This is a genomic window from Aminipila luticellarii (assembly GCF_004103735.1).
GTDB lineage: Bacteria > Bacillota > Clostridia > Peptostreptococcales > Anaerovoracaceae > Aminipila > Aminipila luticellarii.
This window is the reverse complement of the sequence record NZ_CP035281.1, coordinates 2,422,207-2,537,549: the sequence shown is the minus strand read 5'-3', so window position 1 is coordinate 2,537,549 and position 115,343 is coordinate 2,422,207. Positions and strand designations below refer to the sequence as shown.

At 43.0% G+C, this 115,343-nt stretch carries 99 protein-coding genes, 2 tRNA genes, 1 pseudogene and 1 riboswitch (2 of these 103 only partly in view); of the genes and pseudogenes, 86 read left to right on the top strand and 16 right to left on the bottom strand.

Annotated elements, in window-relative coordinates; genetic code table 11:
* Positions 1 to 790 carry the 5' portion of an aminoacyl-histidine dipeptidase gene (locus EQM06_RS11820; protein WP_128746562.1) on the bottom strand. It extends 674 nt beyond the left edge of the window, so only the first 790 of its 1,464 coding nucleotides appear in the window; its start codon is at positions 788 to 790; the stop codon falls past the left edge of the window.
* Between the two features lie 254 nt (positions 791 to 1,044).
* Between EQM06_RS11820 and EQM06_RS11815 the strand changes: the two genes are divergently transcribed.
* Positions 1,045 to 1,326: a DUF503 domain-containing protein gene (locus tag EQM06_RS11815; protein WP_128746561.1), complete on the top strand. Its 282-nt coding sequence runs from the start codon at positions 1,045 to 1,047 to the stop codon at positions 1,324 to 1,326.
* Positions 1,327 to 1,340: 14 nt separating this feature from the next.
* On the opposite strand, the gene EQM06_RS11810 is transcribed toward EQM06_RS11815, so the two are convergent.
* Complete coding sequence (locus EQM06_RS11810; protein WP_128746560.1) at positions 1,341 to 2,015, bottom strand: response regulator transcription factor; 675 nt, start codon at positions 2,013 to 2,015, stop codon at positions 1,341 to 1,343.
* A gap of 306 nt (positions 2,016 to 2,321) precedes the next feature.
* Between EQM06_RS11810 and EQM06_RS11805 the strand changes: the two genes are divergently transcribed.
* Complete coding sequence (locus EQM06_RS11805) at positions 2,322 to 3,611, top strand: TolC family protein (protein ID WP_128746559.1); 1,290 nt, start codon at positions 2,322 to 2,324, stop codon at positions 3,609 to 3,611.
* Positions 3,612 to 3,832: 221 nt separating this feature from the next.
* Here EQM06_RS11805 and EQM06_RS11800 read toward each other — a convergent pair whose 3' ends face one another.
* Positions 3,833 to 4,906 carry a HAMP domain-containing sensor histidine kinase gene (locus EQM06_RS11800; protein WP_330548335.1) on the bottom strand — a complete coding sequence of 358 codons (1,074 nt, stop codon included), beginning with the start codon at positions 4,904 to 4,906 and terminating at the stop codon, positions 3,833 to 3,835.
* Between the two features lie 308 nt (positions 4,907 to 5,214).
* Between EQM06_RS11800 and EQM06_RS11795 the strand changes: the two genes are divergently transcribed.
* The 4 genes from EQM06_RS11795 to EQM06_RS11780 all read left to right on the top strand — a co-directional run bounded on the left by EQM06_RS11795 (position 5,215) and on the right by EQM06_RS11780 (position 11,057).
* On the top strand, positions 5,215 to 6,282 hold the full coding sequence (locus EQM06_RS11795) for an efflux RND transporter periplasmic adaptor subunit (RefSeq protein WP_128746558.1): 1,068 nt from the start codon (positions 5,215 to 5,217) through the stop codon (positions 6,280 to 6,282).
* Positions 6,269 to 9,367, top strand: coding sequence for an efflux RND transporter permease subunit (locus tag EQM06_RS11790; RefSeq protein WP_128746557.1), 3,099 nt, complete (start codon positions 6,269 to 6,271; stop codon positions 9,365 to 9,367). Before EQM06_RS11795 ends, EQM06_RS11790 begins: the two co-directional genes overlap by 14 nt.
* A gap of 170 nt (positions 9,368 to 9,537) precedes the next feature.
* Positions 9,538 to 10,341, top strand: coding sequence for a motility protein A (locus EQM06_RS11785; protein WP_128746556.1), 804 nt, complete (start codon positions 9,538 to 9,540; stop codon positions 10,339 to 10,341).
* Between the two features lie 32 nt (positions 10,342 to 10,373).
* On the top strand, positions 10,374 to 11,057 hold the full coding sequence (locus tag EQM06_RS11780; protein WP_128746555.1) for an OmpA/MotB family protein: 684 nt from the start codon (positions 10,374 to 10,376) through the stop codon (positions 11,055 to 11,057).
* A gap of 62 nt (positions 11,058 to 11,119) precedes the next feature.
* On the opposite strand, the gene EQM06_RS11775 is transcribed toward EQM06_RS11780, so the two are convergent.
* Both EQM06_RS11775 and EQM06_RS12935 read right to left on the bottom strand, forming a co-directional pair.
* Entirely contained in the window at positions 11,120 to 11,827 is a 708-nt protein-coding gene (locus EQM06_RS11775) for a pseudouridine synthase (RefSeq protein ID WP_128746554.1), read from the bottom strand.
* A 117-nt stretch (positions 11,828 to 11,944) separates the two neighbouring features.
* Complete coding sequence (locus EQM06_RS12935) at positions 11,945 to 12,100, bottom strand: hypothetical protein (RefSeq protein WP_164914448.1); 156 nt, start codon at positions 12,098 to 12,100, stop codon at positions 11,945 to 11,947.
* A gap of 280 nt (positions 12,101 to 12,380) precedes the next feature.
* Here EQM06_RS12935 and EQM06_RS11770 point away from each other — a divergent pair, with 280 nt between their 5' ends.
* Genes EQM06_RS11770 through EQM06_RS11755 form a run of 4 tightly spaced genes read left to right on the top strand, consistent with a single transcriptional unit; the run spans position 12,381 to position 15,820 of the window.
* Positions 12,381 to 13,166, top strand: a complete 786-nt coding sequence (locus EQM06_RS11770) for a threonine/serine exporter family protein (protein ID WP_128746553.1) — start codon at positions 12,381 to 12,383, stop codon at positions 13,164 to 13,166.
* On the top strand, positions 13,163 to 13,621 hold the full coding sequence (locus tag EQM06_RS11765) for a threonine/serine exporter family protein (RefSeq protein WP_128746552.1): 459 nt from the start codon (positions 13,163 to 13,165) through the stop codon (positions 13,619 to 13,621). Before EQM06_RS11770 ends, EQM06_RS11765 begins: the two co-directional genes overlap by 4 nt.
* Positions 13,622 to 13,671: 50 nt before the next feature.
* The gene (locus EQM06_RS11760) at positions 13,672 to 14,613 is read left to right on the top strand and encodes a GGDEF domain-containing response regulator (RefSeq protein WP_128746551.1); all 942 of its coding nucleotides are present in this window, start codon (positions 13,672 to 13,674) and stop codon (positions 14,611 to 14,613) included.
* 1 nt (position 14,614) lies between these two features.
* Positions 14,615 to 15,820 (top strand): oxidoreductase, encoded by a 1,206-nt coding sequence (locus tag EQM06_RS11755; RefSeq protein WP_164914447.1) that lies wholly within the window; start codon positions 14,615 to 14,617, stop codon positions 15,818 to 15,820.
* Positions 15,821 to 15,873: 53 nt separating this feature from the next.
* Here EQM06_RS11755 and EQM06_RS11750 read toward each other — a convergent pair whose 3' ends face one another.
* Entirely contained in the window at positions 15,874 to 16,710 is an 837-nt protein-coding gene (locus tag EQM06_RS11750; RefSeq protein ID WP_128746549.1) for a MerR family transcriptional regulator, read from the bottom strand.
* Between the two features lie 577 nt (positions 16,711 to 17,287).
* On the opposite strand from EQM06_RS11750, the gene EQM06_RS11745 reads away from it, so the two are divergent.
* The 5 genes from EQM06_RS11745 to EQM06_RS11725 all read left to right on the top strand — a co-directional run bounded on the left by EQM06_RS11745 (position 17,288) and on the right by EQM06_RS11725 (position 23,756).
* The gene (locus EQM06_RS11745) at positions 17,288 to 18,670 is read left to right on the top strand and encodes a sigma-54 interaction domain-containing protein (protein WP_128746548.1); all 1,383 of its coding nucleotides are present in this window, start codon (positions 17,288 to 17,290) and stop codon (positions 18,668 to 18,670) included.
* 256 nt (positions 18,671 to 18,926) lie between these two features.
* Positions 18,927 to 19,802 (top strand): dimethylarginine dimethylaminohydrolase family protein, encoded by an 876-nt coding sequence (locus EQM06_RS11740; RefSeq protein ID WP_128746547.1) that lies wholly within the window; start codon positions 18,927 to 18,929, stop codon positions 19,800 to 19,802.
* Positions 19,803 to 19,842: 40 nt separating this feature from the next.
* Entirely contained in the window at positions 19,843 to 21,525 is a 1,683-nt protein-coding gene (locus EQM06_RS11735; protein ID WP_128746546.1) for a M20/M25/M40 family metallo-hydrolase, read from the top strand.
* A gap of 12 nt (positions 21,526 to 21,537) precedes the next feature.
* The gene (locus EQM06_RS11730; RefSeq protein ID WP_164914475.1) at positions 21,538 to 23,016 is read left to right on the top strand and encodes an amino acid permease; all 1,479 of its coding nucleotides are present in this window, start codon (positions 21,538 to 21,540) and stop codon (positions 23,014 to 23,016) included.
* 263 nt (positions 23,017 to 23,279) lie between these two features.
* A complete protein-coding gene (locus EQM06_RS11725) occupies positions 23,280 to 23,756 on the top strand; it encodes a gamma-glutamylcyclotransferase family protein (protein WP_128746544.1) in 477 nt (158 codons plus the stop codon).
* A gap of 159 nt (positions 23,757 to 23,915) precedes the next feature.
* Here EQM06_RS11725 and EQM06_RS11720 read toward each other — a convergent pair whose 3' ends face one another.
* Positions 23,916 to 24,911, bottom strand: coding sequence for a sodium:calcium antiporter (locus tag EQM06_RS11720; RefSeq protein ID WP_128746543.1), 996 nt, complete (start codon positions 24,909 to 24,911; stop codon positions 23,916 to 23,918).
* Positions 24,912 to 25,892: 981 nt separating this feature from the next.
* Between EQM06_RS11720 and EQM06_RS11715 the strand changes: the two genes are divergently transcribed.
* The 6 genes from EQM06_RS11715 to EQM06_RS11690 all read left to right on the top strand — a co-directional run bounded on the left by EQM06_RS11715 (position 25,893) and on the right by EQM06_RS11690 (position 38,714).
* Positions 25,893 to 26,954, top strand: coding sequence for an S-layer homology domain-containing protein (locus tag EQM06_RS11715; protein ID WP_128746542.1), 1,062 nt, complete (start codon positions 25,893 to 25,895; stop codon positions 26,952 to 26,954).
* A 329-nt stretch (positions 26,955 to 27,283) separates the two neighbouring features.
* Positions 27,284 to 33,607 carry a hypothetical protein gene (locus tag EQM06_RS11710; protein ID WP_128746541.1) on the top strand — a complete coding sequence of 2,108 codons (6,324 nt, stop codon included), beginning with the start codon at positions 27,284 to 27,286 and terminating at the stop codon, positions 33,605 to 33,607.
* Between the two features lie 120 nt (positions 33,608 to 33,727).
* Complete coding sequence (locus tag EQM06_RS11705) at positions 33,728 to 35,065, top strand: FAD-dependent oxidoreductase (protein WP_128746540.1); 1,338 nt, start codon at positions 33,728 to 33,730, stop codon at positions 35,063 to 35,065.
* Positions 35,066 to 35,217: 152 nt separating this feature from the next.
* The gene (locus EQM06_RS11700; RefSeq protein WP_230974971.1) at positions 35,218 to 36,855 is read left to right on the top strand and encodes a putative manganese-dependent inorganic diphosphatase; all 1,638 of its coding nucleotides are present in this window, start codon (positions 35,218 to 35,220) and stop codon (positions 36,853 to 36,855) included.
* 27 nt (positions 36,856 to 36,882) lie between these two features.
* The gene (gene pepD / locus EQM06_RS11695; protein ID WP_128746538.1) at positions 36,883 to 38,352 is read left to right on the top strand and encodes a beta-Ala-His dipeptidase; all 1,470 of its coding nucleotides are present in this window, start codon (positions 36,883 to 36,885) and stop codon (positions 38,350 to 38,352) included.
* A 101-nt stretch (positions 38,353 to 38,453) separates the two neighbouring features.
* Complete coding sequence (locus EQM06_RS11690; protein ID WP_128746537.1) at positions 38,454 to 38,714, top strand: hypothetical protein; 261 nt, start codon at positions 38,454 to 38,456, stop codon at positions 38,712 to 38,714.
* Between the two features lie 240 nt (positions 38,715 to 38,954).
* Here EQM06_RS11690 and EQM06_RS11685 read toward each other — a convergent pair whose 3' ends face one another.
* A complete protein-coding gene (locus tag EQM06_RS11685; protein WP_230974938.1) occupies positions 38,955 to 40,244 on the bottom strand; it encodes an IS110 family RNA-guided transposase in 1,290 nt (429 codons plus the stop codon).
* Positions 40,245 to 40,549: 305 nt separating this feature from the next.
* On the opposite strand from EQM06_RS11685, the gene argH reads away from it, so the two are divergent.
* Positions 40,550 to 41,935 (top strand): argininosuccinate lyase, encoded by a 1,386-nt coding sequence (argH, locus tag EQM06_RS11680; protein WP_128746536.1) that lies wholly within the window; start codon positions 40,550 to 40,552, stop codon positions 41,933 to 41,935.
* Positions 41,936 to 42,194: 259 nt separating this feature from the next.
* On the opposite strand, the gene kal is transcribed toward argH, so the two are convergent.
* Positions 42,195 to 42,587 (bottom strand): 3-aminobutyryl-CoA ammonia lyase, encoded by a 393-nt coding sequence (gene kal, locus EQM06_RS11675; protein ID WP_128746535.1) that lies wholly within the window; start codon positions 42,585 to 42,587, stop codon positions 42,195 to 42,197.
* A gap of 168 nt (positions 42,588 to 42,755) precedes the next feature.
* Between kal and EQM06_RS13205 the strand changes: the two genes are divergently transcribed.
* The 13 genes from EQM06_RS13205 (at position 42,756) to EQM06_RS11610 (ending at position 58,529) form a co-directional block, all read left to right on the top strand.
* Positions 42,756 to 44,834, top strand: a complete 2,079-nt coding sequence (locus EQM06_RS13205; RefSeq protein WP_230974970.1) for a sigma-54 interaction domain-containing protein — start codon at positions 42,756 to 42,758, stop codon at positions 44,832 to 44,834.
* 325 nt (positions 44,835 to 45,159) lie between these two features.
* On the top strand, positions 45,160 to 46,191 hold the full coding sequence (kdd, locus tag EQM06_RS11665) for an L-erythro-3,5-diaminohexanoate dehydrogenase (protein ID WP_128746534.1): 1,032 nt from the start codon (positions 45,160 to 45,162) through the stop codon (positions 46,189 to 46,191).
* Positions 46,192 to 46,264: 73 nt separating this feature from the next.
* Entirely contained in the window at positions 46,265 to 47,296 is a 1,032-nt protein-coding gene (gene kdd, locus EQM06_RS11660; RefSeq protein ID WP_128746533.1) for an L-erythro-3,5-diaminohexanoate dehydrogenase, read from the top strand.
* 140 nt (positions 47,297 to 47,436) lie between these two features.
* Positions 47,437 to 48,702 carry a lysine 2,3-aminomutase gene (gene kamA / locus EQM06_RS11655; protein WP_128746532.1) on the top strand — a complete coding sequence of 422 codons (1,266 nt, stop codon included), beginning with the start codon at positions 47,437 to 47,439 and terminating at the stop codon, positions 48,700 to 48,702.
* A 117-nt stretch (positions 48,703 to 48,819) separates the two neighbouring features.
* On the top strand, positions 48,820 to 49,845 hold the full coding sequence (kamB, locus tag EQM06_RS11650) for a lysine 5,6-aminomutase reactivase subunit KamB (protein ID WP_205666553.1): 1,026 nt from the start codon (positions 48,820 to 48,822) through the stop codon (positions 49,843 to 49,845).
* Between the two features lie 32 nt (positions 49,846 to 49,877).
* On the top strand, positions 49,878 to 51,506 hold the full coding sequence (gene kamC, locus EQM06_RS11645; RefSeq protein ID WP_128746530.1) for a lysine 5,6-aminomutase reactivase ATPase KamC: 1,629 nt from the start codon (positions 49,878 to 49,880) through the stop codon (positions 51,504 to 51,506).
* Between the two features lie 64 nt (positions 51,507 to 51,570).
* Positions 51,571 to 53,130: a lysine 5,6-aminomutase subunit alpha gene (kamD, locus tag EQM06_RS11640; protein WP_128746529.1), complete on the top strand. Its 1,560-nt coding sequence runs from the start codon at positions 51,571 to 51,573 to the stop codon at positions 53,128 to 53,130.
* Positions 53,130 to 53,903, top strand: a complete 774-nt coding sequence (kamE, locus tag EQM06_RS11635; RefSeq protein WP_128746528.1) for a lysine 5,6-aminomutase subunit beta — start codon at positions 53,130 to 53,132, stop codon at positions 53,901 to 53,903. Before kamD ends, kamE begins: the two co-directional genes overlap by 1 nt.
* 271 nt (positions 53,904 to 54,174) lie before the next feature.
* A complete protein-coding gene (locus EQM06_RS11630; protein ID WP_128746527.1) occupies positions 54,175 to 55,542 on the top strand; it encodes a short-chain fatty acid transporter in 1,368 nt (455 codons plus the stop codon).
* Positions 55,543 to 55,655: 113 nt separating this feature from the next.
* Positions 55,656 to 56,390, top strand: coding sequence for a CoA transferase subunit A (locus tag EQM06_RS11625; RefSeq protein ID WP_128746862.1), 735 nt, complete (start codon positions 55,656 to 55,658; stop codon positions 56,388 to 56,390).
* Positions 56,378 to 57,034, top strand: a complete 657-nt coding sequence (locus EQM06_RS11620) for a 3-oxoacid CoA-transferase subunit B (protein WP_128746526.1) — start codon at positions 56,378 to 56,380, stop codon at positions 57,032 to 57,034. The genes EQM06_RS11625 and EQM06_RS11620 overlap by 13 nt, the downstream gene beginning before the upstream one ends.
* Before the next feature lie 128 nt (positions 57,035 to 57,162).
* On the top strand, positions 57,163 to 57,636 hold the full coding sequence (locus tag EQM06_RS11615) for a chemotaxis protein CheW (RefSeq protein WP_164914446.1): 474 nt from the start codon (positions 57,163 to 57,165) through the stop codon (positions 57,634 to 57,636).
* A 23-nt stretch (positions 57,637 to 57,659) separates the two neighbouring features.
* Positions 57,660 to 58,529, top strand: coding sequence for a PhzF family phenazine biosynthesis protein (locus EQM06_RS11610; protein WP_128746524.1), 870 nt, complete (start codon positions 57,660 to 57,662; stop codon positions 58,527 to 58,529).
* Positions 58,530 to 58,608: 79 nt separating this feature from the next.
* Here EQM06_RS11610 and EQM06_RS11605 read toward each other — a convergent pair whose 3' ends face one another.
* Complete coding sequence (locus EQM06_RS11605) at positions 58,609 to 59,844, bottom strand: alanyl-tRNA editing protein (protein WP_128746523.1); 1,236 nt, start codon at positions 59,842 to 59,844, stop codon at positions 58,609 to 58,611.
* 154 nt (positions 59,845 to 59,998) lie between these two features.
* On the opposite strand from EQM06_RS11605, the gene EQM06_RS11600 reads away from it, so the two are divergent.
* Both EQM06_RS11600 and EQM06_RS11595 read left to right on the top strand, forming a co-directional pair.
* The gene (locus EQM06_RS11600; protein ID WP_128746522.1) at positions 59,999 to 60,763 is read left to right on the top strand and encodes an N-acetylmuramoyl-L-alanine amidase; all 765 of its coding nucleotides are present in this window, start codon (positions 59,999 to 60,001) and stop codon (positions 60,761 to 60,763) included.
* Positions 60,764 to 61,046: 283 nt separating this feature from the next.
* Positions 61,047 to 62,579: an AraC family transcriptional regulator gene (locus EQM06_RS11595; protein ID WP_164914445.1), complete on the top strand. Its 1,533-nt coding sequence runs from the start codon at positions 61,047 to 61,049 to the stop codon at positions 62,577 to 62,579.
* A 58-nt stretch (positions 62,580 to 62,637) separates the two neighbouring features.
* Here the strand turns inward: EQM06_RS11595 and EQM06_RS11590 are convergent, their stop codons facing one another.
* Positions 62,638 to 63,813, bottom strand: coding sequence for a hypothetical protein (locus EQM06_RS11590; RefSeq protein ID WP_128746520.1), 1,176 nt, complete (start codon positions 63,811 to 63,813; stop codon positions 62,638 to 62,640).
* 144 nt (positions 63,814 to 63,957) lie between these two features.
* Positions 63,958 to 64,083, top strand: a riboswitch (SAM riboswitch).
* A 102-nt stretch (positions 64,084 to 64,185) separates the two neighbouring features.
* Between EQM06_RS11590 and metK the strand changes: the two genes are divergently transcribed.
* The 8 genes from metK to EQM06_RS11550 all read left to right on the top strand — a co-directional run bounded on the left by metK (position 64,186) and on the right by EQM06_RS11550 (position 76,381).
* The gene (gene metK, locus EQM06_RS11585; protein ID WP_128746519.1) at positions 64,186 to 65,370 is read left to right on the top strand and encodes a methionine adenosyltransferase; all 1,185 of its coding nucleotides are present in this window, start codon (positions 64,186 to 64,188) and stop codon (positions 65,368 to 65,370) included.
* Positions 65,371 to 65,618: 248 nt separating this feature from the next.
* On the top strand, positions 65,619 to 66,929 hold the full coding sequence (locus EQM06_RS11580) for an aspartate kinase (protein ID WP_128746518.1): 1,311 nt from the start codon (positions 65,619 to 65,621) through the stop codon (positions 66,927 to 66,929).
* 120 nt (positions 66,930 to 67,049) lie between these two features.
* Positions 67,050 to 67,964: a homoserine O-acetyltransferase MetA gene (gene metA, locus EQM06_RS11575; protein ID WP_128746517.1), complete on the top strand. Its 915-nt coding sequence runs from the start codon at positions 67,050 to 67,052 to the stop codon at positions 67,962 to 67,964.
* A 213-nt stretch (positions 67,965 to 68,177) separates the two neighbouring features.
* Positions 68,178 to 69,443, top strand: a complete 1,266-nt coding sequence (locus tag EQM06_RS11570; RefSeq protein WP_128746516.1) for an HlyC/CorC family transporter — start codon at positions 68,178 to 68,180, stop codon at positions 69,441 to 69,443.
* A gap of 4 nt (positions 69,444 to 69,447) precedes the next feature.
* Positions 69,448 to 72,204 (top strand): preprotein translocase subunit SecA, encoded by a 2,757-nt coding sequence (secA, locus tag EQM06_RS11565; RefSeq protein WP_128746515.1) that lies wholly within the window; start codon positions 69,448 to 69,450, stop codon positions 72,202 to 72,204.
* A 68-nt stretch (positions 72,205 to 72,272) separates the two neighbouring features.
* Positions 72,273 to 73,395, top strand: a protein-coding gene (gene prfB, locus EQM06_RS11560) for a peptide chain release factor 2 (protein WP_128746514.1) whose coding sequence is annotated in 2 segments (ribosomal slippage) — positions 72,273 to 72,347 and positions 72,349 to 73,395 — 1,122 coding nt in all. Because the reading frame shifts where the segments join, the coding sequence is not laid out codon by codon here.
* A 31-nt stretch (positions 73,396 to 73,426) separates the two neighbouring features.
* A complete protein-coding gene (locus EQM06_RS11555; RefSeq protein WP_128746513.1) occupies positions 73,427 to 75,688 on the top strand; it encodes a Tex family protein in 2,262 nt (753 codons plus the stop codon).
* Between the two features lie 42 nt (positions 75,689 to 75,730).
* Complete coding sequence (locus EQM06_RS11550) at positions 75,731 to 76,381, top strand: HAD-IA family hydrolase (protein ID WP_128746512.1); 651 nt, start codon at positions 75,731 to 75,733, stop codon at positions 76,379 to 76,381.
* Positions 76,382 to 76,468: 87 nt separating this feature from the next.
* Here the strand turns inward: EQM06_RS11550 and EQM06_RS11545 are convergent, their stop codons facing one another.
* Positions 76,469 to 77,674 carry a glycosyltransferase gene (locus EQM06_RS11545; protein WP_128746511.1) on the bottom strand — a complete coding sequence of 402 codons (1,206 nt, stop codon included), beginning with the start codon at positions 77,672 to 77,674 and terminating at the stop codon, positions 76,469 to 76,471.
* A 202-nt stretch (positions 77,675 to 77,876) separates the two neighbouring features.
* Between EQM06_RS11545 and EQM06_RS11540 the strand changes: the two genes are divergently transcribed.
* From EQM06_RS11540 to EQM06_RS11505, 8 genes are all read left to right on the top strand, one after another.
* Complete coding sequence (locus EQM06_RS11540) at positions 77,877 to 78,881, top strand: 3-oxoacyl-ACP synthase III family protein (protein ID WP_128746510.1); 1,005 nt, start codon at positions 77,877 to 77,879, stop codon at positions 78,879 to 78,881.
* Positions 78,882 to 78,905: 24 nt separating this feature from the next.
* Complete coding sequence (fabK, locus tag EQM06_RS11535; RefSeq protein WP_330548332.1) at positions 78,906 to 79,850, top strand: enoyl-[acyl-carrier-protein] reductase FabK; 945 nt, start codon at positions 78,906 to 78,908, stop codon at positions 79,848 to 79,850.
* Between the two features lie 15 nt (positions 79,851 to 79,865).
* A complete protein-coding gene (locus EQM06_RS11530) occupies positions 79,866 to 80,861 on the top strand; it encodes an ACP S-malonyltransferase (protein WP_128746508.1) in 996 nt (331 codons plus the stop codon).
* Positions 80,862 to 80,899: 38 nt separating this feature from the next.
* On the top strand, positions 80,900 to 81,640 hold the full coding sequence (gene fabG / locus EQM06_RS11525; RefSeq protein WP_128746507.1) for a 3-oxoacyl-[acyl-carrier-protein] reductase: 741 nt from the start codon (positions 80,900 to 80,902) through the stop codon (positions 81,638 to 81,640).
* A 31-nt stretch (positions 81,641 to 81,671) separates the two neighbouring features.
* Positions 81,672 to 82,913 carry a beta-ketoacyl-ACP synthase II gene (gene fabF, locus EQM06_RS11520; protein ID WP_128746861.1) on the top strand — a complete coding sequence of 414 codons (1,242 nt, stop codon included), beginning with the start codon at positions 81,672 to 81,674 and terminating at the stop codon, positions 82,911 to 82,913.
* Positions 82,914 to 82,942: 29 nt separating this feature from the next.
* Complete coding sequence (fabZ, locus tag EQM06_RS11515) at positions 82,943 to 83,368, top strand: 3-hydroxyacyl-ACP dehydratase FabZ (RefSeq protein WP_330548330.1); 426 nt, start codon at positions 82,943 to 82,945, stop codon at positions 83,366 to 83,368.
* A gap of 17 nt (positions 83,369 to 83,385) precedes the next feature.
* Positions 83,386 to 84,906: a nitronate monooxygenase gene (locus tag EQM06_RS11510; RefSeq protein ID WP_128746506.1), complete on the top strand. Its 1,521-nt coding sequence runs from the start codon at positions 83,386 to 83,388 to the stop codon at positions 84,904 to 84,906.
* Positions 84,907 to 85,045: 139 nt separating this feature from the next.
* On the top strand, positions 85,046 to 88,396 hold the full coding sequence (locus tag EQM06_RS11505; protein WP_128746505.1) for a PD-(D/E)XK nuclease family protein: 3,351 nt from the start codon (positions 85,046 to 85,048) through the stop codon (positions 88,394 to 88,396).
* Between the two features lies 1 nt (position 88,397).
* Here the strand turns inward: EQM06_RS11505 and EQM06_RS11500 are convergent, their stop codons facing one another.
* Together EQM06_RS11500 and EQM06_RS11495 are read right to left on the bottom strand one after the other, a co-directional pair.
* Positions 88,398 to 88,844, bottom strand: coding sequence for a DMT family transporter (locus EQM06_RS11500; protein WP_128746504.1), 447 nt, complete (start codon positions 88,842 to 88,844; stop codon positions 88,398 to 88,400).
* A gap of 44 nt (positions 88,845 to 88,888) precedes the next feature.
* Positions 88,889 to 89,317, bottom strand: coding sequence for a DMT family transporter (locus tag EQM06_RS11495; RefSeq protein ID WP_128746503.1), 429 nt, complete (start codon positions 89,315 to 89,317; stop codon positions 88,889 to 88,891).
* Between the two features lie 129 nt (positions 89,318 to 89,446).
* On the opposite strand from EQM06_RS11495, the gene EQM06_RS11490 reads away from it, so the two are divergent.
* The 8 genes from EQM06_RS11490 (at position 89,447) to EQM06_RS11455 (ending at position 94,011) form a co-directional block, all read left to right on the top strand.
* The gene (locus tag EQM06_RS11490; protein ID WP_164914444.1) at positions 89,447 to 90,109 is read left to right on the top strand and encodes a cyclic nucleotide-binding domain-containing protein; all 663 of its coding nucleotides are present in this window, start codon (positions 89,447 to 89,449) and stop codon (positions 90,107 to 90,109) included.
* Positions 90,110 to 90,128: 19 nt separating this feature from the next.
* Positions 90,129 to 91,019 carry an NAD(+) diphosphatase gene (nudC, locus tag EQM06_RS11485; RefSeq protein WP_128746501.1) on the top strand — a complete coding sequence of 297 codons (891 nt, stop codon included), beginning with the start codon at positions 90,129 to 90,131 and terminating at the stop codon, positions 91,017 to 91,019.
* 86 nt (positions 91,020 to 91,105) lie between these two features.
* Positions 91,106 to 91,181, top strand: a tRNA-Thr gene (locus EQM06_RS11480).
* A gap of 5 nt (positions 91,182 to 91,186) precedes the next feature.
* A tRNA-Pro gene (locus EQM06_RS11475) sits at positions 91,187 to 91,263 on the top strand.
* Between the two features lie 417 nt (positions 91,264 to 91,680).
* Complete coding sequence (locus tag EQM06_RS12930) at positions 91,681 to 91,842, top strand: hypothetical protein (protein ID WP_164914443.1); 162 nt, start codon at positions 91,681 to 91,683, stop codon at positions 91,840 to 91,842.
* A gap of 79 nt (positions 91,843 to 91,921) precedes the next feature.
* The gene (locus tag EQM06_RS11465) at positions 91,922 to 92,452 is read left to right on the top strand and encodes a GNAT family N-acetyltransferase (RefSeq protein ID WP_128746500.1); all 531 of its coding nucleotides are present in this window, start codon (positions 91,922 to 91,924) and stop codon (positions 92,450 to 92,452) included.
* 40 nt (positions 92,453 to 92,492) lie between these two features.
* Entirely contained in the window at positions 92,493 to 93,323 is an 831-nt protein-coding gene (locus EQM06_RS11460; RefSeq protein WP_128746499.1) for a sialate O-acetylesterase, read from the top strand.
* Positions 93,324 to 93,444: 121 nt separating this feature from the next.
* Positions 93,445 to 94,011 carry a flavodoxin family protein gene (locus tag EQM06_RS11455; protein ID WP_128746498.1) on the top strand — a complete coding sequence of 189 codons (567 nt, stop codon included), beginning with the start codon at positions 93,445 to 93,447 and terminating at the stop codon, positions 94,009 to 94,011.
* A 63-nt stretch (positions 94,012 to 94,074) separates the two neighbouring features.
* On the opposite strand, the gene EQM06_RS11450 is transcribed toward EQM06_RS11455, so the two are convergent.
* A complete protein-coding gene (locus EQM06_RS11450) occupies positions 94,075 to 94,665 on the bottom strand; it encodes a TetR/AcrR family transcriptional regulator (protein ID WP_128746497.1) in 591 nt (196 codons plus the stop codon).
* A gap of 222 nt (positions 94,666 to 94,887) precedes the next feature.
* Between EQM06_RS11450 and EQM06_RS11445 the strand changes: the two genes are divergently transcribed.
* Together EQM06_RS11445 and EQM06_RS11440 are read left to right on the top strand one after the other, a co-directional pair.
* Complete coding sequence (locus EQM06_RS11445) at positions 94,888 to 95,739, top strand: alpha/beta fold hydrolase (RefSeq protein ID WP_128746496.1); 852 nt, start codon at positions 94,888 to 94,890, stop codon at positions 95,737 to 95,739.
* A 22-nt stretch (positions 95,740 to 95,761) separates the two neighbouring features.
* Positions 95,762 to 96,541 carry a hypothetical protein gene (locus tag EQM06_RS11440; RefSeq protein WP_128746495.1) on the top strand — a complete coding sequence of 260 codons (780 nt, stop codon included), beginning with the start codon at positions 95,762 to 95,764 and terminating at the stop codon, positions 96,539 to 96,541.
* A gap of 38 nt (positions 96,542 to 96,579) precedes the next feature.
* Here EQM06_RS11440 and EQM06_RS11435 read toward each other — a convergent pair whose 3' ends face one another.
* Positions 96,580 to 96,777: a DUF6774 domain-containing protein gene (locus EQM06_RS11435; protein ID WP_128746494.1), complete on the bottom strand. Its 198-nt coding sequence runs from the start codon at positions 96,775 to 96,777 to the stop codon at positions 96,580 to 96,582.
* 186 nt (positions 96,778 to 96,963) lie between these two features.
* On the opposite strand from EQM06_RS11435, the gene EQM06_RS11430 reads away from it, so the two are divergent.
* From EQM06_RS11430 to EQM06_RS11320, 23 genes and pseudogenes are all read left to right on the top strand, one after another.
* The gene (locus EQM06_RS11430) at positions 96,964 to 97,524 is read left to right on the top strand and encodes an NADPH-dependent FMN reductase (RefSeq protein ID WP_128746493.1); all 561 of its coding nucleotides are present in this window, start codon (positions 96,964 to 96,966) and stop codon (positions 97,522 to 97,524) included.
* A gap of 184 nt (positions 97,525 to 97,708) precedes the next feature.
* Complete coding sequence (locus EQM06_RS11425; RefSeq protein ID WP_128746492.1) at positions 97,709 to 98,158, top strand: EutP/PduV family microcompartment system protein; 450 nt, start codon at positions 97,709 to 97,711, stop codon at positions 98,156 to 98,158.
* Between the two features lie 233 nt (positions 98,159 to 98,391).
* Positions 98,392 to 98,757 carry a BMC domain-containing protein gene (locus EQM06_RS11420; RefSeq protein WP_128746859.1) on the top strand — a complete coding sequence of 122 codons (366 nt, stop codon included), beginning with the start codon at positions 98,392 to 98,394 and terminating at the stop codon, positions 98,755 to 98,757.
* A gap of 55 nt (positions 98,758 to 98,812) precedes the next feature.
* Positions 98,813 to 99,394 carry an ANTAR domain-containing response regulator gene (locus EQM06_RS11415; RefSeq protein ID WP_128746491.1) on the top strand — a complete coding sequence of 194 codons (582 nt, stop codon included), beginning with the start codon at positions 98,813 to 98,815 and terminating at the stop codon, positions 99,392 to 99,394.
* Between the two features lie 16 nt (positions 99,395 to 99,410).
* Positions 99,411 to 100,850 (top strand): sensor histidine kinase, encoded by a 1,440-nt coding sequence (locus EQM06_RS11410; RefSeq protein ID WP_128746490.1) that lies wholly within the window; start codon positions 99,411 to 99,413, stop codon positions 100,848 to 100,850.
* A 155-nt stretch (positions 100,851 to 101,005) separates the two neighbouring features.
* On the top strand, positions 101,006 to 102,436 hold the full coding sequence (eutA, locus tag EQM06_RS11405; RefSeq protein WP_128746489.1) for an ethanolamine ammonia-lyase reactivating factor EutA: 1,431 nt from the start codon (positions 101,006 to 101,008) through the stop codon (positions 102,434 to 102,436).
* A 61-nt stretch (positions 102,437 to 102,497) separates the two neighbouring features.
* The gene (locus EQM06_RS11400) at positions 102,498 to 103,868 is read left to right on the top strand and encodes an ethanolamine ammonia-lyase subunit EutB (protein ID WP_128746488.1); all 1,371 of its coding nucleotides are present in this window, start codon (positions 102,498 to 102,500) and stop codon (positions 103,866 to 103,868) included.
* Positions 103,869 to 103,883: 15 nt separating this feature from the next.
* Positions 103,884 to 104,768 carry an ethanolamine ammonia-lyase subunit EutC gene (gene eutC / locus EQM06_RS11395; RefSeq protein ID WP_128746487.1) on the top strand — a complete coding sequence of 295 codons (885 nt, stop codon included), beginning with the start codon at positions 103,884 to 103,886 and terminating at the stop codon, positions 104,766 to 104,768.
* Positions 104,769 to 104,786: 18 nt separating this feature from the next.
* Complete coding sequence (gene eutL / locus EQM06_RS11390) at positions 104,787 to 105,437, top strand: ethanolamine utilization microcompartment protein EutL (RefSeq protein ID WP_128746486.1); 651 nt, start codon at positions 104,787 to 104,789, stop codon at positions 105,435 to 105,437.
* Positions 105,438 to 105,456: 19 nt separating this feature from the next.
* A pseudogene (locus EQM06_RS13530) lies at positions 105,457 to 105,711 on the top strand (BMC domain-containing protein); the annotation flags it as partial.
* Between the two features lie 348 nt (positions 105,712 to 106,059).
* Complete coding sequence (locus EQM06_RS11380; protein WP_128746484.1) at positions 106,060 to 107,532, top strand: acetaldehyde dehydrogenase (acetylating); 1,473 nt, start codon at positions 106,060 to 106,062, stop codon at positions 107,530 to 107,532.
* A gap of 18 nt (positions 107,533 to 107,550) precedes the next feature.
* Complete coding sequence (gene eutM / locus EQM06_RS11375) at positions 107,551 to 107,832, top strand: ethanolamine utilization microcompartment protein EutM (RefSeq protein ID WP_128746483.1); 282 nt, start codon at positions 107,551 to 107,553, stop codon at positions 107,830 to 107,832.
* Between the two features lie 12 nt (positions 107,833 to 107,844).
* Positions 107,845 to 108,129 carry a BMC domain-containing protein gene (locus EQM06_RS11370; protein WP_128746482.1) on the top strand — a complete coding sequence of 95 codons (285 nt, stop codon included), beginning with the start codon at positions 107,845 to 107,847 and terminating at the stop codon, positions 108,127 to 108,129.
* A 34-nt stretch (positions 108,130 to 108,163) separates the two neighbouring features.
* Positions 108,164 to 108,952, top strand: a complete 789-nt coding sequence (locus tag EQM06_RS11365) for an ATP-binding protein (RefSeq protein WP_128746481.1) — start codon at positions 108,164 to 108,166, stop codon at positions 108,950 to 108,952.
* A 14-nt stretch (positions 108,953 to 108,966) separates the two neighbouring features.
* The gene (gene pduL / locus EQM06_RS11360) at positions 108,967 to 109,575 is read left to right on the top strand and encodes a phosphate propanoyltransferase (RefSeq protein ID WP_128746480.1); all 609 of its coding nucleotides are present in this window, start codon (positions 108,967 to 108,969) and stop codon (positions 109,573 to 109,575) included.
* Between the two features lie 59 nt (positions 109,576 to 109,634).
* Positions 109,635 to 110,378, top strand: a complete 744-nt coding sequence (locus EQM06_RS11355; RefSeq protein ID WP_128746479.1) for a hypothetical protein — start codon at positions 109,635 to 109,637, stop codon at positions 110,376 to 110,378.
* A gap of 53 nt (positions 110,379 to 110,431) precedes the next feature.
* On the top strand, positions 110,432 to 110,713 hold the full coding sequence (locus tag EQM06_RS11350; RefSeq protein ID WP_128746478.1) for a EutN/CcmL family microcompartment protein: 282 nt from the start codon (positions 110,432 to 110,434) through the stop codon (positions 110,711 to 110,713).
* Positions 110,714 to 110,736: 23 nt separating this feature from the next.
* On the top strand, positions 110,737 to 112,086 hold the full coding sequence (locus EQM06_RS11345) for a 4Fe-4S dicluster domain-containing protein (protein ID WP_128746477.1): 1,350 nt from the start codon (positions 110,737 to 110,739) through the stop codon (positions 112,084 to 112,086).
* Between the two features lie 4 nt (positions 112,087 to 112,090).
* Positions 112,091 to 112,630: a BMC domain-containing protein gene (locus tag EQM06_RS11340; RefSeq protein ID WP_128746476.1), complete on the top strand. Its 540-nt coding sequence runs from the start codon at positions 112,091 to 112,093 to the stop codon at positions 112,628 to 112,630.
* Positions 112,631 to 112,668: 38 nt separating this feature from the next.
* On the top strand, positions 112,669 to 113,913 hold the full coding sequence (locus EQM06_RS11335) for an ethanolamine utilization protein EutH (RefSeq protein ID WP_128746475.1): 1,245 nt from the start codon (positions 112,669 to 112,671) through the stop codon (positions 113,911 to 113,913).
* Between the two features lie 30 nt (positions 113,914 to 113,943).
* Positions 113,944 to 114,393, top strand: coding sequence for a cupin domain-containing protein (locus EQM06_RS11330; protein ID WP_128746474.1), 450 nt, complete (start codon positions 113,944 to 113,946; stop codon positions 114,391 to 114,393).
* 216 nt (positions 114,394 to 114,609) lie between these two features.
* Entirely contained in the window at positions 114,610 to 114,873 is a 264-nt protein-coding gene (locus EQM06_RS11325) for a GlsB/YeaQ/YmgE family stress response membrane protein (protein ID WP_128746473.1), read from the top strand.
* A gap of 379 nt (positions 114,874 to 115,252) precedes the next feature.
* On the top strand, positions 115,253 to 115,343 hold the beginning of the coding sequence (locus EQM06_RS11320) for a GNAT family N-acetyltransferase (RefSeq protein ID WP_128746472.1). Its footprint extends 179 nt past the window's final position; the window shows 91 of its 270 coding nt (coding positions 1–91); it begins with the start codon at positions 115,253 to 115,255; its stop codon lies off the right edge, out of view.

Below are 115,343 nucleotides of genomic sequence, written 5' to 3'. Positions count from 1 at the left end.
CATCCCGAGCAATAGCGTTGTGTTTAGAACCCCCGTCTATGGAGCACAAGCTAATGGACATTTTTTCAGTCAGATGATCCAACAAGCGGGCAATCAGCTTATTTGCGTTGGCTCTGCCTTTGTGGATTTCGATTCCAGAATGTCCGCCCTTAAGGCCTTCCACTGTCAAAGTAAGAAATGCCATATCTGCAGCCGGATGCTCCCAGGAAACGGGAATGCTGATTCGAGCCGTGCAGCCTCCGGCACAGCTGACCGTCAAAATCCCCTCTTCTTCTGAGTCAATATTGATCAGTGTTCTGCCTGAAATGGTTTCCGGATCAAGAGCATGGGCTCCGTCCATTCCGGTTTCTTCACAGGTAGTGACCAATAACTCCAGCGGCGGGTGGGGAATGCTTTTATCGGCCAGAACAGCAAGACCCATAGCAACGGCAATGCCGTCATCTGCTCCTAGAGTCGTGCCTGTGGCATATAACATGTCATCACGCACTTGAAGACGAATCGGATCCTTTAAAAAGTCGTGGATAACTCCGGGGGCTTTTTCACAGACCATATCCATATGACCCTGAATCACCACACCGGGACTGTTTTCATAGCCTGCGCTGCCGGGACTTTTAATCAGCACATTCTGTGCTGCGTCCTGTACAACATAAAGACCATGGGTTTTTGCAAATGAGACCAGGTAATCACTGACTGCCTGCTCATTGCCAGAACCTCTTGGAATTTTGCTGAGTTCTTCGAAATAGAAAAAAACATCAGCAGGTTCTTGATTTCTCAATACACTGTCTTCCATAATAAATCTCTCCTTTTGATTTAGAACTGGATAATATTACCCCTAAAAGTGTATCATAAAAATATAAGAAATCAAGGGAAATAAAGGAAGAGCTTCCATGTATTTTTACACATATTTTTATACATTTTTTGCGTATATTTTTATAGATGCGTATAGAACTGGACAGATTCTCAGCGGTCATGTATGATGGGGATAATAAATGGAAATAATGACAGCATTGTCTGTAAAACAATGAAGGAAGGAGGGCTTTGCGTATGATTGTTGGAACGATGCTAATTGAGTTGCATGCTCCTTGGGTGCACTCGCTAAAAGAGAAGCGGATGATTGTAAAAAGCATCTGTGGAAAAGCAGGAAATAAATTTAATATTTCCATAGCGGAAGTGGATAAGCAGGATCGGCATCAGGCAATCGTCCTGGGAATATCCTGTGTAACAGATGAGATGGCGCATGCAAACAGCATCCTTGATAATGTGCTGAATTTTATCGAGGAGCATACGGAAGCAGAAGTGATTTCTGTATATCGTGAACTGCTTTGATTTTTTGCACTCTTTTACACGTTTTTGACTGCCTTGTAGCCAAGGCCCCGTACTGTTTCTATGGTGAATTCCGGATATTTTTCAAACCGTTTTCTTAATCGATTGATATGAACATTGACGGTATAATCGGTGGACTCGGATTCCATCCCCCAGATTTCATCCATTAACTGAATGCGAGTAAATATTTTATTGGGATAAGCTAACAACTTGTACAGCAGATAAAATTCTTTCTGCGGCAGAGTCTGGACTTCATCGCCTCTTTTTACAGTCAAAGCATCGTAGTCCAGAACGACTTCACCAATGGTAAGCTTATGGTCGCTGACGATCTGAGCCCGTCTTAAAAGTGCTTTGATACGAAGGAGCATTTCTTCTTCATCCACAGGTTTTGTCATGTAATCGTCTGTACCGACGATAAACCCTTTCCGTTTATCAGCAGGCATTTGTTTTGCGGTGACCATTAAAATAGGCAGTTCATATCCGGAAGATCTTAGTTCTTGGGTAAGTTCATAACCGTCCATATTAGGCATCATGACATCCAGCAGAATCAAGTCGATATGTTCGGAATCTAAGACCTCTAAGGCTTGAAGCCCGTCAGAGGCGGTAAAAGGAAGATACCCATTGGCGGATAAGACCGCTTTCATCAATTTTCTTGTGTTTTTATCATCTTCAACAATTAAAATACGAAACATGGTTTTTCCTCCAGTCTTTTTTATCTCATTATTGAACAACCGCAGCAACTTGTTTAATTGGTAAATAAGCTGCAGATTTGCAGTATACCCTTTCAGTTTATCATAGGATATGAATATTAATTAAAGATAAACTTTTAAAAAACTATTTCCAATTAATTTATTTTCAGTTAATATTAATTCTATACAATATACCATATAAAAGCAATTTCTATTGAAAATAATTCATGGGGCAAGGAATTGCGCTTTGATTTAAACATACAGAAAAGCTAACATATTGGACAGAAAGGTAAAAGGAGGAGTTATATCATGAAGAAAAAATATATTTTATGGATGCTGACCATATGCATGACGGTATCCATGTCCACTACAGCCCTGGCATTTGCAGAAACCAACAGTAATGCAGGCGGACTCAGTACGGCTGCCGTACAGGAATCCAAAACGGAGGAGACAGCAACCGGCGGTGCAATAACTGAAAGTACAACCACCGAGGGCGCGATAACGGAAAGCACGACCACCGAAGGTGCAGTGACGCAAGAAACCACTTCGGCGGCAATCACACCGGAAAAAATCAATCTGTCATTGGACGGAGCTTATAAGCAGCTGGATAGCAGTAAGACGATGGAGCTGATCAAATTACAGAAGCAGAGCGATGAAAGCATTGCAAAGGGTTATAGTGAAACGTCAAGCAATTTGAGTAAGCTGGAGAAGGTGGACGCGGTTATTGCAGGATTTGATTCTTCCAATAAAAAAGTAGTTGAGAAGAGAAGGGATTTTGCAAAATCCATGATTGACGCGAACAATGAATCAAGGGTGAACGCTTTAAAACAGAGCACCTTTCAGACCTATTACGCCTTGAAGAACACCGAAACGCAGGTGGATCTCACCAAAGAAAGCTTAACCTTGAAGAAGAACTTTTTTGAGACCACGCAAAGAAGATACAATGTGGGCGCCGCTTCCAAGATGGAGGTAGACAATGCGGAAAAGGATGTTAAAAATGCAGAAACTCAGTTGGAAGCAGCACAGAATAGCCTGCAACAGCTAAAGCTTAGCTTTAACTCATTTTTAGGCTATGATATTTCTCAGGAGATCGTGCTGACAGATACCATACAGGAAGTGGAACTGCCAAAAACTACATTAACGGATGCGGTAGATTCTGCGTTGAAAAACAGAAATGAAATGAAACAGGCTTCGTACATGGTGGAACTGTCCGAATTGAACTTTAACAGCTTTAAGGCCTATCCAAGCAATTCTTCCAAGTATATCACCGCAAAAACTCAGCTGTTAAATGCTGAGATTGCGAAGCAGAATAAGCCAACAGATATTGAACTGGATGTGCGAAAAAAGTATGATGCCATGACAGATGCGTACAATTCGGTTCAGACGGGAAAGAAAAATCTCAAGAGTGCGGAGGATGCATTGAATGCGACCCAAAGAAAGTTTGATTTGGGAATGGCGACGACCTCAGAGGTACAGCAGGCACAGCTGGCTGTAAACAACGTAAAATTAAGCCAGGCAAGTGCTTTGCTCAATTATAATCTGGCAGTTGAGAATTATAATCTGTCCATGGGAGTAGGTACGACACCGGCCAGCTTATAATAATGCCAACGCATAAAACATCGGAAAAGATTTAAAAAGTACAAATATAAAAAAATGGAGAGGACAGAATCAAAGAGTTCTATTTCCTGCATAATAAAAAAGGAACTGTGACATGTACTGCACTGACCGCCATAAAGTTTAACTTTAAGGGGTCACCTCATGTTTCGGTTCCTTTTATGTTGAAAAATGAAATCTCCGTGTTGAAGAGGCGGACGCTGTTTTTAAACAGGAAGGATCACTGTAAAGGTGGTGCCGATATCGAGTTCACTTTCTATGAGAATCTGCCCCTGATGCAGTGTGACAATCTTATTAACGATTGCTAAGCCAAGCCCATTTCCTTCCGTGGAGTGGGATTTGTCTCCCTGGTAGAACTTATCAAAAATGTGTTTTTGACTTTCCTCGTCCATGCCGGAACCGTTGTCTATAATTTTAAAAATAATGCCCTCTTCGCAGGGTTTCAGTTTAATTTTGATTTTTCCATGGTCGGATGAAAATTTAATGGCATTGTCAATCAGGTTGATCCATACTTGATTTAAAAGATCTTCGCTGCCGCTGTAAGAAAAGTCGTCTAAATCGATAATCATAGATAAATGCTTATTGGACCATTTGGATTCCAGCATTAATACGCTTCTTCGAACTTGTTCGGATAGGTCAAAGGTGGTTTTTGGAGAAACGATATTTAAATTTTCTAAAGTAGTGAGGGTGAGAACATTTGTGGCCAGCTCAGTCAGTCGATCTGATTCGCTGATAATAATGTCCAGATATTCATTGCGCTCTTCCTCGGTGAGATTTGAATTTCTAAGAATCTTGGCAAAACCCCGGAGAGAGGCAATCGGTGTTTTAAATTCGTGGGAAAAATTATTGACAAAGTCAGAACGCAATATTTCCAAGCTGCCAAGTTCTTCTGCCATTCGATTAAAACTTTTGGCGAACATGTTAAATTCATCAATGGGCGTGATGGGAAGCCGAACCGAGAAGTCACCATCGGCGACTTTATTGCAGGCGGACACCACTCGGCGGAGGGGTTTCAAAGGAATTCTGCTCAAGATTGCTGTCAGTGTGGTGCCCACAACAGTACTGCTGATAATCAGAAGGAGTATGGGACCCAGAAAAGTAGGATCCTGCTGCTGGTGTAAGAATCCTCGCTTAAATAAAAAAACAATGGTCAGTCCGATGATGCTCATGGTCAAAAGCAGGATGACTAAAACGATAAGAGAAAGCATAAAAGCTAATGCTTTTTTGCCTAGATTAGAGTGTATCCTTGAAGCTAACGTTTCCCGGCAGTTTGATTTCAAGATCTGTACCTCCTCAAGAAAAATTTTTCGGCAGCTAAATCTGCTGAAAATTTTGTATTTAATGCCATTTTAGCACAGTTTGGTTACATGAATATAAACAAAAATAATATTTTGAATTTAATTTTTAAAATTTACCAATTTGTTTACATTGAGTTTCTAATTATATCTTATTGTTGTATTTGTGGCATTATCTGAACTAATTTTTTTTGTTAGTGTTTATCTGTAAAATGTGATAAACTTTTATGTTAGTTGTAAGAAGCCATTTTTACTGAACAAAAGCTATAGAGAGTCAAAGGAAGGGAGAATATATGAAAGGCATACTAAAAGGCAAGATGAAGATTATTATCATTGCCGTAATAATCCTTGTAATCGCCGCAGTAGCAATTCCAAAAATACTGGCGGCCAGACAATCGGATTACGCAGAAGCTGCACCCCCTACAGTGGAGCTTGCTAATCCTGCAACGGGAAATATTGAGCTAAAGAGCTCTCTGATAGGAACGGTGGAACCCTCCAATTTTGAAGAGATTTATCCTAAAATATCAGGAGAGGTAACCAGTGTCCGGGTGAAAGCCGGACAAAGAGTTTCGGCGGGTCAGGTGATCTGTACGATTGATAATAAAATGTTGAATACGGCCAGTATCGGCGTGCAATCTGCTCAGGTGACTCTGTCTGACGCAAGAACTGCCATGGACAGGGCAGAAGCATTATATGCAAGCGGAGACATTTCTACCCAAAACTATGAAGCCGCACAAAACGCATTAGCGAAGGCACAGCTGGCATATGAATCGGCGGCCAATGATTACAGCAATCAGTCCGGTTATAGTACGGTGACCGCATCGATCAGCGGACTGGTGGAATCCTGCGATATTGATGTGTATGACAATGTAGGTCCGCAGACGAAGCTTTGTGTGATTTCCGGCGGAACGGACAAGGTGGTTTCTTTTGATGCCACAGAACGAATCACAAGAAACATGAAGGTAGGAGACAAACTGACCGTAGAAAAAGGCGGCACCAAGTATGAAGGAACTATCAGTGAAATCAGCACGATGGTAGATCAGACCTCCGGATTGTTTAAGGTGAAGGCATTGATTGGTTCTAATGCAGCATTAGCCACAGGAACGTCAGCAACCGTAAATGTCATTACCGACAAGGTTCAAAATGTTATGACTATACCGGCAGACGCTGTCTATTATGAGGATGGGAAGGCACTGGTATATACATATGAAAAAGGAAAAGCTCACAAGGTGTTTATTGAAGTGGGAATATCCGATGATAAAAATATAGAAGTAATTTCAGGTCTGAGCAGTTCCGACAAAGTAATAGCAACGTGGAGTTCAGAGCTTTATGAGGGGGCAGCAGTAAATGGGGTTAACTAAATTCGTATTAAAAAGGCCTGTTACAGCCGTTTTATGCGTTCTTTGTCTGGTTGTCTTCGGATTGTCCTCTGTAGCCAGCAGTACCTTGGAAAGAACTCCTGAAATGAATCTGCCTATCATGCTGGTAAGTACGGTTTATGGGGGAGCCAGTCCGGATGACATAAACGAATTGGTGACACAGCCTATAGAGGACGCAGTCGATACCTTGAGCGGCCTGGACGGAGTATCCTCCATGTCCCAAGAGAATGTCTCGATTGTAATCATTCAGTATGAGTATGGCACGAATATGGATGAGGCATATATCGACTTGAAAAAGAAAATAGACGGGATAGCAGGGGATTTGCCGGATGATGTAGATACGCCAAATATCATGGAAATCAATATCAATGATATGCCGGTGGTAACCCTGTCCGTCAGCAATAAGGCGCAAACGAACCTGTATGACTATATTGACAGAAAAATTGCACCAGAATTTGAGAAAATCAGCTCAGTAGCCAGTGTAGATATTTCAGGAGGCCGGGCTTCCTATGTAAAAGTGGAGCTGAATTCGGAAAAATTAAAACAATATGGCCTGACCATGAGCAGTATTTCGCAGGCGATTGCCAGCGGTGACTTTTCGTATCCGGCAGGAAGCACCAAGACAGGAAATATGGAATATTCCGTTTCTACCGGGGCGGATTATGATGATGTGGAAAGCTTGAGGGGAATCCCAATCAACGTATCAAACGGAAGTGTGGTACAGCTTCAGGATGTGGCGACCGTATACGAAGCCCTAGAGGATCAGGACAGTATCAGTAGATACAATGGAAAGGATACGGTTTCCATAGGGATTAAAAAACAGCAGAGCAGCAGTGCGGTAGAAGTTTCCAACGAAGTGATGAAAGTAGTGGATAAGCTTGAAAAGGCGGATAGTAACCTGAATATGGTTGTAGTAAACGATACAAAGGATGACATCATGAAATCCTTAAACTCGGTGTTTGAGACCTTGATATTGGCAGTTATTATTTCCATGGCGGTTATTTATTTGTTCTTTGGAGATCTAAAGGCTTCGCTGATCGTAGGAACCTCTATACCGATATCCATATTTGCAGCGTTGATTTTGATGAACCTGATGGGCTTTTCCTTAAACGTTGTTACGATGGGTGCTCTGGTTCTTGGTGTAGGATTGATGGTAGACAACTCTATCGTAGTTTTGGAGAGCTGCTTCCGATCCATTAATGCTGTTCCGGACGATGAATATGATTCGGGATATATTGAGGCAGCCAATAAAGGAAGTATACTAACCAGAAGTTACAAAACAGCAGCGATTGAAGGAACTAAAACGGTATTTTTAGCAGTCTTTGCTTCCACAGCAACCATTTGTGTGGTATTTTTACCGTTAGCCTTTTTATCCGGTCTGACTGGGCAGATGTTTAAACCATTGGGCTTTACGATTGTGTTCTGTATGTCCGCTTCATTTATTTCGGCGGTTACCATCGTACCTCTTTGTTACTATATCTACAGACCGCAGGAAAAAGAGAATGCACCGGCTCAGAGAAGTATCAGAGTTATGCAGATTGCATACAGAAAATTTATGAGAACTTTCCTGCCTAAGAAAAAAACAGCAGTGATTGCTGCTGTACTTTTACTGGTGATCTCAGTTTTGATTGCTTCACAGCTTGGAATGGAACTGGTACCGGAGGATGATAACGGCACCGTTGTAGTAAGCGTCGAAACAAGGCCGGGAATGAGCATAGAAAAAGTAGACCAGACCTTAAAACAGGTAGAAAAGGTGGTAGTGGCAGATAAAAATGTGGAATCTTATATGGTCACTTACGGCGGAAGCGGACTTTCTGCTTTATCAGGCGGTTCAGGAGCGACCTTGACCGCATATCTGCAGGATAAGGTAAAGGATTCATCAGTCGTAATGAAGTCGTGGAAACCTTCTATGGATACCATTAAGAATTGCAATATTTCCATGAAGGTGGGGTCGGCTTCGTCTATGTCTGATACCAATTCTGACGGATATGAAGTCATCTTAAAAAGTACCCAATATGAGGACTTGAAGCAGGCTTCTGACAAGATCGTTACAGCACTGAAGGCCAGACCGGAGGTGACGAAGGTTCATTCGGATCTGGAAAATGCCGCTCCGGTGGTAAAAATATCGGTAGATTCCGTAAAGGCTAAAGCAGAAGGACTGGCACCGGTTATGATCGGACAGACCGTAAATAATATGCTGAGCGGAGTAAAAGCTACTACTATGAAAGTCAATGGGGAAGATACAGATATAAAGGTTGAATTTGCAGACGGAGAATATGATACGCTGGATAAGGTACAGGGAATTGTCCTTGCCAATGCAGCGGGCGGCTCTGTGGCGTTATCTGACGTAGCAAATATTCACTATGAGGACAGTCCGAGCACCATCACGAGAGAAGATAAGCAATATAAAGTAACGATCGATGCGGACTATACGGACAAAGCGGATAAGGACACAAAAGCAGTTCTGGATAAGGACGTGGCCGGAAAATATGCGAAAGGAAGTGTGGCTTTAGGCGTTAACTCAACCGATGAAATGATGGGTAAAGAATTTGCATCCTTGGGAAAAGCGATTTTGACCGCTGTATTCCTTCTGTTCGTAGTAATGGCGGCTCAATTCGAATCACCAAGATTCTCCTTGATGATTATGACGGCCATTCCTCTGGCATTAATTGGATCATTCCTGCTTCTGTATGTGCTTAATGTGAATATCAGCATGGTTTCCCTGCTGGGATTCCTGATGCTGGTAGGTAATGTCGTAAACCACGGTATTTTGTACGTAGATACGGCACGGCAATACCGGGAGGAAATGCCGCGGGACAAGGCTCTTATTGAGGCGGGTGTGACCCGTATGAGACCTATTGTTATGACAGCTTTAACGGCTGTATTAGCCATGATTCCGTTGGCTCGTCCGGGAGAGATGATGCAGGGGCTGGCACTGGTAAACATTGGAGGCGTTATTTCGTCCACTATTTTATCCTTGATCATGCTTCCGGTATTTTATACCATGATTGACAGAAAGAAAGCGCGTAAACAGGATATCCTTCGAGAGCAGGATATGGATATTTAATTCTTAGTATTTTGCAGAATGAATGAAAAGCTGCCGGATTTTCCGGCAGCTTTTGACATTATGGGAAATAGTATTGCTTATTTTTAAAGGACTTGACTTTTTTCGATAATCCAATAGAATATTTAGCAGAGGACTTGTGCCTTGGCATTATTTTCACAAGGAGTTTACATATGGATGTTTCTTTAATTATTGGTGTGGTTTTTGCCCTTGCTTCGCTGCTGATGGGTTTTATGCTGGAAGGAGGCAAGCTGCTTTCCCTTATGCTTTTAAGCCCTCTTATTATCGTACTGGGGGGAACGATCGGAGCTGTGGTGGCATCCTTTTCATTTCAGGATATTGCACAGGCCTTTAAGACCTTAAGAAAGACCTTTAATCCAAAAGCCAGCGGAGATCCGGATGAAATCATACAGACCATTGCGGATTTATCGGATGCAAGCAGGCGGGATGGAATCAATACGATTGAAAATTGTCTGACAGATCCTGCCCTCAGTGGGGAACAGTATTTGCTGTTCAAAGAGGGATTGATTCTGATATTGGAACGAAAAACGGTGGATGAGATTCGATATATCTTAGATGCGGATATTCGGGCTTATGTGATGCAAAAACAGGTAGAGATCAATGTTTTTGAGTCGGCAGGGGGCTTTTCACCGACCCTTGGAATCATCGGAACAGTTTTAGGCCTGATACAAGTGTTGTCAAATTTCAGCAGTCCGGAAGAATTAACATCTTCTATTGCTGTCGCTTTTGTGGCTACCCTGTATGGCGTATCCTTTGCGAACCTGATTTATTTTCCCATGGCAAATAAGATCAAGGTTTATTTAAAACGCCAGCGGATTTTAAAGGAAATGATTATGGACGGCGTTTGTATGATTGCCAACGGGGCTTTCAGCAGAAGTGTCAAAAATGAATTATCCCTTTATTATAACGCTTTCCCAGACGGCAGCTCCAAATACATTGATAATATAGAAAATTAGCGGCAGAGCATGAAATTAGATGGAAGTGCATTATGAAGAAGAGATCGATATATGAAGAGGAAGAAAAAGATAACAGGGACAGATGGCTGCTGACATATTCTGATATGATTACCTTGCTGCTGGCACTTTTTATCATCATGTATTCTATGAGTACGATTAATGAAGCCAAGTTTAGAGCAGTAGCAGAGAATATGGGTCATGCCCTGAACAATCCCAGGGCTTCCGAACTATTTGAGCAAAAGGATAAGGGTTCAAAATCGGAGGATCAGGATATGGAAAAGCTGGCTCAAGAGGTTAAAGATTATATTAAGAAAAATAATTTAGACGGTCAGGTGGAAGTGACCGGAACGGAATCCTATGTGAAGATTGATTTGAAGGATACCTTATTGTTTATCCCTGACAGCGATCAGCTGATCAACGGAAACAGCGAGGTTCTACTGGAGTTGAAGGATTTGATACAGGAATATTACTCTCAGGTATCCCATATTGTAATCAAAGGGCATACGGCTTTTGTACCCGGAACGGATGAACAGTTTTCTTGGGAATTATCCTCGAACAGAGCGCTTACGGTGGTTCAATATTTAACCGAAAATGGAATGACTCCGGATAAATTTTCTATTGAAGGCTATTCTCACTACGCCCCGGCGGCCAACAATAATACGGAGGAAGGAAGAGCCAAGAACAGGCGGGTAGAGATTTATATTACAAAGCAATAAAAACAAAAGGTCCCTTTTATTAGACTTATTTTTCTAATTCTAATAAAGGGACTTTTTCATATCTAGCAATTTTTTAAGTATTCAATTTCTTTTGGTGTAAGCTTACGATAATGTCCTACCATCAAACGCCCTAAATATAGTTCGCCGATAGCAACTCTTTCAAGCTCCTGCACCTTGTTGCCCACCGCCGCGAACATTTTTCGAACCTGACGGTTTTTTCCCTCGTAAATCTGAATTTCAACGATGGCTGAACGTTCAGCCTGTTTGATTACTCTGACATTGGCTTTTGAGGTAACAAAACCTCCGATATTGACACCGTTTCTGAGTTTGGCTATTTTCTCCGGAGAAAGTACACCGGAGACTCTTGCGCGGTAAGTCTTGTAGATATGATGTTTCGGATGCGTGAGCTTGTAAGCCAGATCTCCGTCATTGGTCATGAGCAGCATGCCGGAGGTATTATAATCAAGGCGGCCCACCGCAAAAAGCCGGGCATCTATATCGGAGACCAGAGCCTGAACGGTAAGACGTCCCTTTTCATCGCTGGAAGAGGTGATATAGCCCAGCGGCTTATTCAGCATGATATAGACAGGTTTTTGCTCTACTTGATCTATTCTGCGGCCGTTGATCTCAACTACATCTCCGTCTTTCACATCATACCCAAGTTCTTTGACCACTAATCCGTTTATTTTGACATTTCCGTGGGCGGTAAGCTCGTCCGCCTTGCGTCTGCTGGTAATACCGGCCTGTGCAATATATTTGTTCAGTCTCATCTGTATATTTCTCCTTTAATAGTATGGAGGTAGTATATCAAAAAAAAATGTAAAAGTCCAGTTGACCGAAAGCAAACTGGACTTTAAGAAATGGGTAAACTATATAATAGATACGTGCTAATGATAAGAACCGATAAAAGTCGGTTTTTGATTTTCAATGCTTGTTTGGATGCAGCCATTGATGACATATAAAATGTAGGAGCTCCATTCTTCTTTGGTTAAATCTTTCGATTTCACTTCCTTAATAGGTTTCTTCTCAATCGTGGGTGTCATGGGTTTCTCCTCCTGACTACAGTATGCGCACTGATGCATTGCGATAATTTATTAATACATTATCATAATAAAGCAATACAGACAAAAAGTCAATGTATTTTGATATATTAAATTTTAAGTTTAAGTAAAAAATACTCATAAAATTATGGTATAATGATTCCATTCATTAAAAAAATACGGCTTCGCCGTAAAGAAGGAATCATTGAATCATGCGTCGACGCAGCTTGCATGGTATAATGATTCCATTCCATACTAATTTTCCACTGGAGGCCTTTATAAAATGATGAAGCAGGTTCAGAAGAAGATTATCATAATGGCTTTAAGAGCCGGCGAGATTATGATGAAAAGCGGAGCGGAAATATACCGGGTAGAAGATACGATATCTAGGATATGTAAAGCGTGCGGGATTCCATATGTGGAAGTCTTTGTGACGCCTACGGGGATTTTTTTGTCGTTAGATGAAGGCGGAGAAAACAGTGAGATGTTTACTTTTCTCAAAAGGATAAATGGAACGGGAACGGATTTAGGTAAAATATCGCAGATCAATCAATTTTCAAGAGACTTTGTCAATACGGACTTATCCATTGAGGACGGGATGAAAAGACTGAAAGAAATCGCTAAAAGCAAGCCGTACAATCTTTGGATAAGAGCTTTAGGAGCCGCTTTGGCTTGTGCATTTTTTTGCCTGATGTTCCAGGGGACTCTACAGGATTTTGTCTGTGCGTTCGCAATAGGAGCTGCCAGCTATTTGTTGTCGGTGGGATTTGAACAGTTTGAAACCAATTACTTCATAAAAGGGTTTTGCTGTACCGCTTTTGCCGCTTTTTTGGCTCTTCTCTGCACCGCAGCGGGCTTAGGAGACAGCTCGGGGCCGATTACAATTGGGGCTCTCATGCTCTTTGTTCCGGGGGTGGCCATTACCAATGCAATCCGGGATTTTCTCGCAAGCGATATGCTATCGGGACTGGCAAGAACTGCGGAAGCATTTTTTATAGCTATTTCATTGGCCACAGGTGCCGGAGTAGTTATGAGATTGTGGGTGCTGTTCGGAGGGAATATTTTATGATATATTTTTTACAGCTGATCTTTGGCATCGTATCGACGGTGGGATTTGCCATCTTATTCCATGTCCCCAAGAAGAATATTTTTATATCTGCTTTGGTCGGTGGAATCGGGTGGGTCGTTTTTGCTTATTGCCGCAATGAATACGGAGGACCGCTGCTGGGATGTTTCCTGGCAGCCTGCATGGTCGGTCTGCTGGCCGGGATATTTTCAAGGGTTTATAAAGAAACAGCTACGGTATTTACTATTCCGGGAATCATTCCTCTGGTTCCCGGAGCAGGTATGTATTATACGACCTTATATCTCATAAACGGACAGCTTGAAAAAGCAGCTACCACGGGAACACAGACCCTGTTGATGGCCGGAAGCATTTCCGTGGGACTGCTGGTAGTAGGGTCTTTTTTTAAGGTGCATTACAGGCTGACCGGAACAGTTAAAAGAATCATAGAAAAGATGTAGAAAAGATATGGTATGTTTTAATATCATCTTCAAATTTGGAGGAATGGCTAATGAAAAGCATTTTAGTTGTAGATGACAGTCAATTTAATTTAATGGTGGTCCAAAAGGCGTTGGAGAAGGACTATGAAGTGAATACGAGGCTGAATGGAATAGAGGGCATTAAATTTGCTAAAAATAATCCGGTAGATTTAATTTTACTGGATATAGATATGCCGGAGCTTAGTGGAATTGATACAATTAAAATTTTAAAAAAGGATCCGAGACTAGCCAAAACGCCGATTATATTTTTAACAGGATTATCCGATCATGAAGTGGAAAGAACCTGTTTAAATTTAGGTGCAAGAGACTTTATTACAAAACCTTTCAATGAACCTGTCATTCTGCAGCGGATTAAAATGATTCTGGAGTTAGAGGACTTAAGGAAGAATCTGGAGAGACAGGTTCGGTATAAAACGGAAGAATTGGAGAAGCTTACCGCTAAAATTATTAAAACGTTTGCAAACAGCATGGATCCCATTACGGAACTATGGAGCAGGATGTATATAGAGGAGAAGGTCAATGCGGCAATCAGCCAATTTTCCTTAGCCGGGGCGCTGGTGGTGCTGAATATCGACAACTTCCGGCTGATCAATGATGCCTTGGGATATGAACAGGGCAATGTCTGTTTAAAAACCGTCGGACGTGCCATACTGAATACGATTAAAGAACCGGAGATCGCTGCAAGATCTTCAGCAGACGAATTCTTAGTCTATTTGCCCAAGGTGAGCACAAAAGAAGAGGCACGAATCATGGTTAAGGAGATTTTTAAGGAGGCAGAAAATCTGCTTGAAAAAAATAAATTCTATGGGATTACAGTATCGGCCGGAATTGCAATGACGCTGGAAACAGGTGAATATTTTAATTCTCTTTATTATTACGCAGAAAAAGCCTTGCATCATGTAAAAGTAAATGGGAAAAATGGCATTGCAATCCACAGTCAGAAGGAAGAATAAAATGAAGCAGGGTAATAATTTAAGCATGCCCTTAAGCAGAACGCTTAAAATAGGCGGGCTGGAGGCTAAGAACAGGTTCTGTATTCAGCCTATGGAGTGTGGAAACGGAGACTTAAAGGGCGGATTTACAAAGGATACGTTGAGGCGGTATGAAGACCTGTTTCGCGGAGGAGCAGGTGTCGTTGTGATGGAATCCGTGACGCTGCAATACGAGAGCAGAGCCAGAGAGCATCAATTACTTTTGGATGTAGAGGATCTTCATAATAGGAAGATGTGGGAGAGCTTTGTTAAAGAAATGAAAGCAAAGTATCCAGATCCTATTTTTATCGTTCAGCTGAATCATTCCGGAGAGCTGTCGGATACGGCTTTTTCTAAGAGAGTCTGTGTAAAACCGAGAAAGGATTGGGGCGGAGAGCTGCTGGATTCAGCATATGTGGACAAGACAATAGAGAAGTTTGCAGAAGCGGCAAAATTTCTTTATGAGATAGGCTGTGACGGTGTAGATCTGAAATTTTGTCACGGATATTTGGGCACACAGATTTTAAGACCGTATAATGATCGAATATGGAAATACGGCGGTTCCTGGGAAAATCGCAGCCGTTTCGCTTTTGATATGTGCGAAAAGGTATCAAAGGCTGTCAATACTTCTAAATTTCTGATTGGGGCAAAAGTATCTTTATATGAGGGAATGGCTGGAGGACAGGGTCATGCAGGAGCAGACAGCAAGCAACTGAATCTGGAAGAGACTTTTGCCCTGTGCAGAGGCTTGGAGGAAAGAGGAGCCAGCTTTTTTATAGAAACGCTGGGAAATGCGGAAACGGCAGATTGGCAATTGATGTGTCCAAATAAAAATACCAGTGAAAATGTTTACAGGCACATGGCCATGGCACAAAATTTGAAAAGAGGGCTTAGACCGGAAACTACAGTAATATGCGGCGGACTCTCCCTGCTTGCAGAAGGCAGATTTAACGAAAATCACCAAATCAGTGCCGAGAAAAACGGTTTGTTGCATTGGGGAAATTACTGCATAGAAAAAGGCAGTTTTGATATGATTGCTTTAGGGAGACAATCTTTTGCAGATCCGTTTTTGCCAAAGAAATATCTGGAGGGGGTTGAGAAGGATATAAATTGGTGCTTGTGCTGTGACGGCTGCGGCGGACTGCTTGCCCAGCAAAAACCGGTGGAATGCGTCATTTATAATAAATAACACAAATGACGGCTAGCTAACCTAGCTCCGGCTGCATGTAGAGCAGACTGGGGTTATAGAAGCTTTTCTACTTGTACCAATATCTCGGTAACGAAGAAGTCCGGATTTTTTGTTGTCCAATAGTCTATCAGAAAACGTTCATAAGATTCAGCAGCGCAGGTGTACTGGTTTTCAGAAGCCCATTGGAGAATTTTCAGATAGGTGTTTTCTATGGTTTCGTGTGGACCCAGATGGTAGCAGGAAGCAAAGACCTGACCGCCGAATATTTTTGTTTGTGTTTTGCCTGTTGTAGCCAGGACTAGCTGCTGCATGACGGTAACACTGCTTTCTTCTTTATTCAATTTCTTATCAATGGACGGAAAATTTAACATAAGGACGCCGGCTGCTTCATTTCCTATAGACTCGATATAGTTGGTAAAATCAATGTTGATGATCGCCTCTTTATAGTTGTAGTTGAAGTGCTGTTCCATACAACAGAATGTGGAAGGTTGTACATACTTGAGGGATACTTGACGTACGTCATTTTTTCGGATCATTTCTGCTTCCGTAATGAGCTGCAGCCAACCTTCAATAGCAGCATATTTTTTATAGATGCTATCTTTCATTTCCTTTAATTTGTCGGATTTTTCCTTAAATAATTTTTCGTGCAGAACGAAGGAGTTTTCATCTACGATTTCTTTAATCTCTTCAAGAGAAAAACCCATCTGCTTATAATATTTAATAACAGGGATATAAGTCAGCGTTTCCTTGCTGTAAAATCTATAATTGTTCTCCCCGATCTTATTCGGATGGATGAGGCCGATTTTATCATAGAATCTCAATGTATTTGCAGATACATTACAAATTTTGCTGACCTGTCCCACAGAATAGTATTTTGTCTTGTTTTTCATAATAAATCCTCAAATGATTCCCTACGGTAACGCTGTTTCAATCATAGTGTTCATCTTATCAAAAGGTATTATAGCATATTTGACTACTCTTGTTCCTTATATTTTCAAAAAAGTAAAAGCACGCTATGATCAGACCGGTATGACTGATTACACAGCATGCTTTTAAAGTGAACGAAGTTTTTTGGTTAATTTGTATCATTGACTATAGTATAAAGTATTCCCTACTATCTAAGGTCAAGATTTATTTTAAAAAAATTTTTGGTAAAATTTATAGAGCTAATAGAAGTTTGGGTAAAATAAAAAGCAAAAGAATAGTGTAAATTTGTCGGTATTTGTTAAATTACTTTTAAAAATTGCAGAATTTGTAGAAGATAAAACGTTACCCTTAGGATTAAGGTTATTCGTCGTATATCGTGTTCAACTTCGCCCTCATAAGAGAAAAGAATGGAATTCATTTTAAATTTTATTAAATATATTACATCTTTCCCGAAAAGGGTATAGTATAATAGGTAATATTTAGAATATTTAATTAAATGTTAGTTTTCATCTATGATGTGGGACAAAAGAGGTATGTGACATGATGACAAAATACTTGGAGAAAATGATGTATATATATAATACGATGGACTCCGTATTAATTACAAATACAGATGGAGTTATTGAGTATTCCGCTACTTTTGATGAAAAAGAGAACTCTATTAAAAATGAAGGATATACGGGAAAGTATCTTTTAGAGGTGTATCCCGAATTAACTCAGGAGACCAGTACCCACTTCCGGGCTATGAATACCGGCAAGGCCATTACAGACGAAATCCAGACTGTGACGGACTGTAATGGAATGAAACGCACTTTTGTAAGCAATACGTATCCCATCGAAGTAGACGGAAAAATCGTTGGGGCTATTGAGGGTACGGTTATTCTCTCGGAGTCCGGCCTTCCTTACAGCAAAAGATTTAAGAACAGCAAAATGAATCAGACCAGTGAATTGTATACGGTGGAGGATTTAATAGGCAAGAGCCAAAAGATGATAGACCTGAGGGAAAAAATTTTGCGTGCAGCAGAAAGCAACTCTTCGGTAATGTTGGTAGGAGAAACGGGAACCGGAAAGGAGCTTGCGGCACAGGCGATACACAGCCATAGCAGCAGGAAGAATCGGGCCTTTGTATCGCAGAATTGTTCCGCCATACCGGCGAGCTTATTGGAAAGTACTTTATTTGGAACAGTGAAAGGAAGTTATACCGGAGCCGAGGACAGAAAGGGCCTGCTTGAGTTGGCGGATAAAGGAACTCTGTTTCTGGATGAATTGAATTCTATGAATATTGAACTTCAAGGAAAAATCTTGAAGGCCGTGGAAGAACAGAAAATTCGAAGGTTAGGCTCGGAAAAAGAACGAAAAATTGATGTAAGAATTATTTCTGCGGTAAACGAAGGCGTAAATGAAGCTCTGGAGAAAGGAAAGATTCGGAAAGACCTCTACTATAGATTGGGTGTATTTCAGATCGATCTGCCCCTTTTAAAAGACCGGAAGGAAGACATCCCTTTGCTGATCAAACATTTTATCAGCTATTACAACAGAAAGGGGGAACGAAAGGTTCAAGGATGCAGTGAACTGGCGGAAAAACTTCTGATGGAGTACGATTGGCCGGGCAATGTGAGAGAGCTAAGAAATGTTATAGAATATGCTTTTAATATGGCCAAAGGGAAGGATATCACCATGACGAGCCTGCCGGAGCACTTTATCTATAACAGAAAAGAAGAGGTGCACGGTGCGGAACGGCCCGATTGGGAAAACGAACTGGAAGGAGGAGGAACCTTGGTTTCTATTGTTGACAGCTATGAAAGCAGAATTATTGAGAAAATCCTTCGAGAAAGTTCTAATGTGACAGAAGCGGCAGATAAGTTAGGTGTCAGCAGGCAGGTATTGAAATATAAGATGAAAAAATATGGACTGGTATTTTAAGAGGAAATAATTCAGAAAATTAAAAAGAGTAAAAAATTTTGCGAAATAAGCGCAAAATTTTTTACTCTTTTATTACTTTTTGACCACAAGAAGAAAATAAGGGGTACCCGGTAGAATAAGGAAATCTTTTGAAACCCTTTAAAAACAGGCATTTCAGCAAGCATATTTATGCAATTACATAAAAAAATATAGAATTGGCACAATATTTGCTCTATTTAAAGATAAATTATGACAAGAGTCAAGGAGGATAAAGAATATGAAATATGGTTGTCAGTCAATGGTAGGAGAAATTGAAGCAATTTTAATTAAACGGCCGCAGGAAGCTTTTATCAGTCAAGAGAATCTGGATAAAACATGGGAAGAATTTAAATACTTTGGCTGCCCGGACTATGAGACAGTTCTAAAGGAATATGAGGTTTTTGAAAAGATTATAAGAGATAATGTGAAAGAAGTCTACACCCTTCCTTACGATTCAAGAACGGGATTAGATTCAATTTATGCACATGATCCTTTGAAAATAACAAAAAAAGGAGCCATTTATTTCCCTATGGGCAAGGTTTTGAGAGGCAAGGAATATTTGGCAACAAGAGAATACCTGGAATCTATAGGGATACCGACACTGGGAGAAATTAAAGCTCCGGGGAAAATGGAAGGCGGAGATGTTCTATGGATTGATGAGAAGACTGTTGCTATAGGAAGAGGCTACAGAACAAATGATGAAGGTATCAGACAGTTTAAAGAATTGACCAAGGATGTGGTTGAAGAATACATCATTATACCGATGCCTCATGGAGACGGAGTAGATGCCTGCCTGCATTTAATGAGCATTATCAGTTTTGTGGATTACGATAAGGCTGTTGTTTATTCAAAATATATGCCGGTTTTCTTTAGAGAATATTTGATAGACAAAGGAATCACCCTGATTGAGGCCGATGATGATGAATATGATTATCTGGGAACCAATCTATTAGCTTTAAAACCGGGCAAAGTCGTATTCATCAAAGGGTGCCCAAAGGTTCAGAAGAAGCTGGAGAATCTGGGGGTAGAAGTTTTAACATACGAAGGAAAGGAACTTTCCTATAGAGGTACAGGCGGTCCTACTTGTTTAACTGCTCCGCTGTTTAGAAAATAAAATAATAGAAATTTACAAGTTAGAAAGGCAGTGGCTGTTTATGGATAATAAAAATCAGATACTGGAAGGAATCGGTCAGAGGATTAACGAGATCCTTCTTCAATATATTAAGGCACAAAGCTTTACGTTCAGTAATGGCGAAAAGGATGCAGAAGTCTTTTTAATGAATCACTTTTCAAAAATAACATACTTTAAAGATCATCCGGAATATTACGGAACTTATAAAATTGCGGAAGATCCATTTAACAGGGCTGTTTCTTATGCAATGGTAAAAGGAAATGGGGAGGATACGGTCGTATTTATTCATCACAATGACGTGGTGGAGGTAGAGGATTATAAACTTCTTAAGCCTTACGCTTTCTCCCCTAAAGCGTTAGAAGAGGAGCTGCTGAAAATTAAGGCGGCCTTGCCGGAGGAAGCCCAGGAAGACTTGTTGGAGGGAAGCTATTTATTCGGAAGAGGTGTCTGCGACATGAAGGGCGGAGGCTCCATACAGCTTGCCCTTCTGGAGAGATACAGCGAAATCAAGGATTTTAATGGCAATGTTATTCTTATTGCCGTTCCGGACGAAGAAAATCTTTCGGCGGGAATGAGAGCTGCGGTCAGCTTGCTGAAAGAACTAAAGCGTACATACCATTTCAATTATAAGCTTATGATTAATTCGGAACCGCATCAAAGAAAGAATCCGCAGAAGGGAGTTTTTTCAGAAGGTTCTGTTGGAAAGGTCATGCCGTTTATCTATGTGCGAGGATATTTATCCCACATAGGAAAGGTCTTTGAAGGTTTCAATTCGCTGAACTTAATGAGTGAGATCGTGAGGAATACAGAGCTTAACTTGGATTTCAGTGATATCGTAGGCAGCGAGATGGCTCCGCCGCCTACGTGGCTGTATTTGAAGGACAATAAAAAACAGTATGATGTATCCATGCCGTTATCTGTGTCCGGCTGTTTCAGCATATTAACGCTGAATCGGACTCCGCAGGAAATCATGGATCGAGTAAAAGACATCTGCCGCACCTCTTATGAAACCATTCTGGAAGAAATGCAGGGCAGATATAAGAGGTTCGCAAAGATAAAAAGGTTAGAATCCGACACGCTTCCATGGGAAGTAAATGTAGTGGCTTTTGCGGAGCTGTATGAAGAGGCTTGTAAAAATTATGGAAAAAAGTTCAGAGAGGATTATAAAAAGCTTGTTCAGGCTGTAGAAGCCAAATTTAATACCGGTCAATGCAGCATCATAGAGTGTAACTTTGAACTGGTTGAATTTGTTTATCAATATATTGATGATATATCTCCGAGAATCGTATATGGGCTGGTGCCTCCATACTACCCGAATGTAGCGAACAGGCATTACAAAGACTTAGATGAAGAAATCTTTCACTTATCTGACCGGCTCTGCAGATATACGGAAAAAGAGTTTGGGCAGATATATGAGACAGAGGATTTTTATACGGGGATATCCGATCTCAGTTATACCAGTATAACGAAAGGGGAGGAGACCGTGAAGGCATTAAATGCGTATATGCCATTGTTTGGAGACTTTTATTCCATACCGATTGGCGATATTGAAGAAATTTCTATGCCTTGTATAAATATTGGACCTTGGGGAAAGGATTTTCATAAGCTTACAGAAAGAGTGTACAAAGAGGATCTGTATGACCGAACCCCGAAAATAATCAATAAAGCAGTGGATTTACTGCTCAATAAGCCCCAAATATCGTAAGGAGGAAAGATGATGGATAGTAAAAGAGAAATACCTGAAGACAGCAAGCTTGAACGTAAATTAAAACCGAGACAAATGAATATGATCGCAATAGGAGGAGCTATCGGTACGGGACTGTTCGTCGCTACCGGTTCTTCCATCAGCACTGCCGGGCCCGGCGGAACGATGATCGCATATGCCATTATCGGAATCTCCGTATATTTTATGATGACGGCTTTGGGAGAAATGGCAACCTATTTACCGGTTGCAGGTGCTTTCGAATTATATTCGAAAAAATACGTGGATCCGGCATTTGGGTTCGCAATGGGGTGGAATTACTGGTATTGCAGTACGATGACTATCGCTACCGAACTGGTCGCCTCCGCTATTGTTATGAAATTCTGGTTCCCTGACAGTGCTTCTGCCATGTGGAGCTCTATCTTTATAGTACTGCTGTTGTGCCTCAATCTGTTTTCTGTCAGCATATTCGGCGAATCCGAATTCTGGTTTGCCGGTATAAAAGTAGTGACTATTATTATCTTCTTAGTGGTTGGTGTGTTGATGATATTTGGCGTTTTTTCAAACGACAGCCCAGGATTTTCTAATTGGACTGATGGAGAAGCACCGTTTGTCGGAGGACCTTTTGGCATATTCAGCATCCTGATGGTGGCAGGGTTTTCCTTTGTTGGAGTTGAAGCCACAGCTATTGCAGCAGGGGAATGTGTCAATCCGGAAAAAAATGTTCCAAAAGCAATTAACAGTGTTTTCTGGAGAATATTGATCTTTTACATAGGCGCGATCTTTGTAGTAGCGACATTGATTTCCTACACAGACCCGAATCTGTTAAGTGCAGATGTAGATAATGTAGCGGTCAGCCCTTTTACAATTATTTTTGAAAAAAGCGGTATCGCTATGGCAGCTTCTTTAATGAACGCAGTCATTTTAACATCGATTCTTTCCTGTGGAAACTCTACCTTATATTCGGCCAGCCGTCTGCTGTATTCCATGGCTATTTCAGATCATGCACCTAAAATATTTGCCCACACCAGCCGAAAAGGTGTACCGATTTACGCTGTGGTCGGCACTTTGATTATAGCCTGTCTGTGCTTCCTGACTTCCTTTGCCGGTGACAGTGTGGTGTACACATGGTTATACAATGCAACTGGCCTTACCGGATTCTTGACCTGGTTTGGTGTTTGCATATGTCACTTAAGATTTAGAAGGGGTTTTGTAAAACAGGGAAAGGATTTGTCTGTGCTGAAATACAAAGCAAAATTATATCCTTTTGGAACCGTTTTTTCACTTATCGTGTCCGGAACTGTTATTATAGGGCAGGGATATTATGCATTTTCCGCTTCGGGAGTAGACTGGTATGGAATCCTTGTAGCCTATATAGGCCTGCCGATTATGGTGGCATTATATATCATAAGAAAAATTGTCAAAAAGACTCATATTGTTCCGCTTGAAGAAATGGATCTATCCAGAAATGATATAGTGAAGGAAGATCTGTAACCTGTAATATCGTTCGAAATATTCATATATTTAGGGTACTTAAAAAAGGCTTGCCAAAAAGTGTTATACGGATTGGCAAGCCTTTTGTCGGAATAAGGCGTATTTTGACGAATAAAAAAACGTTACTTTTTTACATAAAAAGGGTATTCTTTTATAAAGTAAATCTTTATTAATTTATCAAAATATCCTGATAAATTATAGAAGAGGAGAGCCAATAAAAATCACATTTGCTAAGTTAAGGAAAATAGAAAGGATGGGATTTTATGAAAAAAAGCTATAAACTTTACGCCGCTTACGGAAGTAACATGAGCTTAAAACAGATGGCTCGAAGATGCCCTGGTGCAAAAATTTTTGGCGTCGGGGTGATAGAAAATTATAAGCTGACCTTTAGAGGATCCCGAAGAGGACTGGCAAATATCGAAAAAAATGAAGGAGCAAGTATTCCGGTCGTCCTTTGGAAGATTACAGCAATCTGTGAAAAGGCTCTGGACTTTTATGAAGGATTCCCTAAGCTTTATGTAAAAAAGCAGATTCCAGTCCGATTTGAAGAGGAAGAAATAGAAGCGATGACCTATGTGATGTCGGATAGGTATTGCAATTTTCCTGTGAAGCCCAGCCCCTATTACATAGAAATGCTCCAACAGGGCTATGAAAGCCATGGCATTATAAAAGATGGAATTTTTGATGCTGTTCAGGACATTTACAGAGAATTGGCTATGAAGAAAATTTATCAGCGATAAATGGAGGACAAGCTCTGTATCTGTAAAAGTAAATCAATAAACTAAAAATTTCTGTATAAGGCCTGAAAACATATCGTAGATGTGGTTTCAGGCCTTTGGTTTTCGCAAAAAACTAATGAGTTTTAAATTCATTAGTTTTTTGGTATGGTGAAGAGATGTTTATACAAATATGTATAAAATGAAAATCAGATATAATAACCCGCTGAGCATGAGAATGTAAGCCTGAATAGTTTTTTGCCATTTCATCCAGGTAAAGTGAAATATCGCGGAAATCAAAGCTAATACCGCAGAAAGCAGAGTGACTCCCGTTAGATGCCATGGGGTAAATATCATACCAAATACTACTGGAAAACAACTTTGAAATATCATGGCACCGGTTATATTACCCAGTGCCAGCGTATCTTTCTTTCTGCCCGTCCAGATAACAGAGTTCAGTTTTTCCGGAAGCTCTGTAGCGATTGGCGTAACGATCATGGATAAAATCAGAGGGGTAATACCGAGGACTGTTGACAGACTTTCTACATATCCTACAAATAGATGAGCCCCCCAGATGATAGCGGCTAAAGCTATAGCCAGCTGCAATATTATCCAGAAGAAATTTGTTTTTACCCGAAGTATTTTGGCAATATATAAATCATCTAACTCCTCCATTTTTTTGCTGTCCTCACAAAATGTATTTTTTAGATAAATGAAGTAGGAAGCCAATAGCAATATGGCGATTGTATTTTTTACAATGGTGTGGGCAGATATAAAACTGGTTAATACGGCAATGCCATAGATTATTATAAAATATTTTAAATCCCTGGAGATAATATTTATGTCAGCATTTATCTGCAGGCTTCTCTTCCCCAGAAGAGAGTAAATACAGACAGCTGTACCTACGACAAAAAAGGCTAAAGTACCCAGCATAAAAGGAGCACCTGCAATGGCGCCTACACCGATTGCATTCGCCCCATCTCCCTTATAAAAAATAATTGCAATAATGGGAATAACTGTCTCCGGTAGAGCCGTACCAATCGCGGCTAGGACACTGCCCACAACGCCTTCTCCCAGATTCAATTTTTTGCCGAACCATTCAATGGCATTCGTAAAAACAAAACAGGCAAGTAAGATCAGGGATAAACTTAGAATAAGCAATATTATATTTAGTATCATAGCAATTCCTCCTAAAAAACAAAAAAGACTTTTAACACAACTCGGTCAAGAGTTATGTTAAAAGTCTCATTACCAAAATCGGCTACAAAGCCAGACAGACAAATCTGCCAGGATGTTGACTTTGTATATTAATTACTCCCTTTTAACATCTGTAACGTGATTTAGCGCAGCTTTCTAAAATTCGTGCATCATCATATTAACTTTAAACATGATATACCTTATTGGGAAGATTGTCAACTTGAGAAAAAATAATAAAAAAATAAATGTAAAATATTTACAAACAGAAAATTAAGATATATAATACATATATGTAATAAAATGTCAGATGAACTTTGATAATTAAATAATAAGCAGAGGGCTTTAAATATAGATAAATCAGGGAATAAATAAAATAAATAGAAAACGATTGTAGTCTGATCCTTGCTTTTGTATTGCATTTGGCATGATGATATTTATGTATATGGGTTTAATAGTTAGAGAAGTCTAGTGATGCAGTACTCAATGCAAGGGTAGAGGAAATCTTTAAATTTTGAGAGGAAGGAAATCTGATATAAGATTAAATGAAAAAATGGATGGAAATAATGTAAAATTATTGAAATTCAGATAGGCTTATGGTAATATATAAGTATAAGGGTTGCCGTTTGGCGGTTTGGTCACCTACAGACAAAAGGGTATGGGCTCGGAAGAAAGTAGGTGATGCTATGGAATTTGTTACATATAGCGGACTGTTTCAGTTCTCTTTAGTAATAATTGGAGTTGTCTCCATTTGTGTAACCGTGTGCATTGCCATACTTAAACACAAGAAAAAGCAAAACCGCCTAATCCTTTTCGGTTTAGACGGTCTTGTTACAAACGATATTGTGATTAGCCGCCATACCAAAAGCGATAATCCTTATACCAACAGTATAGATTAGATTAAACTATTCGTCAAGCCTTCCCCTGACCTAGTGAGGGAAAATATAGAAATAATGAGGAAATCGAATGAAGAAGAAATTATTAAGTGTAATGTTAGCAGGCTACTTGCTGATTGGAGCTGCATCCGCAGCTTATGCCGCAGACGGAAATACGCCATCGGCGGGAAACGTGAATTACTCCGATCTCAAAAGTACGAACTGGGCATACGGAGCAGTAAGCACCATGAGCGAAAAAGGTATCGTAAAGGGCTATCAGGATGGCAGCTTCAAGCCGGCCAATACTGTTACCTATGGTGAATTTATAAAGATGGCACTGATCGCAGCTACCGGAGAAGATATCGGAAACAGCACCGAAGGGAACTGGGCGAAAGGATATTACGACAAAGCTCTGGAACTAAAGTACTTTGGGAGTACCGACATTAAAGCAGATCAACTGGACAGACGGATTCCAAGAAGTGATATGGCTCTCATTATTTCCTCTATCTTAGGTGATACGAAGATCGGGAACTACGATGAACTGGAGAACAGTCTTAAAGATGTGAATGCAGCCACAAAATACGATTATGACATCATTAAAGCCTATGCAGCAGGCATTATAACCGGATATGAGGACAGCACCTTTAGACCGGAAAATACGCTGACAAGAGCCGAAAGTGCCACCGTTATTTACAGGCTGATCGATGAAAGTAAGAGAGTGCTGCCGGAAGAAAAGAAAGAAGAAAGCAGCAGCACATCTGGAACAGATATTGCTTCTGTTATAAAGAACTATAAGACGTTTGGCGTAAGTAAATATAGTGGTACGGACTCAGACGGTAATTATGAAGAGTGGTATGAACCTGGACCTTTTGCCGAGGCTACCAGTTATGAATTTGTAACAGATATGTCCGGATATAAAATAGAGGAAAAGGTCAATAATGGGACAAAAGGACTTAGAATCAATGGCAAATATCCATTAGACTTAGGGTGGGGCAATCTGTATTTTATGAAAGACGGAGAACTTGTGGAGTTTACCAGTGATGGAATTCATGAATCAGATATAACAACGATTGAATATTTTGTATTTCCACGATATCAGAATGTAGACCATGTGATCGGAATTATGCCAAATCCGCTGTATCAAGGTAAATAGAAGATAAAATAAACAGAAAACCCTTGCATTTTTTACTGAAATGTGGATATAATAAAGAAAAGGATTACCGCCTTTGCACTGGTGGTTAGTCCGAATTCGAACTGAGCCATCTAAATTGCTAATTTAGGTGGCTGTTGCTATTTTTTGAGTCGATATAAAGTAATGACTCCGACTACAAACATACCTAACGTACTAAACGCTGTGATAGCTTCGTAAGTAATCATAAAAGCATCACCCCCTTTTCAAGGAAGTGACCAACCACCAAACGGTAATCCACAGGAATAATATAGCAGAAACTTTAACAAAATTCAACGCATAAGGAGGATTTCATGTTAATTATACAAAATAAAATAATACGAAAAAGTATATCCATACTTTTGATACTGGCCCTGATTTTATCAGGGTTTTTTATTGCACCAAATCAGATTCATGCACTGTCCATAGAAAAGACGGTGACAAAGTATCATCTGGATATTGGTGTCCAGCAGGTATGGGGAACGGAAGATAAAAATGAAAATATCCTCTGGGATGATGACATCGGGCCGGGAGAGAATATGTACAATATTAGTCCCAGTATAACCTTTTCTCAGGCGGTTTCCAATGTAAAGGCATATGCATATAGTGCTTCTAGGTTTGATTGGGATAATAAAGAGCATTACAGTAGCAACGTAGGAAATGAGGATTACTATAAAGACAATTATGCTGATTATGCATCCAGGTCAATCAATGTAACAAATTGCTCTTCAAGTGGAAAAAATGTCAGCTTTTCATACAATGCCGCCATGAATAGCACGGATCAATATGATTTGACCAAAAAGTTAAATGATGGCAGAATTGATCAGGTCTTCCGCCTGATGGCAGGCCCGAACTCCAGCGATCCGGAAGGGGATGTAAAGAAGAACTTCCCGGATCTATATAAAAAGCTGAATGCCGGCAGAAATGGTGTCGACCCCAAAGTTCATGCATATATGTATTTCACCCCGGTCATCATCCAGTATGATGTAAAAGAACTGGTGGAAGTGGGAGCCATTGATGCGGACCTGAATCTTCCGGTGACTGCTAAGACTGGGGAAAGCTATGGGGTAGCTGACAATTCTTATGTAGAAGACATATTATCTCTGGAGAATGCTGTCCTAGAGAAGCGAATCGACGGCGGGGACTGGCAGCCGGTCACCACGTGGGAAGGAACCGGAGAGAAAGGAAAGAACACCGGAGGGAGCACCACCGAAAAATCAGAGGAAGTATGCAGCATCACCTACCGCATCACCATAACCGCCTCGGATGGACAGAAGGACACGGCTCAAAAGACCATTACCATTACCGACGGAAGGGAGATCAAAGGGCAGGCAATATTGGAGCTGGACAAGTATACCTATGAGGGGCATCCGGCGGATGCGGAGGACTGGTCTGAATTTACCGTGGATGGAGTCCGCTATTCAGCGAAGCGGGCATACGAAGAGAAGATCGCTTCCAATCGGTTCCGTACAGAGGGCGGCAGTGTAAAAAAGGATGGATATGATGCCATCGTGACCTATCCTAAAAGGGGGACGTACCCGGTGAACTTAGAGGTCACCATAAAACCCACAGGGGAGAAACTGACCGACACAAAAAACATTGAAGTCCGAAAGACTCCTTATGTAGAGGATCATTTGGGCGGATTCCAAAAACAGAATCGAAAGCAGATCCTGACCTTTAACATTGCCACCTATCCGGACAAGCCAATTGTGGATTACGACATTACCATCAAGGATTTGAAGAGCAATGAAGTAATCAGTTTGACCAAGGCGGCTCCACAGGAAAACGGAGCCTGTATCAAAACAAGAACTGTAAAAAGTGAAGTACAGGATAAATACTGGACTACTTTAACTGTAGAATTTCTAACCAAGTATCCTCGCTATGACTTAACGGGTGATAATTCACAAAGATTTAGCTATAAGATTAAAGTAACGGACAGCAAAGGGGATTCGGATGAAGCGTATAAAGAGTTCGAAGTGGTTCCGGATAAGCCGCCGGTACCGGTTATTACTATGCAGACGGCGTTCCTTCGGGCAGAGGGCGCCAATACCGCCAAGCTGGAAGCGGCGGACGGAAGCAGCAGCGACGGCGATCAGCTGGAGCGTACTTGGAGCATTGTCAATCAGGATCCTTTAAATAATAAAAAAATAGGGGATTTTGTACATGCAGAATCTGTTGACGGTTATGAAGCTCTGGCCTTCGGAACCAATCAGACCATCGGCTGGAATAAAGATGGGGTCGGAAAAACGACCGTAAAGCTCCATGTGAAGGATGTGTGGAATGAACCGACCTTAGAGGAATATATTTCGCCGTCAGACTATCTGGAAGCGGAGACTACAGCAGGAACAGAAGTCATTAATATTGCCCCTGTGGTCAGCATCGAGCCTCTTGAAATGCTGAAAGCCAATCTGGCTATCCTGGTCAAGGCCGGGGACTATGACAGTCTGTTAGCCAGCAGCAACGAGCTTTCTGCGGCCTTAATAGAAAAGGGTTTCGACGGAAGGGTATCGTTCATTTCGGTAAGGGAGCCGGTAGAAAGTATGGCATTAAAAAGCTCTGTCAGCATCAATGATGCTTCTTCCTCCGGAGGCACTCGGATATCCGACAGCAAATATGTCTATGTGATCGATCCAAATTCTCAAATTAGGGCATTGAGGGAAGATGGAACCACGGCTTGGAGCTATTTACTGGAGAACAAGTATGACCATAAGCTCTTTGTGGATGATAAAGAAAAATATCTGATCTATTGCTCCGGAAGCGACAGTGCAGATCAAAAGCCGGAGAACTTTACCCTGATATTCGACAGCAAGACGGGCGCCCTGTTAAAACGGCTGGATGGCTTCACATTCAGCAGCAGTGCGAAGCTCTTTTTGAGCAGGGATGGGAAACGGCTGTACAGTGCAGATCCCAAGGGGATACAGCGGCTGGACTTTAAAACGGGCAGCGTATCGGTCATTCTGAGCGGTGAGATCTATTGCCCAAGGATAGAAGGGGGCAAGCTTGGATTTATCGGTAAGATAGCCGACGCCAAATACTATATCGGAAAATTTGACCTGACTTCTGAAAAGACCAATCAGACAAACCTGCCGGATATAGACTATAGGGATCCGATCAATGCAGAAGGGATGTCTTGGATGCGCCCCATGGACTGGGATACCGAAGGGAGGGTGCTGGTTGCCCGAAAGCTTTATGAAGATTACGATGGACCCGAAGGGGGCGAAGCTTGGGTCTTAAATAGCAGAACGCAGACACAGGTCCATTCATATAACTCGGTGGGGGATGATAGGGGATGGGAAGCATTCCTCATCAAGGATCCGGATGGCGCGGGTAGGTACTTTGGTATTTCATCCAGCCATATGGGGACCTCTAAATATTACAATGATCTGACCTTATATAAAGCGGATGCAGAAAACAGTTTAGCGGCGCCCCTTATAGCCAGTTCAAGTTCCGGAAAGACCGGAGCTGCCAAAATAGCCAATATGGGGTACTTGGATGAAGAGACTAATAAGATCTATGTATTTGGTGCAGAAAACTATGGAAGGTCGTGGATATATGATTTAAGTGCCGGGAAGTGGGAGGTGGAATACGGAGGACTAAATTATGTTGGACTGGATGAACTCTCCGGCAGAATAGAGACCCATGACGGACGATTAGTCAGCCTGTACTATGGAAACAATTTTAGTACCTATCCCATGTATTATATCCAGCAATATTCCCTTCCGATCACCTCGGATCAAGCCACCTATAACGGACTGATCCGGCAATCCGGATTTACCGGCGATGCAGAGAACTTCATCATAAACAGGACTGGTAAAGCGGCTGAAAAGGTAGATCGGTATGCAGAAGAGCAGGGAGTCATGAAGCTGGATATGGGAATCGGAGAAAAGATAACGGCTCTTGCAGATAAGATCAAGGAGCTTGGAAAGCAGGCGAGCTACAAGTTAAGTCTGGCAGGAGATGGAAACGCCAATCTGGCAGAGGTCAGCAGGAACTTTCTTCTGGAAGGAAACACGGAGTATGAATATAGCTATCAGGAGCAGACTGCTTCCGGAAGTGCTATAGATGCTTTCAGTGTAGAAAGAAATCCCCAGGCTATGAACGGCAAGCCTGTCTACAAGGAAGTGATCTACCGGGCAGATCTGACCAATGGAGCGAATGACTATATTACCAAGGGCTTTGTACATTTTGATACAGGGATATGGTTCAATGGGAGCAAATACGGGGAAGCAGGTTATGGCGGTGGTCCCAGTTCTAAAAATGGCAATTCAGCGGGCCCGGTCCTCTCCTTTACCATGGAAAGGAATGGATATATCCAGCTCGATATGGCCAATGACTGCTATGGCTATTACGGCAGAGAGCGGATGCTCAAGGTAGATGGCAAGTTAGTTGGTATTCAGGGAGATCATGATCCGGATTACGGACAGGAGAAAACGACCTTTTTCATTTTGCTGAAAGCAGGAAAACATACCATATCCAGTGAAGGCGACCGGGAAGAAGTGCACGATGTCATAAAGGCGATCGAGATCGGATATTTATCGGAGCAGGACAATACTTTTACCAAGCAGACGGTAGCCGGCCTTTCGGACGGAAAGCTCCAGACGGTAACAAACAGATTCACCGCACCTAAGACCGTCGCTTATTCCGAAGTACAGTCCGCATCTTACCCGGCACTGAATTTATATCAATTACAGAGCACCGGGCAGCTCACGTGGAGTAATTGGCCGGGGGATAATGGCTATTATACCATATCCGGAGACGGAAAGAATTTATATGCCACCTATACCGGGCGTATTTCGAGCAAAGGCAAATATACTATAAAGTTTTCCGGAAATATTACCGCTCCTGCCGATAAAATGATGATCCTTTATTCCGGCAGAGATGCCAGGATACTGAATCCCGGCGAAAAATACGGGATCTCCTACAGTGAGCAGCATTATGACGGATATCCATATAACAGGACAGATACGATCATAGAGGACTTTTATGCGATAGAAGTCCCTGTCGGTACACTGGGGATCACAACGAGCAGTGCGATCTCTTTTGGGGATAAAAGCCCTTGTATTAAATATACCATTAAAAATGAAAAGGATAACAGGTTCTATAAAATAGGCTTTAGCGGTGGAGCAGCAAGCTTGACCCAATGCCAGACCGGATATGCAAAGGAGGTATCCGGCAAAATATCCTTATCCACAAAGGGAAGCGGCAGCCTGACGCATTTGCTCCTGTCCGATTTCACCTTGTGCGCCGTATATCCAAAGCTGAATGCAAAAGGCATGATCTATGAAAATAGATGGAACAGTTCTCTGAGCTTGATGAATTGGCAGGATAGGAGCAAGGGTACCGGAAGAGCGGAAATGGAGCAGTCAGAACCGGAGAAGAAGGAAGAGGATGCCCCTCTTGTATATAGGAAAGGGCAGCTGGTAACGTACAAGATCTACTATTCGGACTATGAAGAAGACCCCAGCAGATCCGGATACTGGCTCTATGCGCATACTCCGTATAACGACGGAGCACATCCGGAGGCCGCCATTCTTTATGATGAAGATGGCCATATCACGTCGATCTGCGGGCAGAATGTGACACCGGGAGCGGTCAACATAGACGAAGCCTTGAGCATAGCAAAAGCTAAGGGGCTGAAAACAGTAGACAAGCCCATTGACCGGTTCTATGTGGACGGAAAATATACGGTGTATCACTGGGAAGTGGATGATACTTCAAGAGGAAAGGTGGTAAATGGGTACCCGGCTTATGATAAGGGTTCTAACACGGCAGATCTTACGTTCTATGTGGAAGGCGGAGCGTCCGCCCCATGGATCACAGGAATCAGCACCAGCCCAGCCAAAGTCACAGAAAACAATTATTTTAGTATTAATGTGGGCATTGACGATGCGGAAAAAGATATTCTAAACCTTACCACAGAGGTCTATAAGGATAAGAAGCTGATCTTTACCCACCGGAAAAAGAATATCTATCCGATCGATTCCTTGGGTCAAACAGCTGTGAATGGGCAGCATGAAGATGGTACCCCAGCGGCAGGGACTATTACTTATCCGGTGACGAATACGGGAGCATTGCCGGACAAAGCACAGACCGGTGCCTATGAAGTGGTCTGTACCGTAAGAGATCAAACAGGAGCAGGACTGGGAACCTATCGGTTCATCGTCGTATCCGAAGGAAAAATAACCGGAGAGGTGTATCACACAGAGCAGTGGGATGTCAATCGAAAGAAATACAATATAAATCACTTCAAAAATGAGATCAACAGGAGCATACCGTACCTGGAGTATATGAAGCTCAATATACCGAGGACCAGGGGAACCAACATATTCTGGTCAGGGGAGAGGTTCATGCTGACTGCTGACACAGCAGGAAGCCCAACAAAAGTAACGTGCAGTATAAACGGAACGTCCTTTTCAATCGGTATGAAAGACAGCGGAAAGAAAAATGCTGCCGGGGAGGCCATTTATACGGGAAGTCTTTGGGACAAGTCCATGATCAGCAAATGGGGAAGAAAAGAGCCTATAGAATTGACCTTTACCTTTACCGCTTCTTACGGCGGCGGCACGACGAAAAAACATGAAGTGAAAGTGATCGTAGATACCATGGAGGATTACTGGAAACTCCATAGAGCCTTTTAATATTGGGTAGTCATACGGCTAAAATTTTTCTGGGACTTTCTGCAAGGATATTTAGCACATAACCTCTATTTGATTGGAATATCTTAATATGTGGATATTTGAATCAGAGGAGGTTTTCTAATGTATAGAGTTGTTGTTATCGGCGGCGGCTGGTCGGGCTGTGCGGCGGCTGTGGCCGCTCGGAAGGCAGGGGCGTCCGTGGTGCTGATCGAAAAGACGGATCTGCTTTTAGGCTTGGGCAATGTGGGCGGTATCATGCGTAATAACGGTAGATTTACTGCTGCGGAGGAAAATATTGCACTGGGTGCAGCTGAACTGTTTGGCATAACAGACGGCTGTTCTAGGCATAGGAATATCGACTTTCCGGGACATAAACATGCCAGCCTGTACGACGTTATGAAAGTAGAACCGCAAGTCAGAAGGCTTCTTAAAGAACTGGGAGTTGAAATCCACCTGATGTCGAGAGTGATCGATGTGGTAACCGAAATGGCAGAGCTGCCGGAAGAAAAATCCCGCAAATATATAAAAAGCCTGATTGTTACTAATGGAGCAGGCCTCGGGCAGAGAAATACAGACCTGCAGACGATAGAAGGGGATGTTTTTATTGAGTGTACAGGATCTACGGGACCTATGGGAAATTGCCTTGCTTACGGGAATGGATGCTGTATGTGTATCCTCAGATGCCCTGCTTTTGGCCCTAGAGTCAGCATTTCTCAGAAGGCAGGGGTAACAGACATCATGGGGATGAGAAAGGATGGAGCATGGGGAGCGTTCAGCGGTTCCGGTAAATTGGAAAAGGGTTCCCTGTCCGAAGAAATTCAGGAGGAATTAAATGAGAAAGGGGTAGCCGTGATACCGCTGGAAGCAAAAGATATTTCTAAGGATAAATTAAATTTAAAGGTCTGTCAGCAGTATGCTTTAGATGAATATGCGGAAAACATAGTACTCTTAGATACCGGCTATGCTAAAATTATGACGCCGTTCTTTCCGCTGGAAAAATTACGGGAAGTACCGGGGCTTGAAAATGCCAGATATGCAGACCCCTATGCAGGCGGAAAGGGAAACTCCATCCGGTATTTATCCGTCACGGAAAGAGATGATTATATGAAGGTAAAAGGCATTGAAAACCTTTTGTGCGGCGGAGAAAAATCAGGCCTGTTCGTGGGGCATACGGAAGCCATCACCACAGGAAGTTTGGCGGGATACAACAGTGCAAGATACCTGAAAGGCTTAAAACCAATGGAACTGCCGAGACAGCTAGCTGCCGGAGATTTGATTGCATATGCAAACGAACGGCTTCAAACACGGGAAGGGCTTATGAACAGATATACCTTTGCCGGTGCAGAGTATTTTAAGAGAATGCAGGAAAAACAGCTTTACAGTTCAGACTCAGAGGCTATAGCCGGACGCGTAGCCAGAACAGGACTTGCCGGAATCTATAACGAAAAAATCATATAGGGAAAGTCCGGTAAACATTGGGAAGGCATTGACGATAAGTTATAAAAATTGGTATACTAATCTAATATAGAAAAACGAGATGCACATTCTGTCAGCCGTGCTGCGGCACGAGGCGGAATATAAAAACGAAAGATGAAGGAGGAAATGAGAAATTGGATAAACCGGTTTATGTTATAGGACACAAAAATCCGGATACAGATTCCATCTGTTCCGCCATTGCATATGCCCAGTTAAAGAATAAGACATCGGATAAATACTACGAAGCCAGACGGGCGGGTCAGGTGAACAACGAGACGAAATATGTGTTGGAGACCTTTGGCGTGGAAACGCCGGAACTGATTGCAGATGTGGGGACTCAGATCAGAGATGTAGCCATTAAGAAAATTGACGGTATCAACAGCGGGATTTCATTGAAAAAGGCTTGGAATATGATGAAGGATACAGCCAATGCTACCCTGCCTGTTACCTCGGAAGGAAAGCTGGAGGGAATTATTTCTGTAAACGATATTGCCACAGCCAATATGGATATTTACGAAACCCGAATCCTTGCTCTGTCTAAAACCCCCTATAGAAATATTTTGGATACCCTTGAAGGTACTATGATCGTGGGAGATGAAGAAGGCTGTGTGGAGGAGGGCAAGATTCTTATCGGAGCTGCAAATCCGGATTTGTTGGAAAACTATATTGAAAAAGGCGATATATTTATTACGGGAAACCGGTTTGAATCACACCTGTGCGCCATCGAGATGAACGCCGGATGTATTGTGGTGTGCATGGGCGCACCCGTATCCAAGACCATTAAAAAAATAGCCATGCAGAATCACTGCAGAATCATCAGTACACCGTGCGAAACCTATGTGGCGGCCAGGCTCATCAGCCAGAGTACGCCCATACGGTATTTTATGCGCAAAGAAAACATTGTCAGCTTCGAAGAAGATGATTACATCAGCGACATGAAAGAGACCGTTACGAAAATACGTCACCGGGATTTTCCGGTTCTGGACAAAGCAGGAAACTATTGCGGCATGCTTTCCAGAAGATCTCTGATCAACATGAGAAAAAAGAAGATTATTCTGGTGGATCACAATGAAAAATCTCAGGCTGTGGACGGCATTGAAGAGGCTGAGATCATAGAAATTATCGACCACCACAGAATCGGCAATCTGGAAACCCTTGCTCCGGTATATTTCCGGAACCAGCCGTTAGGGTGTACGGCAACGATCATATATCAGATGTATGCGGAGCTGGGCGTAGAAATTGATTCGAAAATAGCCGGATTACTATGCTCAGCTATTTTGTCAGATACGTTAATGTTCCGTTCTCCTACTTGCACAGAGCCGGATAAGCTGGCGGCGGAAAAGTTGGCAGAGATTGCAGGAATCCGTATAGAAGAATATGCAGCGGCTATGTTTCGAGCAGGCAGTTCCCTGCAAGATAAGACCACGGAAGAAATTTTCTATCAGGATTATAAAAAGTTTGCCAGCAACGGCATAAAATTTGGTGCCGGGCAGATCACCTCTTTAGATGGGGAGGAGCTGGCGGCATTGAAGCCCAAGCTTTTGTCCTTTATGGAAAATGCCTGCAAGACCTCCAGCGCGGATATGCTTTTCTTTATGCTGACAGATGTGATTCATGAATCTACGGAATTGCTGTTTGTGGGAGAAAATGCTAAAAACATCGTGGAACGAGCATTTGGAGCAAAAGCAGAAAATTCCTTCATTGTGATGAAGAATATTGTATCCAGAAAGAAACAGGTGATTCCTCAGTTAATGAGCGCCATGCAGGAGTAAGAAAAACAGGCGAGAAGGAGAAAGAGTATGGAAAAAAGAGTGCTCAGCGGCGTGGAACCTGAGCGGGTGATGTATTATTTTGAGAAAATATCACGGATTCCAAGGGAGAGCGGCCACGAAAAACAGATAAGCGATTACATATATCAATGGGCCGTTGAAAAAGGGCTGGAGGCACAGCAGGATTCGGCATTAAACGTCATTATAAAGAAACCGGCTTCGACAGGTTATGAAGCTTCGGATCCGGTCATGCTGCAAGCTCATATGGACATGGTCTGTGAAAAGAACAGGGATAGCAGCCATGATTTTTCCAGGGATCCCATCTTATTGAAAATAGAAGGGGATATGATATCCTCAGCTTCAGGTACGACCCTTGGTGCGGATAATGGCATTGGCGTTGCTTATTGTATGGCTGTTTTGGAAGACAGAAATTTAAAACATCCCCCTTTGGAAATCTTACTTACCACAGAGGAAGAGTCCACCTTTAAGGGCGCGCTGACCGCTTCTCCTGAAATGTTTCAGGCCAGAAAGCTGATCAATCTGGATCAGTCTGTAGAAGATGAGATATTGACCGGAAGCTGCGGCGGATCGGGGGTAAAGATAAAGCTGCCATTCACCTGCGAGGCAGTTCCAAAAGGGCGCGAATATCGAACCTTTCAGCTGAGAATCAGCGGATTGCTCGGAGGACATTCCGGAGAGGATATTGAGAAGGGTCATGGAAGTGCCATTAATCTTCTGGTACGTTGCTTATATGAGTTAAACAAAAAACAAGATATTCATTTATGCAGCATCTCAGCCGGTACTTCACGGCTTGCCATCTCAAGAGAAGCGGAAGCTAAATTTTTGATTCCGCAGGATCAAGAGCAGGAAGCCCTGTGTATTGTAGAGCAGATGAGCACAGTTTTCAGAACAGAATATAGGGGGATCTGCGATGCCCTGGAGGTACAGTGCAGAGCTATATCCCAGGCAGAGCCCGGAGCAATTTCCGGAGACAGCTTAGATAAGCTGGTGCAATTTCTATATGTATTTCCAGATGGCATACGAAATATGAACGGTGTCATGCCGGGGGTGGTGGAAAGTTCCATTAATCTGGGCATCCTCCGATTTCAAAACGGATATCTGGAAGTTGAAGCAGAACTTAGAGGGGCTTTTGCGTCAACCTGTCAGCATATAAAAAATCAACTGAACGTTTTGTGCCGGATATTTGGAGCAGAGATTCAGTTCTTTTCTGAGTATGCCGCATGGGTTTATAACCCGGAGTCGGAGCTTCGGCAGAAAGCCATGGAAGTATTTAAGCGGGAATTTGGCAAACAACTCAAGCCGATTGTCATTCATGCGGGGATTGAGTGCGGATGTTTGCTGCAGAGCATGCCGTGGATGGATGCGGTCGCTGTGGGTCCCAGCTGCTGGGGCTTTCATTCGCCGGGGGAGCGGATGAGTGCCGCTTCTGTGAACCGAGTGTGGGGATTCCTGCTAAAATTGCTGGAAGAGCTTAAGTGAGAAGCATTTCTTCCGATATAATGGGTATATGGGAAATGACAACTGACATATAACGTATACGTATTATACCGGAAAGGCAAAATAACTGGGGGACAGGGATCATGTACAAGAATTTAGGAAATCATCTATTCCTGCCCGAGGGCGATGATTACAGCAAGAAGGAATTTGATAAGGATGCGGAAGAAATTGTTTCAGCAGGGAACTCGGTTTTGCGGGAGCTTAGGATTCAGCAGGCGGCAGAGCAGACAGCCCGATTGAAGTCGGCTCCTCAAAAAACAAATACGCTCCATAAAAATCACGATAAAGAACAGAAGAAAATGACCTATAAGGAAATTTTTGATGAAATGGCCGCTAATAAATAGAGGCTATTTTTTTATTTTGTTATAAAACACAAAAATGTAGAATTAATTTGTGATATATGTTAAAATTAAAAATAATAATCTGATGAGACAGTAAGTCCAGTGGTGTGATGTCAAGTGAGAAATGAAATAAAAATCATATATTCTTGACCAGTTTCTCAAAAAACAAAAAACGACCACCTAAGCCCTGTCGATCACTTTTAAAAAATGAGCAGGGCGTAGCTCATCAGCAGAGAGATTCCTCTATTCTGCTGAGCGATATAGGCGATTGTCTTTAAGCAGCGTAAAGACTAACCGCACAAATTTACGGGCAGTTAATGCGAGTGCACGTTTGTGTTGATATCTGTTCACCTCGTTGTACTTTTGGTGATAGAAAGCTTTGTACTCCTTGTCGCATCTTACAAGAGAGAATGCAGCTTCACACAGATAATACTTTAAAAATCGGTTGCCAGATCGGATGAGTCTTGTGTTTTGTGCTTCAAAATCACCAGACTGGTGCTGAGTCCAGGCAAGACCTGCATATTTCGCAAGCTGCGCCTGATTATTAAAACGATTGATATCTCCAAGCTCTGATAGAATACCAGCAGAATAAACAGGACCAATGCCTGGAATGGATATCAATACGTTAGGCAAGAGTTCCATTTGGGCTGAAATCGCTTTATCGAACTCTTTGATTTGAGCTTCCAATGCCTTCATTGAGGTTATGGATATAGAGAGCACCTGATTCACAGAGTCATTTACCGTCTTAGGTAAACGGTAAGAACTCCGGGCAGCTTTCTGAATGGCTTTGGCTACCGTATCTGGATCAGGAAAGCGGTTCTTTCCTTTCTCCATGATAAAAGCGGTTAGCTCTTGTAAGTCCATATATGCCAGTGCTTCTGCGGATTCAAATTCATCGTAGACAGCAAGAGCTGTAGTGCTGAAGGTATCGGAAAATACCTTCTCCTGTGTCATGGATGAATACTTCTTGAACAGCACATTCATAAAGCGTTGCTTTTCCTTGGTAAGATTGCAAACGGCGAAATAACGTGCTCGTGTGAGGTTTTGGAGAGCTTTGTAGTGATAGTCTCCGACATATACCTCTTTGTTGATTCTTCCAAAACGCAGGCAGTCAGCAATGACAAAAGAGTCCACATAATCATTTTTTGGCAGGTCATTATAAGCATCTTTGAACTTTTTAACCTGCTTTGGATTGAGGACATGAATCTTTCTGTGAAAGGATGCTAAAGATGCATCTTCCCTTAGAAAATACACGAGATTGTCACCATAGACAGATGTAGATTCGAGACCTATGAGTACGGTGTCAAGGGACCTGGAATTTAAAGCAGAACAGATTCTTTTTACCAACTGAATAGAACCATCATGTGAGTTAGCAACTGCGAAGTTACTGTGCTTGTTACCATTAGGAAGCATAAGATAAACGACATTGGATTTGCTACTTACATCAATTCCGACGTAAAGTGGGTTCATAAAATCACCTTCTTTCGTAGTTAGATTTGAGTATTCAATCGGCTTGGTAAAACCCATGAACATGGAGCATCGACACCCTCGCATATAAGAATCCAGCTTAAGATGGACAGATGCGAAACCACACTGCTAGATGGTCGTCCATAAACTTAAGCAAACAGCCAGCCGGTTTGAAGCTAACTTCCATGTCAGGGGAACAGACTTACTATGAAGCAACCATTACTGGTTCAACAGGAGAAAAAAGAACTATTACCTGATTGACACTAAGACAATTATATCATGGGCTTAACTAAGCCTATTGAACAAATATTAATTAAGTTATCAAGGTACATTTATGTATCTAAAAAGTATTATACGAGGGAGAATGTGTTATGGCAAATTTATGGAGTGGTAGATTTGAAAAAGGCATGGATGAAATCGTTGAAAAATTTAACGCTTCCATTGGCGTGGACAAAAGGCTGTATGCCTGTGATATACAGGGAAGTATTGCTCACGTGTCCATGCTGGCGAAACAGGGCATCGTGAAAGAAGAAGAAAAAGAGAAGATCATAAAAGGTCTTACAGAGATTAAACATAAAATAGATAAAGGGGAATTTGAGTTCAATATCAAGCAGGAGGATATCCATATGGCTGTGGAAGGTGCTTTGATCGAGGCACTGGGAGATACGGGGAAACGACTGCACACGGCCAGAAGCAGAAATGATCAGGTGGCTGTAGACACCAGACTCTATTTAAAGGAACAAATCAAAGAAGTAATAGAAAATTTAGTTTATATGGAAAAAGTACTGCTGGAAAAAGCAAAACAATATGCCGATCAGATTATGATCGGATTCACCCATGTGCAGCATGCGCAGCCGGTAACCGTAGGGTTTCATTTAATGGCATATTTTCAAATGTTCAAGAGGGATATCCAGCGATTGCAGGACACGTATGAAAGAATGGACTATTGCCCGTTGGGAGCCTGTGCTCTGGCCGGAACCACTTTACCGACAGACAGGTATTTCACCTCTGAAATGCTTGGGTTTAAGGCACCCACGGAAAATGCTATGGACAGTGTCAGCGACAGAGACTATGTCATTGAATTTTTAAGTGATGCATCCATCTCCATGATGCATATCAGCCGGTTCGCGGAAGAGTTCGTGTGGTGGAATTCACAGGAATTCAGTTATATTTCCATAGATGATAGTTTTTGCACAGGAAGCAGTATCATGCCTCAGAAAAAAAATCCGGATATGGCGGAACTCTTGAGAGGAAAGGTAGGCCGCGTGTACGGACATTTGATGCAGATACTGACCGTCATGAAGGGAACGCCGCTGGCATATAATAAAGATTTTCAAGAAGATAAAGAAGGCTTATTCGATGCGGTGGATACCTGGAAGGCTTCCTTGCGAATTTTTGCAAAAATGATTGAAAAGACTGAGTTTAGAATGGACAGGATCGAAAAGCATTTGCATACCGGGTTTTTAAATGCTACAGATATTGCCGAGCATTTTGTGAAACAGGGGATGCCTTTCAGAGAAGCGCACGAGGTGGTGGGCAAAATGGTAAAATTCTGTGAAAATAATAATAAGGATTTTACAGATCTGACAGAAGGTGATTTAGAAGCTATAGATAGCTGGCTTTCGCTGGACAGGCTTCCTGATTTAAGTATAGAGGGCTGTGTAAAGGCAAGAGTATCCTTTGGAGGAACGGCACCGGTAGAAGTCCGAAGACAAATTCGAGTCGGAGGAGAGTGGATTGCAGAGCTGACCTTATAATCTGACAGTGCAGTTCGAAAGAATGGGGAAAACCAGTGGAAGGTATAGCAGAGACGCAAGGGTATTGCATATAACCGAACGCAAAAAAACCTCTGGAGGAACAGAGGTTTTCTTGCATAAAATAAAAAAGATGATGAAGGATTGTCCGAATATTACGGACATATATGTTAAGTTCATATGCAATACCAATGCATCACATATTTCACATAACCAAATTTAAATATCTATTGGTGTATTATTGGTCGAATGATTTTACTTCTTATTTCTTTCTCTGTGAATCCTTTGGAGTTACGCAAACACCTTTAGCTCTTGCAACTACAATTGGTTCTTCCAGTGAATCAGCAGCTGAAGGACTGATGTCAGGTCTTGCAGCAACTACTTTCTTAGCTTCGAAAGTCATAGTTCTTGAAGTATTACCCATCTTAGTGATTTCTCCGTAAACTTCAATGTAATCTCCAGCATAAGTAGGTGCTAAGAATTCTACTTCGTCATATCTTAAGAATAGACCTTCGTCTCCGTCTACTTTAATTAATAGCTCTGTAGCAAGGTCTCCGAAAAGGTGAACCATGTGAGCTCCATCTACAAGGCTTCCGCCGTAGTGAGCATCCTTATGTGACATTCTTAATCTTAATGTTGATGAAATCTTCTCCATTATATTGTCTCCTTTTGTAAATCATTAAAATTGATAATAAATATATTGTTGTCCAATAAAAAATAGACACAAATATTAATTGCAAATTCCGTGCCAATGAGTTATTATTGAAAATAGATAAAAACGAACCGATTTTGGTTCGACAAAAAAGTGAGGAAAGAGTGAAATATGTTAAATTATGGAATTCGACGCGTTTTAGAACCAAAATATGTTTTACCTACATCTGCATGGAAATTGGACAACTCCAGAGAAATATCCTCAGAGGAAATGAGAATCTCTATAAAACGTCTGCATATTGAAACCACAAGCTTCAAGCAAATCTGTCTGGAAGCCAATAATCACGATGAGCAGATCAAAGAGAAAATTATGGATATTGTCCTGAAACGGGGAAAGCTGCACAATCCGGTGACGGATACCGGTGGTCTGCTGTACGGAATCGTGGACGAAATCGGTGAGGACTACAATAATGAAAAAAATCTGAAGCCCGGCGATGAGATTCTTTGCAACACATCGCTTGCAGGCGTTCCTCTATACATAAATCGAATTATAAGCGTGGATAAGGCTTTTAAGCAGGTGGAAGTGGAGGGCTATGCCATTGTCTTTGATAAGATCCCTGTGGTGCGAAAGCCGGAAGGGGTTCCCTTAGACTTGATGCTGTTCATTTTCAACGAATCGGGGACTTTATACCGGGTGAGTAGAGAAATCGAAGGGCGTAAGAGTTTCCTTGTTTTAGGCAACAATATTATGACTAATTTGATGTTCGGATATGTTATCCGAAAAAAAGCGGGTCCTGACGCAGAGATCATCTGCTTGTTTGATAAAAAAACAGACCTTGTAATAGTGGGCAAATCCATTGATAAATTGCTTTCCGAGGTCTTTGATGAAGTGCATTATGTCAACATTTTGAGACCCATGGAGTGCTTAGAAAAGCTGAATATTGAATCCCGGTTTGATATGACGGTAAATTGTGCGGATATTCCGGGGGCTGAAACGATTAACATTTTGGCGACCAAATCCAGCGGAACCGTTATATTTGCAAACTTTATAAACAACTATAACATCGCCTTATATATAACGGAATCCATCTCAAAACACTTAGAGCTGAAATGTGCAGACGGGTATCTGGAAAAATATGATGAGTTCGATATCGAGGTAGGGCGGGAGCTGGCGCCTTATATTAGGGATGCGGTCACTTCCAGCGCCGTGTTTGAAGAGGATCTGGCATACCCATTGATTAGGGAAGACAGAGTTCTATCCAGCGAGGGCTATAGACACAGCATGGCAGAAAATTTTATCTGCGAAAGCCGTGCCATGGCAGTAGTTCTGGAGGAAATCCTGAAAGTATCCAAGTATGACTGCAATGTTCTTATCACTGGAGAAACCGGTGTAGGTAAGGATAAAATTGCGAATATCATACAGAAAAACAGTGTAAGAAATATGCAGCCATTTATCAAAATAAATTGTGCTGCCATTGCGCCGAACCTGATGGAATCTGAGTTCTTTGGGTATGAAAAAGGTGCCTTTACCGGAGCAAATGCTTCCGGGAAAAAGGGGTATTTTGAATCTGCAGACAATGGGATTATTTTTCTGGACGAGGTAGGGGAGCTGCCTCTGGACATACAGGCCAAGCTGCTTCGAGTGACGCAGGATGGGGAAATATACAGGGTGGGAGGAACCACCCCAATCAAGACCAATGTGCGAATTATTTCTGCGACCAACAGAAATCTGCTGGAGCAGATCGAAAAGAAACAATTCAGACAGGACTTGTATTACAGACTGAATGTGTTTCCTGTCAAGGTGCCGTCTTTGAAGGAGCGAAAGGCTGAAATACCGGCATTGGTACAGCACTTTGTTAAGACCTATAACAAGAAATACGGGATAAATCGGGGCATCGATGAAGAAGCCATCGACTATCTAAAGGAGCGTAAATGGACAGGTAATATCAGGGAACTGGAGAATTCCGTTCAGCGCATTATGATCAGTGCGAAAGGCTCCAATATTACGCTGATTGATGTGATAAAATGTTTAAATGATAATGCATTTGAACAGATGGATTTTAGTAACGAGGATAACTTTGAAGAAGTAATCGCTAAAGATTTTGCCTTGGAGCCACTGGTAGAGAGCTTTGAAAAAAATCTGATCCGGCATGCCTGCGAGAAGTACGGCTCCACGAGGAAAACGGCTCAAGCCATTGGAATAAGCCAGACACAGCTGGTGAGAAAAAAGAAAAAATACGGCATACAGTAGCTGGACCGCAAGCGTTTAAATAATGTGAACCCAAAATGGTTCACATTATTTTGCTTTCGAACCCAAATCGGTTCGAATAGAAAGAAGCAATAGCAAGATAGTTATTGCTGATAGAAGAGGAATCTCCTTTAAAAGCAAAATAATAATTAAAATTTATGAATCTGTATATAATATGTAGAAACTTGTTTATTTTAAACAATTTCATCAGTATGGCACGGATATTGCTTTATATAATTGCGCAAGAATACTTTTAGCCGGAAAATTTATGAGGTCCATAAAAATTATTTTAATTTTTTATGATAAAATTTTTTAGGAGGTATTCAATATGAAAAAAGGATGTCCGTATGGAACACACAGAGTTATTTCTCCAAAGGGAGTGTTGCCACAACCTGCTGATGTTATTGATAACACCATGGAGATCTACGACAACGAGGTACTAATCGACGTAAAGACTTTGAACATTGACTCAGCATCGTTTACAGAAATTGAAAAAAGAGCTGGCGGAAATATTGAAGAGATTAAAAAGATTATGCTCGGTATTGTTGAGAAAGCTGGTAAACACAAGAACCCTTGGACCGGTTCTGGCGGCATGCTTATTGGTACCGTAAAAGAAATTGGACCTGCTTATGTAGGTGACCTAAAAGTAGGAGATAAGATTGCAACTCTTGTTTCACTTTCACTTACTCCGCTTAGGATAGACGAAATCCTTGAGATCAGGCCTGCTATTGATCAGGTAGATATTAAGGGACAGGCAATCCTATTCCAGAGCGGGATTTATGCAAAACTTCCAACAGATATGCCTGAGGGACTCGCCCTGTCCGCTTTAGATGTGGCTGGAGCTCCTGCACAGACGGCAAAGCTAGTCAAGTCAGGAAATACAGTAGTAGTAATTGGCGGCGGCGGAAAGTCCGGTCTTCTATGCTTATATGAAGCAAAGAAGAGAGCCGGTGTAACCGGAAAAGTTATTTGCATAGGCGGCTCGGAGAAGTCAACAACAAGAGCAAGAAATCTTAATTTGGCAGACGAATATGTAACTGCGGATGCAACAAATGCCATTGACGTTTACAACAAAGTGATGGAACTTACAAAAGGCAAGCTTGCAGATGTGGTTATTAACTGCGTAAATATTGAAAACACAGAAATGGCTTCAATTCTTTCTTGCAAGGAACGTGGAACGGTATATTTCTTTTCCATGGCAACAAGTTTTACAAAAGCAGCATTAGGAGCAGAAGGTGTAGGAAAGGATATCGAAATGATCGTGGGCAATGGATATTGCAAGGGTCATGCTGAAATAACACTTCAGGAACTTAGAGAATGCGAACCTCTCAGAAAACTGTTCCAAGAAATGTATGCTTAAATTTAAATTGAAATAAAATCGCAATACTGCTGATTTTATTTCAAGATAAGATTTAGGAGGAACAAAAGATATTATGAAAAAAGGAAGCCCATACGGAACACACAGAGTTATTTCACCAAAGGGAGTATTACCACAGCCGGCAGATGTTATCGATAACACAATGGAGATCTATGACAACGAAGTTCTTATCGATGTACAGACTTTAAACATTGACTCCGCCAGCTTTACTCAGATTGAAGAACAGGCAAATCATGATGTAGAAGAAATCAAGAAAATCATGATGGGCATCGTTGAAAAGGCTGGGAAGCATAAGAACCCGGTTACTGGTTCAGGCGGAATGCTGATCGGTACTGTAAAGGAAATCGGACCTGCTTATGAAGGCGATTTAAAGGTAGGAGATAAGATTGCAACACTGGTTTCTCTTTCCCTTACTCCACTTAAGATTGATGAAATCATTGAAGTAAGACCTGACATCGACCAGGTTGACATCAAAGGACAGGCTATCTTGTTCCAGAGTGGCTTATATGCTAAACTTCCGACAGATATTCCAGAAGGACTTGCATTGTCCGCTTTAGACGTAGCCGGTGCTCCTGCTCAGACAGCTAAGTTTGTTAAGCCTGGAGATACAGTAGTAATCGTTGGAGGCGGCGGAAAGTCCGGTCTTCTTGTTACGTATGAAGCAAAGAAGAGAGCTGGCATTACAGGTAATGTAATCTGCATCGACGGATTTGATAAGTCATTAGACAGAGCAAAGAAATTAGGCTATGCTGACCACTATGTACTTGCTGACGCAACAGATGCTGTTGGCATTTACGATAAAGTTATGGAATTAACAGACGGAAAATTAGCAGACTTAGTTATCAACTGCGTAAACATTGAAAACACTGAAATGTCTTGTATCCTTGCTTGTAAAGACAATGGCCTTGTATACTTCTTCTCAATGGCTACAAGCTTCACAAAGGCTGCTCTTGGCGCTGAAGGTGTTGGTAAAGATATCGACATGATCGTAGGTAACGGATATTGCAAGGGTCATGCTGAAATCACACTTCAGATTTTGAGAGAAAGCGAACCAATCAGAAAGATGTTCCAGGAACTGTACGCATAATTTGAAGGCACCAATGAAAAAGTGTTGCTTGAATTAGACGAAAACAACAAAACCTTGGGGAAGGTTAAAAATTTGCTGATTTTATATATAAATAGAGTTCGATTATATTTTTAATTTTACAATGAAAAGGAGAAAGTCAAATGGCTGAGAGAAGAAATTGGAAAGACATTCCTCTATGGAAAGATGTTACTGATGAACAGTGGAATGACTGGCACTGGCAGGTTGCAAACAGATTAAACAGTGTTGAAGACATTAAGCAGGTAGTAAAATTAACTGCAAAAGAAGAAGAAGACATCAAAAAGGTAATGGCTGGATTCAGAGTAGGTATCACACCTTACTATGCTTCTTTGATGGATCCGGAAAACGAAAGCTGCCCAATCAGAATGCAGGCTGTACCTACACTGGCAGAAACGCACAGAAGTGATGCAGACATGCTTGACCCGCTGCATGAGGATGAAGATTCCCCGGCTCCTGGGTTAACTCACAGATATCCGGACAGAGTTTTATTCTTAATCACTGACCAATGTTCCATGTACTGCAGACACTGCACAAGAAGAAGACTTGCAGGAGAAACAGACGGAGCAAGATCAAAGGAAGATATCGATGCATGTATCGCATACATCAAGAAGACTCCTGTTGTAAGAGACGTACTTCTTTCAGGCGGCGACTGCTTATGCGTTGAAGATGATATTCTTGAATACATCATCAGCGAATTAAGAAAGATTCCACATGTTGAAATCGTAAGATTAGGATCAAGAACTCCTGTTGTTATGCCACAGAGAATTACAGACAATCTGGTTAACATGCTGAAGAAGTATCACCCAATCTGGTTAAATACACACTTCAATCATCCAAAGGAAATGACACCGGAAGCAATGGAAGCTCTGAGAAAGCTTGCTGACGCAGGTATTCCTCTAGGTAACCAGTCCGTTCTTCTTAGAGGTGTAAACGATGACGTACATGTAATGAGAAATCTGGTACATCACTTAGTAAAGAACAGAGTAAGACCTTATTACATTTATCAGTGCGACCTTTCATTAGGTATCGAACACTTCAGAACTCCGGTATCTAAGGGTATCGAAATCATTGAAGGCCTGAGAGGACATACTTCAGGCTATGCAGTACCGACATTTGTAGTAGACGCTCCTGGTGGCGGCGGAAAGACTCCGGTAATGCCTCAGTATGTCATTTCACAGACTCCTGATAAGGTAATCTTGAGAAACTACGAAGGCGTTATCACGACTTACACTGAACCAGTAGGCTTACCTCCGCTTCAGTGCAGCTATGAGAACTGCAAGAACGTAGCAGATTACCACTATGAAGGTGTTGCAGGTCTTGAACAGGGCGAAAGAATGTCCATGGAACCACAGGGACTTCTTCGTCACGAAAGAAATAAGCATAAATAAGTATAACCTTTCAAACGGTATACAATAAGGAATGACATGAATATATGCACCGAGCCGCTTGCTTAAGCAGCAAGGTGCATGTGTTTTCATGTTATATAAATGAGAAATGAGAACGTTATGGGCTTACTAGATAAATTACAGGATAAATATAAAACGCTTTCTATTGTAGGAATGTCTAAAAATGCCGGAAAGACCACAGCTTTAAATTACATCATTGAAGAAGCCATGGACGAAGGGATGATTTTGGGCATTACATCTACGGGAAGAGACGGCGAAACGGTGGATTTGGTAACCGGAACAGAGAAACCCAGAGTGTTTTTGGATACGGGAACAATTGTTTCGATACCGAAACAGCTTTATGAGCTTGCAGAAGCAGGTCTTGAAATATTGAAAATGAGCAAATATTCTACAGCTCTCGGACAGCTTTTACTGTGCCGGGTCGTGGAAAGCGGATATGTTCAGATTGCAGGACCGGTCAGTACGGTGGAGCATAGAGAAATGTGCAAGGAAATGCTTTCTTTGGGAGCGGAGCTTATTCTCATTGACGGTGCTATAGACAGAAAGTCCATAGCTGCACCGGAAACCTCAGATGCAATCATTCTTTCCACTGGTGCGGTACTTTCAAGAAGCCTGAACAGAGTGGTCGATGAGACTGCCCACACCCTTGAATTATACAGCCTGCCTATAATTGAAAATCAATTTATCAGAGAGACGATTGAAGATAAAAACAAAAAAGAAAATGTGCTTATTTTTTCCGGAAATAAAGTAAAAAAACTTGACTTAAAAACAGGTCTTGGTGCCAGCAGAATTATTGACAGTGTTATTAATGCGGAGACAGATCATATTTACATTCCGGGAGCATTAACAGACAGCGTTGTGGCAGATATTCACCCCAAAAAGTTTAAACAGGTCAAGTTTGTGTTAAAGGATCCCACAAAAATTTTTATCGATTCCATTAAATGGGGTCAATTAAAAAAACAGGGCTTTTGTGTGGAAGTTCTTCAGAACATAAAGGTTGCGGCAATTACCGTAAATCCTTATGCTCCGCTGGGGTATTCTTTTGAACACAAGGCACTGGTTGACGCTATGAAGGCAGCGGTAGGAGATATTCCTGTGGTTGATGTGAAGTATAATGCTTGTTAAGTAATCAATAAGTTTAAGGAGGTATTAGACAGATGAGACTGGCGAACGTGAAGACGAGAAAGGAAACTGGACTGAGTTATGTTATGCAGAGTATCTACACTGCAACTCCTTTTGGCACAAAGATTATGAAAGAGCTGGAGCCGTATATGCCGGGACAGGAGGAAGCACTTGAGAGAGAATTTTCCAAAATGGAGCAGATCTCCAAGATGCTGAATCAAAAACCGAAATTAAAAGACATTTTATATGAATGCTTTATGGAAACAAAGGACTGCACCTATACGCTGGAAAGATCCGGAAACAGTACACTGTCTGTCGTAGAACTTTTTGAACTGAAAAGTCTGCTGATCATAATGGAAAAGATAAGAAAGCTTTTACTGGAAAATCAAGAATATGTTTTGAAAGAATTCATGCTGGATAATATTGAGGAAATTCTCAATACGCTGGATCCCGGTGAAGAACGGATAAACACCTTTTACATATATGACCAGTTTTCTGAAAATCTGGGCCCGTTGAGGAAGCAAAAGCGTGAATACGAGATTGCTGCCCGCAAGGCACAAAAGAAAACCAAAATGTATTTGGAAGAAAAATATAATCTGGATATAACACCTAAATTTGAATGTATTGTTTCAAAAATGAAAGTGGAACAGGTTGAAAAGCTCAAAACGATTCCTGAACTACTGATAAAAGATCAGGATTACGTAAACATTACGTTCGGGGTCAAGCCCTCTGAGGAGGCTGACCGGCTGATCACTAAAATGAATCAGTTGACGGAGCAGATCGAAGAGGAAGAGCTGAAAGTACGTGAACAGTTATCAAAAGAAATCTATAAGAATAAAAACCTGATTTCAGGAAATTGTAGTAAGATGGGGCAGCTGGATTTTACAATGGGTAAGGTCGTATATGCCGAAGAACATCACTGCATCCGGCCTGAAATTGTGAAGGAGCATATATTAGAGTTTAAAGAAGGCAGACATCTGGAGGTCGAAGACATTTTAATATCCAAAGGCAAAAAGTATTGTCCTGTAAGCATGTCTCTTGCAGACGGCGTTTCCTGCATAACGGGGGCGAATATGGGCGGCAAGACCGTCAGCCTTAAGTTGGCAGGGCTGGTTCAGCTACTGACTCAGTACGGTTTTTTTGTCCCTTGCGATTGGGCCAAAGTGGGACTGTGCAATTTTATTCAGATTTTGATTGGGGACAGTCAGAGTCTGGAAAGAGGCCTTTCCAGCTTTGGAAGTGAAATGGAAGAACTGAAAGAAATATTGGACAACAGCAAATCCCAGTCGTTGATTCTTATTGACGAAATTGCTAGCGGCACAAATCCTGTTGAGGGATTGGCACTGACCAGAAGTTTAATCGAATATCTGCAAGAAAGACCTTATATAACTCTGATAACGACCCATTTTGACAATTTGTCACAAAGGAGCATGGTCAAGACCATGCAGGTCATAGGGCTTGAAAACGCTGATTTTAATAGACTGGATAAGGAAATTAAATATGCGGATAGAAAAGAACGTATTAATATTATTTCCAGATATATGGATTATAGATTAAAGACTGTGGAGCGGGAGGAAGAGATTCCGAAGGATGCTCTGAACATTGCAAAAATATTGGGACTAAATGATGAAATCATCAATAGAGCCAAAGAGTTTATTAAATAAGTTATTTTTATTGCACCTATTTTTCCATCGGTGAAAAATAAAGCAAAGAGGAGGAATGAAAAGGATGGCAGCAAATAAGCTAAACTTAGATCCAAAGAAAGTTGACAGTGCACGTTCAAGCGCAGCAAGAATTGCACAGAGTATGCAGGAATTCATTGACAGACATACTACGGTAAGTACAGAGAGAACTGTTCTGCGTCTTTTGGGAATTGACGGAATTGACGAAGTAGAAACTCCGCTTCCAAATGTTGTAGTAGACCAGATTAAAGAGGCAGGCGGACTTCCTACCGGCGTGGCTTATTGGATAGGCAATGCCATGATTCAGACGGGTCTTGCCCCGCAGGAAATTGCAGAAAAAATGGCGGCAGGTCAGTTGGAGATCACAAAGCTTCCGATGGCTTCCAAAGAAGATGCAGAAGCGAAGATCATGCCTGTTGTACTTGCAACATTAGACAAGATTAAAGCTCAGACTGCAAAGAGAAATGAATATCTTGACAAATTAGGCGAAGGAAAAAGACCGTACCTGTATGTAATCGTAGCTACCGGTAACATCTATGAAGACGTTACACAGGCTCAGGCTGCTGCAAGACAGGGTGCGGATATCATCGCTGTAATCAGAACAACGGCACAGAGCTTGCTGGACTATGTTCCTTACGGCCCTACTACGGAAGGTTTCGGCGGTACGTATGCTACTCAGGAAAACTTCAGAATTATGAGAAAAGCATTGGATGAGGTGGGCGAAGAAGTTGGAAGATACATTCGATTATGTAACTATTCATCTGGTCTATGCATGCCTGAAATCGCTGCAATGGGTGCTATCGAGAGACTTGACGTTATGTTGAATGACGCCATTTACGGTATTCTGTTCAGAGATATCAATATGCAGAGAACACTGGTCGACCAGTTCTTCTCCAGAGTAATCATCGGTTACTGCGATATTATCTTTAACTCCGGTGAAGATAACTACCTGACTACAGATGATGCGTATGAAGCAGCACATACGGTAACAGCTTCCCAGTTCATTAACGAACAGTTCGCTGTTATTGCTAATGTAAAAGAAGGCCAGATGGGTCTTGGACATGCCTTTGAAATGGATCCGGATATGGAGAACGGTTTCTTATATGAATTAGCTCAGGCAGAAATGGCGAAAGAAATCTTCCCGAACGCTTCATTGAAGTATATGCCTCCGACAAAGTTCATGACAGGAAACATCTTTAAGGGACACATTCAGGATGCACTGTTCAATTTAATTTCAATTTGGACAGGTCAATCATTACAGCTGTTAGGTATGCCTACAGAAGCAATTCACACCCCACACATGCACGACAGATACCTTTCAATCGAAAATGCTCAGTATATTTTCAATAATGCAAGAGATCTGGGCAGCGAAGTTGAATTCAAGAAGGATGGTATCATCCAGAAGAGAGCTCAGGAAGTTCTTGACAAGGCAGACAAGCTTCTGCATCAGGTAGAAGAAGAAAGCCTGTTTACAACGATTGAAAAAGGTATTTTTGGCGGCGTTAAGAGACCTAGAGACGGCGGAAAAGGTCTTGACGGCGTATGCGTGAAGGGTGAAGGGTACTTCAATCCATTCATTCCACTAATGATGGGAGGTGCAAAATAATGACTTGTAATTGCAACACAGCGAATAACAATATTGATTTAACAAAGGTTAAACCTTATGGCGACACACTAAATGACGGACAGATGGAATTTGCATTTACATTACCGGTTCCTTTTGGTGAAGAAGCCAGTGAAGCAGCTAAAAACTATGTAAAACAGATGGGCGTTACGGAACCGAACTGCGTATATTCCAAAGATATGGGCGGCGGATTCACCTTCTTCATCGTATACGGAAAGGCTCAGCACACAATCGACTATACGACCATTAAAGTTCCAAAGGTTGATGTAGAGATCATGGACAGAGTTGCGTGCGGAGAATACATTGAACAGAATATCAAGAGAGAAGTTGTAATGGTCGGAGCCAGCACAGGTACAGATGCCCATACGGTAGGTATCGATGCTATCATGAATATGAAGGGCTTCCACGGACACTTTGGTCTTGAAAGATTCAAAAATGTTAAAGCCATCAACATGGGAAGCCAGGTTCCGAATGAAGAACTGATTGCCAAGGCTATCGAAGTAAAGGCGGATGCTATTCTGGTTTCTCAGACTGTAACGCAGAAAGATGTTCATATCCAGAACTTGACGAATATGGTTGAACTGATGGAAGCAGAAGGCCTGAGAGATAAGATCCTTCTGATCTGCGGCGGACCTAGAATCTCTCATGAGCTCGCTCAGGAATTGGGCTATGATGCCGGATTCGGACCGCATACGTATGCAGAGCATGTAGCTTCGTATGTAATCACGGAAATTGTTAAGCGAGGCAGAATTTAATACAATATTTGGGCTTTCAAAGCAAGGTACAGCTAGAGAGACGCTATATATGGTATTTCTCTAGCTGTTTTTACTGTTTTCCAAATGTTGACATAACAGAAGAAGGGTGTATAATAGTACAGTAGGCAGTACAAATAATTTGTTGCTGTATGTATATTTATGTGTTAAAAAGCCAATTATACATCCGTTATTTATAATTTTACATAGGCAACCCTTTATATGTATTTGTCAATTAACCTTGTCAAATTAAATCTAGAGAGGAGTTGTTTTTATGTTTAAAAAACTAACAAATGGTTGTGTTACTTTAGTTAACAGATTCCTTCCGGACCCGTTTATTTTTTGCATTATTTTAACAATTGTAGTATTTGTTGCTGCAATACCGTTGGCAGGACTTACGCCAATGGAAACAGTCAATGCATGGGGAGGCGGAGTTTGGGGATTATTATCCTTCTCTATGCAGATGGCTTTGGTGCTGGTTCTGGGAAGTGCTTTTGCCAATGCGCCATCCATAAAGAAAATTGTATCTAAGGTAGCGTCTCTGGCTAAAAGTCCCACGCAAGGAATCATTGTGGTAACTTTTTTTTCGTTGATTGCGTGTTGGATCAACTGGGGATTCGGATTGGTAATCGGAGCAATTTTGGCAAAAGAGATTGCAAGGCAGGTAGAAGGTATTGACTATCGATTGCTGATAGCTTCGGCATATTCCGGCTTTGTTATATGGCATGCCGGTTTTTCAGGTTCGATTCCATTAGCTCTGGCTACTCCGGGGAAAGAAGCGCTGATGGCGGCTACTGGAGGAGCGGTTTCCGAGCCGATTTCTACAAGCCTGACGATATTTGCACCATACAATCTGATTATGGTTCTAGTCATTTTGGTTTGTCTTCCGTTTATCAACGCAAAGATGCATCCGTCTCCGGATCAAGTTGTGACTGTGGACAGAAACCTTTTAGTAGAGGATAAAGCAGAATATAAAGTTCCGGTAACTCCTGCAGAGAAAATTGAGAACAGCCCTATTATGTCGATGATTATTGCAGCAGCAGGGATCATTTATCTGATTGTTTATTTTGCAGGCAACGGATTTAATATAACTTTGAACATTGTAAATTTATTATTTTTAGTTTTAGGTATTATATGCCACAAGACTCCCATTAATTATGTAATAGCAATAACAGAGGCAACCAAAGGAGCGGCGGGAATTATACTGCAATTCCCATTTTATTCGGGAATCATGACAATAATGACGACAACCAGTGCAGCTACCGGATTGTCTTTGGCTGCTGTAATTAGTAATTGGTTTGTTTCAATAGCAACGCCTATAACTTTCCCCTTGTTTACATTCCTCTCTGCGGGTATCGTGAACTTCTTTGTTCCATCAGGCGGAGGTCAATGGGCTGTACAAGGTCCTATCATGATGCCTGCGGGGCAGGCTCTGGGAGTAAGTCCGGCTTTGACTGGAATGGGTATTGCTTGGGGCGATGCTTGGACCAATATGATTCAGCCTTTCTGGGCGTTGCCAGCGTTGGGTATCGCAGGGCTTTCCGCCAGAGATATTATGGGCTATTGCTTGATTACCCTGTTTTTCTCAGGAATCGTTGTCTGCGGCGGATTCTTAATTGTTGGAATACTGGGGATAGCATAAATTTATTAACCGGCAACATATAGCTATAGCTTATTTGCAAATAATATAGTATTGACTTCTTATATCTGTAGGTCAATAGAAATTAATTAATTTAAAGAAAGGTCGTGTTTTTGATGATTAATAAGATCAGAACAGCCGAAGAAGCAGTCGCAGATATTAAAGACGGCGCATCCATTATGGTTGCTGGCTTCTTAGGCACAGGTACTCCTGAAATTTTGATTGATGCTCTTGTAAAAAAGGGTGTTAAGCATTTAACAATTATTGCGAACGATGGTGGTCTGCCGGAAGCAGTCACAGGAACTACGGACAGAGGTGTTGCAAAGTTACTTTCAGCCGGTATGGTGGATCATATCATTGCTTCCCACGTAGGCATGAACCCAATCATCGGTAAGGGCATGAATGAAGGAACCTTACAGTGCACACTGGTTCCGCAGGGAACTCTGGCAGAAAAAATCAGAGCCGCCGGAGCCGGACTGGGCGGTGTTTTAACGCCGACAGGAGTAGGTACTATTATTCAGACCGGAGAAAAGGTCTCCACCGGAGAAAGAGAAATTTCAATTTCCGAGAAAAAAGAAGTGCTCAATATAGATGGCAAAGACTATCTTCTTGAAAAACCGCTTCATGCAGATTTTGCATTTTGCAGAGCTTCCATCTGCGACAACTATGGAAACTTCTCCTGCAAAAAAGCGACCAAGAACTTTAACCATGTAATGGCTATGGCAGCAGATACAGTACTCCTTGCTTCAGAAAAAATTGTTGAAGTAGGTGAGGTAGATGTAGATACATTTACTACTGCCGGCGTATATGTAAAATATATTGTAGGAGGGGAAGAACCATGGCAGATTTAAAAACAAGAATTGCTAAAAGAGCAGCAAAAGAATTTAAAGACGGCGATGTAGCAAACTTAGGTATCGGCCTTCCTACAAAGGTAGCCGATTATCTTCCGGAAGGTGTACACATTATGCTGCACTCTGAAAACGGATTTACCGGATTGGCAGGAGCTGCCGAAAAGGGTAAAGAAGATGTGGATGTAATCAACTCCGGCGGCGGATATGTAACTTATATTCCATCTGGAAACTTCTTCGGATCAGAAGAAAGCTTTTCCATCATCCGAGGCGGACATGTGGACGCTACCGTGTTGGGTGCCATGGAAGTGGATGAACACGGAAATCTGGCAAACTGGATCGTTCCGGGAAAGATGGTAGCCGGTATGGGCGGAGCCATGGACCTGGTAGTAGGAGCTAAAAAAGTAATCATTGCTATGCTTCATACTCAGAAGGGTGCGCATAAGATCTTGAAAGAATGCACACTGCCATATACAGCATTAAAAGTGGTAGATATGATTATTACAGAGATGGGCGTCATGGAAGTAACAGATAAGGGTATCATGCTTACTGAATTACATCCGGACTATACATTGGATGACATCAAGGCTGCAACAGGCTGCGAGCTGATTATCAGCCCAGACTTAAAGCCAATGGAAGAAGAATAAGAAACGTATTAAAACCGATTAGTCTTAAAACTAATCGGTTTTTTTTCAGTTGTTAACATTTACCAGGTTATGTAGTATAATATAATTTGTGTAGTTATATATGGAGTACAATGTATAAGGAGGTTCTTATGTCTATGAGTGAAAACGGAGACAGCAGAGAGATTGTCTCAAAAACCAGTGCGGACGAGATGGAGATCTTGGTTTTTACCATACAGGATCAGGTTTTTGGGGTAGATGTATTGCAGGTAAGAGAAATCCTAATGCCGTCTCCGGTTGATAAAGTTCCTCATGGGCACCCATCCGTTGAAGGAGTGTACATGCCCAGAGATATACTGATCACGGTGATCAATCTGGCAGATTATTTAGGTATTGGTTCGAATCCTGAAGAAAAGACGTTGTTCATTGTTGCGGATGCAGAGAGGCTCAACGCAGCGTTCAGAGTAAACAGAGTGCTTGGAATTGAACGGATTTCTGCGGATCATATCGAAAAAGCAGAAGCCTCTTTTGGAAGACAGGGTGTTTTGACCGGTATCGTCCGTGTAAATGGAAAGCTTATTTCTCTCATCAATTTCGCTGAAGTGGTGGAGGATATAGCCCCATAATATAAGAATAGGAGGATTATATTATGAAGTTTCAAATTATAGATGCTTTTTCCGATAAGATTTTCGGGGGGAATCCCGCAGGCGTTGTTTTGCTTGATGAAGGTCAGACCTTTCCTCCTGATGATACCATGCTCAAAACAGCCGCAGAATTGCGCTATTCCGAAACGGCTTTTATCAAACAGCTGGCTCCGGAGAAGTTTCAAATTCGCTATTTTACACCGGCAGCAGAAGTAGATTTGTGCGGCCATGCTACTATCGGTTCCTTCGGTGCCATGGCAGAATGGAACATGGTTTCTGCTAATGGAAGCTATACCCTAGAAACCATGGCAGGAAGCTTGAAAATTGAAATAAAAGACGGTTTTGTTTTCATGGAAATGGGCGAACCTGTGAATAAGGGCGTAATCCATGAGGAAAAGAAAAAAGCAGAGCTGGCAGCTGTGATGGGAATTGGAGCCGAGGATATTATCATGGATCCCGGTCTGGTTTCCACAGGACTTCCGGACATTATGATGGGCGTCTCTTCAAAGGAAGTGTTAAATCATATAAAACCGGATTTTGCAGCCTTGTCCAAGTTGTCCGAATCGTACCAAGTGACGGGAGTTCATGCTTTTTCTCTGTCGGAAAACGGGGAATCCACAGCGGATTGCAGAAACTTTGCTCCCTTATATGACATAGATGAGGAAGCGGCTACCGGGACTTCAAACGGAGCATTGACCTTCTATTTATATGAGAAAGGAATCATAAAACCGGATCAGACCAATCTGTTCGTTCAGGGAGAATCCATGAAAAGACCTTCAAAGATCATGAGCAGGCTCTCCATAGCAGATGGGAAACCGAAGATTTATGTAGGCGGTGTTTATAAGAAACTGGCCGAAGGTGAAATATATATTTAACTGGTACATATCAAAAGGACAGCACGCATCGCTGTCCTTTTAAAGTTTACCCGGTTTTTCTGAACAGGGTATTATGATGCTATCTCAAATGCTTCTCCAATAAATCCACGAACACATCAATAGATTCCGCCTTAGGGAATAAGGCTCTGGCATTCGTGCTGCTCCCACCGCCTTTTCCCTGATAAATCGGAGCATTCTCCTTGACCAGCTTACCGCAATCGAGCCTTCCGTCAGAAAACAAAAGGACGGTTTTATCCTTTCGGGATACGAGGAGAAGCAATAGGGAAAGCTCCGGAATCAACGGCCTGCCTATATTTAATAAATCATCAATTTTCATGTCATCATATTCTTTCACAAAAAGATGCTGCTTTGAAGGATTCAGCGTTTTTAACTCATCGGATATAGAAGAGAGCCTGTCCCGTATAAGTGCCTGCTTTAATGTATAGAGCTCCGTTCGCACGGCTCTTGCCTTATCTTCCTGAACGGCCATTTTGTCCAGCAAATCCCCGGTACCCGCAGAATACCTTTTACTGAGATAGGAAAAGATTTCCTGATACTGATTGAAGATATCCATAGCTTTTCTGCCGGCCTCACAGTAAATGCGGAACATTCCCTTGTAGCTTTCCACCTTCAAAATTTTTATCAGACCGACCTGACCTGCCGTATCGGGATGGGTTCCGCAGCATGCTACGCAGTCTGCTGGATTTTCCGTATCCCCAATGCAGACAATGGAAATATCTTGATCCAGTACCAGCATTTTTCTAAGGGGCAGAGCGGCAGCTTCCTCACGGGTGTCGAAGTGCTTTATAGTTACGGGAGCATTGGACCAGATGACTTGATTGGCAAGAGCCTCCGCCCTTTGAGCCATCTCCCAGGTCAGCTCCTTTATTTCCGGCATGGTTTCCAGACTGATATCAATGGTCATATAGTGCTCTCCCATATGAAATCCCTTGTTGATACCGCCGTATTCCCGATACAGAATTCCGGAAAGAATATGCTCCCCACAATGTCTCTGCATGTTTAAAAACCGGTGTTCCCAGTCTATTTCACAGATGGCCTCCTCCCCGATATTCCATACGATATTGCTGTGATTATTTTGTATTTGATGAAAGACCAATCCGTCCTTTTCATATACGTCCGAGACTTCTAAATCATTGATTTTTCCCTTGTCACAGCTTTGACCGCCGCCGGTGGGAAAGAAAATGGTTTGATCCAGAATCAGACAGATAGTATTTTCAGATTGAGTTATCTCAACTATTTTGGATGTACATTTTTTTAAATATTGATTTTTTTGATAGAGCTTATCCGTATTCATAAAATTTCTCCTCACAATTATGAAATTATTATAACACAAACGAGTAATTCTGTTATATAATAATTTTGAAGATGTACTAGTTTGCTCTTATATCCAAGCAAAGGAATAGGACAAAAAGCTTCCTGCATATATATAGGCAGGAGGGCGGAAAAATATGAGAGTAAACAATAAAGTAAATAAATTAAAATATATTGTTTGCATAGTGACTATTTGCTTTATAATAGCGGCTGTGCCAATGTACCACGATGTGCAAAGAAGCGTGGAAAGAATTACATCTGCGGATGTCATTATCATAGATCCCGGACACGGCGGGATGGATGGCGGAGCAGAGAGTGCAAATGGTGTGTCTGAAAAAAATATCAATTTAGCAATTTCAAAGGAAATAGAGCGGCTTGCCAAAGCAGACGGCTGGAATGTTATCCTGACCAGAAATGAGGATATCAGCCTTGGGGAAGATGCAAAAGGTGCTATAAGAAGTAAAAAGACAAAGGATTTGCTGGAAAGAAAGAGAATTATTTCAGAGGTAAAGCCTACTGCCACGGTGAGCATTCATTTAAACAGTTTTAAAGAGGATCGGAGCGTACATGGAGCACAGGTATTTTATCCGTCCGGTTCCGAGCAGGAACCTGTCATCGCAGAGAGCAAACGCCTGGCGGAAATTGTTCAGAAATCCTTAAGTGAAGGCATAGACGATGGAACAGAACGGGTTGCGCTCAGCAAATCCGGTGTGCTGATTCTGAAAAATCCAAGCTCGCCGATTATTATTGTGGAATGTGGATTCTTATCAAACCATCAGGAAGCAAAGCTTTTGCAGAGCAAAGAATATCAGAGCAAAGTTGCTTCCTGTATTTATGCGGGAATCATGACGTTCAGTAATAAAGAGGCAAAAAGGGACATAAAAATTCGTGACAGCCTATAAAAAAACGGTTTAAAATAAGGCGGCATAACCTGTGGATAAGTATAAACTTAAAAGTGCAGAGTATCGTGAAAACGTTGAAAAACAGTAGAATACGTTGTATAAAAATATCCACAGCTATAAGTGAATAAAATTGTATACAATTCAGAAAAAAGGTGTGGAAAACTATGCTAGTCCCCTAAATACTCCAATTTGGGGGCTGTTGAAAAATGTTTCGAACACAGGATCACAAGTTTACATAATGTTATATGTCTGGATACATGAGAGAGAAATTTTGGAGGTACACATGTTAAAAGAAAAAAGCCATTTTAGAGAGGAATTGCCAATCAATGTAATAACTGCACACATTGAGGAATACCCCACACATTTCCACGATGATCTGGAGGTGGTCTATGTTTTAGAGGGCTCTATCAATTTAAAAAACGGGTATTACAATTATCTCTTGAAACAGGGAGACATCTTTATTTTAAATGACAGAGAAATACATAGCTTTACCAGAACGGATGAAGATAACATGGTCATGATGCTTCAAATGGATTTATCCTATTTCTCTAACTATTATGGAAACTTAAAGAATCATTTCTTTGTTACAGATATGCACGACGAGGATGAGAGCCTGGATGTGCTTAGAAATATATTAGGCAGGATTATGATGGAGGTCATAGAAAAGGGGTACGGATATGAACACAAGGTTATTGAGAGCACCCACAATCTTTTAGCATGCCTGCTATCTGATTTTCAGTATTTTGCCATGGAAGACGGGAAATTTATCAACGAGAATAAAAACAGAGCCAACAAAGTGCTGGCAGGACGCTTGAGACGAATCACCGATTATATGTACGAGAATTATACGAGAAAGCTGACGCTCAATGAAATAGCAGAGCGCGAACATTTGAGCATTTATTATTTATCCCACGTGATAAAGGAGGCAACCGGATTAAGCTTTCAGGATCTGCTCAGCTTCATACGGGTGGAGGAATCCGAAAAGCTACTGCTTGGAACCAACAAAAAAATAGGAGCCATTTCAGAAGAAATGGGATTTTCTGCAGTGAGATATTACATCAAACATTTTAAGACATGGTTCAATATGCATCCGCAGGAATACCGGAAAAAATATACGGACAAGCCGAATACCAGAAAAAGTACGGCCAAGTATGTCCGATGCTCCCCTCAGGAAATCGAAGAGGCCATCCGAAAACAGGTCAAAGGGGTATACAATGACTATATCAAGGGAAAAAAGCCTGAGCCTGTGATCGTGGATCTGGACATACAATCAGCAATGGGTAAGGAACATCAGGAGGATTTGTTTATTGGGGAGCTGTTGGAAAAGGATGATATGAAACCGGTAGCAAGACCTTATAACCTGATGAAGAGCTTGAAAGAGGCTCTTTTGGCATCCGGCCCGAACTATATTATCACCACGAGCGGGCAAAATGTTGAAACGATCAACAGCATCAGCATTTTGGTATATAACATAAACGACTTCATAAAAAATGAGCTTCAGAATGCGGAAAACCGTGAAAAGATCTTTGAAATTTGTTCACAGTATGAAGAAGAAGGCGAGTTTTTAATAAAGTGCCAGGGGCTGTCCGGAGATTTTAATGTGAGCAGGTATAAAATTTCTCAGAAAAATATCGTAACAGCTTACCAGGAGGGGCTGAGAGCACCGGGGGTCGCCAGCAAGAGAGAAACGCTGATCAGCAGCTGGTCTACCCTGCCGGATGTGGAATTCAGCACCATCACCACTTCGGAGGCTCTGAGCATACGATCCACTATGAGGGGCATCAGCGCTGAGATCATCTTGATAGATAGACAATAAGAATAATTAAATAAAATGAAACGGCTGCCATTTGGCAGCCGTTTTTTAATATCGTCTTTTATTCTCTTATAAATTCTAAAAAATCTTCAAAATCATCAAAGTCGCTCTGAATAAATTCGTAGAGGATGGGCTCCTTGAATTCATATTTTGCGGTCATGGACAAATAATTTTTTAAAGGACTTTTTCGCAGATCCATTTCCAGGGACTGGATGCTCCGAACATTGTAACTGGCGATAATCATCTGACCGAAATCAGAGATGTAAAACATGCCGTAGACATCCTCATTTAATCGAAATACCGCTTTATCCACGTGGTCATTGTTTTTATTGAACGCTAAAAACAGTCTGCCGTTTTCATGAATTGTCATCATGGCGTTTGTGGTGATCTCAGCCAGACTGCCGTCGATAAAATCATCACTATCCGTTTCCAGCTCATATACGGTAATGAACTCTGGTCTTGAAAGCATCATGGCCGCTTCGGCGGCACTGACCTTAAACTCAGAACCCTTTTTAAAATCTGAGATCCGTAATGAATCCACCGTGATTTCGGATACGACGATGTGATAATTGCCATTGCTTTCAATCAGAGATTCGCATAAGTAAGAATGTTCTCCTTTATCACAGGAATCAATGGTATTTTTGCACAGGGTAGAGATCGGATAATCGGAATAGATATCTACCGGAAGCAAGCTATTGGCCAGAAATTGTGCGGCATAGTAATCACGGCCGAAGCATCGCATTAAAAAGTAATTGATGAGCTGATAGTCCGAATGAATCGTATCACACATTTTTTTCATTAAATCGTGCTGCTCCTTCGGACTGAGATCGGCTTCTTTCTGTAAAATAAATTCATATTCTTCTTTACCCTTCGGCAGAGATAAAGACAATTCCGAATTTGTTTTTGTATATTCCTGAACTAAATAACACGCTTCTTTTTCAGCAATTTTTACTTTCTGTCCGCCCAGTCCGCCTAATAGAGCACTTTCAATGATGGCAATTTCTTCAATGTCATTTCCTATAATGCTTTTATACGTTTCAAAGCCGTATTCTTCTGCGTCAAAATAAAAAAATTGATGGAAATCGGAGCTTAAATTTTCACCCTCGATTCCCCAATGTATATAAAGACCTGTGACACCCATCAGTCTCGTATCTGTAATGTAAGCACTGATGAACTGCTTGCTGTTTTCCAGCGGCGAATCCATTCCACCTTTTATAACTTTAAATTTTCTTTCCAAGACAACCTATCCTTTTCTTTACTATGATAAATTTAGTATAACCCAAAAGGTTATATATTGACAATATGCTATTTATAGATATAATATAATAAGAAAACAACAATTGAGATCAAAAGTACGAGTACTCCTGATTTCTTAAATAACCCCTTATCAAGAGCGGCGGAGGGAATAGGCCCTGCGATGCCCGGCAACCTGTGTATTTTGGGTGTATATTCAGCCAAATATAAAAGGTGCTAAATCCTACAGAAGTGGTATTCTGAAAGATGAGGAAAGATTGTCCATATGAAAAATCAGACCTCTTTCCTAAGAGGTTATTTTAGTTTTTGAATAAAAACAGTTTTGATAATGAATGAAAAGAAAGGAAGCAGTGTTATGAAAAGATTATTTACTTCGGAATCCGTAACAGAAGGACATCCTGATAAGATCTGTGACCAGATTTCAGATGCTATCGTGGATGCTATTTATGCGCAGGATCCTTATGGAAGAGTCGCAGCAGAGACCACAACTACGACAGGATATGCCATGGTAATGGGAGAAATTACCACGAGCTGCTATATCGATATCCCTAAAATCGTAAGAGAGGTCATTTGTGACATTGGATATGACAAGAGTGAATATGGTTTTGACGGAAATACTTGTGCGGTCTTGACCGCCATCGACGAGCAGTCCGGAGATATCGCAATGGGTGTGGACAAGGCTTTAGAGTATAAGGAAGGCTCTCTGGCGGATCAGATTGAAGAGACCGGAGCCGGAGATCAGGGGATCATGTTTGGCTTTGCCTGCAACGAGACGCCTGAGCTGATGCCGATGCCGATTTCCCTCGCACACAAGCTGGCCTTACAGCTGACCAAGGTAAGAAAAGACGGAACCCTCAAATATTTAAGACCGGATGGAAAAACTCAGGTAACCGTTGAATATGACGGAGACAAGGTCAAGAGAGTGGATACGGTTCTCATTTCCACACAGCATGATCCGGAAGCAACTCAGGAGCAGATTCGAAAAGATCTGATTGAGAAGGTGATTAAGCCGATTATTCCATCAGAGCTTTTGGATGACGAAACAAAATATTTTGTAAACCCGACAGGCCGGTTCGTAATCGGAGGACCTCACGGAGATTCGGGATTGACTGGAAGAAAGATCATCGTCGACACCTATGGCGGCTATGCGAGACACGGCGGCGGTGCATTCAGCGGCAAGGATCCTACAAAGGTAGACCGTTCCGCTACTTATGCCGCCAGATATGTGGCAAAAAATATTGTTGCCGCAGGGCTTGCAGATAAGTGTGAGCTGGAGCTTGCTTATGCTATCGGTGTGGCAAAGCCGGTATCCGTTCTCGTTGATACCTTTGGAACCGGTAAAATATCAGATGAAAAGATCGCGGAGCTGGTAGACAAGCATTTTGATTTAAGACCTGCTGCCATTATCCGGGATTTGGACTTAAGAAGACCTATTTACAGACAGGTTGCCGCTTATGGTCACTTCGGAAGAACAGATATTGATGTTCCTTGGGAAAAGACAGACAAAGCCGCCCTCTTAAAAAAGGACGCAGGGCTGTAAAATAAAGAATGGAGCCGCTCAAAGCATTTGTAAGAAGAAAGCTGTCTCTGCCAAAAGGCAGGGGCAGCTTTTGTTGTTCCATCACAAAAATATATCAAAAATTGTTGCAATACACAAAAAAAATGCGTATAATAATGAATCATATGCAAGAATTTAAAATTAGATTCGATAGGGTTTTAGCACAGTAAGAAATAATGAATATTATATATAACAAACCAATGTTTTTATGTATGGAGGAGGGATTTCCGGTGGGAATCAAAGTTGCAAAGTTTGGCGGCTCTTCTGTGGCCGATGCGATACAGCTTACCAAGACAAAAGAAATAATAGAAGCAGATAAAAATAGAAGATATGTCGTTGTATCTGCACCCGGGAAGAGATACGGCCAAGATAACAAGATTACGGATCTTTTATATTTATGCAAAACGCATATCGAACATAATCTGCCTTATGAGCAGGTGTTTCAGGTGATTTGCGACCGATATATGGCCATGGAAATCAATTTGGGAGTCAATGTGGATCTCTTAAAGGAATTTGATGAAATTAAAAGGAATCTTCAGGAAGGAGCTTCCTCTGATTATATAGCCAGTAGAGGAGAGTACCTCAATGCGATGATGACGGCAGCCATGCTCGGGTACGACTTTGTGGATGCGGCAGGTCTGATTTTGTTCAGTGAAAAGGGTCGGTTTCTTGAGGAGGAGACGAACAAAGCTTTAGGAGATGAACTGAAAAAGCACGAAAGAGCCGTTATTCCCGGCTTTTATGGAACCTATCCGGATGGGAAGATCAAGACCTTTTCCAGAGGCGGTTCGGATATCACCGGTGCTATTGTAGCCAGAGCCGTAAGTGCAGAAGTGTACGAAAACTGGACGGATGTATCGGGATTTTTAATGGCCGATCCAAGAATCGTTAAAAACCCCAAGCCGATCAGCAGAATTTCGTATAAGGAACTGAGAGAGCTTTCCTATATGGGAGCTTCTGTGCTCCACGAGGACGCAATTTATCCGGCCAGAGTGGCGGGAATTCCTATAAATATCCGAAATACCAACAGGCCTGCCGACCCGGGCACGATGATCGATGCGGACAGCGGAGCTCAGACAGACCAGATCATAACCGGCATAGCGGGAAGTAAGGATTTTTCTGTAATCGCTATTTATAAAAACAGGCTCAGTCAGGAAAGAGGTTTTGTCAGACGGCTCAGCAGTATTTTGGAAGATTATGACATCGCCATTGAGCATATGCCCAGCGGCATTGATACGCTTTCCGTGGTGGTTTCGGATAAGAGCATTGAAGGAAAGATGGATGAGGTCCTCGAAGAAATCAAGAGAAAGCTGGAACCGGGCAGTATTGATATTTTTGATGATATGTCCCTGATCGCTACGGTGGGTGCGGGCATGTCCAAGAGGCTTGGTGTATCGGCAACTCTGTTTACGGCACTTGCGGAAGCGGGGGTAAACATCAGAATGATCGATCAGGGCTCCAGTGAAATGAATATTATCGTGGGCGTGGAGACAAAAGACTTTGATCGTGCAATACAGGCTATTTATGATGCATTCGTGTAGTAGAATGCAAGAAATGTAAAGGACTTATGGCAGCGGGCTTGGAGACCCGCTGTTTTTCATGGCGGGTCAGCCGTTACGTCATGGAATGCCGGAAGAGAGAAAAAGGAGAGTGGAAAGAATATGCCATTGATCATACCGGATAAATTACCGGCAGGCGATTTATTGCAAAAGGAAAATATATTTGTAATGCACGATGGGGCTGCCATAAAACAGGACATCCGGCCTCTTCGTATTTTAATGGTGAATCTGATGCCGGACAAAGCGGCTACGGAGACCCAGCTGGCCAGAGTACTGGCCAATTCTCCCTTACAGGTAGAGCTGACTTTAGTGCGAATGGGGACTCATGACTCAAAAAATGTACTGGAGGAGTATCTGGAGACCTTCTATAAGACCTTTGATGAAATCAAGGGAGAGCGGTTCGACGGAATGATCTTGACAGGAGCCCCGGTAGAAACTCTGGAATTTGAAGAGGTGGATTACTGGGAAGAGCTTTGTGCCATTCTTGAATATTCTAAAACCCATGTGTACAGCAGTATGTATATCTGTTGGGGTGCCCAGGCCGGGCTTTATTATCACTTTGGCATTAACAAGCACCCTCTGGACAAAAAAGTATTTGGGGTGTTCGAGCATAAGGTGGTTCGTGCTCACAGCCCGCTCATGAGAGGCTTTGATGATGTCTTTTGGGCGCCGCATTCGAGATATACGCAGATATTCAAATCCGATATAGAAGCACATCCTGAAATTCGGATTTTGGCAGAATCAGATGATGCCGGACCTCACATTTTGGCTACGGATAACGGGAGACAGATTTTTATCATCGGTCATCAGGAATATGACCGGGAGACGCTTGGACTGGAATATTACAGAGATGTGAGGCAGGGCATTCCGGTGGAGATTCCCCAAAATTATTTTAAGGAGGATCAGCCGGGCAGAGACGTGATCGTCAGGTGGAGAGGGCATGCCAGCCTCTTGTTCGCAAACTGGCTCAACTATTATGTATACCAAGAAACACCGTATGATTTGACCCAGCTATAGCTGATGAAAATTTTTTAGTTTTAATTTAAAAAAGCAAAATAATAGAAAAAACAAAATAAAATTATCAGAGAGGGCGTTGCCCTCTTTTCTTTTTCTCGTAAATGAGGTATAATATTATGCTACAGTATACATAAATAAATATGCGGTGAAAATCTATAAATTAAAGATTTGTGATTTTCCAGTTGTACAAATGGATTTATACAGGAGGTATAAATGGGAGGAAGTATAGTTACTTCGATAACAGCCATTGTGATATTAACAGCGTTTTCTGCTTACTTTTCGGCAACCAAAGCAGCGTTCACCTCTTTAAACAGGGCAAGACTGAGAAATATTGCCGGAGCAGGAAGCAGGAAAGCAAGACAGATCCTGATGCTGGAAGAAAATTATGACAGGCTTCTTACAACGATTCTGATCGGCGATATTCTTGTAAATATTGCCATGGCATCTATCGCGGCCGTGTTGTTCGTAGAATTATATGGAACATACGGAGCAGTGTTTTCAACAATAATTATCGCAATAATCGTTTTAGTCTTTGGTGAAATAACACCCACCATCCTTGCAAAGGAATCTCCTGAAAAATTTTCTATGTTTTCCGTACCGCTTCTCAGATTTTTGATTACGATCATGAAGCCGCTGAATTTTTTATTGATGCAGTGGAAAAAAATTATAAAAAAAGCATTTAAAGTACACGACGAGAGGACAATTACCGATGACGAGCTGATAACGATTGTGGAAGAAGCAGAAACAGAGGGAAGTCTGGATGTAGACCGGAGTGAGTTGATTCAAAATGCCATCGAATTCGATGAGCTGGAAGCGTACGACGTATTGACACCAAGAGTTGACGTGGAAGCCATTGAAATAGATGAGGAAAAAGAAGCAGTCGCAAAGATCTTCTTAGAAACAGGATTTTCAAGACTGCCGGTATATGAAGAGAATATGGATAAAATTGTGGGTGTTTTAAATCAAAAAGACTTTCACAATTTTGTAATCGGTCAACAGAAGGAAATTGCCGATTATGTGACGCCTGTTGTATTTACGCCGGGATCCATAAGAATCGCCACCCTTTTGAAGCGAATGCAAAAAGCAAAGACGCATATTGCTGTGGTGGTGGATGAATACGGCGGTACAGAAGGTATCGTGACCATGGAGGATATCATTGAGGAACTGGTAGGCGAAATCTTTGATGAGCATGATGCGACCGCCTCCCAGGAAATTATCCAGATCTATGACGGAAGCTACCGGGTGCTGGGCGGTGCAAGTGTTGAAAAAATGTTCGACTTTTTCGGCTTAGAATATGAAGAAATGGATATTACTACAGCAAATGGATGGGTTGTGGTAAATTTGGACAAATTACCGGAAGCAGGCGATTCATTTGAATATGAAAATCTTAAAGTTAGAGTAATCAAGGCAGATGGAAAAAGAGCCTTAGAAATAAATGTGGCGGTCATGCCGCGTGAAACAGAAAGGGAAAAGGACTGAAGATATGGGATTAATGGAAAAAATCTTTGGAGATTTGAATGTAAAAGAGGTCAGAAAAATTGAAAAAATAGTAGACAAGGTGGAAGTGCTGGATTCTGAGATGCAGAGTCTCACAGATGAACAACTGAAAGCGAAGACATTTGAGTTTAAGGAGCGGGTAAAAAACGGCGAATCCCTGGATGATTTGCTACCGGAAGCGTTTGCGGTATGCCGGGAAGGCGCTGTCCGAAGCTTGGGAATGAAACATTTCAGAGTTCAGCTGATCGGTGGTGTCGCTTTGCATCAGGGAAGAATTGCTGAAATGAAAACCGGTGAAGGTAAGACTTTAGTGGCTACATTAGCAGCCTACTTAAATGCCCTCAGCGGCGAAGGCGTTCACGTTGTTACGGTAAATGATTACTTGGCAAAGCGTGATATGGAATGGATGGGTAAATTATATACCTTCCTTGGACTGACGGTGGGCTGCGTGGTACACGATGTGACCGGCGAAGACAGAAAAGCGGCTTATGCGGCGGACATTACGTATGGTACGAACAATGAGTTCGGTTTCGACTATCTGAGGGATAACATGGTCACCTATCGTGAAGAGATGTCCCAGCGAGAAGAATTGAATTATGCCATTGTGGATGAGGTGGACTCCATCCTGATCGATGAAGCGAGAACTCCGCTAATCATTTCAGGACAGGGAGCCAAATCTACAGATTTATATGGTGTTGCAGATAGGTTTGTCATAAAATTACGGAACGAAGAAGACTTTACCATTGAGGAAAAGGACAAGACGATTTCTCTTACCGAAGAAGGTGTGGCAAAGTGTGAGCGGGAATTTGGCATTGAGAACTTCTCAGATCCTGAAAATATGGAGATTAACCATCACGTGCTGCAGGCCTTGAAGGCAAGAAATTTAATGAAGCGCGATGTGGACTATATCGTAAAGGATGGCGAAATTGTCATTGTTGATGAATTTACAGGAAGATTGATGTTCGGACGTAGATACAGCGACGGACTTCATCAGGCCATTGAAGCAAAAGAAGGCGTTTTGGTACGTTCAGAATCAAAGACCCTTGCCACTATAACGCTGCAGAATTATTTCAGAATGTATAAGAAGCTGGCCGGTATGACAGGTACGGCTAAGACGGAAGAAGATGAATTCAGAGAAATCTATAACATGGACGTTGTAGTGATACCGACCAACCGTGAAATTGCCAGAACAGATCTTCAGGATTCGATTTATGCCACTGAAAAAGGAAAATTTAAAGCAATTGCCGAAAGAATTGCAGAGGTTCACACGACGGGACAGCCGGTTCTGGTGGGTACGATCTCCATTGAACGTTCGGAATTGATCAGTGACATGCTGAGAAAACGCGGTATAAAGCACAATGTGTTAAATGCGAAGCAGCATGAAAAAGAAGCGGAGATCATTGCAGAGGCAGGCCGTAAGGATGCGGTAACCATTGCGACCAATATGGCCGGAAGAGGTACCGACATCCTGCTTGGAGGAAATCCGGAATTTGAAGCAAAACGGGAGATGAAGAAACAGGGATTCAGTGATGAAGCCATTTCCTTTGCAACGTCCTTTGTGTCTACCAATGAACCGGAGCTGCTGCATGCCAGAAGCGTATTTAAGGAGCTTAATGAAAAATACAAGGCTGAGAGAGAAGAAGAACAGCAGCAGGTCAGAGAATTAGGCGGTCTTTGCATCATCGGTACGGAACGTCACGAATCCCGAAGAATCGATAATCAGCTTCGAGGACGTGCGGGACGTCAGGGTGACCCGGGTTGTACACAGTTCTTCTTATCCTTGGAGGATGAACTGCTGAGGCTGTTCGGCGGAGAGAAGATTCAGAGCTTGGTTGGAAAACTGGGCGTGGAAGAGGACGAGGCAATTGAAGCCGGAATGCTTACAAAACGTATTGAAGCGGCTCAGAAAAAGGTGGAGGGCAAGAACTTCTACATCAGAAAGTATGTATTGCAATACGATAATGTTATGAATAAACAGCGTCAGATTATTTACGAAGAAAGACGAAGGGTATTGTTTGGGGAAAATCTGAGAGATTATATCCGAAATATGACCCAGGAATTAATCGACGAAATGGTGGATCCGATTACGGTGGCTTCCAGATATTCGGAAGAATGGGATCTGGTTTCCCTCGGAAAGAGTTTAAAGAAGCTTTGTGACAAATTTGATGAGCATTTACCGTACACCGACGAGGAAGCTCACGACCTTATAGCAGATCAGTTAAAAGAGGATATTTATGCTGAATTTGAAAAGCTGTACGCTGCTAAGGAAGAAGAAATCGGTGCAGACAGAATGCGTGAGCTGGAGAGAATGATTCTGATCCGAGTAGTGGACAACAAATGGATGGATCACATTGACGATATGGATCAGCTCCGAAGCGGAATCAACCTTCGTGCTCTGGGACAGCAGGATCCTGCGGCGGCTTATGCAAATGAAGGCTTTGATATGTTTGAACTGATGATTCAGGCCATTAAAGAGGATACGGTCAAGTTCTGCTATAATGTTACCATTCAGACCAATTCGGAGAGAAGAAAAATCATGGAGGCCGGTGAAGGCAGAAAAGAGGAGTATCGAGAGGGCGGAATGGCAAGCGGCATTTCAACTTCCATGCCGGATCAGACGGAAGTTCCTGAAAGAGAACAGAGACACGAGCCAATCAGAAGAACGGAAGAAAAGATCGGAAGAAATGATCCCTGCCCGTGCGGCAGCGGGAAAAAATATAAGAACTGCTGTATGAATAAATAAGTGCGGCTTTGCGGTATCGGCTGCATAGTTGACTTGAATATCGAGATATATAAAGAAAGGAATTTTATATGGTTGAATTAGATCAGATAAAATATGAGCTACCTGCTGCAAAGGCAAATTTGACAGAGGTAGGTGAGTCTCTTTGACCTGGCAGGGTTAGAGAATAGATTAGAGGAATTAGACATCAAGACTCAAATAGACGGGTTTTGGGAAAACCGGGAGACGGCACAAAAACTGCTGAAAGAGAAAAAGTCTTTAGAAAACAAAATAAACAGCTATAAAAATTTGGAACAGGATTTAGAAGATATAGAAGTTCTCATTGAAATGGCGGAAGAGAGCGAAGCCGATTCCACAGCTGAGGAAAATGCCGGTTTAGCAGAAGAAATAAAAGAAGCCTATGAAGGTTATAAGGTGAAAGCCGAAGAAATCCGGCTGAAAACTCTGCTGACCGGTGAGTTCGACCATAATAATGCGATTTTTACTATCCATGCAGGCACAGGCGGTGTAGACGCTATGGACTGGGCAGAAATGCTTCTTCGAATGTATACCCGGTGGTCGGAGAAAAAAGGATATAAGACCAGGGTGATAGACTTGCAGGATGATACGGAAGCAGGCATCAAAAGTGCGACGGTAATCGTGGAGGGTGAAAATGCTTATGGGTATTTAAAGAATGAACGGGGGGTCCACCGCTTGGTTCGTATCTCTCCGTTCAATGCACAGGGTAAAAGGCAGACTTCCTTTGCCTTGCTGGAAGTCATGCCTGAGCTGGACGAGGATATCAAGGTCGATCTCGATCCGGAGGATCTGCGAATTGATACGTACCGATCCAGCGGCGCGGGCGGACAGCACGTCAACAAAACAGATTCGGCTATTCGTATCACACATCTGCCGACGAATATCGTCGTGACCTGCCAGAATGAAAGAAGCCAACACCAGAACAAAGAAATGGCCATGAAAATTTTAAAAGCCAAATTGACGGAACTGGCGGAGCAGGAGCATAAGGACAACCTGCGGGAACTAAAAGGAGATTTTTCACAGAATACATGGGGAAGCCAGATTCGATCCTATGTCTTTCAGCCGTACACGATGGTCAAGGATCATAGGACCGGAGCTGAAGTGGGGAATGTTCAGGCAGTCATGGATGGAGAAATTGACTATTTTATCAATGAAAAATTAAAGCTCAAGGATTGAAAATAAAAGATAAGGGGACAAGGGTAATAACATGAACATTATTGAAAAACTGGCACAGGAATTTTCCGTAAGAATCGCACAGGTTGAAAATACCGTACAGCTTATAGATGACGGCAATACGATTCCGTTTATTGCCCGCTACAGAAAGGAAGTAACAGGGGGGCTTTCCGATGTGACCCTGCGGGATATGGATGAAAGGCTTACTTACCTGCGAAACCTGGAGAACAGAAAAGAAGAAGTGATCCGGCTTATTGACGAACAGGGCAAGCTGACAGAGGAGCTGCAGGCTGAAATTGAAAAGGCAGAAGTGTTGCAGAGAGTAGAAGATCTGTATAAGCCGTACAAGCAGAAAAAATCTACCAGAGCTTCAAAGGCAAAGGAAAAGGGCTTGGAGCCTTTAGCCCTTCTTTTTTATGCTCAGGAGATTGAATCAGGAAATATGGACGAACTGGCTGCTCCGTATATAAATGCGGAGAAGGGCGTAGAGAATACGGAACAGGCTATTCAGGGCGCTATGGATATTATTGCTGAAATGATTGCGGATCATCCGGAGCTTACGGCTATGGTTCGTGAAAAGACGCAAAAATCCGGCTTGATTGTCACAGAGGCAGCCGACCCGGAAGAAAAAACAGTGTATGACATGTATTATGGGCATCAGGAGGGAATCCTTAAGATTCCCAATCACAGAGTTCTTGCGATAAACAGAGGAGAAAAGGAAAAGAAACTGAAAGTCAAGGTAAGCGTACCGGTAGAAGAACTTCAGATGATGCTGGAGGAAGCAGTCATTACCAACGAAAAATCTATATTTATGGAGCCTTTAAAAGATACTATTGCAGACGCGTACAAGCGGTTAATGGCACCTTCCATAGAGCGGGAAATGAGAAATCTTCTCACGGAACGAGCCGAGCTGGATGCGGTCAAGGTCTTTGCAAAAAATACTGAAAAGCTGCTGATGGTTCCGCCGATGAACGGAGCAAGAATTATCAGCATAGACCCGGGCTACAGGACCGGATGTAAGGTGGCTGTCTTAAACGAGACCGGAAAGCTTTTAGCATATACCACCGTCTATCCTACGGAGCCTAAAAAAGACATTGCCGGTACAGAAGCGGTCTTGAAGAAACTGGTAGAAAAATTTAAAATTAATACGATCGTAATCGGAAACGGCACAGCTTCCCGAGAGACGGAAGAAGTCGTGGCAGACTTTCTTAAGAAAAACGAGTATGACATAAGCTATACGATTGTAAATGAAGCGGGAGCTTCGGTTTACTCCGCTTCAAAGCTGGCAACAGAAGAATATCCGGATCTGGATGTGACCACGAGAGGGGCCATGTCTCTGGGAAGAAGATTGCAGGATCCGCTGGCAGAGCTGGTTAAAATCTCCCCTAAAAGTATTGGTGTAGGCCAATATCAGCACGATATTGACCAGAATCTTTTAGATGGGGCGCTGACCAATGTAGTGGAGGACTGCGTAAACCGAGTAGGTGTGGATTTAAATACCGCTTCCCCTTCCCTTCTTTCTTACATTGCGGGGATCAATATGGGTATCGCCAAAAATATTGTTGCTTACAGGGAGGAAGCCGGCAAATTCACAAACCGAAAAGAACTTTTAAAGGTATCTAAGCTGGGTGAAAAAACCTATAAACAATGTGCGGGCTTTATGAGAATAGCAGATGGGACAAACCCGCTGGATGCCACCTCCGTTCATCCGGAGTCTTATGGGGCCGCTGATATTGTACTTCAAAAGCTTACCATCGATAAGGAACAGATCAGGCAGGGCGGAGTGAAGGATATCGAAGAGAAAATCTGCGAGACTTATCCGACGGTGAAAAAAACTGTAAAAGTGGAGCCGGGGACAAAAGGCCTCGCGGCATTGGCTGTGTTAAAGGAACCGAAGAAAGAGGATCCGAAGAGAGGACTTGGCAAGAGCATTGAAAAGCTTGCTGAAGAAGTGGGCATTGGCGCCATGACGTTGAAAGATATCATAGAGGAAATCAAAAAGCCGGCCAGAGACCCGAGAGAGGATGCGCCTGCCGTCGTGTTCCGAAATGACGTAAGGAGCTTTGAGGACTTAAAAGTAGGCATGGAAATGATGGGTACTGTTCGTAACGTGGTAGACTTTGGTGCCTTTGTAGATATCGGAGTGAAAAATGACGGGCTGGTCCATATTTCTGAAATAAGCAATAAATTCATTAAGCACCCCATGGATGTGGTTTCTGTGGGAGACACGGTAAAGGTCAAAATTTTAAGTGTCGATTATGAACGGCAAAAAATTGCATTGACCATGAAGCTATAAACAGGATAAGGATACGAATATTAGGGAGAATAAGAACGCAGGATGAACAGGATTAATACCATATTATTTGACTTTGACGGAACGATTATGAATACCAATGAACTGATATTGGGTTCATGGCAGCATACCTTCAAGACGATCCGGGGTGAAGAGGGGGATCCGGAGGTCATACATAGAACCTTTGGAGAAACCTTAGCCAAGAGCATGAACGATTTCTTTCCGGAATTTCCTGTGGAGGAAGCCGTTGAGATTTACAGAAACTATCAGACAGGGAAGTTTGCCGATGCCATATCGCCTTTTCCGGGTATGATCGAATTGATTAAAGAGCTGAACAGGCAGGAATATAAGACCGCAGTGGTGACTTCCAGACTAAAGCCCACCACTATGGAAGGGCTTGAAAAGTATGAATTGGATAAACTTTTTAATGTGATTGTGACTATGGAGGACTGCACGAAACATAAACCAGATCCGGAACCGGCGCTGATTGCTCTGGAAAAGCTGGATTCTAAGCCGGAAGAGGCCCTGATGATCGGAGACAGCAAATTTGATATTGGGTGCGCCAATAATGCAGGGGTTACCTCTGTGCTTGTGGACTGGGCAGTGGCCATATATGATAAGCAAAAAGAAGGGATATTTAAACCCAATTATACTATTGGAAACGCGAAGGATATTTTAAGAATTTTAGAATTCTAAAGGAAGCTTAAAAAGGCTGAGAAAAAGGTATTTTTGAAAACAAAAGGCAGCAGAGGTGAACATCACGATCTGCTGCCTGTATTGTTATTAAGCGTGTCTTTTGAGAACCGGAATAAGCCGGATCGGAAGAGGAAGATGCCCTGTAAAGGTGTTTATTGCTGCTTCATAGACCTTTTCTACCCGGCTTCCAAATACCTCTTTTGAATAGCTTCCTGCGGAGGCTTCTGCGTTTTTACACAAACGCTCATACTTTTCGGAATCGGCCAATAGACTGAGAAGCTTTTCGATAAAGCTTTGCGGACTGTCAAAAAAGAACCCGTTCCGGCCTTCAATCAGGACATTCTCCAAGCATTTGTCGTATTTGCATAAAAGCGGAATGCCGCTGGCCAGTGACTCAATATAGGTAAGCCCCTGTGCTTCACTTTGCGAAGCGCATACAAACAATTTACCCAACTGAAAGTATTCAGGAATCAGATCCGGAGAGACCATACCTGTAAAAAAGACGTGGCCTTTCAGCCCCATGTCCAGGACCAGTTCCTTTAAAACCTCCGCATAGGGTCCGCCGCCCACGATCAGAAGAACGATTTCCGGATGAGACTTCGCTAAGGCCCGCATGTTGCCGAGAAGCTCATCTACATTCTTTTCAAGAGCAAGCCTTCCGATGCTTACAATAACGGTTTTATCCAGAGTGATGCCGTAAGAAGAAAGAAGTTCACGACGGCGGTCTTCAGAAATGCGAGACTTATATTTATTTAGATCTATACCGGTAGGTATGGTAATGATTGGATTTTCGATGCCGTAAGAGAGCAGTAAGCTCCGAGCCTTATTGGTAGGTGTTATGACATAATCCGTGGCATTGAGCGCATGGTTCGAACCAAAGAGTACGATACTTTTGCTGAGACGTTTGCTGCGCAGTATGTAGTGCGTATAGTCTTCATAAATCGTATGATATGTATGAACAATGGGAATATTTAATTTAAGAGCAATATATTTGGCAAAGTAGAATGAAATCCACTCGCACTGCGAATGTACGATATCGGGATGCCACTCCAGAATCTCCGGCAAGTATTTGCTGTGAAAATTATAAGTCCCTCTCGCTTGCGGATATATTTTTACTTTGAATGATTTGAGATAGTATGTATCATCTTTAAAGTGCTGACGCCCGTCTGGTGATAATGTCAATACGCGTACTTCGTGACCTGCTTTTTCCAGCTCAGATTTTAAATTGATGACAGAAGTAACAACTCCATTGATAACAGGTTTATACCAGTCAGTCGTTATTAATATTTTCATGATTTTAATCCCTCCTAAACTCCCAAGCTATATTGTTGCACAGATTTACATGAAAGTCTATCAAATCTTTATTAAGTTTTCTTAAGATTTCTTGATACCTGCGATTCGTTTGCTTGACTTTTGAACCGAATCTAAATATAATATAATAAAATAATTTGATTATCAAAATAAATTTTAAATAATTTGAAAAAAGGAGGCCGCATTGGGAATAATAATAAAAAAGGCGGGGAAAGCATTACCAGGGTTAATAGTTAAAAACGAAGCCTTAAATAAGTTTGTAAATACGGATAACGAATGGATTGTTGCAAGAACCGGTATTGAAGAAAGAAGAGTTGCCACAAAGGAATCCGCATTGGATCTGGCAGTTTCTGCGGCGAAGCTGGCACTGGCTCAAGAGAATTACGATGAAATAGGTCTTGTTATCGTAGCCACGGTCACCCCGGATAAATTGGTTCCCTCCATGGGCGCTTTGGTCAAAAAGGAATTGGGTCTTAACAATGCCGTTGCCTTTGACATCAATACGGCCTGCAGCGGGTTCATTTATGGAATATGGATTGCGGAAGCTCTGATAAAGAACGGTATGGCAGGCAGCAACAGAGGCACAACGACAAATTCCATTGATAAAGCGTTGATTATAGGCGTGGAGCGGCTGAGCCGGATTGTGGACTGGACAGATAGAAGCACCTGCATTCTCTTTGGGGATGGAGCCGGGGCGGCGTTGCTGGAAAACAATCCTTGTGAAAAGGGAATTCTGGCTTCTTTCGTAAAAAATTATGATGACGTTACGGATTCTCTGAGCTGCGGAATGGAATATTTGAAAACACCATTTACAGATGAGGACCGGGATAATCCAGAAAAACAACACCTGTCCATGCAGGGAAGCCAGGTGTTTAAATTTGCGGTGCACGCCATCGGGGAGGTTATGGAAAAATCCTTAGAGCTTGCGGGCTTGACAGCGGATGACATCACTTATTTTGTGCCTCACCAGGCCAATTTGAGGATTATTTCCGCAGCGGCGAAACGGTTCAAGCAGCCTATAGAAAAGTTTCAGATCAGTTTGGGTGAGACGGGAAATGTGTCTGCGGCCAGTGTGCCAATGGCATTATATGATATAATGGATACGGAAAAATTGAAAAAAGGGGATAAGATCATGTTGATGGGCTTTGGCGGAGGCTTAAGCGCAGGTGCGGTTATCTTTGAACTGTAGATATAAAATTCAGGAGGAATATTTATGAATGACATATGTCAGATCTTAGGAACAGAATATCCAATCATACAGGGGGCTATGGCCAGAATCGCCGAAAGCTCGCTGGCAGCGGCAGTAAGTAATGGCGGAGGTCTTGGTATTATTGCCAGCGGCGGATGTGATGCAAACTGGCTGAGAAACGAAATAAAAAAGGTGAGAGAACTGACGGATAAAGCTTTTGGGGTGAACCTCATGCTTCTTATGCCCAATATAGACGAACTGATACAGGTTGTTTGTGAAGAAAAGGTGCCTGTGGTAACCACAGGAGCGGGAAATCCCGGTAAATATATGAAGAATCTTAAAGAAGCCGGCATCAAAGTGATTCCAGTGGTCGCTTCCGTAGCACTGGCCGTCCGGGTGGAGCGGGCAGGTGCCGATGCGGTGATCGCAGAAGGGACGGAAGCTGGCGGACATATTGGGGAGATCGCAACGATGGCTCTTACCCCGCAGGTGGCGGATGCCGTGAGCATACCGGTAATTGCGGCAGGGGGCATTGCGGACGGCAGAGGCATTGCGGCAGCCTATATGCTCGGTGCTAAGGGCGTTCAGGTGGGCACCCGCTTTGTAGTAGCAAAAGAATGTATCGTGTCACAGAACTATAAGGATGCCATTATTAAGGCAAGAGATACGGACACCTGCGCAACAGGAAGAATAACAGGGCATCCGGTACGGGTCATTAAAAATAAACTGGCCAGAGAAATTCTTGCCATAGAGAAAAACAGTACGGGAAATGAAGCACAGGCCGCTATTGACAAGGTAGGCATCGGCGCTTTAAGTGCGGCGGTATTCGACGGAGATATTGAACATGGCTCCGTTATGTCGGGACAGATTGCCGGTATGGTAAATAAAGAACAACCGGCGGCAGAAATAATAAAAGAGATGTTTGAAGAGGCCGTGAAGGTTTATGCAGATAGAGCATCTTTGTTTTAGGAGGTTATCAGAAGTATGAAGATTGGTTTGATATTTGCCGGGCAGGGAGCTCAGTATACGGGAATGGGAAAAGAACTTTACGACCACTCCGAGAAGGCTAAGGAGATCATGGATCTGGCCGGTGATCAGATTAAGGAATGGTGCTTTGAGGGCACGAAGGAAATGCTCAGACAGACCCATATTACTCAGCCTTGCGTCTATACCGTCACTATGGCAGCCTATGAGGCCTTATTTGAGGAAATCGGAAAGCGAGATGCTTCCTTGATTGATTCCCTTGAAATCGTCGGATTGGCAGGCTTTAGTCTGGGAGAATATGCCGCATTGACTGCGGCGGGAACCATTGATGATATCCGAAAAGGGATGGATATCGTGACTAAAAGGGGAACTTGGATGAATGAGGCCGGCCTGGATAAGGACGGTGTGCAGAGGGGCAGCATGATTGCTGCTTTTGGAGACAGACAGGCCATTTTAGACTGTGTGGCCGATGTGAAAGCGGACGGCATTCTGCAGGGCGTTAACTTTAATTCACCGGTACAGACCGTGGTAGCCGGAGATAAAGAATCGTTGGAACGCTTTAAGGCCGAAGCTAAGGCAAGAAAAATAAAGGCAATTCCTCTCAGCGTGGGAACTGCATTTCACAGCGAGATGATGAAACCGGCAGCAGCAAAGCTTCAGGACCTGCTTCTGAAAAGCGGATTAAAAGCACCGAATAAGCGTGTATATTCCGATGTGACCGCAGAAGATATGATGAAGGGTGCAGAAGGGCTGGATGAGGCCGGAGTCGGAAATTTTATCGCCGAATTGATGGGAAGGCAAGCGATGAGCCCGGTCTACTGGCAGGAAATTATTGAAAATATGGCGGCAGAAGGAGTAGAGTGCCTGATTGAAATCGGACCGGGAACTACGCTCTGCGGTATTGCCAAAAAAATAAATTCGGATATATTGACCTTAAATATACAGGACATGGAGAGCTTACAAAATACGGTAAAAACATTAATAGAAAATAGATAAGAGCAGCAGATTTTTAAGATCTGTATTTGGAGGTAGATATGTTAAAAGGTAAAAGTGCGGTGATTACCGGTGGAGTCAGAGGTATCGGCAGAGCCATTGCAGAAATCTTTTGCAAGAATGGGGCAGATGTCCTTCTGTGCTATAAGAGCAACGATGCGGCAGCGGAGAAAACACAGGATGAGCTGGCTCATTATGGTACAAAAGTAGAAATCCTGAAAGGAGACGTAGCCGATCCGGCATTTGCGGCAGAAGCTGCTGCAAAGGCAAAAGCAGACTTCGGAAAAATTGATATTTTAGTGAACAACGCAGGTATAACGAGAGACAAATTGATGATTCAGATGAAAAATGATGATTTTGACTCCGTGGTAGATACCAATTTAAAAGGTTCTTTTTATTTTCTCAAAGAAATCAGCAGCGTTATGATTCGGCAGAGAGCGGGAAGTATTATAAATCTTGCGTCCGTTGTAGGAGTGAAGGGAAATCCCGGACAGGTCAACTACGCCGCGTCAAAGGCCGGTGTTATCGGTATGACCATGTCAGCAGCCAAGGAGCTTGGAAGAAGAAATGTCAGGGTCAATGCGATTGCACCGGGATTTATTGAAACCGATATGACAGGTGTGCTGAATGATGAACAGAAGAAAAAGATGAGCGAAGTGATCAGCCTTGGGAAAATGGGACTGCCGGAGGATGTGGCCAATGTAGCCTTATTTCTGGCCAGCGATCTGTCTGGTTATATAACGGCGCAGACCATATGTGTGGACGGCGGCATGAGTATTTAACGTAAGGTCGTGAAATGAAATAATGGAGGAAATTATGAAAAGAGTTGTAATAACCGGATTAGGAGCAATAACGCCAGTAGGCAATAATACGGCTGATTTTTGGGAAGGCATTAAGGCCGGGAAAAATGGTATCGATCAGATCACGATTATGGATACGACCTATCAGAAAGCTGTCATGGGCGGAGAAGTAAAAGATTTTGAATATGAAGATAAGAGAGCGGCAAAACGGCTGGATCGCTCCTCTCAGTTTGGACTGACTGCTGCCAGGGAAGCGGTGAAGGACAGCGGAATCGTCAGCGGAGAAAATGTGGATCCCTATCGGTTCGGCGTGGTAGCCGGTACCGGTATCGGAGGGGTCATGACTCTGGAAGAGGAGTGTAAAAAGGCAACCATTAAGGGAGAAGAAAAAGGATATTCCAGAGTGTCTGCTCTGCTTGTTCCCATGGTCATCCCCAATATTTTAGCAGGCAATATCTCAATTGCCTTTCAGGCGAAGGCCACCAGTCTGGGCGTGGTGACGGCATGTTCGGCGGGCACTCACAGTATCGGCGAGGCTTTTCGATATATTAAACACGGCTATGCAGATGTGATGCTTGCCGGCGGTGCGGAAGCTGCCTTTTCGCCGGTCTGCTTTGCCGGGTTCGCAAATATGACAGCTTTGTCCACCCGAAAGGATAAGGATAGATGCTCCACACCGTTCGACAAGGAACGGGACGGTTTCGTCATGGGCGAAGGATCCGGGTTTCTGGTTCTGGAGGAAATGGAGCATGCTTTAAAGAGAGGGGCTAAAATATATGGTGAAGTGGCAGGATACGGTACGACCTGTGACGCATACCATGTGACTTCTCCGTCTCCGTCAGGAGAAGGAGCTGCCGCATCTATGAAGATGGCTCTTGATGAGGCGGACATGAAACCGGAACAGGTGGATTATATTAACGCTCATGGAACCGGAACCCCGATTAATGACGCATTTGAAACCAAAGCGGTCAAGACCATTTTCGGTAAGGATACAAAGGTTCCCGTAAGCTCCACCAAGAGCATGACAGGACACCTTCTGGGGGCGGCAGGAGCCATTGAGGCAGTGATCTGCATCAAGGCTCTGGAAGATAACTTTGTTCCCCCGACTATTAATTACAAGGTTCCCGATGAAGAGCTGGATCTCGACTATGTTCCAAATGTGGGAAGAGGCAAAGAATTACATGTTGTTATGTCAAATTCCTTAGGATTCGGCGGGCATAACGGTACTATTTTATTGAAGAGGTTTGTAAAATAATCAGTTAGAACCGGAAAGGAACAAATAATATGTTAATGAACAGAGAGCAGATTATGGAAGTCATTCCGCATAGAGATCCGTTTCTTTTAATTGATGAGGTTGAAGAAATGGAAGAAGGCAAAAGCATTACGGCGATCAAGCATGTAAGTGAAAAAGAGTATTATTTTGCCGGGCATTTTCCGCAGGAGAAAGTGATGCCGGGCGTGTTGATCATAGAAGCACTGGCACAGGCAGGAGCAGTGGCTATTTTATCCATGCCGGAGCACCGGGGCAAAATTGCTTATTTCGGCGGTATAAAGGAAGCAAGATTCCGACAAAAGGTTGTGCCCGGAGATACCCTTCGCCTGCATGTAGAACTGGATCGCCTTCGCAGCAGCTCCGGGAAAGGAGAAGCAACGGCTTATTTGGGAGATAAAGTGGCCTGTAAATGTGAAATAACTTTTGCTATAGGCTAAAAGACAAGGAGCAGAAGGTGGAAAGAAATACGAAGCTAAACGAAATACTGGTCAGCCTTATGAACAGTGTCTTAAAGGTTGAAGAGCAATCTATAAAACAGTCAGGCAATATTGACCTTTCTATTACAGAGATTCACACCCTGGAGGCTGTTGGAGCCGGAAAATTAAAGACGATGACCCAAGTGGCAGGTTCCTTGAAAATCAGTGTCAGCACACTGACCGTAGCGATTAATAAGCTGGTAAAGAAGGGATATGTGGAAAGATGCAGAATTCCTGAAGACAGAAGAATCGTCAAAATCGGGCTTACTGAGGCAGGAATTGCTGTGGTTGAAGAGCATCAAGCTTTTCACAGCAATATGATTGAAGAGATTACGTTAAATATGACGGATGCGGAGATAGATGTCCTTCTAAAATCATTAGAAGGACTAAGAGATTTTTTCAGAATGAGGCTTATAAAGCCTGTTAGAAGCGAGGGACCTATGGAACTGAAACCAATGGATTTAAATGGATTAAAAATACCCGTACCGATATTTCAGGGAGGCATGGGTATAGGCGTTTCTATGTGGAAGCTGGCAGCTGCGGTAGCAAAATGCGGGGGTGTCGGTGTGATATCCGGTGCACAAACAGGATATACGGAAGAAGATTTTTACTCGGATCCGCTGTCTGCCAATGTGAGAGCTATAAAAAGACAAGTGGAGCTGGCCGTCAACGCAGTAAAAGACGTACCGGGCGCGGGTCCCATCGGCGTCAACATGATGTGTGTGGCAAGAAATTATGAAGAAATAACGAAAGCCGCGGTGGAAGCCGGAGCTAAAATCATTATTTCCGGAGCGGGTCTTCCTACAGCACTTCCGGGCATTATAAAGGACAAGGACATAAAACTTGTACCCATCGTTTCCTCCGCGAGAGCAGCCGGGCTGATCATACGCAACTGGGCTAAAAAGCACAACCGGATGCCGGATGCCTTCGTGTTTGAAGGCCCTAAAGCGGGAGGCCATTTAGGCTATAAAGAAGAACAATTAGAAATAGCAGATGAAAACTTTTATAAAACGCTTATGGAGATCAAGGCTGAAATAGCCAGCATTCCTGAATGCAAGCTGATTGTAGGAGGAGGCATTTTTACAAAAGAAGATGTCCAGATGGCTTTATCTTATGGAGCGGACGGTGTTCAAGTAGGCACCAAGTTCGTGGCTACGGAGGAATGTGATGCCCCAGATAGCTTTAAGCAGGCCTATGTGAATTGTCAGAAAAGCGATATTACCATTATCAAAAGCCCCGTAGGAATGCCGGGCAGAGCCATAAGAAATAAGTTTGTGGCAGAAGTGGCAGAGCGGGAAGAAAAACTGCCTATTGTGCGCTGCAACGGCTGCATGACGGCCTGCAATCCAAAAGTCGCACCGTACTGTATAACAGAAGCCTTAATTTCGGCAGCAAACGGAGATGCGGAGAACGGACTGATATTCTGCGGAAGCAATGCGTACCTGGTGGATAAAATTGTAAAGGTTCGTGATGTGTTTGAAGAATTGACCGGAAAATAATATGAAAAGGGAAAAGTCCAAGCGGGAGATCAAAGGCTTCCTGCCCGGACTTTTTTTGTGGCAAAAATACAGAGCCTTTGATATACTTAACGTATAAAAACCATTGGAATAAGAGAGAAAAGGAAACGGCGGAGAACATATGCTGAACATTTTTTACGGAAGAGAAAACATCGATAAAGATCAATTCATCTTTGATCGAATATCGGGGCGAACCCTGCTGCTGGTACCCGATCAGTTCACCTTGCAGGCAGAACGGAACGCTTTCAGGTATTTAGGGGTCCGAGGTCTGATGGAGGTGGAGATCATAAGCCCTTCCAGGCTTGGGCTGCGCGTTCTGCGGGAAGTAGGCGGGGAAAAAATATCCCGATTGGACAGATACGGGAGACATATGCTTCTGTCAAAAATAATTGCGGAGGAAAAAAATGATTTGCAGGTCTTTAGAGGTTTAGAGTCTAAGTCTTCCTTTATAGAGTTAGTGAATAACCTGATTTCGGAAATGAAACAGTATAATACCCCTCCGGAAGCCCTTCCTGATATTTTGAACAGCCTTACGGAAGATTCCTTGCTGTATAAAAAATTGCAGGATGTGCAGGCGATTTATGAAAAGTATGAATTGGTCATATCAGAGAAATACATCGATACGGAAGATTATTTGGGGCATTGCATGAACAGGGTGCAGTATTCCCAGATGATAAAGGAATGTGAGATCTGGGTGTACGGCTTTGATTATTTTACTCCCAAGAACCTGGATCTTATCCGAGAGCTTATAGAGAACGCCCGAAATGTCAATGTGGTGATAACCTACAGTGAAGGCAGTCGGGACGGCGAAATTTTTTCACTGACAGGCTATATCATAAAAAAACTGGAGAGACTTTCAGAGGGGTTATCAAAACCTTATACGACGGTGCCCATCACGGAGAAAAAATATATCCGAAAGGAGAGGTCTCCTGAACTTTCAGCTGTAGAATCGGAACTGTTTTCCTTACCGATTAAAAAATGGCAGAGTGATGCTCCCGCAGTAACCTTGGTGAAGGCAGCCAATCCGTATGCAGAAGCTGAGACTGCCGCAGCGTATATAACCAGACTGCTGAGAGAGGAAGGACTTCGTTATAAGGACATTGCGGTTATCTGTAACGACCTGGAGGTACGCGGTTCTATTATACAGCGCGTTTTTAGCGAATACGGACTGCATCCGTTCATGGACAAAAAAAGAAGTATTCTGCACAATCCGGTTATCGGTCTCAATATTTATTTGATGCAGCTTGCCAGAGGAAGAATGGACGCAGAGACCGTAATCGGATTTATAAAGACAGGACTGGTAGGGCTTTCCCAGGATGAGACAGAACAGCTTGAAAATTATGTTTATCGGTTTAAAATTCGAGGCGGCATGTGGAAAAAGGATTTTACACGCGGTGCAAAGGAATATGAAGAGGAAGAGCTGGAAGAAATCAATCGGATCCGAGATTTTGTAATGCAGAGCATTCTGGCTTTTACAGAACCTTTTAAGAAAGCAGGCACCGCAGGGGAGAAAACAGCGGTACTGTATTATTACCTGAAAGATTATCTGAAGGTGCCGGACCAGATCGAAAAAATCATGGAAGAACAAAATCAAAAGGGATACTACGAAATGGCTTTTGAAATGGCTCAAATTTGGAAAACGGCAGTGGATATCTATGATCAGCTGGTTACCGTTATGGGCGGGGAGAAGTTGGATACGGAAGAGCTGGATGCTGTTTTAAGAGCCGGCTTTGAGTCTGTGGAAATGGGTATGCTGCCGGCGACCATAGATGAAATCATTGTGGGAACCATGCAGCGTACCAGAACAGGACAAATAAAAGCACTGGTGGTGTTAGGTGCCAATGATGGCGTTCTGCCTCAGACTGTAAGCGGAGACGGAATTTTAAACGACGATGAGAAAACAGTTCTTTTCAAAAATAAAATAGAAATGTGCAAGCTGGACGAATTTAGAGTTATGGAAGAAAAGCTTGCCATATACAGAACCTTGTCTAAACCGGAACAATATTTGTTCATGAGCTATGCCGTATCGGATAACGAAGGAAAAGAGCTGAAGCCTTCTGGAATTTTTAATAAAATAGCGGACCTTTTTCCAAAGGTTCCGATCAGAAAGGACATCATCAGTGAGAATAATCCGCTTTATTTGATGGAAGCAAGGAACAGCGGTATGCGGCACCTGACGGAAGCTCTCCGTAAAAGTCTGGAAGGGGAATCTTTGCAGGACTGTTTTAAAGCCGCCTTGAACTGGTACAGGCTGAATGAACAAATATCTTTGAAACAGATTCAGGAGGGGCTTTTCTTTAAAATTAAAGAAGAAAGTATGAGCGTTTCTTTGGCGGAGGAGCTTTATAAAAGAGAAGAAGGCAAGAGCCTGTCCATCAGTCCTTCAAGATTAGAAAGGTTTGGAAGATGTCCCTTTGCCCACTTTATTAACTATGGCTTAAGACCGGAAGAAAAACGAGTTTTTGAAATTGCCGGGCGTGAGATGGGGGACGTTTATCATTTATGTCTGATGAGATTGTCGGAATATTTAACGGAGAAGGGGATTGCCATCACCGATAAAAGCTCCCGTTGGATGAGCATTACCCCCGCAGAATGCGAGGAATTTGTCCGTCAGTTTATGGAACACGAAGGTGCGGAATATAAAGAAGGTTTGTTGTACGGAGGAAATGAGGAGAGCTATAAAGCCGAAAGAATGAGGCGGGTCTGTACCGATGCCGCATTAATACTGGTGGAACATGTTCAGCGGGGCAGTATTCAGGAAGTATTTTTTGAAGCAGAGTTTGGAAAGGCTCCCGACAAACAATTTCCGCCTATTTGTGTAGAAACCGCGCAAGGAAAGGTTTTTGTGGAGGGAAAGATAGACAGAGTAGATCTGCTTCCGGGGGACTATGTAAAAATAATAGACTATAAATCCGGAAGTGAACGGTTCGATACGGAAGAGGCAAAGGGCGGCTGGCGGCTGCAGCTAATGTTGTATCTGAAAGCGGCCTTGAATAAAAATACGCCTGAAAAGGGCACAGAGAATAAACCGGCAGGCGTTTTCTATTTTAAGCTGGATGAACCTGTTTTTGACGCCGGAGATCTGGAAAGCGGGAAACTGGAGGAAAGAATAAGAACCGAATTCAGGAAATCCTTTAAGCTGGACGGGATTTTGGTGAACGAACCGGAGGTGGTGGAGAGTATAGCGGGAGACTTTGTCGGAAGTTCAGACATCGTGCCTGTCCGTAAGAATAAAGAAGGGGAAATTCTTGGAACCGGAAAAGATAAACTGCTTACCCCCGAAGAATTTGAAGAGCTTCGGGCAGCGGTGGATAGCAAGATTACGGAGCTTTGCGGGCAGCTGGCTCAAGGAAAGGTGGATATAGCACCGGGACGGTCGGGAAATGAAACAGCCTGCAATTACTGTATGTACCGAAGTGTATGCAAATTTGACTTAGCGTTTGAAGGCTGTGCTTACAGGAATATCAAATAGGTTATTCTTTGTCGAACCAGAGGTTCAGAATCAAACCGACGGTGACACAGATGCCCCCAAGCAGATTCCCTAAGGAAAAAGTACGGCTGATGATTATATCCAAAACAATGCCGGCAAAAATCTGTCCGATGAACATGAGCAGCGTTACATAAAAAGAAGAAATCCTTGTAACGACGGCATTGGAAATACTGACCGTGCAGACCCCCATAGCTCCGCCCAGATAGATCCAGAGCCGGCTCCATTGAAACGGGAGCGGAGCTTCCGGAAACTGAGGAACAACGAAAAGGTGCATGGAAAGAAGCACGAGGACGGAGCAGGCCAGTCCCAAAGCATAATTGTAAAAGGTGCTTTTAAACAGGCTGGTCTCGGCAGCCAGACGAGCATTTGTCGTTCTGGATATTACAACAGTCACGCCGGCCATAAAAGAAACAATAATGGCAGTGAACATATGATTTTACCTCCTGAAGGTTTAGATAATATTAATAGGCAGGTTTATACGACCATAATCAGAACAATTCCTAAAATAATAAAAGAAAGTCCGATCAATTTTTTCTTGTTGAAGGGCTGGTATGGCATATCGAGCCAGCCGAAGTGGTCGATGATAATGGACGTAACGCTTTGACCCAGCAGAACGATTGCCAGAATGGCAGACATACTGATTTTACCAAAGGCCACATTATTGAAAACGGTTGTGGCAACGCCCACAAGGCCACCTGAGTATAAAAAAAGAGGAAGCTTTTTATTTTTCCAAGGAGCCGGATTCTCCTTATGCCGGATTAATATGAACGTGATAAGTGCCAGACCGACTATGTGGATAATAACGGTGGCAAGGTATACGCTGTAATGGGATGTCAGTACACCGTTTACGGCAATCATCACCGCAATGACAGCTCCTGCAAAGACAGACAGAAAATAATACATTGAAAGATCTCCTCCATTCGCAGATAAGAATAACAAAAGAACTTGACGCAACATATGACATATGTCATAATTAAAGAAAAATATATGGTGCCTGACACAAGTGGGGCCGGGCGGAAAGGAGCAGGACATATGTCAAATGGAAGTTTAACGGTTACCATGAAAACAGAATTGCAGAAGTATGGGTTATCGGATTTCGAAGAAGGAGATGTAAAGGTATTGAAGTTTGAAAAAGGCCAGTACCTTTGCAGAGAAGGTTTCCCCATGGAATATCTGTTATTTATGATAAGCGGTAAGGCAAAAGCTTTTGTCAATATAACCAATGGGAAATCTTTGCTTTTAGCATTTTATGCTAAGTCAGGGATACTGGGAGACATCGAACTGATGACAGACGGCATTTGCACGACGAATGTGCAGGCATTGACCGAAGTGACTTGCATGGGTATTTCCATGAAGCATGGAGGAGAACGCCTCAGAAAAAATATTACATTCATGAACTTTGTGGGTGCACATTTAGCTAGAAAGCTTGACCGGTGCGCCAGAAACGGAGCCATTAATATCCTGTTGCCCCTGGAGACCAGATTGTGTTCTTATGTGCTGATGACCAGCGAGGATGGACTTTTTAATGAAAATCTTACCGAGGTAGCGGAGCTGCTGGGAACAAGCTACAGGCATTTACTGCGGACCTTTGACAGCCTCCGGAAAGACGGCGTTTTAGAAAAAGCTGCCCGGGGGTACATTATAAAAGACGGAATTGAATTGCAGATACGAGCGCAGGATTTTTACATGATGTAATGGAGAGAAAGGCATTGAGATGATACAGGATATAGAACCACGTAAATTTGACATCACTTTTAAAGATATGAAGCCGAAGAATACAGACTATGCTTTGCTTTTTTGTGAAGAGTTTGTGTTGATGAAACAGCCTGATGGTCAGGAAAGAGCCGCAGAATTCCTTACTTTTAATGAACTGAATGCTTTGGAGGAAGTTCGGGAGGTGAAAAAAAGGAGTACCTATTTATTTTCTATAGATGACAATAAATATTTTTCGGTAAACATACCGAAAGAAAAGGAAATGGATTGTAGGAAAAAGGTAATCCGAGAGGGTAAGGTCTTGGCGTGGATCTCGCAAAATGCATTTAGGGCATTAAAGGAAAAGTGGCTGGGATTTGCAGGTATTACAGCGGTGCAGATAAACCGATGGTTTTTAAACCACAGATATTGCGGCAGATGCGGAAAACCTCTCATCTACAGCAAGACAGAACGGAGCTTGATCTGTGAGAACTGCCATATTACAGAGTATCCCAAAATTTCTCCGGCCATTATAGTGGGCATCGTCGATGGGGATAAGCTGCTGTTGACCCGATATGCTGACAGACCATATAAAAGATATGCCTTGATTGCCGGATTCAGCGAAGTCGGGGAAGCTCTGGAGGACACCGTGAAGCGGGAAGTCATGGAAGAGGTAGGCCTTAAAGTAAAAGACATCACCTACTATAAAAGCCAGCCCTGGTCTTTTTCAGATTCCCTTCTAGCCGGATTTTTTGCGCGGCTGGACGGAGATAATACAGTGACCCTGGCAGACGGAGAGCTGGCAGAGGGGACGTGGTTCTCCCGTGAACAGATCCCTGTGAACCAGGAGGAGATTGCATTGACCGCAGAAATGATTCGGTATTTTGCAGACGGAAACGATGTATTTAAATGAAAATTTTTTAGTTAAACGGGACAGACCTCTTGCACTATCAGAAAAAATATAGTAGAATATATAAGGTTCGTGTGAATTTTATAGATGCTACTGTAGCTCAGTCGGTAGAGCAGCACATTCGTAACGTGCAGGTCGCAAGTTCGATTCTTGTCAGTAGCTCCATTTTTCGGGACGTGGCGCAGCTTGGTAGCGCGATTGCTTCGGGAGTAATAGGCCGCAGGTTCGAATCCTGTCGTCCCGACCAAAAACAAAAGGAAAAAAAGATTTATTGGACTCAAAGTCAGTAAATCCAAGCCTTTTCGGAGTTTTCACTGTGGAAAGTGGAAGCTCTTTTTTCGTGGATTTATTAGGGTAATAGCTTCACTCTGATGGGATTTAAACCTGCTTTCTCCAAGTGCAAAAAAACTTCGTGGAGAGTTATGTATTCCTGATGGATATCTGCCCATTTTCGCACTTTCACTCGGTTATGCCGATGAAGAACTGCCGCCTCGCCAACCGCGGCTTCCTAATAAAATAAGCTGGGTCGAATAAATAACCGATCCAATATAAGCCCCGGAATGCCGTATGACTTTCGGGGCTTAGCTATGTGTATAGTGGAAACATGCGTAAAAGCCTGATATAATAGAGGCAGACTGAAACAGTAAATGGAAGGAGGAGCTGCATGAAGAAAATCGGACTGGGCATTGCAATCCTATTGTTTGGAATTTTGCTGGAACTTTCTGTAGAGGGACACCTATACTATTTCTCATGGGCAATTGGCATCATTGGGTTAGGAACCGTGATCGCCGGCTGCGCAGATCATGGGGATGATTCAGATCAATAAATATAAAAAAGGCTGCTGATGCCACTGAGACGGCGGTTGGCAGTAAGCTATAACCGTTTTGAATGGAGTGTACACAGGTATGAATACAATAAGAAAAGCAACATCAGAAGATATAGATGCGATATCACTGATTTTTGAACACATTATAGGGGAAGAAGAGAAAGGTAGCTGCACCATTGGCTGGAAGAGAGGAATATACCCAACCAGGGATACGGCTGTTGCAGCATTGGAACAAAAGGAACTGTTCGTTATGGAGGCGGACGGAGAGGTTGTGGCCGCAATGCGTCTGAATAGGGATCAGGTTCCCGAATATAAAAACTGCCGGTGGGAATACCCTGCGGCTGATGATCGGGTGATGGTAATGCATACCCTTGTAGTGGAGCCTTCTGTAAAAAAGTGCGGATGCGGAAAAAAGATGGTAGAGTTCTATGAGAATTACGCCAAAGAGAATAATTGCCCGTATCTAAGGATAGATACCAACGCTGTAAATGCCCGTGCAAGGGCATTGTATAAGAAGTGCGGGTACAAAGAAATCGGCATTACTCCTTGCACTTTTAACGGCATATCCGGAGTAGATCTGGTATGTATTGAAAAGAAACTGGATGTATAGGTGCATGGATATTAATATTGGGCAGTAGACAGGAGAAACAATGAAATCATTTTTACTAATTGGGCAATCAAACATGGCAGGCCGCGGATTTACAAATGAAGTCCCTCCCATTTATAATGAAAGAATTATGATGTTACGAAACGGCAGATGGCAAATGATGAATGAACCCATTCATTTTGATAGACCGGTTGCAGGTGTAGGACCTGCGGCATCCTTTGCAGAAGCCTGGTGCGAGGATAATGAGGGAGAAAAAATTGGTCTCATTCCGGGGGCAGAGGGCGGCAGTTCCATCGATGAATGGGCGATAGATGGAGCATTGTTTCGTCACGCAATAAATGAGGCCCAATTTGCAATGGAAGACAGCAAGTTGGGAGGAGTACTGTGGCATCAAGGGGAAAATGACAGCCAAGACGGAAAATATAAAGAGTATTATCAAAAAATACAAAGAATCTTTTTTCAAATAAGAAAAGAATTATCCGCACCGGATATTCCGTTTATTATAGGTGGTTTGGGCGATTATTTGGGCAAGGCGGCATTTGGTGCAGGGTGTGTGGAATATCAGCTCATTAACGAGGAACTTCAAAAATATGCGCGGGATACGGAAAATTGTTATTACGTTACGGCTAAAGGACTTACTTCTAACCCGGATGGTATTCACATCAATGCGATATCACAGAGAATATTTGGTATAAGGTATTACGAGGCATATCATAAAAAAGAGCATGTACATGAACCATTAACAAATGAAAAAGAGTTAGTAGATAAATGTCATAATAGAGAGAATACGCCAGCGGAAAAAACATATATAGCCTTAGAAAATTTTACTCGGGGAAAGATTTCCTATGAGGAATTGATGAAGGCTTTTTCGTAAAACAAAAACAGTTGAAAAAAGATTCAAGCTTATGGTTACTACTATAGGACTAATCTGAAAAAGACGATTAACCGAACTAAGCTTATGAACTTGGTCGGAGCTTATAAGGAGGAATGCAAACATGGCAATTACAGTAGTATGGTCATCCCCGAATAAAGACGGACTTACAGCCGCAGCAAAAGACAGGGTGATAACGGGAATTCTCAGTGCAGGGTATGAAGCGGAAGAAATTCACTTAAATCAAATGAAAATGGAGCATTGTAGAGCCTGTGGAAATGGTTGGGGAATTTGTCGGACAAAAGGTCAGTGTATTATAAAGGATGATTTTGCGGCTGTTTATGAAAAGCTGGTCCAGGCAGATGGCATAGTTTTTGTATCTGCTGTTTATTGGCATGACATTACTGAGTGCATGAAAGCCTTTCTGGATCGTCTGCGCAGATGTGAAACCGCCCGCAATGGGTTTCTGAAAGATAAAAGATGTCTGCTTATAGCTTGTGCCGGAGGCACTGGATTGGGAGCCGTAGAATGCCTTCACAACCTGGAGGAAACGTTGAAGCATATGAATATGAGGGCTTATGACAGGCTGACTGTAATTCGCTATAATAAAGGCTATATGCTTCCCACATTAGAAAAAGCCGGAGAGACTTATGCGGCTCGGCTGGAAGATGGCTTTGATATGCAATATTGACTTTGAAAACAAAAGATCGTGTGAAAAGGACCCACAGAAATAAATACAGGAGGATTTTAAATATCATGTATTTTCTTCCGAATCAATGGAGACCTTGACCACGGTGCGGTAAAATATTTCAAATTCATTCCAGATGTCATGCGCTGTATAAATCCTATTGGAATCCAGCATATATTTGAGCACGCTCAGCATGAAAGTCGAAAAGAGGTTTGACTGGAAGCCTATATCCAGATTTCTGGTATCGCTGCTTCGGAGGAAATCCTCGTATTTCTGCTGTAACAGACTTTTTAAGCCGCCATAAAAATCAATGCCCTCCGTATGAATATTCCATAGTGCTAAGATGAAGTCCCTTTGTGCATACATTTCGCCGTACATGGTATCGACCTGTCTTAAGAAACTATTCATGCTGTCAAAATGTCCGGTGCGCAATTCAAAAAAGGACGAGCACTCCTCGAAGAACTCGTGGATCAGCTGTTCCGTCAGATCATATTTGTCCTGATAGTGATTATAAAAGGTCTTTCGGTTGATTAAAGCCTTATCCAGAATATCTTGTACGGTAATATTATTCAAATCCTTTTCCAGCAGCAGTTGAATGAATGAACGTTTAATGTTGCTTCTGGTCTTAACGATACGCAGATCTTGTTTGTTTTCCATCTCTGCACCCTCCATACTATTTTTATCATTTACGAGTACAGTTTAATATAATTTCAGGGAATAGGCAACAATAATATACGAAAGTGTTTCTTATGCCAATTAACAATAGAATATTGTCCATGGAACATTAGAAGAAATTTGATAAAATGGGCTCATAAGGATAAGCTAATGAACAAAAGTGTAAATGTATGCAGTTTTGGCATATGAAAGGAAGATATGATTATGGAAGCAAACAAGGTATCAAAAAACGGAAAATCCATCGTTCTGGACAACGGGCTTGAGTTGACCTACTGCGAGTTCGGAGAAGAGAACAGCGAAGTGGTTTTATCGGGAGCGCTGTATTTTCATACCTTTACTCCCGTTTTGGAGGAGCTTGCAAAGAGGTATCATGTTTACGGCGTGGTGATGCGTACAGGCGGCGAGGGCACGGAGCTCAACGCTGATGGCAGCGTGAACTGGGGTCGCCAGTGGGGAAAGGAAATGTTTGAGTTCGCCAAGGCAATGGGGATTCAAAAATTCCACTATGTGGGCAAGTGCCATGGTACCATCCCCGGTTGGTATATGATCAAAGAGCATCCTGAAATGCTGGATACCTTCTGCAGCTTTTATATGGCTCCCCATCTCTGCCCGAGAAACAGCCAGCAGTGGATTGAGATTCCCAAGAAAGAAGGCCCCATGGGGATGCTGAAACGCACCCTGAGAAAACAGGAAAATATTCCGTTGAAAATCGCCGAGGTTCAGTCTCTGGGCGCATCCGCCGCAGGCGGACCGGAGGTCGGTGCACCGGAGCTTGAATCAGGGAAATACGGCGACACGCCGGAATTGATCTGGGATTCTTTGGAGGATTGCGAACGGGATATGAAAAGTATTAAAACACCGGTGTTGTTTGTATTTGGTACAGAGGATATTCTGTTCCACGACTATTACGACAGCAACCTGAAAGCCATACAGATCATTCCTAGAGCGAAGACCGTCCTGCTTCAAGGTGAACGCCACCTGATGGAAATGGATTGTCCTGATCGCATGGCCAGTGAAGCCTCTTTCTTTATTGATGAAAGCAGAAAGAATTATTAATTATATTGTGGGAGGAATTACTATGTCTGAAATAAAATATACCTTTACAGTAGACGGCGAGGTTTGGACAAAACCTCAGCTGGAGCGGCTGGAATACGAGCGTAATCTCCATATGCTGCATCAGTTGAGACGTCATGGAGTGGAGATCAAAGAGGATGGTAAGACTTTATCTGACGATGAAATCGACTATCTGACCCTGGAAAAGGCGTGGGAGGTTTCCATCGAGACCCGCTTGCAGTACAAAGGGGAAAAAATTATTGAGCTGTATAAAGATGCTTTTAAGCTGTCCGATGCCATGTGGAAAAAGCTGAGCTTCTCACAGGAGAAACCTATGAGGGTTTCCCACTGCAACATGTCGGTAACTGGCAGATCACTGCAAGAGTTTATGGGTGTTATGAAGGCCATGCAGGAGGACGACCGGGTTGGCCTTGCGGCTCATCCCGAGCACTTCATTTGCCATGTTTCCTTTGATGACGGCGAACTGCTGGGAATCGAGCCTTTCGGCATGTATGGAACACCTACTCTAGTCAAGGTAGAGGTAGTGGACATTTCTGCTTTGGGTGCTCAGATTCAGGGAGATAAAGATCCAAGCTTCCCTATGGCTATGGCCGGAAAGGCTTTTCTGGCGGATGGGGTGACTGCGGTCAACAGCCCATATCACCAGTTCAAGCCTACCGCAGACGGTTTTCAAGCAAAGACGGCTGTCTACTGGCCGGAGCATACACCTGATGAGATTGTGCATGGTCACTCCCTGCATCTGGCCATGGAGTTCTTCCGGGGCGTTGAACTGACAGGGAAATAAATTTTCATTTTGGGATTTATTGAAGTGAGTACTTGCTTTTATTCTGTTGGAGCAGAGTTTTCCAAAGGTGCACTTTGATTTTCCTGCAATTCACGCTGTGCGGCTATGGTAGCTAACGTGTCGCCCAGCTGGTTCAGCGATGAAGCCAATAGAACTAATTCCCCGTCATCGGGTGTTTGATTTGCAATTAGTATGGCAAGAGCCGTTATAGCGGATACCAGTTCACATGAATTCATGAAGATCACCTCGTTTTAATGTATGAAAAGTTTTAATAATTATCAATGATTATTAAGCTACCGGAGAGGTTTTAATTTGTATTTTACTTTTAAAACGTATTGACATCTGCGGCATTACACATATAATGAATGAAAAGGCAGTTGGTTAAACGAGTAGAAAACATAGTATATGCGAGGTGACAAAATATGGAAAAAACAAAGATATTGGCAATTGTAGGTTCTCTTCGTAAGGAGTCCTTTAACCGTCAGCTGGCTATGGCAGCGCAGGCGGCAATCGGTGATAAGGCAGAGTTTGAAATACTGGATTTTGCAGATGTACCGATGATGAATCAAGATAATGAATTTCCGGCACCCATAGCGGTTAAAAAAGCGCGTGAGAAAGTAAAAGCGGCAGATGGAATCTGGTTCTTTACACCGGAGTATAATCACTTTTTCCCGGGTGTGTTAAAAAATCTGATAGACTGGCTTTCCCGCCCAATCAGTGAGAGTGAACCGCCGCTTCTTGCAGGCAAGCCGGCAGCTATCAGCGGAATTTCTCCGGGGATGTCGGGGACAGGCATCGCGCAGGATCATTTAGTTACGCTGATCAGTTTTTTAAACATGGATGTTATGAATGCACCGAGGCTGACCGTACCAAATGCCATGCAGCAGCTGGATGCACAAGGTAAATTGCAGCTTACGGCAAGCGCACCATATCTTGAAAAGCAGGCGGAATCGTTTCTGACATTTATTCAGGAACATAAATAGCATAGAATGATAGGAAGAAGTCCAAGAAATTTATCTAGAATTTATTTTGGACTTCTTTTTTATGCCAAGCATGCATATATAGATAAAAGTGCAAATAAATAATCGCACAAAAAGAATCCGTATGATACAATAAACTCTATTGAATGAGATATAAGAGAGAGCAGGATATGTTGGAGGGAAATAAGTGAAGGACAAGAAGCAGCGTATCATACTGGTGGGTAAATCCCAAGCGGGAAAGACTACTCTGACCCAATGTATGACCGATCAGCAGCTGAGCTATCATAAAACACAGACGGTACAAGTGATAAACGATCGATTTATCGATACTCCCGGAGAATATCTGGAGCAGAGGGGATTTTACGGAGCACTGTCCGTAACGGCGGCAGATGTAGATGTGATTGCCTTGGTTCAGTCGGCCGTTGAAGAAGGCACCATGTTTGCACCGGGGTTTGGATTTATGTTTTGCGGGAAACCTGTCATAGGAATTGTGACAAAAATAGACATAGCCAATGAAGAGCAGATGAAACGAGCAGACCTCTATTTAAAAAATGCAGGAGCGGCCATCTGTTTTCCGGTGAGCAGTGTCACCGGACAGGGTGTGAAAGAATTAAATAACTGGATTCAAGAGCTATAAATTGGGATTTTTCAACGGATATATGCGTATGAGCAAAAATAAATTGATAGAAAAATCAAATAATTGTATTGACAAATCCAATGAACTTAGGTACTATATTCATATAATTTAAAGGAGCACTGTGCGGCGTAGTGTAGGGCTCGGAAACAAAAGGATTGCGAAGCAGCGCCTGGACATATTTTGTTTGGGTGCTTTTTTTGTCGAATCATGTATCTAAGGTAGCATTAAAAACAATGCTGAAAGGAAGTGAGGCATTGGAGGAAAGCAAGCAGCGCATTATACAGGAATTTGTTCCGGGTAAACAGGTCACTTTGGCTCATATCATTGCAAACCCCATCAAGGACTTATATCCCAAGCTGGGGATGCTTCAAGACGAAGGAGCCATTGGTATATTAACTATTACTCCAAGTGAGGGCGCTATGATTGCAGCGGATGTTGCATCAAAGGCTGCCAATATTTCGATTGGTTTTGTGGATCGTTTCAACGGGTCGCTGGTCATATTGGGCGATGTTGCCGCCGTGGAAGCAGGAATCCGAGATGTCATGGGCATGCTCTGTGATAAAATGGGATTTGCAAAAGCGGAGATCAGCAGATCATAGTGGAAGCGGACAAAAACGCCGTTGAACGTACAGCGGCAAATGCTAGGAGTTACGCATGAAGGAAAAGGAAAGAAAAGAAATCCGGGTTGTCATCGCCGAAGATGAGCCGATTACCAGAATGGATTTAAAAGAAATGCTGGTAACCGCCGGGTACAGTGTTGTCGGAGAAGCATCAGAAGGTTTTGATGCGATTGAAGTTTGTAAGAAAATCAAACCGGACTTAGCCATTTTAGACATCAAGATGCCTTTACTGGATGGACTGTCAGCGGCGAAGGTCATAACGGAAGAAAAAACGGTAGGAACCGTGATATTGCTCACTGCATACAGCGACGAGGAGTTCATTAATCGTGCTGCCAAAATGGGTGTTTCCGGGTATATCGTGAAGCCTATTGATGAAAAGGCTTTAGTACCCAATATAGAAATCGCACTGGCCAGAAGCAGAGAAATTCAGCAGATCAAGAAACAGTTCGACATCATTACAGAACGTTTGGAGAACCGCACGATTATTGAAAAGGCCAAAGGACAGTTAATGGTATCCATGAGACTGACTGAAAACGAGGCATATGAATACATAAAAATGCTGAGCAAGGAAAAGAAGGTTTCCATGAAGCGCATAGCGGAAATTATATTGACTTAAGGGAATTGAGGGTAAAATGCCGGATACTATAGAAATATTATGCAAACATTATACAAACTTAACGAATCAGGAAATTGAGACCATTCAGAAAATAGGGGTAGGACTCCAGACCATGGCGGATCTGGAGGATGCAGACTTCTTCATAGACTGCCTGACTACCGACGAAACCACCGCTATTGTAGTAGCGGAGGCAAAGCCTCAAAATGTACCGTCCTCCTATAAAAAAACGGTGGTGGGGCTTTTGGCAGAACCGCAGAATGAACCGGCTGTTGCCCGATCTTTTAAACTGGGGCTGCCGACGAAACAAATGAAAGCGGTGACACAGGAGTATGCAAATGTGATACAGACTGTAGAACCTATATGGTATGAAGAGCACATGATTGCCGTATTGATTGAAGAGAAAAATGCGGATGAAAACAATGAAATGCATGACCGTATCCGTTTTACCGACCAGAGCTATGCGAAGCTCGCCAATGTGCTTACCCGATTGGATGATGAAAGCTCATGGCTTGCGGACTGCATTGATGAAGCTGTCATTCTGGTGAATACGGAGGGATATGTAAGCTACAGAAATAAAATTGCCCGCAATTTATATCAAAGGCTTGGATATACGGCGGATATTTTAGGACAGTCTTATCTCTATATCGCCCTGCACGGTTCTAATTTGGAATGGTTCGATCAGGATGCGAACTATTCCGGCATTGAGGTGAACACTGCCGGATTGACTTTGATGGTGAAACAGATTTCACTAAAGAACAATAATGTGGATTTTGCCGTCATGATACGGGATATTACGCATATTCGGGAAAAGGAAAAAGAATTAATTCTAAAATCCGTAGCAGTAAAAGAGATGCATCACAGGGTCAAAAATAGTTTACAGACCATTGCAAGCCTGCTTCGCTTGCAGGGGCGGAGAACAAAGAGCTTGGAAGCAAAAAAGGTTTTGGATGAAAGCATGAACCGTATATTGGCCATTGCAAGCACCCATGAACTGCTGTCGAAAGAGGGCGTAGATCAGGTCAATATTCGGGATGTCCTGGAAAATATCAAGGACAACACCCTTCGTTACTTTCTTAAACCAGCTGCGGATATTACCGTGGGCATTAAAGGCAGGGGGTTTGAAGTCGATTCGGAAATCTCCACCTCCGTGGCACTTATCGTGAGCGAATTGCTGCACAACTCTTTACAGTACGCCTTCGATGATGGCAGAAAGAACGGAAGGATAGAGATTGAGATCGAGAAGCAGGGCAGGCAATGTCATATTTCGGTCTCAGACAATGGAAAGGGATTTGATATTAATACCATAAAAGAAAACAGCTTAGGGTTAAGCATTGTTTTTTCCATTGTAAAGGATAAATTAAAAGGAACCATCAATGTATGCTCCAGTGATTCCGGAACTAAAATCGCTTTTGATTTTAAAAATAAAATAATGAATACAATCGATAATGTGACGTAGCATTATCCTTATGCTAAGCGACGCAGCTTAGGTGCAGATAGTTTTTATCTGTGTCTAAGCTGCGTTTTTTTTTAAAACTTATCACAGATTTACAGCAATTTCAGCAGCTCTAGCTGTCAGAAATTTTCCAGTTAAGCAGAGGGGAGGAAAACCACTTGAAAGAATCAGTAACCAGTGTCGGCATCGATATAGGAACATCCACGACCCAGCTGATTTTCAGCAAGCTGACCATTGAGAACAGAGCGGCAGGATATATGGTGCCGAAGGTGGAAATTGTAGATAAAGAAGTGATCTATTGCAGTGATATTTATTTTACCCCATTGATTTCCAATACCGAAATAGATGGAGAAAAGGTCAGTGCAATCATACGATCTGAATACGAAAAAGCCAATATAAGGCCCGAAGAGGTCAGCACCGGTGCGGTCATTATAACCGGTGAAACCGCAAGAAAGCAGAACGCCAATATCGTTCTGAACAGCCTGAGTGATCTGGCCGGGGATTTTGTCGTAGCCACCGCAGGTCCGGATCTGGAATCTGTCTTGTCCGGAAGAGGGGCGGGTACCGACGTATTCAGTGAGGAGCACCGAAATGTAGTCGCCAATCTGGATGTGGGCGGAGGAACTACTAATATTGCCGTATTTCGCAAAGGAAGTTTGCAGGGCGTAACTTGTCTGGATATAGGAGGGCGGCTGATAAAAATTGAAAATGGGAAAATCAGCTATATTTACCGTAAGATTCAAGAACTGGCACAAGCAAACGGCATTCAAATCCGTGAAGGCGATGAAGCCAACGTTCAAGTGCTGGAAGCTGTATGCAGGTTGATGGCTCAGGAGCTAAAAGCTTCTCTCCATCTGGACGCAGAATCCAGCTATCATAGAAAATTGTATACCAATCAAGGGAAGGGCTTACCGGAAGACATTAAAGTGAATGCGCTGACGTTTTCCGGCGGAGTAGCCAATTATATATACGAACCGACTGACAAGGAGGTTTTCAAGTACGGTGACATCGGAATTCTGCTTGGCACGGCTATTGCTCAAAGCGGTATGCTGGATTCGGTAGAATGCTATCGCTCCGAAGAGACCATTCGGGCCACAGTGGTGGGAGCAGGAACTCATACGACGGAGATCAGCGGAAGCACGATTTTTTATCAAAGGGATCAATTACCGATTAAAAATGTTCCGGTCCTCAAATTATCTAAGCTGGATGAAGAAACCCCTCAGTCTGTGAGTGCGGCGATAAAGGCTCAGCTTCCGATCTATCAGCACGAAGGGAAAAAAGAACCTGTCGCTATTGCACTTTCGGCGGCACCTTATGACGGATTTGATAAGATACAGGAGCTGGCAGCAGCCATTATTGAGGGAGCGGAAGCTTCCATTAAAGAAAAATTTCCGCTCATTGTGGTACTGGAAGCTGATGTAGGAAAAGCACTTGGAAATGCACTTCATATCAAATTAAATAAGCAAAAAGATGTCATCTGTATTGACGGAGTGCGGAGCAAATCCGGGGATTACATAGATATAGGCGAACCGGTAGGAGGGGGATATGTCCTTCCGGTAGTGGTCAAAACATTGATTTTTAATTCGTAGATCACTCCACAAGGGAGTTATCAATAAAGAGGAAAGGAAAGAAAAGAGAAGGTGAAAAAGCATGATACTAAGAACAAAGCTATTTGGACACAACTATGAGTTTAAATCACTCAGGGAAGTAATGGCCAAAGCAAATGAGGAAAAGTCTGGTGATAAGCTTGCTGGAATTGCAGCAGAATCTGCGGAAGAAAGAGTTGCTGCAAAAGTAGTGCTGTCACACATCACATTGGCAGAAATAAGAAATACACCGGCAGTTCCGTATGAGGAGGATGAAGTAACACGAATTATTCAGGATGCGGTCAATGAATCCATCTACAACGATTTTAAGAATATGACAGTTGCTGAATTCCGCGAATGGCTGCTGGACGAAAAGACGACTTCTTCCATGATTCGCCGGGCTTCCAGAGGAATTACCAGCGAAATCGTCGCCGCAGTATGCAAGTTGATGAGTAACTTAGATTTGATATACTGTGCAAAAAAAATGCGTGTATCTGCGCACTGCAACACCACCATTGGGCTGCCCGGAACTTTTTCATCCCGTCTTCAGCCAAACCATACGACGGATGATCCAAAGGGTATCATGGCTTCCGTTATGGAAGGCTTAAGCTTAGGCTGCGGAGATGCAGTCATCGGGTTAAATCCGGTAGACGATTCAGTAGAAAGTGTTGCCAGAATATTGAAGAGCTTCGATGAATTTAAGAACAAATGGGAAGTTCCGACGCAGATCTGTGTTTTGGCTCACGTTACTACCCAGACAGAGGCAGCAGACAAATTCAATGCTCCTATCGATTTAATGTTCCAGTCTATAGCCGGATCACAGAAAGGAAATGAAGCTTTCGGACTGACTGCGACTATGCTGGATGAAGGCCGGGATATGATGCTGAAGAAGGGTACTTCCACCGGGCCGAATGTCATGTACTTTGAGACCGGGCAGGGTTCCGAATTATCCTCAGAAGCCCACCACGGATGGGATCAGGTAACGATGGAAGCCCGCTGCTACGGCTTCGCCAAAAAATATCATCCTTTCTTAGTCAATACCGTTGTAGGATTTATCGGACCGGAATATTTATATGATTCCAAACAGGTCATTCGTGCAGGACTGGAAGACCACTTTATGGGCAAGCTGACGGGAATTCCTATGGGCTGCGACGCTTGTTATACCAATCATATGAAAGCCGACCAGAACGATATTGAAAATTTGGCCACACTGCTGGTTGCAGCAGGCTGCAACTACATCATGGGCGTTCCTCAAGGCGATGACTGTATGCTGATGTATCAGTGCACCGGTTATCATGAAGCAGCAGCCCTGCGAGAAGTATTCGGACTTCGTCCAATTAAGGAATTCGATATGTGGCTTGAAAAAATGGGCTTTTCAGAAAACGGAAAACTGACTCCCCTTGCCGGAGATGCTTCAGTGTTTATGAGGAAATAGAAAGGAGGTCTCAAAATGGAACAGGTAGATTTAAAACAACTTATAGAGCAGGTAATTAAAGATATGAAATTGACGGATTCAACACCGGAGCAGACGAGTACCGCCAAAGCGGCTCCAGAGAGTGTTGCACTGGAGGACGGCTGCATTCCGGATGTAACGGAGGTAGATATTCGAACACAATATCTGGTAAAGAATCCGGAGCACGGCGAAGAATATTTGGAATTAAAACAATATGCTCCTTGCCGGCTGGGAATCGGAAAAGCAGGTGCCAGATATAAGACAGACCCATTGCTCCAGTTCAGAGCCGCCCACTCCGCAGCACAGGATGCGGTGTTCAGTGATGTGGATCACGAATTTGTGGAAAGCATGAATCTGTTTACCGTTACCACGCAGTGCGACAGCAAAGACATTTATTTGACCAGACCGGATTTAGGCAGAAAGCTGACGCCGGAATCGGCACAGATCATAAAAGAAAAGTGCAAGAAAAATCCAACGGTTCAGATTTATGTGGCAGACGGTTTATCCTCCGCATCGGTGGCAGCCAATGTAAAGGACTTACTTCCGGCTATTCTCCAAGGACTGCAGAGCTCAGGAATCGATACCGGAACACCATTCTTTGTAAAATACGGCAGGGTTGCTGTAATGGATGAGATTTCCGAACTGACAGGAGCTGAGGTGACTTGCACGCTGATCGGCGAAAGACCGGGACTTATTACTGCAGAATCCATGAGTGCGTACATTGCTTATAAAGCAACGGTAGGTATGCCGGAGGCCAGGAGAACGGTAGTATCCAATATTCATCGATCCGGAACGATGCCGGTGGAAGCAGGGGCTCATATTGCAGATATTATAAAACTTATGCTTGAGAAAAAAGCAAGCGGAACAAATTTAAAATTGTAATAAGGGAGGATATGAAAAATGAAGAGAGATCCCGTTAGGGCCACAGTATTAGCAACAAAAGTGATTCCAAATGTAAATGCTGAACTGGCAGCTCAGCTGAATTTAACCCCGGATCAGAGATCCTTAGGGTTGATCACCGTAGATTGCGATGATGTTACATATACGGCATTAGATGAAGCTACAAAGGCGGCGGATGTAAAGGTTGTGTACGCAAAAAGCTTTTACGGAGGTGCTGCCAATGCCAATACAAAGCTGGCCGGCGAAATTATCGGTATTCTGGCAGGGCCAAACCCTGCAGAAATCAAGAGCGGATTGAAAGCTTGTACAGAGTTTATTGAGAATTCGGCATATTTTATATCTGCCAACGAAGACGACACGATCGTGTACTACGCACACTGTATTTCAAGGACCGGCTCCTACTTGTCAGACGGCGCAGGAATTCCGGAAGGAGAGGCTCTGGCTTATCTGATTGCCCCTCCTCTGGAAGCTATGTATGGAGTGGATGCGGCAATGAAGGCAGCAGATGTTACCATGTGCGTACTGTATGCTCCTCCTTCAGAGACCAACTTCGGCGGAGCATTGCTGACCGGAAGCCAGTCGGCTTGCAAAGCGGCATGCGATGCATTTGCTGCTGCGGTAGAATTCGTTGCGGATAATCCTGTTGGATAAAAGCGGAAGGATATAAGTTATGGAAGCATTAGGAATGATAGAAGTCTATGGCTATTTAAGTGCAGTGGAAGCGTTGGACAGCGCACTGAAAGCCGCTAATGTATCTCTTCATAGCGTAACAAAGGTAAAAGGCGGATTGGTTACCGTCATGGTGGTCGGCGATGTGGGAGCTGTAAAAGCGGCAATGGACGCTTCTTGTGCGGCTGCGAAGCGTGTTGGAAAGGTTGTTTCCGTTCATGTAATTCCAAGACCTGCAAAGGAGGTATTTGCGATGACAAATACTACGGCAAGGGTTCAGGAAAAGCAGACTGCAGAAGCAGAAAAGCCGGAAAGGACTGAAACAGTTCAAACGGACGAAACACCTGAAAGAATGGAAACGCCTGCAGAGACCGCAATGCCTGCAGAGACCGTAAAACTGAAAGAACCCGAAGAAGAGATGGCAGTAGAAGAGTCCCGAAACGAATTCAGCAGAGAACTGTTGGAACAAAAAACAGTAGGGGAACTAAGAAATATAGCCCGTAAGCTCCATATAGGAACCATGACAAAAAATGAAATTAAATTTGCGAAAAAAGGACAGCTGATTCACGAAATTTGCAGATTTCATGAAGGAGGGGATAAGTAGATGCTGCTATATGACAAGGATTTACTATCTGTACAGGAAGTGCGTGATCTGGTAGAACATGCAAAGACAGCACAGAAGGAATTAGCGGAAAAAAGTCAAGAGCAAGTAAATGCCATTGTAAAGTCCATTGCAGATGCCGGTGTGAGAAATGCCAAGCGATTGGCACAGCTGGCACACGATGAAACAGGCTTTGGCATTGCAGAAGATAAAGTCATCAAAAATATTTTTGGGAGCAAGGGCGTTTACGAGAGAATCAAAGACATGAAGACCGTAGGAGTCATCAAACGCAACGAAGAAGCAGGGACCTACGCGGTAGCCGTTCCTGTGGGAGTAATAGCCGGTTTGATTCCTTCTACGAATCCGACTTCAACCGTGTTCTATAAGGCGGAAATTGCTGTAAAGGCAGGAAACGCTATTGTATTTTCACCCCACCCTAATGCCATAAAGTGCATTTTGGAAAGCGTGAAGGTCATCCGTCAGGCCATATCAGAAGCAGGGGGTAATGAGGATCTGGTTTCCTGTATTTCTATTCCGACGATTCAATCCACCGATGTGCTGATGAGTCATCCGGATACCTCTTTGATCCTGGCTACAGGCGGATCCGCCATGGTAAGAGCCGCATATTCTTCGGGAACACCGGCTATCGGAGTAGGACCCGGTAACGGCCCAGCCTACATTGAGAGAAGCGCGGATATCAGCAAAGCGGTAAAGTGCATTTTGGATTCGAAGACCTTTGACAACGGCACCATATGTGCATCAGAACAGTCTGTAATTTGTGAGGACGATATGAAGGAAGCCGTTCAGAAGGAAATGGAGAGGCAGGGAGCATATTTTCTGGATGCCAAGGAAAGAGAGCAGCTGGGGAACTTTATTTTACGCTCCAGCGGTACGATGAACCCGATGATTGTAGGAAAGAGTGTGAAAGTTATAACGGAGCTGGCAGGATTGACTGTACCGGAGAATACCAGAGTGCTGGTGGCAGAAGAAACCGGTGTCGGCAGAGGTCACCCGTACTCCAATGAAAAACTGGCGCCAATCCTTGGATTCTATACCGCACCGGATTACAGGGCCGTTTGTGAACGATGCTGTGAAATATTATATTACGAAGGAGCAGGTCATACCTTCATTATCCATACGAAAAATCAGGAAATTGTGGATTACTTCGCACACCGCGTTCCGGTATCCCGATTTATTGTGAACAGTCCGGGAGCATTGGGCGGAATCGGAGCATCCACAGGATTGATGCCGGCCCTGACACTGGGGTGCGGTGCAGTGGGCGGCAGTGCTACCAGTGAAAATGTAGGACCGGAACAGCTGTATAATCTACGGTATGTTGCGGTAGGAAAGAAGGATTTAGAAGAGATTAGAAAAGAAGCCGGGGAAACGGAAATGATACCGGAAATGATCAATTTTGATGTAAAACAAATAGATGAAGTGGTACGCCGCGTCATTAAACAACTGGAAGCCATATAGACATAAGGAGGAATTAAAATGTTAGCAATGCAGGCGTTAGGCATGATTGAAACAAAAGGATTGGTAGGCTCTATAGAGGCAGCAGATGCCATGGTAAAAGCCGCAAATGTAACACTGATTGGCAAAGAACACGTAGGCGGCGGACTGGTTACTGTTATGGTACGGGGAGATGTAGGCGCGGTAAAAGCGGCTACAGATGCAGGAGCGGCAGCGGCAGAGCGTGTAGGCGAGCTGATCTCCGTGCATGTTATTCCTAGACCTCACGAGGAAGTAGAGCAGATACTTCCCGTGTTAAAGTAAGGAGGGTATAAAATGACGACAACACAAGCATTAGGTATGATTGAGACAAAAGGACTGGTAGGTTCCATAGAGGCGGCGGATGCCATGGTAAAGGCAGCAAATGTAACTCTGATTGGCAAAGAACATGTAGGCGGCGGATTGGTTACCGTTATGGTAAAGGGAGATGTAGGCGCGGTAAAGGCTGCTACAGACGCAGGCGCGGCGGCGGCAGAGCGTGTGGGCGAATTGATCTCCGTACACGTTATTCCTAGACCTCATGAAGAAGTAGAGCAGATACTTCCCGATTTAAAGAAGTAAGTTGTATTTAAAATAAAGGCGGGAGGTGAAAGCGTTGAAGGTCATAACCGAAGCGGCTTTGCGGGAAGAACTGAGAAACAGTCAGCCGGAATATTATTGCATACCGGAGGAGACTCTCTTATCTCCAGCAGGGCGTGAATATTTACAGCAACGCAAAATTAAAATTGTAAAAGAGCCCCCTATACAGCAGGTACAGGCATCAGAAAACAAACAGAGTACCCCATCGGAAAGTACGGAAGTGTCCAATCATGCGGCAGAATCATGGAAACCCAAATATGTTGATTATGAAACCGGGGCTTTCTACATGGAAAAGCCGGAGCACATGTGCCAGCTTTCAGGAAATCTGCTGGTGCCGAAGTGCCATCCGAGAATTCTTTTCAGAGGAAAGCTGGATTCCATTCAGACACTGATTATTCTGGATCAGGCACGAATGGCAGAATCCGGTACTTCCGCAAAGGTAATCGAGGACTTGAACAGTGTTCTTTTGGTCTTACAGAACATCATGAAATGTGACGTATTGGATCAGGAGCTGGAGAGCGGATTGATCATCGGGCTGACCAACAGGGAGCTCCATGACCGCTCTCACGATCCGATGAAATTCTTTGGAATCAAGCAAATGCTGATGCCGAATTATACCATGGGAACGTCCTATGCTATGCTGAATCAGCTCCGAGCTGCCATTCGAGAGGTAGAGGTGGCTGCCACGACCGCTTTCTATCAGAACGGTAAGTGCAGCAGAACGGATATTATCGAGGAATTGAACCGGCTGTCCAGCGCACTTCATGTTATGATGTGCAAATGGCTGGCAGGAGAGTATCATTAAAAGGAGATGGAAGAATGGATAAGCTGATTCAAGCATTGAAAGACACCATTATGGCAAATGGTATTCTGCAGGTTGAAACCTCTGCAAGGCATGTTCATTTAAGTCAGGCAGATTTAGAGCAGCTGTTTGGAAAAGGACATACATTGACGCCTAAAAGAGCGTTGTCACAGCCGGGACAGTATTTGTCGGAGGAAAAGGTTACAGTGGTGGGGCCTAAAGGAGAAAAGAAGGTTTCTGTTTTGGGTCCGGTCAGAAGCCGAACCCAAGTGGAGCTGTCCCGAAGTGACTGTATGAGTTTAGGTATGTCGGCACCGGTTCGGCTGTCGGGAGAATTGGAAAACTCCGGGGCTGTGGTGCTGAAAGGGCCAAACGGTGTGGTTGCTCTATCCGAAGGAGCCATCGTGGCTAAAGCGCATATACATATGACGCCGGACATGGCGGAGAAGCTTTGCTTAAAGGACAGACAGCAGGTAAAATTGGAGGTTATCACGGACAGACCGCTTGTATTGCAGGAGGTCATTGTTAGAGTAGACGAGGCATCCAGCTGTAAAGTACATATTGATACAGATGAATCTAATGCAGCAGGATGTGAAGATTTTACTTTAGGCCGCATTATAAAATAGCGGAAAATGGATTTTGAGAAGAGTCAGGAAAAAAAGACTGGGCAGAAAGGAGGAAGCCTATGGAGCTCAAAGAATTAGTGGAGCAGATTGCTGTAAAGGTCGCGGAAAGAATTTCAGAACTGGAAGAAAGCACACAAACGGAGATCTGCGGCGGCGGATCAGGTCAGAAACCAAAGCTGCTGATTCTGACAGAGGACCATGGCACAGCCTGCCATGAACTTTTGGAAAAGGAAGCTGTCAAAGCAAAATTTGAAGTTGTTTGTACACGAAGCAGTGAATATACGTGCGACTTACAACAAATAGATACGATTGTGCTTGGAAGCTTCAGCAGTCTTTCTTTAGGAAAGATCGCAGAGGGTATCGGGGATACGCCGTTTACCGAGACGGTGATCAAAGCGATCCTGATGGGAAAACAAATCCTGATACCCCATGAGGAAATGGAAATCTATCAATACCGGAATACTGCTCCCAAGCTCTATTACGGGTTGATGATGCAGAAAATCGAGTTCTTAAAGAGCGCAGGTATTCGATTTTGCAGCAGAGACCAACTGGAAAGTATGATACTTGAAAACGAAGGTACAGCGGAAAGAAAGAGCTGTGAGAAGCCGGAGGAAAAGCTGGAAGCATACGGAGCGTATACTGGAAATTCGATAAAATTCACGAAGAAGATTATTACGGAAAGAGATCTCCGAGCTGCTTATGAACAGCATGCGATGCAAGTTTTTATCACAAAGAAAACGATCATCACAGATTTAGCCCGTGAATATGCGGAGCAAAAAGGCATTTCGTTTGCAATCGACTGATATGAATTCCGGCACCGAAAGCGCAGTGCTGTGTAGAAGAGAGGGTAAAGTATATGAAAGTGGCAAAGGTTATCGGAAATATATGGGCGACGAGAAAAGATGAAAGCCTGGCAGGGCTGAAACTCATGATTCTTTTGCCTGTGGACCTTTTACATGAAGACCAATACCAACATCCAATCGTGGCTGCCGACATCATTGGCGCAGGAGTTGGGGAAACTGTTTTGTTCGTCTCGGGAAGCTCAGCACGAAGCGCAGTCGGAGATTCGACCATACCGGTAGATGCTACCATTGTAGGAATTGTAGATGATAAGGAAATTAATGAAAGCGTGCTGTAAAAAGCGTGCGGCGAGGTGAGAAAATGAACATAATAGAGACTGTAAAAAATGCCGGGATCGTTGGTGCCGGCGGTGCAGGATTTCCTACCCATGTAAAGCTTTCTGCCAAAGCGCAGGTATTTATTATAAATGCAGCGGAATGTGAACCCTTGATTGAAACCGATAAATATTTGATGAGGACGTTTCCTGATGAAATTTTGAAAGCAGCTGAAACCGTAGCGGAGCACATCGGTGCGGAACGCAGGGTGATTGCCTTGAAGAGCAAATATCAGAAGGAAATAGAGGCATTGCAGAGAGCGATAGATAAAAACGGATCTTCTTTCGAACTGGTTAAAATGAAATCCTTTTATCCGGCCGGAGATGAGCAGACTTTAGTACAGCTGGTCACCGGGCATAGTGTACCGGAAAGAGGTCTGCCCTTAGATGTAGGATCAGTGGTCAGCAATGTGGGAACCATGCTGAATGTGTATGAGGCCATGCAGGGGAAACCGGTGACGGATAAGTATTTATCCGTGGTGGGTGAAGTAGCGGAGCCGATTATGCTGTATGTTCCCATAGGAACCTCCTTGCAGGAATGCATTGATCAGGCCCGTCCCCAGCTTGAAGAATACGATATTATTGTGGGCGGACCGATGATGGGGACAGTATATAGAGGAAGTGATATTCAGGATCTGACGGTAACCAAAACCACCGGAAATATCCTTGTGCTGCCCAAAGACCATTATCTGGTAAAATGTGCAGAGCTTTCGCTTTCTTCGATTGTTGCACAGACCAGAAGTGCCTGTATTCAGTGCAAGCTGTGTACTGATATGTGTCCGAGATTTCTGATCGGACATAAAATTCGTCCCAATATGGTCATGAGAAATATGTACAGAGAAAAGCTGATAACGGATGACAGTGAATATGAAGAAATTTTTGGAGAAGCAGCGAACTGCTGTGACTGCGGAATATGTGAAATGTTCGCCTGTCCAATGAGCCTTTCTCCCCGTAAAGTAAATGTGTTCGTAAAAACACAATTAGCGGCTCGGGGCATTAAACCGGAACGCAACAAGACGCCGAAAGCTTCGGCGGATCTGCCCTATAGAAGGATACCCACTGAACGATTAGTGGCTCGGCTGGATTTAATGAAATATTATCACGAACACGCTGAAAAATGCATTCCGCTCACACCTAATCAGGTTTCACTCCTGATGAAACAGCATATTGGAGCACCGGGAATTCCTTGTGTATCCATAGGGGATTTGGTGGAAAAAGGAGACCTGATCGTAAGAGCAAAAGAGGATGCTCTCTCTGCTTCGGTACATGCCAGCATAAAGGGCACAGTAACCTTGATGGATGGTGAACGGATTGTCATTGACAAAGAGAAGGAGTAGTACTATGGCAAATGCAGTAGGTATGATTGAGCTGAACAGTATCGCTCAGGGAATAGAAGTGGCGGATTATATGATTAAGGCGGCGCAGGTAGATGTGCTGCGGGCCACCACCGTATGTCCGGGAAAATACATAATCGTGGTCGGAGGGGAAACCGGTGCGGTAGAGGCATCTATGAAGGATGGCGTGAAACGGAGCGGTCCGCATGCAGTGGATACGCTGTTGATTCCCAATATCAACGACCAGGTCATTCCGGCAATATATATGACAAATCCTGTTGAAACATTAGGAGCCGTTGGGGTATTAGAGTTTTTTTCCATAGCTTCGGCAATAACCGCTGCGGATGTGGCAGCAAAGGCGGCTAATATTACGCTGATAGAAGTGCGTATGGGCTGGGCTATCGGAGGGAAGGGCGTGGTCACGCTGACTGGTGATGTGGGTGCTGTACGGGCTGCCGTTGCAGCTGCTCAGGAGACAGCTGAGTTGATGGTGGGAAGCACCGTCATACCGAGACCATCCCCGAAATTATTGGAAAACTTGCTGTAGCAGGCGGGTTACAGCTATACAGGTACAGGAGGAAAGATATGTTTGATGAATTAATAAATGCTTTCGATGTATCGGTGCTTACGGAAAGTTTGCAGGCATACGTTGGAAACCTAACAGTCAATTCAGTTATTGTAACGATTATGACCATTTTCATGTTAGTAGGTGCTATTGATAAAATTCGCGGAAACAAGCTTGGATATGGAGAACAATTTGATGAAGGATTTCTTGCCATGGGACCTCTGGCTATTGCAATGGCTGGCGTTGTGGCAGCAGCACCGGTATTATCTATTTTATTAAGACCGATTATTTCGCCGATTTATACGTTGGTAGGAGCCGATCCATCTATGTTTGCAACCACTTTGCTGGCTTGTGATATGGGCGGATATCCGCTGGCGATGCAGTTGGCGGAGAACGATACCTTAGGTAATTTTGCAGGATTGATCTTAGGGTCGATGATGGGACCTACCATTGTATTTACCATTCCGGTAGCTCTTTCCATCATCAATAAGAAAGACAGACCGTATTTGGCAGCAGGTATTCTGGCAGGTCTTATCACGATTCCAATCGGTTGTATTGCCGGTGGTCTGGTCATGAATATGACTCCATATAAAATCAGTTTGATTACTATTTTGATCAACTTGATTCCGGTTATTGTCGTAGCAGGTCTGATCGTACTTGGTCTTTGGTTCAAGCCGGCAAGTATGATTAATGGGTTCAACAAGTTTGGTACGGCCGTTACAGTTATTATCACTATATTTACCGCGATTGCGATCTTCCAATATGAAACAGGAATTCGATTCCCATTATTCGACATTATGGTCGACCCGGATAAGAACGGCGGAGTGATTGGATTAGAATCCGGTCTGCTGGTATGCGGACAGATCGCGTGCGTATTGGTCGGTGCGTTCCCGATGGTAAAGTGGATCACAAAGACCTTCGGAGGAACCTTGGAAAAAGTCGGCGGACTTCTTGGTATGAACGACAAGGGTTCTGCCGGTATGGTGGCTACTCTGGCGAATAATATCGCCATGTTCAACATCATGGGTGAAATGAATCCAAAAGCGAAGCTTTTGAACGTTGCCTTTGCCGTATCTGCTGCATTTGTTTTCGGGGATCACCTTGGATTTACCGCAGGTAATAACCCTGAAATGATTTTCCCGGTAGTTGTTGGTAAGCTGGTAGCCGGTATTACCGCATTGATCTTAGCCAATGTGCTGGCACCAAAACTTTTAAGCAAGATTGAAGTAACAAGTGACGATGAGACAGCTGTTGAGGCAGAATAGTACATTAAAACATAGGATAGGAGAAGGATTATGAATATTAGTGAAGATTTGGTAAAAGCTATTGTAAAAGAACTGCTTAATCAAATGAGAACTCAGGCCGGTGAGGATTTTGTGAAAGAAACAGACAAAACCAGCGGTATTCTGGTAGTTCGTGGAGATACAGTAAAGACAGAAGCCTTTGAAGGCAGAGAAGATGTAAAACTAAAGGACATCGTTACGTTGCAGGAGGCTCCGAGAATGGGCGCCGGCATTATGGAACTGGTTGACAGTGCAGATTTTGAGTGGACGCTGACGTACGATGAATTTGATTATGTCATCGACGGTACTTTAGACATCAAAATCGACGGAGGAAATGTGATTCGAGGAAATAAGGGGGATATTATCCTGATTCCGAAAGGAAGCCATATTCATTTCAGTACTCCTAACAGCACTCGATATGCGTATTTCGTATATCCGGCAAACTGGCAGGAATTAGCATAGCAAGAAAACTCCTTTCATATAGGCGTTAAGCCTTTAGGGGCTGATCCATAACAGTCGTATGTGCATATACCATACTGTTTTGGAGCAGCTCCTTTTAATTTTAATTTTTTTATCACAGTACTTTGATTCGTTAAAAGCATGCAAAGCAATAGGCTCAGGCCATAATGTATGAGAATCCTTTTCTTGTAAATACTAATACTAGAAGGAGGTGATAATATGGGCATTATAGGTTGGATTGTCATAGGTGCACTTGCAGGATGGATTGCGAGTATGATCACGGGCAATAATAAAGAAATGGGAGCCTTTATGAATATTACCGTTGGTATAATCGGAGGGTTCCTTGGCGGACTGATTATGAATTTAGTTGGCGGAGTCGGTATCACAGGGTTTAATTTATGGAGCTTTGTGGTAGCGTGTGTCGGAGCGATCTTATTATTATGGATTGTTAATGCATTTAAAAGAAAAGAAAGCTACAGTTAGAAGATATTTGATTCACTGTAAGAAAATGGAGCCATTGCGAAAAAAACCGCGATGGTTCCTTTCTTGTGTGATTATTTTGCTGGGAACAAAAGGGAAGTTATGGTATAATGAACGCAGCGATTAAAATCGGCGTTGCCGTAAGGAAGCGTTCATTGAATCATGCTGCGACATGCTTGCATGGTATAATGATTCTATTGATTGAAGTCGGCTTTGCCGCAGGGAAAGAATCATTGCATCACACGGCGACGTAGCTTGTGTGGTATAATGAACGCAGCGATTAAAAAGTTTAAAGACTTAAGACTTTGTACATAATGGATAATAACAGGGAGAAAGGAAGGATGCTGTACTTTAAGTATAAGTACACATATAGGGTGACAAAATGATTTTTAAACACGAATCGGCTAGAATCTATCATGAAGATCAAAACGGAAAAGTATTGGCGGAAATACTTTTCCCTTCAGAACCGGGCG

What these genes read in the sequence shown, in the direction of transcription:
- EQM06_RS11815 (WP_128746561.1), top strand. Translation starts at nt 1,045, where the DNA reads ATGATTGTTGGAACGATGCTAATTGAGTTGCATGCTCCTTGGGTGCAC.
- EQM06_RS11810 (WP_128746560.1), bottom strand. Translation starts at nt 2,015, where the DNA reads ATGTTTCGTATTTTAATTGTTGAAGATGATAAAAACACAAGAAAATTG.
- EQM06_RS11805 (WP_128746559.1), top strand. Translation starts at nt 2,322, where the DNA reads ATGAAGAAAAAATATATTTTATGGATGCTGACCATATGCATGACGGTA.
- EQM06_RS11795 (WP_128746558.1), top strand. Translation starts at nt 5,215, where the DNA reads ATGAAAGGCATACTAAAAGGCAAGATGAAGATTATTATCATTGCCGTA.
- EQM06_RS11790 (WP_128746557.1), top strand. Translation starts at nt 6,269, where the DNA reads ATGGGGTTAACTAAATTCGTATTAAAAAGGCCTGTTACAGCCGTTTTA.
- EQM06_RS11785 (WP_128746556.1), top strand. Translation starts at nt 9,538, where the DNA reads ATGGATGTTTCTTTAATTATTGGTGTGGTTTTTGCCCTTGCTTCGCTG.
- EQM06_RS11780 (WP_128746555.1), top strand. Translation starts at nt 10,374, where the DNA reads ATGAAGAAGAGATCGATATATGAAGAGGAAGAAAAAGATAACAGGGAC.
- EQM06_RS11775 (WP_128746554.1), bottom strand. Translation starts at nt 11,827, where the DNA reads ATGAGACTGAACAAATATATTGCACAGGCCGGTATTACCAGCAGACGC.
- EQM06_RS12935 (WP_164914448.1), bottom strand. Translation starts at nt 12,100, where the DNA reads ATGACACCCACGATTGAGAAGAAACCTATTAAGGAAGTGAAATCGAAA.
- EQM06_RS11770 (WP_128746553.1), top strand. Translation starts at nt 12,381, where the DNA reads ATGATGAAGCAGGTTCAGAAGAAGATTATCATAATGGCTTTAAGAGCC.
- EQM06_RS11765 (WP_128746552.1), top strand. Translation starts at nt 13,163, where the DNA reads ATGATATATTTTTTACAGCTGATCTTTGGCATCGTATCGACGGTGGGA.
- EQM06_RS11760 (WP_128746551.1), top strand. Translation starts at nt 13,672, where the DNA reads ATGAAAAGCATTTTAGTTGTAGATGACAGTCAATTTAATTTAATGGTG.
- EQM06_RS11755 (WP_164914447.1), top strand. Translation starts at nt 14,615, where the DNA reads ATGAAGCAGGGTAATAATTTAAGCATGCCCTTAAGCAGAACGCTTAAA.
- EQM06_RS11750 (WP_128746549.1), bottom strand. Translation starts at nt 16,710, where the DNA reads ATGAAAAACAAGACAAAATACTATTCTGTGGGACAGGTCAGCAAAATT.
- EQM06_RS11745 (WP_128746548.1), top strand. Translation starts at nt 17,288, where the DNA reads ATGATGACAAAATACTTGGAGAAAATGATGTATATATATAATACGATG.
- EQM06_RS11740 (WP_128746547.1), top strand. Translation starts at nt 18,927, where the DNA reads ATGAAATATGGTTGTCAGTCAATGGTAGGAGAAATTGAAGCAATTTTA.
- EQM06_RS11735 (WP_128746546.1), top strand. Translation starts at nt 19,843, where the DNA reads ATGGATAATAAAAATCAGATACTGGAAGGAATCGGTCAGAGGATTAAC.
- EQM06_RS11730 (WP_164914475.1), top strand. Translation starts at nt 21,538, where the DNA reads ATGGATAGTAAAAGAGAAATACCTGAAGACAGCAAGCTTGAACGTAAA.
- EQM06_RS11725 (WP_128746544.1), top strand. Translation starts at nt 23,280, where the DNA reads ATGAAAAAAAGCTATAAACTTTACGCCGCTTACGGAAGTAACATGAGC.
- EQM06_RS11720 (WP_128746543.1), bottom strand. Translation starts at nt 24,911, where the DNA reads ATGATACTAAATATAATATTGCTTATTCTAAGTTTATCCCTGATCTTA.
- EQM06_RS11715 (WP_128746542.1), top strand. Translation starts at nt 25,893, where the DNA reads ATGAAGAAGAAATTATTAAGTGTAATGTTAGCAGGCTACTTGCTGATT.
- EQM06_RS11710 (WP_128746541.1), top strand. Translation starts at nt 27,284, where the DNA reads ATGTTAATTATACAAAATAAAATAATACGAAAAAGTATATCCATACTT.
- EQM06_RS11705 (WP_128746540.1), top strand. Translation starts at nt 33,728, where the DNA reads ATGTATAGAGTTGTTGTTATCGGCGGCGGCTGGTCGGGCTGTGCGGCG.
- pepD (WP_128746538.1), top strand. Translation starts at nt 36,883, where the DNA reads ATGGAAAAAAGAGTGCTCAGCGGCGTGGAACCTGAGCGGGTGATGTAT.
- EQM06_RS11690 (WP_128746537.1), top strand. Translation starts at nt 38,454, where the DNA reads ATGTACAAGAATTTAGGAAATCATCTATTCCTGCCCGAGGGCGATGAT.
- EQM06_RS11685 (WP_230974938.1), bottom strand. Translation starts at nt 40,244, where the DNA reads ATGTTCATGGGTTTTACCAAGCCGATTGAATACTCAAATCTAACTACG.
- argH (WP_128746536.1), top strand. Translation starts at nt 40,550, where the DNA reads ATGGCAAATTTATGGAGTGGTAGATTTGAAAAAGGCATGGATGAAATC.
- kal (WP_128746535.1), bottom strand. Translation starts at nt 42,587, where the DNA reads ATGGAGAAGATTTCATCAACATTAAGATTAAGAATGTCACATAAGGAT.
- EQM06_RS13205 (WP_230974970.1), top strand. Translation starts at nt 42,756, where the DNA reads ATGTTAAATTATGGAATTCGACGCGTTTTAGAACCAAAATATGTTTTA.
- kdd (WP_128746534.1), top strand. Translation starts at nt 45,160, where the DNA reads ATGAAAAAAGGATGTCCGTATGGAACACACAGAGTTATTTCTCCAAAG.
- kdd (WP_128746533.1), top strand. Translation starts at nt 46,265, where the DNA reads ATGAAAAAAGGAAGCCCATACGGAACACACAGAGTTATTTCACCAAAG.
- kamA (WP_128746532.1), top strand. Translation starts at nt 47,437, where the DNA reads ATGGCTGAGAGAAGAAATTGGAAAGACATTCCTCTATGGAAAGATGTT.
- kamB (WP_205666553.1), top strand. Translation starts at nt 48,820, where the DNA reads ATGGGCTTACTAGATAAATTACAGGATAAATATAAAACGCTTTCTATT.
- kamC (WP_128746530.1), top strand. Translation starts at nt 49,878, where the DNA reads ATGAGACTGGCGAACGTGAAGACGAGAAAGGAAACTGGACTGAGTTAT.
- kamD (WP_128746529.1), top strand. Translation starts at nt 51,571, where the DNA reads ATGGCAGCAAATAAGCTAAACTTAGATCCAAAGAAAGTTGACAGTGCA.
- kamE (WP_128746528.1), top strand. Translation starts at nt 53,130, where the DNA reads ATGACTTGTAATTGCAACACAGCGAATAACAATATTGATTTAACAAAG.
- EQM06_RS11630 (WP_128746527.1), top strand. Translation starts at nt 54,175, where the DNA reads ATGTTTAAAAAACTAACAAATGGTTGTGTTACTTTAGTTAACAGATTC.
- EQM06_RS11625 (WP_128746862.1), top strand. Translation starts at nt 55,656, where the DNA reads ATGATTAATAAGATCAGAACAGCCGAAGAAGCAGTCGCAGATATTAAA.
- EQM06_RS11620 (WP_128746526.1), top strand. Translation starts at nt 56,378, where the DNA reads ATGGCAGATTTAAAAACAAGAATTGCTAAAAGAGCAGCAAAAGAATTT.
- EQM06_RS11615 (WP_164914446.1), top strand. Translation starts at nt 57,163, where the DNA reads ATGTCTATGAGTGAAAACGGAGACAGCAGAGAGATTGTCTCAAAAACC.
- EQM06_RS11610 (WP_128746524.1), top strand. Translation starts at nt 57,660, where the DNA reads ATGAAGTTTCAAATTATAGATGCTTTTTCCGATAAGATTTTCGGGGGG.
- EQM06_RS11605 (WP_128746523.1), bottom strand. Translation starts at nt 59,844, where the DNA reads ATGAATACGGATAAGCTCTATCAAAAAAATCAATATTTAAAAAAATGT.
- EQM06_RS11600 (WP_128746522.1), top strand. Translation starts at nt 59,999, where the DNA reads ATGAGAGTAAACAATAAAGTAAATAAATTAAAATATATTGTTTGCATA.
- EQM06_RS11595 (WP_164914445.1), top strand. Translation starts at nt 61,047, where the DNA reads ATGTTAAAAGAAAAAAGCCATTTTAGAGAGGAATTGCCAATCAATGTA.
- metK (WP_128746519.1), top strand. Translation starts at nt 64,186, where the DNA reads ATGAAAAGATTATTTACTTCGGAATCCGTAACAGAAGGACATCCTGAT.
- metA (WP_128746517.1), top strand. Translation starts at nt 67,050, where the DNA reads ATGCCATTGATCATACCGGATAAATTACCGGCAGGCGATTTATTGCAA.
- EQM06_RS11570 (WP_128746516.1), top strand. Translation starts at nt 68,178, where the DNA reads ATGGGAGGAAGTATAGTTACTTCGATAACAGCCATTGTGATATTAACA.
- secA (WP_128746515.1), top strand. Translation starts at nt 69,448, where the DNA reads ATGGGATTAATGGAAAAAATCTTTGGAGATTTGAATGTAAAAGAGGTC.
- EQM06_RS11555 (WP_128746513.1), top strand. Translation starts at nt 73,427, where the DNA reads ATGAACATTATTGAAAAACTGGCACAGGAATTTTCCGTAAGAATCGCA.
- EQM06_RS11550 (WP_128746512.1), top strand. Translation starts at nt 75,731, where the DNA reads ATGAACAGGATTAATACCATATTATTTGACTTTGACGGAACGATTATG.
- EQM06_RS11545 (WP_128746511.1), bottom strand. Translation starts at nt 77,674, where the DNA reads ATGAAAATATTAATAACGACTGACTGGTATAAACCTGTTATCAATGGA.
- fabK (WP_330548332.1), top strand. Translation starts at nt 78,906, where the DNA reads ATGAATGACATATGTCAGATCTTAGGAACAGAATATCCAATCATACAG.
- EQM06_RS11530 (WP_128746508.1), top strand. Translation starts at nt 79,866, where the DNA reads ATGAAGATTGGTTTGATATTTGCCGGGCAGGGAGCTCAGTATACGGGA.
- fabG (WP_128746507.1), top strand. Translation starts at nt 80,900, where the DNA reads ATGTTAAAAGGTAAAAGTGCGGTGATTACCGGTGGAGTCAGAGGTATC.
- fabZ (WP_330548330.1), top strand. Translation starts at nt 82,943, where the DNA reads ATGTTAATGAACAGAGAGCAGATTATGGAAGTCATTCCGCATAGAGAT.
- EQM06_RS11505 (WP_128746505.1), top strand. Translation starts at nt 85,046, where the DNA reads ATGCTGAACATTTTTTACGGAAGAGAAAACATCGATAAAGATCAATTC.
- EQM06_RS11500 (WP_128746504.1), bottom strand. Translation starts at nt 88,844, where the DNA reads ATGTTCACTGCCATTATTGTTTCTTTTATGGCCGGCGTGACTGTTGTA.
- EQM06_RS11495 (WP_128746503.1), bottom strand. Translation starts at nt 89,317, where the DNA reads ATGTATTATTTTCTGTCTGTCTTTGCAGGAGCTGTCATTGCGGTGATG.
- EQM06_RS11490 (WP_164914444.1), top strand. Translation starts at nt 89,447, where the DNA reads ATGTCAAATGGAAGTTTAACGGTTACCATGAAAACAGAATTGCAGAAG.
- nudC (WP_128746501.1), top strand. Translation starts at nt 90,129, where the DNA reads ATGATACAGGATATAGAACCACGTAAATTTGACATCACTTTTAAAGAT.
- EQM06_RS12930 (WP_164914443.1), top strand. Translation starts at nt 91,681, where the DNA reads ATGAAGAAAATCGGACTGGGCATTGCAATCCTATTGTTTGGAATTTTG.
- EQM06_RS11465 (WP_128746500.1), top strand. Translation starts at nt 91,922, where the DNA reads ATGAATACAATAAGAAAAGCAACATCAGAAGATATAGATGCGATATCA.
- EQM06_RS11460 (WP_128746499.1), top strand. Translation starts at nt 92,493, where the DNA reads ATGAAATCATTTTTACTAATTGGGCAATCAAACATGGCAGGCCGCGGA.
- EQM06_RS11455 (WP_128746498.1), top strand. Translation starts at nt 93,445, where the DNA reads ATGGCAATTACAGTAGTATGGTCATCCCCGAATAAAGACGGACTTACA.
- EQM06_RS11450 (WP_128746497.1), bottom strand. Translation starts at nt 94,665, where the DNA reads ATGGAAAACAAACAAGATCTGCGTATCGTTAAGACCAGAAGCAACATT.
- EQM06_RS11445 (WP_128746496.1), top strand. Translation starts at nt 94,888, where the DNA reads ATGGAAGCAAACAAGGTATCAAAAAACGGAAAATCCATCGTTCTGGAC.
- EQM06_RS11440 (WP_128746495.1), top strand. Translation starts at nt 95,762, where the DNA reads ATGTCTGAAATAAAATATACCTTTACAGTAGACGGCGAGGTTTGGACA.
- EQM06_RS11435 (WP_128746494.1), bottom strand. Translation starts at nt 96,777, where the DNA reads ATGAATTCATGTGAACTGGTATCCGCTATAACGGCTCTTGCCATACTA.
- EQM06_RS11430 (WP_128746493.1), top strand. Translation starts at nt 96,964, where the DNA reads ATGGAAAAAACAAAGATATTGGCAATTGTAGGTTCTCTTCGTAAGGAG.
- EQM06_RS11420 (WP_128746859.1), top strand. Translation starts at nt 98,392, where the DNA reads ATGCTGAAAGGAAGTGAGGCATTGGAGGAAAGCAAGCAGCGCATTATA.
- EQM06_RS11415 (WP_128746491.1), top strand. Translation starts at nt 98,813, where the DNA reads ATGAAGGAAAAGGAAAGAAAAGAAATCCGGGTTGTCATCGCCGAAGAT.
- EQM06_RS11410 (WP_128746490.1), top strand. Translation starts at nt 99,411, where the DNA reads ATGCCGGATACTATAGAAATATTATGCAAACATTATACAAACTTAACG.
- EQM06_RS11400 (WP_128746488.1), top strand. Translation starts at nt 102,498, where the DNA reads ATGATACTAAGAACAAAGCTATTTGGACACAACTATGAGTTTAAATCA.
- eutC (WP_128746487.1), top strand. Translation starts at nt 103,884, where the DNA reads ATGGAACAGGTAGATTTAAAACAACTTATAGAGCAGGTAATTAAAGAT.
- eutL (WP_128746486.1), top strand. Translation starts at nt 104,787, where the DNA reads ATGAAGAGAGATCCCGTTAGGGCCACAGTATTAGCAACAAAAGTGATT.
- EQM06_RS11380 (WP_128746484.1), top strand. Translation starts at nt 106,060, where the DNA reads ATGCTGCTATATGACAAGGATTTACTATCTGTACAGGAAGTGCGTGAT.
- eutM (WP_128746483.1), top strand. Translation starts at nt 107,551, where the DNA reads ATGTTAGCAATGCAGGCGTTAGGCATGATTGAAACAAAAGGATTGGTA.
- EQM06_RS11370 (WP_128746482.1), top strand. Translation starts at nt 107,845, where the DNA reads ATGACGACAACACAAGCATTAGGTATGATTGAGACAAAAGGACTGGTA.
- pduL (WP_128746480.1), top strand. Translation starts at nt 108,967, where the DNA reads ATGGATAAGCTGATTCAAGCATTGAAAGACACCATTATGGCAAATGGT.
- EQM06_RS11355 (WP_128746479.1), top strand. Translation starts at nt 109,635, where the DNA reads ATGGAGCTCAAAGAATTAGTGGAGCAGATTGCTGTAAAGGTCGCGGAA.
- EQM06_RS11350 (WP_128746478.1), top strand. Translation starts at nt 110,432, where the DNA reads ATGAAAGTGGCAAAGGTTATCGGAAATATATGGGCGACGAGAAAAGAT.
- EQM06_RS11345 (WP_128746477.1), top strand. Translation starts at nt 110,737, where the DNA reads ATGAACATAATAGAGACTGTAAAAAATGCCGGGATCGTTGGTGCCGGC.
- EQM06_RS11340 (WP_128746476.1), top strand. Translation starts at nt 112,091, where the DNA reads ATGGCAAATGCAGTAGGTATGATTGAGCTGAACAGTATCGCTCAGGGA.
- EQM06_RS11335 (WP_128746475.1), top strand. Translation starts at nt 112,669, where the DNA reads ATGTTTGATGAATTAATAAATGCTTTCGATGTATCGGTGCTTACGGAA.
- EQM06_RS11330 (WP_128746474.1), top strand. Translation starts at nt 113,944, where the DNA reads ATGAATATTAGTGAAGATTTGGTAAAAGCTATTGTAAAAGAACTGCTT.
- EQM06_RS11325 (WP_128746473.1), top strand. Translation starts at nt 114,610, where the DNA reads ATGGGCATTATAGGTTGGATTGTCATAGGTGCACTTGCAGGATGGATT.